Below are 104,064 nucleotides of genomic sequence, written 5' to 3' on the forward strand. Positions count from 1 at the left end.
ATTCCTGGCTCCGGCGCCTACGTCGTGGGCCTTGTTGCTGCCAGCGAAGACTACTCCTCCCAGCGCAGGTTGGGGATCGAGTTCATGAACGGTGAAGCGATCTCGTTCTACTCGTTCAACCACGCACTCAGCGCGGAGGAAAATTACGATATCAAGGGCGTGGAGCACTCCGGCAACGTCATCACGGGCAACTTCCCCATCTCTGCCATTCATGGACTCAGCAAGGGACACGTCATGACAGCGTTCAGCGAAGCAGACGGCCGGGATTTCCAGTCCGGCGTCCCCGTGAACGAAGCGCTCTGACCGCTAGAAGAGCCCTTCCACGGGTTCAATGAGTTCCGGTGAGTTGTTGCGGACATTACCCACAGCGGCACCCACCGGGTCGATGGTCCAATCGGCCGCTGCGTCGTGCGCCCTGGAACGGACCAGTTCCACCAACCCCGCCGCATCCTTTTCGCGCGGATCAAGCCAGGCTTCCATCGTCTCGGTGCTCATAGGCAAGGGAACGCGGTCATGGAGGGCAGTCAGTTCGTCAAACACCGAGGCACTGCGCCGGGTCCGGGCTGATTCGGCCGTCGGGGTGTCTGCGGTCAGGATGGACATCGAAAGCAGCCAGCGTCCCGGGTCATCGGGTGAAGCCGACTGGTCCTTCCACCACTCATACAACCCCGCGAAGACCAGTCCACGCCCGTCCCCCGGGTGCACGTAATAGGGCTGCTTGCTCTTTCCCTCACCCTTCTTCCACTCGTAGTAGCCATCGGCAGGGACCGCACACCGGCGCGCAACGGCGGCCTTCTTGAAGGAGGGCTTCTCCAAGAGGGTTTCACTGCGGGCGTTAATCAGCCTGGCACCGCCCTTGGGATCCTTGGCCCACGAAGGCACGAGCCCCCACTTGGCAACATGCAGCTGCCTTTTCAGGTGATCGTCAACAAGCCTCTCCAGGACAACGGGAACCGCATCAGTCGGGGCAACATTCCACGACTTTTCCAAGGCGATCTCGTTCTCCAGCTCGGCGTCAAAGTCGGCGAGCAGGTCCCCCACCGCACGGGCCATTACATAGCGTCCACACATGCGAACAGTCTGCCCTTTCCCGAAGGAACGCACCAGCGCGGACATGTGATGTCATATGCGCTTCCCTGCCGCACGGGAATTATTCGGTACCGGGTTACCGTTGTCAGGAAGGAACCAACCCGCGAAAACGACCCAAATACTGAGGAGAGCTCTGTGGACTTCACTCCCGACTCCGGCACCATCACCATGTTCTCGACCACTTGGTGCGGCTACTGCAACCGCCTGAAGAAGCAGCTGGACGCCAAGGGCATCGGCTACACCGAGATCAACATCGAAGAAGTCGATGGCACCGCCGAACTCGTCGAGCAGCTCAACGGTGGAAACCGCACCGTTCCCACCGTGCTTTTCCCGGACGGCACGGCAGCGACCAACCCCTCGGCATCCGAGGTTGAGAAGCGCCTGGTCGCCGTATAACCGCTGGCTCCACGCGTAACCGCACCAGGGTCCGCCGGAACAATCCACACGCTGTCTGCCACCTGTGATAGACAGAATGGGAATCCGTAGCGGGCCCTTCTGCAGTTAACCGGGCCCGCTCTCCGCGAGCCCGAAGGGAACCCTCTCCATGGTCCACGCAGTCAAAGGCGTCGTCGTCCGCTCCAAAGGCGCGCCCGCAACCCTCGAAACCGTCTTGGTACCCGAACCCGGACCTGGCGAAGCCCTCGTTGACATCCTCACCAGCGGCGTCTGCCACACTGACCTCCACTACAAGCTGGGCGGAATCAGTGACGACTTCCCGTTCCTGCTGGGCCACGAAGCCACCGGCGTCGTCAGCGCGGTGGGTCCCGATGTCACCGACGTCGCCCCCGGCGACCGCGTAGTCCTCAACTGGCGGGCAGTCTGCGGAAACTGCCGCGCCTGTAAGCGCGGTCAAGCCCAGTACTGCTTCAACACCCACAACGCCACGCAAAAGATGACCCTCGAGGACGGCACCGAGTTGTCGCCGGCCCTGGGCATTGGAGCGTTCATCGAAAAGACGCTCGTAGCTGCCGGGCAGTGCACCAAAGTAGACGCCGACGCCGATCCCGCCGCCGTCGGCCTGCTCGGCTGCGGCGTCATGGCAGGTCTGGGCGCCGCGATCAACACCGGCGGCGTCAAGCGCGGCGACTCCGTTGCCGTCATCGGCTGCGGAGGTGTTGGCGTAGCCGCCATCGCCGGCGCTGCGCTCGCAGGGGCCACCACCATCATCGCGGTGGACATCGACCCCAAGAAGCTCGAACGCGCCAAGGAACTGGGAGCCACCCACACCGTCGATTCCTCTGCCGGGGACCCCGTCGAGGAAATCCGTGCGCTCACCGGCGGTTTCGGAGCGGACGTGGTGATTGACGCCGTAGGAAGGCCCGAAACGTATAAGCAGGCCTTCTACGCCCGCGATCTCGCCGGAACGGTTGTCCTGGTGGGCGTCCCCACCCCCGAGATGACGCTTGAGCTGCCGCTCCTGGATGTCTTTGGCCGTGGCGGCTCTTTGAAATCCTCCTGGTACGGCGACTGCCTGCCCTCCAGGGACTTCCCCATGCTGGTTGATCTTTACAAGCAGGGCAGGTTGGACCTCGATGCCTTCGTCACCGAGCGCATCTCCATCAACCAGGTGGAAGAAGCGTTCGACAAAATGCACCAGGGCGCCGTCCTCCGCTCGGTGGTTGAACTGTGAACGCCGGATCCAACCCCACGATCGATCGCGTCGTAACCTCCGGAACCTTCTCCCTCGACGGCGGAACATGGGAGGTGGACAACAACGTGTGGATCATCGGTGACGCCGACGAGTGCATCGTCATCGATCCAGCCCACGATCCCTCCGCGATTGTCGACGCCGTCAACGGCCGGGCAGTGACAGCCATCCTGCTCACGCACGGCCACGACGACCACATCCGCTATGCCGGCGAATTCCGGGAGCTCACCAAGGCGCCGGTGTACCTGCACAAGGACGACTGGATGCTCTGGCACGATGTCTTTCCGGAAGCCGATCCTGACAACTCCATCGCTGACGGAGATACCTTCACCGTTGCCGGGGCAACACTGGAGGCGATCCACACACCCGGCCACTCGCCGGGGTCGGTGTCCTTCCACCTGCCCAGCCGGGGGACGCTCTTCAGCGGCGATACCCTCTTCCAGGGCGGCCCAGGAGCCACCGGACGGTCCTACAGCGACTTCCCCACCATCATCGAATCCATCCGTACACGGCTGCTGCCCCTCCCCGCGGAAACAGTGGTCCGCACAGGACACGGTGACACCACCACCATCGGTTCCGAGGCCCCGCACCTGGACGAATGGATCGCCCGCGGACACTAGCCCTTAGGGAACGGCTGCGGCCGGCTGCCACCTTTTTCGAGGAGGCAGCCGGCCGCAGCCGTGGCTATTGACCAGCCGTGGTTATTGCCCCGCCGTGGCCATTAACCCAGGAGCGCCGGGAAGTCGCCGTCGAGGACGTCCGCGTAACCACGGTAGGCCTCGATCACGGCGTCCTCGACGGTTTTGACATCCAGGTGCGGCAGCAGGTCGTTTGCCGCACCAGCGGTAGCCGGATCCCAGTCCAGTCCGAGGGCTGCGTAACTGGCCGTCAAAACGTTGCGGATGGGCTGCGAGTTCTCCACCACGATCACTGAACTGAAGAGCCAACCGCCGGAAACCACGCGTTGCGCGGTGCCGATCAGCTTGATCCGGTGCGCAGGAAAGTCCGGGTCCTCACCGTGGACGCTGAACTCACCAGGGCAATACTCCCCCGGGATTTCTCCGACGGCGGCGTGGACGCCAACGCTGCGCAGGGCACCGGCCAGCAAATCGCCAAATTCCGAAAACCGTGCCTTGGCCCGGACGATGGCGTCGGGGTGGGGCTCCACATGATCGATCACCAGCGAGCCTTCGTGGTAAGCAGCCGCCCGTCCGCCGGCTTTGCGGACCAGCGGCTCGAACCCCAACCCGCGGCACGCTTCTTCGGCGGCACCAAAACCCGGCAGGTTCGCATCGCGCTGGCCGAAGGCAACCGTAGGCTTCGGGCGGTACAGACGCAGGGACGGCCCCAACTGACCGCTCCGGGCACGCTTAAGGAGCTCCAAAGCGAAGTCGAGGTCCGCTGCCGCCCCCAATGACTTGGGCTGACGGTATGCCGTCAGCTGTCTACGTTCCGCGACTTCCATCGTGGCCGCGCCCATTAACTCTTCCTCAGGGTCAGGATCTGCTCGGCCCGGCCGAACGGTCCGCTGACGTCGTGAAGCACGGTGGACGTCAGGCCAATGCCGTCTGCGCCGAAGGAGACCTTGTTGTCCAACCCCAACCATTCGCCCGCAGGCGCCCTGTACATGTGGATCTGCAGGTCCAGGTTGGGGAAGATGTAGCTGTTTTCTCCGGGCGGAACGCGGGCGGCGATGCCGTTGGCCGTATCCACGAGTCCCATCAGCCGTGCCAGGTCCGTGCTGTCGTCCCGATCGGTCAGCGGGTGCGAGGTCCGGATCCACACCCTGCCGGAGCCCGGACGGTGCCCCTCGGCCAAGCGCATTTCCAGGGAACGGATGTAGCCACCGGGCCACACGCTGGCGCCGTCCCACGGTTTGCATTCGTCTGGAGCGGGCATCGGTTCATCTTCGACGGCGGCCACAGCGCTGGTGTCACTGGTAACCATTCGCCATGCAGCCGCCCGGATGGCCACCCGGCCCCCTGCTGAAAGTTCGGCCTGGATGAGTTCGATGGTCCGGCCCGGCCTCAGCGTTGAAGTGGTGACCTGGAACTCCCCGCCCGGAATGAGCCCCAAAATTTCATAGCTGATCCGCGCCAAGCGAACATCGTCCCTGGGCTCGTGCCGGACCAAAGCATCAGCGATGATGCCGGAGGCCGGAGCCATGTGCTGTTCATGCGGATTCCAGGCACCCTGGGCGTGGATCGTGGAGCGGTAGCGTCCCGATCCCAACGACTCATAGTAGAAATCGCCGTCCGCCAAATCCGGTAATGCAGTAGTCAAACCTAAGCCTTTCGCCGATCCAGCTGTAGAACTCAGACCACTGTATCCGCTGATTTGGCCGCTGCCCGACGCCGCCGGAACACGACAACCCAGACCACAACCGCCGCCAAAGTGGCAACGCCCAACGCGGCACCCACAGGCGACGCCGCAGCCACCGCCAACCAGGCCTCCAAGGCAGCCAGACCAATGGTCGCGTACAGCAATGCCCAGACCACGGAGCCGACAACGGCTGCAGGGAGGTAACGGCGCAGCGGCATACGGGCCGCGCCGGCTGCCAGGTTGATGGCCGTCTGCAGGCCTATCGTCAGGAAGGAAAGCACGACGGCGTACGGACCCCAACGCTGGATGAGCGCTTGGGCCCGGGCTGCTTTGGGTCGTTCCAAGGAACTGCCGAAACGGGTGTGCGCGAACCCTGCAACCGCTCCCCGGCCAATCCAATACGTGACGTTGACGCGGATCATGACAATGGCGAAGAGCGCCGCGAGGGCGACGCCGAAGGGCAAGCTCATGATCTGGTCCACTCGACTTAGGCTACCCTAAGCACCCGCCCACCGCGGATTCGGTCCACCGGGTTCGTCCGGAGGAACCCTAGGATGGGTCCATGGATCTCCGCGACGCCGCCCAGGAGCTGTACGCCGTCATGCCTCGCGACTTCACAACGCAGCGCACAGCCTTGGTCCGGAAAGCCAAAGACAACGGCCAAAAGGAGCTGTCGAAGGAAATCAGCAGCCTTCCCAAGCCAGCTGCCGGAGCCTGGGCCATCAACATGCTTGCCGTTCACAAACCCGAGGTGATTGACGGCGTCGTACGTTTTGGCAGTTCTCTCCGGGCCGCGCAGGAAGCGTCGGACGCTGGGGCTTTTCGCGAACTCGGACAGAAACGCCAAGGCGAACTGACTGCGGCCGTGCATGCAGCCAAAGACCTGGCCGCCGAGCTGGGAGCGCCGCTCAGCGCAGCAGCGGCTGCCGACGTCGAACAGACCTTGAGGGCAGCGATGGCTGATAGCGGAGCCGCGACAGCCGTGGCGACTGGCAGGCTGGTGCGGGGGCTGAGCAGCAGCGGGTTCGAAGCAGTCGACCTCGACGGCGCCGTTGCGGCTGCCGGTCCCGAGGACGCTGCACGCCCTGCCTCGAAAGTGCCGGAGCAACAGGTGCACACGCCAAATAAGCGGGATAAACCGGAACCTGCCAAGAAAACGCGGGCGCCCAAGAATGCACCCCAGGACGAAGCTACGTCCCTGGCCGAGCGTCGGGCAGCCAAACGGACGGCAGCGCTGGAGGAAGCCCGCGCCGCGTTCGATGCTGCCGATCAGGAGGCGCGGGAAGCGGAACAAGCGGCTGCCTCGGCGTGGGAGGCCGTGAAGGAACTGGCCGATCGTCGTGCGGGGGTGAAGGCAGACATCGAGGAAGCCAAGCGCCGCCTGGCGGAGCTGGAAGCCGAACTGATCGGCATCACCAGAGACACGGACACCGCCGAATCCAAGAAGAAGCTAGCAGTCAGGGCCGCGACCCAGCAACGACGCACCGCGGACCAGGCGCAAAGACGCGTAGAGCGATTGGGCTAGTCCTTCTTCCTGACCAGGGACTTTTGCAGGTGATGGGTCGCGGGACCTTCCAGGTATTTTCCTTCCGGAGTGAAGCGCGATCCGTGCAAAGGGCAATCCCAGGTCTTCTCGGCGTCGTTCCACGTCAACAAGCCGCCAAGGTGCGCGCAACTGCCCGAGACCCTGCAGACCTTCCCATCCACGGTGGACACCGCCGCCGGTTCACCCTTGTAAAGTCCGACGACGCCGCTCCCCTCTGGCGGGCGGGTTTCGTCAGTGATTTCCGGGTTGTTCTTGACCTTGGATTTGTCCTCCACCATCCGACGGGCAATGTCCGCGTTGTGCCGGATGGCTTCGGCCGCCCCCTTGGGCGAGGTGACGCGGTGGTGGATGGTGGTAGCCCAGTCCGAGTGGCCACCCAGAATCTCGGAGGTGATGGCCAAGGCAGCGGCGACCCCGTTGCTCATGCCCCATTTGTTGTATCCGGTTCCGAAGAAGATCCGGCCCTTGCCGCGGGGAAGCTTGCCGAAGAACGGCATGAGATTGGTCGCCTGGTAGTCCTGGGCGGACCACGTATGGGTGACCTCGGCCCCCGGATAATGCTGGCTGGCCCATCCGAGGAGATCGTCCAGATGTTGTCGTGGCGACGTCGCCCGGCCACCGGCGTGCCCGTATCCGCCCACCAGCAACAGTTCCGCGTCGGCTGCCGGGTAGGTGCGTTGGGACCTCGTAGGCGAATCAATGGAGAGGTACATACTCGGGGGAATGGCGCCCGGCACTCTCAACGCTGCCGCGTAGGACCGGTTCGGCTCCAGCTTGGCAAAGTACAACCCGCGGTTCAGGATAGGTGTGCCTGTCGCCAGGACCACGGTGTCGGCGGTGAAACTGCCTTTCCTGGTGGTGACGCTCAGGGGACGGTCGCCGCTGACGTTTTGAACTTGCACCCCTTCAACAACCAGGCCGCCGTGTTCACGGATATCCCGGGCCAGCGCGTCCAGCACCTCCATCGGATGGATCTGCGCTTGGCCTTCAAGTTCCAGCGCCTCCACCACCTTGAAAGGCAGGCCGGCATCACGGCTGAAATGGACGTCCAGACCTGCGTCCCGGGAGACCGCAGCTTCCTTGCGGAGCCGCTGGCCGCCGTCGTCGGTGGTTGCGAAGGTGATGGCTGTCCGTCGCTGGAACGGGACAGCTTGCTGTTCCATGTACTGGGTGAGCCACGCCTGCCCCGTCCTGTTGGCCTCCACATACGCCTGCACCACCTTCAGCGGGTACTGGCTGCGCAGGGCTGACAACGCGCCGCCTTGCAAGAGGCTCAACTTTCCGGTGGTGTTTCCAGTGGTCACGGCACCCAGGGTTCGGGCTTCGAAGACCACCACCCGTTGGCCGGACCGCGACAACAGCAGCGCGGCTAGCATCCCGGTGATGCCCGCTCCCACCACTATCGAGTCAAAGTGCTTCTCCTGTGGGACGGGGTCGGATTTGAAGTCTGACTCCCTGTCCAACCACAGTGATTTCATCGAACAACCTGCCTCTCAATTCACGGAATTGGCTCCTGGCATGTGTTGATGGAAACGGTAGGCGGCTCGCTGGTGCTTATCAAGGGGCTATGGTGCGGCGGCAAGGCTGGCTGCATATTGCAGTTCACTATCCGGGTCGTTGGCCCATCGCTCCAGCACCCGCGCCGCCCTCTCCTTGGCCAAACCCTCGAGCCGGGCCAGCAACGGCCGCGCCACATCTTTGGCCAGGGGCTCGACGAGTTCGCGGGTTCGGGCGCTCCGGATGAAGCCTTCAATGCGCGTCAGGTCCGTGTTGACCAGTAAAGCTACCTTTGTCTGGAGCAGGACCACCGCTGCCAGCCGCCGCTCGAACACCGGTTCCTCCCACAGCTCAGAGCTCAGGGCCGTGATGTCGTCGTGGCTGAGGTTCTTGTACCGCTTCAGGGCGTCACGGACCGTTCCGCGTATTGCGCCTACCGATGCACCATAAACCTTCAGGCCTTGGCCGAGGCGCTCGCTGGTCTCGGCAGCTTTCTCCCAGGTCGATTCCATCTGCAGCGTGTAGTCCACGAATTCACCGGCTTCACTCACACGCCTATTTTGTCAGGGCCTCCCCATACCGTCGTTTTACCAGCCACTGACAGGAGAAACATGCCGTCCCAAGAGCTCGCCGCCGAGGCGTCATTTCCGGGTGTTCCCGCCGCATCGTCGATGCCCGACTGGTACCCCACGCTGCTCGACACCGTGGCCAGGGAAGTCCGAGTGGGCCGCACCCGTGCGATGGCGGCGGCCAACAGTGAGCTCTTGAACTCCTACTGGAGCATCGGGCGGCAACTGGCCGAACGCGAATCGGAGCAAGGCTGGGGCGCCAAGGTGGTGACCCGGTTGTCTGCCGACATCCGCACGCGGTTCCCCGAAGCGAAGGGCTTTTCCCCCAGGAACCTGCGGTACATGAAAAGCTTCGCGCAGGCTTGGCCGGACTTCCCAATGTTGCAAGCGCCGCTTGCAACATTGCCCTGGTACCACCAGATCGCCCTGCTGGAAAAGCTCGACGACGCCGCCACGCGGCTTTGGTACGCCGCGGCCGCTGCCCAGCATGGATGGTCGCGCAACGTTTTGACTCACCAGATCTCCACGCGCTTGCATGAACGCTCCGGGCAAGCCATCACCAACTTCGCCTCCACCATGGTCCGTGCGGACTCCGACCTCGCGCAGCAGGCAACCAAGGATCCCTACGTTTTCGATTTCCTTGCCATGACCGATCGACACACTGAACGGGACCTGGAGGTGCAGTTGGTGAAGCATGTGGAGAAGTTCCTGTTGGAGCTTGGCCAGGGGTTCGCCTTTGTTGGCGAGCAGGTGCGGCTGGAAATCGCCGGTGACGAATTCTTTGCCGACCTGCTGTTCTACCACCTGAAGCTTCGTTGCTACATGGTGATTGAACTCAAGGCAGTGAAGTTCGAACCCGGGTTCCTGGGACAGCTGGGCATGTACATGGCAGCCGTTGATGATCTGATGGCGCACCCGGACGACAAGCCAACCATTGGGTTGCTGCTGTGCAAGGAGAAGAACAGCGTGGTGGCCGAGTACGCGCTCCGAGGCTTTAACGCACCCGTAGGCATCGCGGAATGGAAGACCTCGCTTGCGGATTCCTTGCCGGACGAGCTGGTGTCCAGCCTGCCCAGCATCGAGACGTTGGAGGCAGAGCTCGCGAGCGAAGCGGCCCGGTTGCGGGGCTAGACGTTGTCCCTGAACCACGCCAGTGTGTCGTTCCATGCCGCCGTTGCCTGGGCTTCCACATAGCGGTCACTGGTGTCGTTATGGAAGGCATGGTCCACGCCGGGATACACCTTGAGCTGGTGCTTGACGCTGGTCCTGTCCAGCGCTTCCTGGAGTTGCGGCATGGGGCCCGTGATTCGCGCATCCTTCTCGGCATACACACCCATCACTGCCGGCTTGATGGTGGGTACCTTGGCCAAGTCAGGTGCTGGGCCGTAAAAGGCGCTCGTTGCTTTGAGTCCTGGAATCTCCGTGCTCGCCTGCCACGTGATGCCGCCGCCGAAGCAGAAACCGATCATGGCGATACGGCCTCCTTCGACGAAGTCCTGGCCGTTGAGGTACTCGAAGGCGGCTTTGAAGTCACCGACATGGCGTGCTGCGCCAGCCTGGGTCAGCGCACCAGGAACGGCATCCGGGTCCATGTTGGCCGTGCCGCCTTCCCTGCTGAGAAGGTCCAGCGCCAGTGCGACGTATCCTTGCTTGGCGAAGCGCCGGACCACGTCTTGGATGTGCGGGGTGAGGCCTCGGTTTTCGTGGCAGATCAGCACGGCGGGGTGTTGCCCTCCGTCCTCGGGCCGGGCCAGGTAGCCACTGATTTGGGTTCCTTGAGACTGGAAATTGGCTGTGGCCGTGGTCAGCCCCGCTGCGCCTTCCGGGACAGACAGCGGACTTTTGGCGTTGGGCACAGCCGTTGTGGCAGTGCCTTTTGGTGCCGCCGGTCCGGTGGCGGTTGGGGTCGGCATAGGATCCGTTGCCCTCGGTATCTCCTGCGGTGTACAGCCCACCAACGTCATGGCCGCCGCAGTGGCTGTCATGCTGCCCATGATGAAGGCAACGCGCCTGGTGAACGTCCCGTGCGACATGTCACCGGAGCGGTAATCGTCGTAGAACTCCTCGATCAAGTATTTTTCGAACTTCTCAAGCTGCACCATGGGACGTCCTTCTCGAAGTTGGCCAATATCTTGCCCTGAAGTTGGGACGCGGACAAGGGTGGGACGGTTCATACCGTCAGAAAAGGCCGCACCACATCACTACTATTCAGACGTAACCATGACCCGACGGAGGGGAGCATTCGGGAATGACGGGAATCGATAACGGATTGGAAGATTGGCCGCCATCGGCCAAAAGTGTTCAACAAGTGTATGAGGAGATTCGCGGTCCCCTGCAGGCGCTGGCCACCACCGTCATTGCCGAGTGTCGGAACGCAGAACCCAAAGCGTCGGGCTGGACCTTTGATCTGGTGACGGTGAGCGGCGAGCGGACCTTTGTCCTCCCAGCGAGGGTGTGGAATGCCGAACTGGCTACGATCAAAAGGGCCTTCGATACGGCTGGAGAGAACTTCAGGGCGGCCATGATTGACGGCATGGAACTGGAGGTTTCCGGACAGCTGCGGATGTGGCCCGAGACCGGCGACATTTATTTGAAAGTCACTGACATTTCATCGCATTTCTCCCTGAACGGTGCGATGCTCCTGAAGGATCGCCAAACGCTTCAAACCCTCAAGGCAGAATTTCCGTGTCACTCGAGACTCCACGCCGATGATGACGCCATATATGAGGACGCCAAAGACGGTTTTTCGTTGGGACGATTACGCAAGATCACTGTGATCTCGCCGGAAAAATCTCAGGGCGTCGAGGACTTCAAGCACCACCTGAGCATTGCGAAGAGTGGGGAAAAGCCGGAAATCACGTATCGTCACATGAGCTTGGGTGGTCAGTCGGCAGCCGCGACGCTCCGAGACTTTTGTGATGAGGCGCGCAGGAACGGCCATGATCTTGTAGTCATTACGCGCGGCGGCGGGCACTGGCGGTCGATGCGGGGATTCCAGGATGAAGGATTGGCGCGTGCCATCCTCGAGTCGCCCGTGCCTGTTATCACCGGCATTGGGCACCGTCAGGACGTATCCATCGTTGACCGGGCTGCCACGGCATCTTTCACGACACCGACAGCCGCCGCAGTTGCCATAACGACCCCCTCAGTCAGCGCCGCGGCACCCGGGAAAAAGTACCCGACGTCCTTCAAGGAAAGCCTTGGCGCCGAGCGCCGAAAGGTTGCCAGGCTCGATAGGGAACTATCAGCCGTCGAGCACTCCCTTGCCGTTTCCCGTACGGACCTGGCAACGGCAAATGCGGCCCTTCACCGGTATGAGGCGGATCTTGGAGCATGCAACGGCGCGCTGAGGGAAAGCCGGGCATCGCATATCGCCTCTGACCGTCAGCACGGACGTGACTTGCTCGAGCTCGCGTCGCGCCGAGTGCGCGGATACTCCTGGCTGCTGACCTTGGCGACGCTGGGCTTGGCAGTCACGTTCGTGCTTAACTCAACGCCCATTGCCTCCTGGATCACCGGTTCCGCCGACCACGGGCTCGGGCTTTGGCTGGCTATGGGCATAGTGACCGTTTCGGTCGTGGTCCTCTCTGCCCAGTTCTCCTCGCGAAAGCATCTCGGCAAAAAGCACAGTAAGCCCCTGAAGCGACCACCGGAGACCGTCCGCGAATGGGAGATCCGAATCATGAATGTTAGGACAGTTCGGGCCCTCCGGAAACTACGGCACCATGTACCGAGGGGCTGACCAGACAAGCCGTTTGGCTCGACAAGTGCGGACCCTAATATTGTCGGTGCCTGCTGGGAGAGTGTTCTCATGGAGCAGGTACGGGAACAGCAAGCAGGTGGGGTAGCTATTGCTGCGCCGGTGCCTGCTGCTTCCGCAACGCTTGCGGCAGGCCTTGACCGTGGGCCAGAGGGCACGGTCAGTGGTGATCTGATCCAGCAGTTGCGGGTGCTGGAGGACATGAAGTCGGCCATCTCAAGCTTGCAGGCCAAGATCGCTGTGGCTTTTGACCTGGCCCAGCGACAGGAACAAGCCCGGAACGGTGTCCCGGCTTCGGAGCGGGGCAAGGGCGTGGCGGCGCAGGTGGCGTTGGCCCGGCGGGAGTCACCGAACAAAGGCTCCCGGCTGCTGGGCCTGGCCAAGGCTCTGGTCACGGAAATGCCGCACACCATGGCCGCGCTGGAATCCGGGCAGTTGAACGAGTGGCGGGCCACGCTGCTGGTGAAGGAAACGGCGTGCTTATCTGTTGAGCACCGGGCCGCGGTGGATGAGGAAATCGCCCCCGACACCGGCACGTTCGACGGAGCCGGGGACAAAGCCATCACTGCCGCCGTGAAGGCCGCCGCGTACCGGCGGGACCCTTGCACCGTGACCGAACGGGCAGCCCACGCCGCGTCCGAACGGTACGTTAGCCTCCGCCCCGCACCGGACACCATGACCTACCTGACCGCCCTGTTGCCCGTCGCCCAAGGCGTCGCCGTGTTCGCAGCACTGACCCGGCACGCTGGTACGGCCCGGTCCGACGGTGATACCCGGTCCAAGGGACAGGTCATGGCCGATACCCTGGTCGAACGGACCACCGGCAACGCAGCCGGGTACACGGGCATCGACTTGCAACTGGTCATGACCGACCGGGCTCTCTTAGCGGGGGACAGCGAACCGGCACGACTGACCGGCTACGGGATCGTCCCCGCCGGCTGGGCCAGGGAACTGCTCAGCAACAGTCAAGGCAGTGACGGGCCCGGGGCCTACTACCAGGACTTCAACGTCTGGGTCCGCCGGCTCTACACCGCCCCGCGAACCGGTGAACTGCTCGCCACCGACTCACGGGCACGCTTCTTCCCACCCGGAATACGACGATTCATCGAAACACGCGACAACACCTGCCGCACTCCCTACTGCGACGCGCCCATCCGACACCTGGACCATGTCATTCCGTGGCATTCAGGCGGTACCACCACGGTCGACAACGGCACCGGACTCTGCGAAGCCTGCAACCACACCAAAGAAAACCCCGGCTGGACAGCGACACCGGAAGCAGGAAGCCGGCACACGCTCAGGGTCAACACACCCACGGGCCACAGCTACCAATCACAAGCCCCACCACTGCCCGGATATCGAAGAACCTAGCTCGCGGGATGGTACTGGAACTCCCGCAGTTCCTGGGAACAACGGCACGCGGCACCAATCTTTGCTTTTGTTCCGCTTGGTACCCGGTACCATACGCTGTCCAGACCTGAGAATGCCCAGCCAAGCGAAACAGGTGCACTACCGATCGTCGACATTTGTCTCAATGCTTCGTCGGTGTCGTCATCGAGGTCGACTTCTCCCTCATCGGGATCGACTGTCGCATAAGTCGCGTCGATCTCTCCTTCTCATAACAGCAAAAAGGACCCCGCATGCTCAAAGCATGCGGGGTCCTTTAGCTTCTAACGGGCCCTCAGCCCGTGATTGGAGGTTCAGGTGGAATCCTCACAACCGCCGTCCGGTCTGACAGCTTAGAACTCCCAGTCCTCATCCTCCGTGTTCACGGCCTTGCCGATCACGTAGGAGGATCCGGAGCCGGAGAAGAAGTCGTGGTTCTCGTCAGCGTTCGGGGACAGGGCCGACAGGATGGCCGGGTTCACGTCGGTAACGGAAGCCGGGAACATGGCCTCGTAGCCGAGGTTCATGAGGGCCTTGTTGGCGTTGTAGTGCAGGAACTTCTTGACGTCTTCGGCCAGGCCGACTCCGTCGTAGAGGTCGTGGGTGTACTGGACTTCGTTTTCGTACAGCTCGAAGAGGAGCTCGAACGTGTAGTCCTTGATCTCCTGCTTGCGGGCCTCGGAAACCTTCTCCAGGCCCTTCTGGAACTTGTAACCGATGTAGTAACCGTGCACAGCCTCGTCGCGGATAATGAGGCGGATGAGGTCGGCCGTGTTCGTGAGCTTGGCACGTGAGGACCAGTACATGGGCAGGTAGAAGCCCGAGTAGAACAGGAAGCTTTCCAGCAGCGTGGAAGCAACCTTGCGCTTCAGGGGGTCGTCACCCTGGTAGTAGTCCATGACGATCTGGGCCTTCTTCTGCAGGTTCTCGTTTTCGAGTGACCAGCGGAAGGCGTCGTCAATCTCCTTGGTGGAGCACAGGGTGGAGAAGATGGACGAGTAGGACTTGGCGTGCACCGATTCCATGAAGGCGATGTTGGTGTACACAGCTTCTTCATGCGGGGTGATGGCATCCGGAATCAGTGAGACTGCCCCGACGGTGCCCTGGATGGTGTCCAGCAGGGTCAGGCCCGTGAAGACCCGCATGGTCAGCTGCTGCTCTTCCGGGGTCAGCGTGTGCCACGACTGGACGTCGTTGGACAGCGGCACCTTCTCCGGCAGCCAGAAGTTGTTGACCAGTCGGTTCCAGACTTCCACGTCCTTATCGTCCTGGATCTTGTTCCAGTTGATGGCCTCGACGTGTGTCAGCAGCTTGACCTTCTCGGTCATGTCATCCCCTTAAGCGGTGGGTAGTTCTTGAGGTAAGCCTACGACGGCGGGTGGTCACCCGCCGTCGTACTCTTTGGTTTTCAGCGTGGTTGATTACAGCATGCAGCTGACGCAACCCTCAACCTCCGTGCCCTCCAGCGCGAGCTGGCGGAGACGGATGTAGTAGAGGGTCTTGATGCCCTTGCGCCATGCGTAGATCTGCGCCTTGTTGATGTCACGCGTGGTGGCCGTGTCCTTGAAGAACAGCGTCAGGGACAAGCCCTGGTCCACGTGCTGCGTGGCAGCGGCGTAGGTGTCGATGATCTTCTCGTAGCCGATTTCGTAGGCATCCTGGTAGTACTCCAGGTTGTCGTTGGTCAGGTACGGAGCCGGGTAGTAGACGCGGCCGATCTTGCCTTCCTTGCGGATTTCGATCTTGGCGGCCACCGGGTGGATCGACGAGGTGGAGTTGTTGATGTAGCTGATGGAACCGGTCGGCGGGACGGCCTGGAGGTTCTGGTTGTAGATACCGTGCTCCATGACAGAAGCCTTCAGCTCGCGCCAGTCATCCTGGGTGGGGATGTGGTGACCGGCGAAGAGCTCGCGAACGCGCTCGGTCTCCGGGGTCCACTCCTGCTCGGTGTACTTGTCGAAGAACTCGCCGCTGGCGTATGTGGACTTCTCGAAGCCGCCGAACTTCTGACCGGTCTCGATGGCCAGGCGGTTGGAAGCGCGCAGAGCGTGGAACAGCACCGTGTAGAAGTAGATGTTGGTGAAGTCCAGGCCCTCTTCGGATCCGTAGTGGACGCGCTCACGGGCAAGGTAGCCGTGCAGGTTCATCTGGCCAAGGCCAATCGCGTGGCTCTGGGCGTTGCCCTGCGCGATGGACGGCACCGAGTTGATGTAGGACATATCCGACACAGCACTCAGGGCACGGATGGACGTCTCGATGGAGAGACCGAAGTCCGGCGAGTCCATGGTCTTGGCGATGTTCATGGAACCGAGGTTGCAGGAGATGTCCTTGCCCACGGTCTCGTAGCTGAGGTCCTCGGCGTAGATGGACGGCGAGGAAACCTGCAGGATCTCCGAGCAGAGGTTGCTCATGGTGATCTTGCCGTCGATCGGGTTGGCCCGGTTTACGGTGTCCTCGAACATGATGTACGGGTAGCCGGACTCGAACTGGATCTCCGCGAGGGTCTGGAAGAACTCGCGGGCGCTGATCTTGGTCTTCTTGATCCGGGAATCATCGACCATCTCGTAGTACTTCTCGGTCACCGAGATATCGGAGAACGGAACGCCATAGACCTTCTCGACGTCGTATGGCGAGAAGAGGTACATGTCCTCGTTCTTCTTGGCGAGCTCGAACGTGATGTCCGGGACCACAACACCCAGGGAAAGGGTCTTGATCCGGATCTTCTCGTCGGCGTTCTCGCGCTTGGTGTCCAGGAAACGGTGGATGTCCGGGTGGTGTGCGTGCAGGTAAACGGCACCTGCACCCTGGCGGGCACCGAGCTGGTTTGCGTAGGAGAAGCTGTCTTCGAGGAGCTTCATGACGGGGATGACGCCGGAGGACTGGTTCTCGATCTGCTTGATCGGGGCGCCGTGCTCGCGGATGTTGGTGAGCGAGAGCGCTACACCGCCGCCACGCTTGGAGAGCTGAAGTGCGGAGTTGATGGCGCGGGCGATCGACTCCATGTTGTCTTCGATCCGGAGCAGGAAGCAGGAGACGAGCTCGCCGCGCTGGGCCTTACCGGCGTTGAGGAACGTGGGGGTGGCCGGCTGGAAACGGCCGTCGATGATTTCGTCGACGAGGCGGTTGGCCAGGTCTTCGTTGCCACGGGCAAGGTGCAGGGCAACCATGCAGACGCGGTCTTCGTAGCGCTCAAGGAAACGCTTGCCGTCAAAAGTCTTGAGTGTGTAGGACGTGTAGAACTTGAAGGCGCCCAGGAAGGTCTCGAAACGGAACTTCTTCTTGTACGCGCGGTTGAAGAGGTCGCGGATGAAGTTCATCGTGTACTGGTCAAGCGTCTCGCGCTCGTAATACTGGTTCTTCACCAGGTAGTCGAGCTTCTCTTCCAGGTCGTGGAAGAAGACGGTGTTGTTGTTCACATGCTGCAGGAAGTACTGATGCGCAGCTTCACGGTCGGCTTCAAACTGGATCTCACCGTTGGGGCCATACAGGTTCAGCATGGCGTTGAGTTCGTGATAGCCGAGGCCCTTGTAAGCCTCAGGCAGCGGCTTCTTGGCCGTGTCCACAGCGCCCCCGGTTACTTCTGTTTCTGCGACAGTTGTGTCCAAAACTTTTCCAGCCCTTCGTTGACCCGTTGGACGTCTTCTGGCGTCCCCATGAGTTCAAATTTGTAAAGATGCGGCACTTTGCACTTGACGGAGATGATGTCTCCCGCTGCGCAATAGTTGTCCGCGAAGTTTGTGTTCCCCGCTCCGATAACACCCCGGATCAGCTTCCTGTTCCCGGGATCGTTCAGAAACCTGATGACCTGTTTCGGCACCGAACCTTCGCCGTTGGTGCCGCCGTAAGTAGGCAGCACAAGAACGAAAGGCTCAAGGGCCTGGAGCGGGGCGTCCTGGGCGTACAGCGGGATGCGTGCAGCATCCCTGCCCAGTTTCTGGACGAATCTCTTGGTGTTTTCAGAGGTGGAGGAAAAGTAGATGAGGTGACTCCTCGTGGTCACAGCTTCCGTCGCCTTGCGTACGGTGGCCGCTGCCAGCGGTGCCATGGGAGTCACCTCAACTACATAGGAATTCTTGGTGTGTGTGGTGGCGAAAGTCAGGCCACGGAGGAAACGGCCTGGGCCAGTTCCTCGATCTTGTCCGGGCGGAATCCGGACCAGTGGTCCTGCTCGGTCACGACGACGGGAGCCTGCATGTAACCCAGTGCCTTGAGGCGCTCAAGGGCCTCGGCATCCTGGGAGATGTCGACACTCTGGTAGGCAATGCCCTTCTTATCGAGTGCCCGGTAGGTTGCGTTGCACTGAACACAGGCCGGCTTCGTGTAAACCGTTACGGTCATGATCCCTGTCCCCTAAGTTGAAGTCTGATTCTCTTCGTATCTGGCGGGCTCAACCGGAACTGATTACTGAATCCGATACCGGCCCGCGGGCTGCCGTGACAGCCAACACGCTCTGATTTTGTCTTGTGCTGGTTTCCCGCTCAATCCGTAAATCGATACTACATGTAGTGCAACCGCCGAACTGGAACCCCAAGATGATGTATTACAAGTATGTCATTCAATCCACCGCTCGTCCACAGGGCAGGGGGTTCAAAATGTCCGGGATTCCGCCAAAATGAGAGATGTCATCCACACCCTGTGGACTACTTAGCCACATTTAATCTTCAGCGTGTCGCGTGGATACGGCGTGTCGTGACACTTTGAAAATGTGGCGTGGCGAACAGCTAAAATCGGCTGATGGTCAACCTCCTCCACCTCCGCACGCTCATGGAGGTGACCCGCCTTGGCTCGTTCGCCGCCGCCGCTGCACAGCTTGGCTACACCGCCTCTGCAGTCTCCCAACAGATGGCCGCGCTGGAACGTGATACCGGCGTCGAACTCTTCCAGCGGTCGGCGCGCAGTGTGGTCCCCACCGAGGCGGCGCTGACCATGACACGGCACGCTTCCAAGGTCCTCACGGATGTTGAGGCCCTGATGGCCGCCGCGTCCAGGACCAACGACTCCCCCGCGCAGGAACTCAGATTGGGTATCTTTCCCAGCCTCGCCACCTACGTCCTGCCGGACATCCTGCGCAATGACCGCTGGAACGGTTTGGGCATTGAGCTGAAGGTCTCCGTGGCAGAGCCGGCCCAAACCATCCAAGGACTGCGAAGCGGCGGTGAGCTGGATGTTGCCTTGGTCTACCAGGTTGGACAGTCCGGGCTGGCGTGGCCCCACTCGCTGGAAAGGCAGTGGATCGGCGACGACGACTTCCGCGTGGTCCTGCCGGCATCGTGGAAAATCCGCGAAGACGCCGAAATCGAGGCAGCCCACCTATCCGACATGCCGTGGATCGTGCATCACCCCGGCACCAGCGACGCCTTGGTCATTGAGCGGTTGTTCGCCAGTTGCAACCTGCATCCCCGCGTCGTGGCCTACAGCGACGACTTCCACGCCAGCCTGGAGATGACCGCAGCCGGCCTTGGTGCTTCGCTGGTCCCGGAACTGGCCCTGCGGAACCGGCCGTCCGGCGTCGTGGTCCTGGACGTCCCGGACATCAGGCTGGCCCGCAATGTGTTCGCCCTGCTCATCAACGAAAAGCGCACCGCGCAGGTGCAATTGTTCACCCAACTGCTGGCCGACACGCTCAGGGACTCCTCCGGAAGAAGCGGCCTGCACCCCCTGAAAACCGCGCCCGTCAAGGGCTTACAGCGGCGCAGGTGAAATATTCGCAATTGCTGGAACCCGCCGGTGGTTGGGGTTAGATTGATCACATGGGCAAGCTAGCGAGCAAACATTTTGGGGAAGTCGAGCTCAACCACGGCAGTGAACATTGCTTCGTTGCCAAGCATGAACTCGGCGGCAATCCGCTGGAACTTGACCTCAACGTCACTGCCCACGACCACTTCGACGAAGCCGCTATGCGCAAAGTGGACTACCGCCTGCGCTTCCTGCCCGAGCTGGTGGACCAGGTCCGGGAGATGATCGCCGATGAACTCGACCAGGACGGTACCAACCCCCAACAGTTCCTGCATTTCCACAGCTCACAGCTCAAAGAGGAGCAGTTGGAGTCCGTTTTCGGTGTCCGGGACAAGGGCCAGCTCACCAATGATGTCTTCCTGAATGCCCTCAAATTGGGGCACGTGGCCATCTACCCGGGGCAACCCGAGCGATACTTCGTGTTGGATTTCACCCTCGGCTCGCACTTCACTGACGAACTCCTGGTGGTCGCCGCCGATGAGGACGGCGTGGTGGACGACGAAATCCTGTGGGAGTAGAGCTCCATTAAACGCCGACGGCGGTCGGTCACCATGGCCTGTCAACTCCCGGCCCATTATCGGGACCCCGCAGGTATTCGTCGCGTTGCTGGCCTTCGGCCCGCTCCTGCTGTGCCTGCTCTGCGCTGTCCCTCAGATCCTTTAGTTTCCCGGCCTGCGGCTCGGTTGCTTTGTCCGGGGCGGTCGGTGCATCGCCGGCCTTCCCGTCCGTGCCCTGGATCTTGCCCGCGAGCCGTGACGCAGCCGAGTCCAATGTTGATCCTTCCCCGTCGGCATTGGCGTATCCGGCTTCACGGCACTTCTCCGGAGCAGCGTTCGCGGCATCCAACGCTTCCTTGAACAACCGGGCTGCCGTGCCCCTGTCCGCCGCCGCGTCGCCCAGCTTCTCGATACTCAGGACCAGATTGACGCGGACCTTACATTCATCGTCACCGGCCCCCGCATGTAACGCGGCCTCGAAATCGGTTCGGGCTGCCGCGAACTCCCCCGCCAGCACGTGGGCATCACCGGAGGCGAAGGGCGCCTTATACGGCTCCACTATGTTGGCTACGCCAAGCCACGATGCTGAGCGCGCCAGTTCGTCGTGCTGTCCGTTCCGGAACAACTCCCCCGCAGCACTGCCCAGCAGGCCGACGCTGAGGAGTTTCGCAGCGACCGCGAGGACCAGGAGGACTGGAAGAGCTGACCAGATCACCAGCCGGAGACGCCGGCGTCGTGCTGTTCGGAGGCTCACAGGTCCGGCTCATTCCGCAGGGTCCGGCGCAGGTTGGCGAGCTCAAAGAAATGTCGCAGGGGTTCGTGCATTGCCAGGAGGAACGCCGCCAGGGCAAACAGCCAGTAAAGCTCCACCCGGCCGGGACCGTCGCCTGCGGTGGTGTTCAGCTTTCCCAGCTGGACGCCACGGAGAATGTCGGAGGTCGGCTCTGCGCCCGTCCGGTGGGCATAAGGGACGTGGAGCTGGTCCGCGATGCGCCCGAGCTGTGTTTCGTCAATACGCGACACAGCATCCTTCGCCTCGTTGGAACCCTTGTCTTTGACATACCCGGCGCCGCCGTCAGCCGATTCCCTCATCCGGCCACCTTCGCCGGTACCGTAGCCCAGGACTGCTCCCCCGGCAACGTTGGTGGCATCCATGGGCGTCGGCGTCTCTGCACTGGTGTTTTCTCCGTCGCCGGCGTAAAAGACCAGCGCAGGTCGACCCGGATGTTGCTTTTGGGCGGCGTCGAGCCTGTCCTTCAAGAGGTTGGCCGCAATGGTGACGCTGCTGCCCGACGCGTAGCGTGCCCTCTGCGGTTGAAGCGTGGCCATGGCGGTCTGCAGTGCCGTGGCGTCCTGTGTGAGCGGCATACGGACTGTGGCTTTGCTGTCAAAGGTGATCAGCGAAAATTTGGCTCCCGCAAGTTCCCGCGCGACTGCCGTCACGTCTTGTTTGACCCCGGCCAATCGCGTTTCGGTGCCGTGATGATCCTCTGCAGCCATGCTGGTGCTGGTATCCACCACGAAGAAGACATCGATCTCGGACGAAGCGCCGACGGACTGACCGCCCATCAGGCCCGGCCGCATTGCGGCGATGAGAAGAAGCACGACGGCGGCACTGCGCAGGGCGGCTGGCCGCACCTTGCCGTGGAGCCGGGTCCCCTGCCGCGGGATCAGGGTCCAGGCAGTCAGGACGAGGATGCCGATGCCGGCCACCACAAGGACCGGCCACGGCAGAATCGGTTCGAAGGTCATGGTTCAAGCCGCCATCCGAGGACCAGCATTCCTGCACCGGCCAGCAGGGCAATCCCCAGTGGCCACGCAGGTGTGTCCGTGACGATTGCCTGCGGGGCGGCGCGGTAGCTGGTGGCTTCCGTTGCCTGCACGTCGCGGACTATGCCTGGGACCGCTTCGGGGCTGTCCAGTTTGTAGTAGGAGCCTCCAGTCCGCTCGGCAGCGGACCGCAGTTGAGCCCCTGGCTGGTCGGTTCGGCCACCGTAGTCCACGTCCCCGGGGTTAAGGGCGTGCACCCTGACATTCTTGGTCGCCGCCAACGCTACGGCCTCGTCCAGTGTGAAGATCGGCTCCCCGGAGAGGAAGTTGTCCGTTGCCAGCACCACTGACCGCGAGCGCTTCGCTGTCCCTTGGTCCCCGCTGGGGTCCGTGTCCGGGAAGCTTTGGACGCAGGAAGCCAGTCCGTCTCCGATCAGGGAGGAGCCTTCGCCGTTCCAGGTGCCGTCGAAGAAGGATCCGGCCCCGTCGTCGAGTGCTTCCTTGGCGAGCTTGAGCTGTTCTGCCGCGTATTCGTAGTCGTCGGTCAACGGGAACACTTGAACGCTGCTGCTGTCGAAGATGACCATGCCTATCCGTTCGCCGTCGAATTCCTTGGCCAGTTCCTGAAAGACGCCGGCGATGGCTGCGTCCGTGCCGGTCATGGAGCCGGAAACGTCCAGGCAGAGCACGATGTCCCTGTTGCGGATTTCCGGTTGCTCGGTGGTCCGTTGGGCCGGTCTGGCGGCGGCTGTGGCGGTGGCGGCCAGGAATACTGCTCCCAACAGGACTGCGAGCGCCAAGCGCAGACGGTGCCGGCGCAGGGCCTGCTGGTATTCGGGGAGCCCGGTAAGCCTCTCGCCGTAGGCTACGGCACGGGTGGGCTTGGGTTTACGGCGACGGTGCAGCCATGCGGCAAAAACCACCGTGATTGCGGCGAGGGGAAGGATCCACCAGTAGCTCAATTCCATTCGAGCACCACCTGGCGGGCTACGACTGCAGATTGGCTGACGGTTTGGACGGGCAAGGGGGCAAATTCGTTGGGGTAGATCCGTGCGATCCCGGTTGCGAGGTCTGCCATTCCGTGGCGGCGCAGTTCTTCGAGCGTCATGGAAGTGATGGGTAGCCCCGTGGCACTTCCGGCGAACTCGCGGACGAGGAAGCTCAGCCTTTGGTGGGCCTCGCGTTCGGCCAGGCGACCGGCGTCGGCGTCCGATGCCGTGGCCTGGATGGCGGCCAGGCAGGAGTTGCGCAATGTGTCCAGCGTCGGGCGGGCTAAGGCTTCCAAGCGGGCGGTCTTTTCCGGGCGGGCAGGCCAGAACAACCATGCGTACCAGGCTGCGACGAGGAGTACCAGCATCAACCCCAGCCACAGCCAGAGCTGCTGGTAGTGCAGTGGCTCGTAGAAGCCGGAGTCATCCTGCACTGGTGCCACCTTTGCCGCGCTTTGCAGTGGTTGCGGCCCGGGAGCGGTGTTTTTCGAGGAGCGTGAAGATTGCGGTCAGGACGTCCTCACTTCCACCGGTGTGTTCTTCGGCGATACCGAGGCGTCGGAAAGTATCGCGCCGCCGCCGCGTCCGTTCCACGGTGGCGGTGGCGTACGCGGCCTGCACCTTGCTGTCCATGGCCAGGGGTGACGGGATTGCTTCGGCGGTCCGGACGTCCGTGCTGTCCTTGGCGACGCTGCCCGGAGTTGGCGCCAACTCCGCGTCCTGGATGGTGAGCCAGAGGACTTCGTGCCGGGCCCGGAGTCGGCGCAGCATCGCCTCTGTATGGTCATCAGGCAGGAACTCGTCGGCGACCACCACAATCAGCAGCCGTCCCTTCAGGTATCGCAGGACATAATCGAGTTGCTTGGCGATTTTCCCATGGGGACTCTCCAGGGTTATCTGTGAATCGATGTCCCGTAGGAGGCGTTCCAGGTGTTCCTCTCCTGTGCGCGGGGGGACGTAGAGGGAGGTGGCTTCGTTGCCGTGCAGCAGGCCCACATCGTCACCATGGCGACAGGCCAGATACCCCATGACCCCCGCGGCGTGAACGGCGATGTCCTTTTTGCCTTCACCCGAGGATGCCTCCGCGGCCATGTTCCGTCCCGTGTCCACCAGGAGCAGCACCGAATGGCGCCGCACAGCCACGTAGCGCTTGACCAGCGGTGATCCGTGCCTGGCGGTGGCCTTCCAGTCGATGTCCCTGACTTCATCTCCCGGGACATAGGCGCGCAGTTCATCGAAGTCCAGGCTTCGGCCTTTGAAGACGGAACCGTACTCGCCGTCCAGCAACGTGAGGGTGCGGCGATGGGAGAAGATGAACATCCTGGATTTCACGCGGCGGAGAAGGCTCGGCAATGGCTTGTCCGTTACGGCGTCTGCACCGAAGCCAGGACGGCATCGATGACGGTTTCCACGGAGATCCCCTCAACGACGGCATCGAAGCCGAGAATGATGCGGTGGCGCAGGATGCGGTGGGCAAGGTTCTTGACGTCTTCCGGGATGACGTGGTCGCGGCCGCTGAGCAGGGCAAGGGCCCTTGCCGCCTGGCTGAAGGCAATGCTTGCCCGCGGACTGGCACCGAACTCAACCAGGCCGGCAAGTTGGGGTTCGAGGTACTGGCTTGCGTTGCGGGTGACGTAGGCCAACCCCACGATGTACCTGACAATGGCCGGATCGATGTAAACCCTGCGCACCAGCTCCTGGACCTGGAGCACTGCATCCAACGATGCTGCGGCAGGCGGCTTCAAGTCCGGATTGAACACGCCGGCATCGATCCGCCGGATCACCTCTGCTTCCTCGGCCGGGCTTGGATAGTCCAACACATCCTTGAGCATGAACCTGTCCATCTGGGCCTCGGGGAGGCGGTAGGTCCCTTCCTGCTCAATAGGGTTCTGCGTTGCCAGTACCAGGAACGGCTTGGGCAGCGGATAGGACTCCCCGCCAATGGATGTCTGCCGTTCCTGCATGGCTTCCAACATGGCGCTCTGGGTCTTAGCGCTGGACCTGTTGATTTCGTCAAGCAAAACGATGTTGGCGTGGACCGGGCCGAGCTGGGTAACGAACGTCCCCTTCGCAGCGTCGAAGATCTGCGTACCGGCGATGTCGCTGGGAAGAAGGTCCGGTGTGCACTGGATCCGGCGGAACTCTGCGCTGACCGATTCGGCAATGGCTTGGGCCGCCGTCGTTTTCGCCAGGCCCGGAACGCTCTCGAGAAGCACGTGACCGCCAGTCAAAAGACCAAGGACCAAGGTCTCGCGCAGGCGGGTTTGGCCCACCACCTTATTTTCGAAACTGCGGACAATGCTACCCACGAGCTGCTGGGCACGGGCCATGTCCGGGGCGTCAATGCCGGCCGTGGCAGTGGTCTGTTGCACTCGTGGTCTCCTTGCTGGCGTTGTTTGGCCACTCTATCCAAGTCGGGGTCGAAAAAAGCCGCAATGGGCAGCCCTCCCCATGCGGACGCCGCGGGTCTATCCTTTTGCCATGCACCAGCTACCAGCCGCCTACCAGAACTACCTAGCGAGCCAAACCCAGCATGTTGTGGACGCCGTCCGCCCTGTCCTGCTGCAGTCAGCGGCGGATCAACGCCACGGCGTCAGGATCACCTACAACACTGGTCCCACGGGTCATCAAGCCCACTTGGACGAGTCGATACCTTACGGCGAAATCGTCGAGGACATCGACTGATCCCGTCCGCGCTAACCCTTCATGGCGCCGGACAGGGCAAACGAGTTCCCCATGCCCCGGGACACCAGAGCATAAAGGACCAGCACCGGAACTGAATACAGGATCGAGAAAGCCGCCAACTGCCCGTAGGCTATGGCGCCGTGCTGGCCAAAGAAACTGAAGATCGACACCGAAGCAGGTTGCTTCCCCGTGGACAGCAGCAGGATGAAGGGGACGAAGAAGTTTCCCCATGCCTGGATGAACACGAAGATCAACACCACGCCCAGGCCCTGCCCCATCAGCGGCAGCACGATGGTGCGAAGCGCCACCAGATTCGATGCACCGTCGATCCAGGCAGCCTCCTCGAGTTCCAGGGGCACGGAGTCCATGAAGTTCTTGGTCATCCAGATCGCCATGGGCAGGGTGGTGGTGGCCATGAAGAAGATGGTTGCAGCCATGGAATCCAGCAGTTGCAGCTGGACGAACAGACCGTAGACCGGAACCATGATGGCAGTCACGGGCAGGGAGGTACCGAACAGGACCGTGTACAGGAAAGGCTTGTTGAAGCGCGACTGGTACCTGGACAACGGGTACGCTGCCAGCACGGCAGCCAACAGGTTCACTATTGCGGTGCCGGCCGAGAGCAGGAAACTGTTGGCCAGGGGCCTGAACAGCAGCTCCGGGGTCAGCACGGCACGGAAATTATCCAACGACGGCGTTTCGGGCACCTTGGCCTGGTAGCTGGCTTGGGGATCGACGGCGGCAAGCGCCAGCCACAGCAATGGCACCACGAAACACACCCCAACGAGGACCAAAGCGGCATTCGCACCCAGCTTTGCCCGACGGCGTGAGCCGGTTCCCGGCGTCGTACGCTGTGTCCGCGATGGCACCTCCGTCCGGCTCATGCGCGCTTGTCCCGCAGGAGCTGCACGTACACCGCGCCAAAAACCATGCCCAACACGATCAGCACGGAAGCCACCGCCGTTCCGTAGCCGATGTCACCGAACTTGAAAGCCTCCTGGTAGGCCAGCACGGGCAGAGTGGTACTGGCGTTCGCTGGTCCCCCTGCGGTCATCACCCAGATCAGGGTGAAGACGGCGAGGGTCTGCAGAGTGATGAGCATGAGGTTGGTCGCTATGCTGCTCCGGATCAGCGGAAGCGTGATGAACGCCAGGCGCTGCCAACCCCGAGCCCCGTCCATCAGGGCTGCCTCGGAGACATCCCGGGGAACGTCAGCCAGCGCTGCCCGGTACACCAGCATGGAGAATGCTGTGCCGCGCCAGGTGTTTGCAAGGATGATCGCCACCATGGGGAAGGAATACAGCCAGTCCGCGCCGGGGATGCCCATGCCGCCAAGGATCTGGTTCAGCGTCCCGTCCCGGTTGAAGTAGGCGTATGCGGCGAAGGCGGCAACGATCTCCGGCAGCACCCATGCCGTAACCACTGCCGTTCCCACCCAGGACGACACGGCCTTGCTTGAACGGGTCATCAGCAGTGCTATCAGCAGGCCCAGACCGCTCTGGCCAAGCACGGCAGATGCCATGACGAAAACCACCGTCAGCCAGGCGGCCAAGGGAAAGGAGTCATCGCCAGCCATGCGGACATAGTTGTCCATGCCCACCCACTGGGGGTCCCTGGCTCCTTTCCCGGACAAGGCAGCGTTGGTGAAGGACGCATAAAACGACCACACCACCGGAGCCAGGAGGAACACCGTCAACAGCACAATCGACGGAGCCACTGGCAGGAGCCGCAGGAAGCGGCGGACCGTCATTTCTCCAAAACCTTGTCCTCCCCTACCAGCTTCCGTAGGGCGGCGTCGTAGTCGGCTGAGGCGTCTTCGGGACTTTTCTTGCCGGTGATCACGGCTTCCGTGGCTTCCTGCACGGCGGTGGAGATCCTCGGGTAGTCAGTGGTCGCAGGCCGGTAGTGTGTCACTTTCACCAGGTCCGAGACATCCTTCACGAACGGGTTGGCAGCCAGGTACCCTGGGGCGGCCGCAACATCTGTCCGGACAGCGATCTGGGAATTGTTGATGTCGTAGGACAAAGCGTTCTTCTTATTCAGGACCGTAGTGAGGAATGAGAAGGACAGGTCGGGATTCTTGCTTTTCGCACCCAAGGCCAGGGTCCACCCGCCCGACATGCTCACCCCGCCGGGTTCCTGCCCCTTTTGAGTGGGAAACATCGCAACGCCCATGTCCTGTTCGTAGCCGGGCCATTCGTACGCTCCGCCTTTCTGCCAGAACGACGGCGCGTAGGAGCCTTCCACTGTGGCGCCCAGCTTGCCTTTCGGGAACCATTCACCGAAGACCTTTTTCCACACATTCGCGTCCAGGGCCTCGGCCGGGCTGACAGCCAGCTTCTCGTCATACAGCGTTTTCAGGAAGGCCAACGAGTCAGTGAATCCCTGTGAACCGACCACCCATTTTTTCTCGTGCTCGTCGTACAGGGTGCTGTCCGTGCCGTACAGCAGTTCGTAGAACCCCTGCATGACTGTGCCCTCGCCGGTTGCCTTTCCGGCGTAGAGGTTGAACGGGATGGCCTCAGGGTCCGCGGCTTTGATGGCGCGGGCTGCGGCCAGGATCTCCTCCCAGGTTTTGGGTTGCCATGGCACGGGTATCCCGGCCTTCCGCAAGACGGCTTTGTTGTACCAGATGGCACGTGTGTCGGTGCCGAGCGGTACAGCGTAGACAGCGCCGTCGTCGGCTCGTCCGGCTTCCTTGGCTGCTTCGTCGAACGCGGGCCAGTCGCTCCATTTTTCGAGGTAGCTGTCCAGCTTGAGGAGGTAACCGGCGTCGACGTCCGAACGGACCTTGAAGGTGTCTTCGTAGAAGACGTCGGGAGCTGTGTCGGTGGAACGCTGCGTCAGGGCCAGCTTGGTCCCGTAATCGTCGTCGTTGGCCTGAATGGGCTGGAGATCAACGGTCACCCCGGAATGGGCGGCTTCGAATTCCTTCTTGGCATCCTGCATGACCGCGTCCAGCGCCGTGAAGGAATCCGTTTTTTGGTACACGATCTTCAGCGTCTTGTTCTCCGCTGCATCAGGGGAGGGTGAGCACGACGTCGTCGCCGCAAGGATGGCAGCGACAGAGAACATGGCGGCAGATCGGTATGTGGCAGTTCTTACCCGGAAGGTCTTTATTCGGCTGCCCATGAGGCTCCAATCGGTCGAAAGGTGGCTGCAAGCCAGCACTTCATCGTGACACCTATGCGAGGTGGCCCAGCCTTACGGCTATTCAGTTGTCCCTGCCTGGCCTTAGCCCTCCAGCAGGAGCCTTTGCGCGCGCGGGGCGAGCATGTGTTCCAGGACCAGGCATGCGGCACCGATCGCGCCGACGTCCTCGCCAACCCCTGTGCCCACGACTTCGAGCCCGTGGATCGCACGGGCCGCATTGTTCTGTTCCAGCAAGGCGGGCACCCGTTCCAGGAAGTACGGCGACATCCGGCCCCAGAAGGGCCCGCCAAACACCACGCGCTCCACGTCCAGCGTGTTGGTTACTACGGAGACTGCCCGGGCGACGAGTGTGGCTGACTTGTCCAGGATCGCAATGGCCTTGGCGTCACCGGCATCGGCTTTGTCGCACAACTCGGCGAACCGCTCCTGGACTTCCGGGCCGTCTGCTCCCTGGCGCTTTCCGTCCAGGACGCCGGCCTCTTCGGCTTCGGCAACAAGGACCTGGGGGATGCTGGTGGACTTGACGCACCCGCGCTGCCCGCAATCACACAGGGGACCGTCGGGATCCACCACAATGTGGCCGATTTCGCCTGCGTTACCGGACGTGCCACGCACGACTTCGTCATTGAGGACAATGCCGCAACCGATACCGGTTCCCATGTACATGAAGACAAAGCTGCCTGCGCCACTGGCGCCACCTGCCCAGGTCTCCGCAACCGCTGCGCTGGTGACATCCTTGTCCACGAGGGTTTCCAGGCCCGTGGCTTCGGCCAACGCTTCGCGGATTGGTACCCGGTCCCAGCGGGTCAACAGCGGCGGCTCCACTACAGAGCCCTCGTCGAGGTCGATGGGACCAGGGACCGCAACGCCCAGTCCGGCGATCTTGGACGCGTCAACGCCTGATTCCTGGATGAGGATATCGATTTGCCCTGCGATGCTGGTGATCACGTCCGCCGGGTCACCGCCTGGGGTGGCCATGCGTGAATGCCGGACGACATCACCCAACAGGTCCAGGACCACGAAGGTGATGACGGCCGGGTCGAGATGAACGCCCACCGCGTACATCCCCGCGGGGTTCAGGCGCAGGATGGTCCGGGGCTTACCCGGCCCCGATCCTTCCTTGCCGGCCTCCATGATGAGCTGTTGGTCAAGGAGGCGCCGGGAGATGTTGGAGATGGTCTGCGGTGAAAGCCCAACGATTTGCGCCAGTTCAACGCGACTGAGCCCTCCCGGGGATCGCCGGATCGCTTCCAGGATGACGGTGAGGTTGAAGTCACCCATCCTGGGTAGATTCGTTCCGCGCCTAGGTGTCGGCTGCCGGATCTCAGTCACTGATGCCCCTCGTCATTGGAAAAACGTCGTCAATTAAGTCTGTCTGAATCGTACGATACCCACGCCACCACGGATATGAGCACACGCAGGCGCGGGGGTCATGGCTTGGTAACGATGAGCCCGGGATGCCCTCAGGCTTTCCGGCTGCGAGTCACCGTGAACTTCGGGTTACGGCCTTCCTCCACAGTCGGCCCGACATATCGCTCCAAGGCCGGACGGTACTGGAGGTGGCTGTTGTACACGGTCCATAGTTCCCCGCCGGGCGCCAGCACCCGTGCCGCGGCTTCAAACAACTTCAGGCCGGCACCGGCATGGACGCTTGCCCCCAAATGGAAGGGCGGATTCAGCAGGATCAGGTCCACGCTCCCGGCCTCGAGGCTGGACATGGCGTCGTCGTGGATCACGCTGATGCGCTCTGCCAGGCCGTTCGCGGCTGCGGTCGCGGTGGCAGATGCGACGGCCGCCGCGGACTGGTCTGTGGCGATGACCCGGGCACCTGGTTGATGGCGGGCGTACATGGTGGCAAGGATTCCGGTTCCGCAACCGAGGTCCACCACCTGCCGGGCCGCCGGAATCCGATCGAGGAAACCAAGGAGGTAGCGGGTTCCAATGTCCAGGCGGGCTCCGGAAAAGACGGCTCCGTGGGCGCAGACGGTGATTCCCAATTCGGGGTTGGCTTCGACCACGGGGAATGGCGGCTCGTCGGGGACTGGCCTGGGTCCCTTAGCTACGAGGATCCGCGATTTTTGCCTGGCCAACTGGGGCTGGACTGCGGAGAAGTACTTCTCCAGGACTGCGTTCATCCCGACGGACATGTGTTTGACGCGTCCACCGGCGAGCAGGACCGCATCCGGTCCCGCGAACCGGGCAACGGCGTCGGCAATTTCTTCCAACTCGGCCAACGACTTAGGCAGCTGCAACAGCACCAGGTCCGCGTCCTGCAGCAATTCCCGCCCGAGTTCGTGCGGGGTGTACAGTCCGTCCAAGCCTGCCGCGGCGGCATTGCGCTGCAATGCGGCCCTTCCGGTAAACAGGTCCTGGTTGACGCGGACATGCCCGACGCCGGGACCAGACAAGGCGCCCAGGGTCAGGGCCCCGTAACGGTCACCAATGACTACAACCTGGCTATCGGGCCCGAGGTAACCTTCCGCAGTCTCCAGCAGCAGCCGATCTGTGGCGTCGTAAGCCTGCAGGTTGTCCGCTTCGACGTCCGGAAGCCGGCTCAACCTACCGAACAGCGCTTCGAGTTCCCATGCCGTCACAACGCGTTTCCTGCTTTCCTTGCTTCAATGTCTCGACTTATTCCACGACCGGGAGCACTCTGGAGGCACAACACAAACACCCGTCCGCCCCGTGGCCCACGAACCGGCCCAAACACTGACGGGCATCGGTCCCGGCGGCCGTAGGAGCCAGGGCGCCCGGACCAGCAACAGTTGCTCCCCTCCCCTGCGAGAAGCCATGAGTGTCAATGCTGTCACGAACCTGGAAGTAAAGTCCCACAATTCCCCAGATGAATCACGCCACCCTGAGAAGACCACGCTGGATCTTGTCACCGTAGGAGACTACACAATCGGCCGCCTGACCTTTGAGCCCGGATGGACGTGGGCCGACTGCATCAAGCCAGTGGTCGGCACCGACTCCTGCCAGTTGAGCCACGTAGGATTTTGCGTGTCCGGCAAACTGGACGTGGAAACCACCGACGGCGGACGTATAAGCATCTCCCCCGGCGATTCATACACCATTCCTCCCGGCCACAATGCATGGGTGGTCGGTGACCAGCCGTTCCAAGGAGTCGAGTTCGTCAGCGGCGCCGAATTTGGAAAGGCACTTTCGGAGTAGCCAAGACCTGCGGGAAACAAAAGGACCCCGCTCTCATGAGCGGGGTCCTTTTCCGAAGTGGAGCTGAGGGGACTCGAACCCCTGACCCCCTGCATGCCATGCAGGTGCGCTACCAGCTGCGCCACAGCCCCGGAAATGCTTGCTTTTCCGTGAAGTTTTTCTCTTCCCGTCGAAGCAACTCGTCAATAGTAACCACAATTCACTGAGAAGCGAAATCATCTCAAGGTGAGGTGCGTCACCCGTCAAAACTCCCTGCAGCCGGGCCTCCTCCGGGCGTACGCGGCAGCCGAGGTGCGCTGGAAATCCATCGCACCTCCCCCCAAGCCGGCTGCCGGTGAGCCGCGCGGGAACACCCTTGCGGCTCACCTGAAGTCTAGGAGCCAAGCGGTAGTAAACCAAACCGATCAGTCGGTTTTGCCGTAATCGGGTTCACCAACAATGCGGTGATAGCGTTGTCGGGACGCAAAGCTGCCCGATGCGCCAGCGAATCCGTCCCCCACCGAGAGGCTCTGCATCCCCATGCAACAACGTGCGAAGGACACCAGGCTGGCCGTCATTGAAGGTGCGGCCAGCGTATTCGCGGAGATTGGCTACGGGAACGCCAGCCTGACCGACATCACCAAACGTGCCGGCGTAACAAAGGGAGCCCTCTACTTCCACTTCACGTCCAAGCGGGAACTCGCCCTGGCCGTCATTGAAGAGCAACACGCCCTGGTGCTGGCGTCCGGCGCAGAAATAATCGGGTCCAGCAAGCCCCCCATCGACAAACTCATCAGCCTTTGCCGGATGTTCGGCCAGCAGCTTCTTGACGAACCCATCGTCCAAGGCGGTATCAGGCTCACGTTTGAAGCAACCGCGTTCCAAGCAGACGTGTCCGGACCCTACGAAGACTGGATCAACACCGCCGAACAGTTGCTTCGACAGGCCGTGGATGAGGGCCAGGTGCGGCCGGACCTGGATCCCGCGGCTTTCTCCCGGTACCTGATCGCATCCTTCACCGGCGTGCAGATGGTCTCGGATGTCCTGACCGACAGGAAGGACGTCATGCTCCGGATCGACCAGATGTGGGAATTCATGCTGCCGGCATTGGGTGTAGGTACCAGCACCTGAGTGCCAGGACCGTGCCGAGCCGCCACGCACGTAAAGCTGCGGTGAAAAGGAAAGAGACCCTGCCTTCTCCATGTCTTCCATGAAGTAGGCAGGGCCTCGATTGGTGGAGCTGAGGGGACTCGAACCCCTGACCCCCTGCATGCCATGCAGGTGCGCTACCAGCTGCGCCACAGCCCCATATCTTCGCTGCCCAGCACCTGGCATTTCAGCCATCCGCGCCGAAGCAACTCAAATATCTTAGAACAGCGATTCCGAAAATTCCAAATCGGGCATATTCGGTGCCGCGCCGTCCTTAGTGCTCGGAATCCTCCGCGGTGACAGCCTTGGCGGAAGCGTCGTCACCCAGCTCAAGGTCCACCACAGGGCAGTCCTTCCACAGGCGGTCCAAGGCGTAGAAGACCCTGTCCTCTGCGTGCTGGACGTGAATGACGATGTCGGCGTAGTCCAGCAGGACCCAACGGCCCTCGGAGCGTCCTTCGCGGCGCACCGGGCGGAGGTCCTGCTTCAAGAGTTCTTCTTCAATACCGTCAACAATGGCGTTGACTTGGCGTTCCGTCGGAGCCGAGGCGATCAGGAAAACGTCTGTGAGTGCCAGACGCTCGCTGACGTCGAGGGCGACGATATCCTCGGCAAGTTTTCCGGCCGCGGCACGCGCGGCGTGACGGGCGAGGGTGATGGATTGTTCATGTGCAGACACGGGGACTCCTTGTTGTGGCCTGTGGCCTGTGAATGGCGTGAGCCGTTGTTGAGCGGAACTAGCCGCTGGTAATCATGATGATGCCGACGATGAGCGCGACGATGCCCAGTGCGAGGACACCGAACTGCAGCAGCCTGTTGCGCTGGGCCCTGGCCAGGCCGGCCGTGTTGGCATCGAGTGGGTCAAGACCGTAGGCAGTGCTCGCCGAGATCGGCGGCCTTTGCTTTTCTTCGCCAGTGTCCACCGGAGGGGCCGATTTCTTGCGGGCCGACCGCGCTACAGCTTCCGCGCGGGCCAGGACGCCGGCACGGCCGCGTGAGCCCGGCTTCTTTTCGGTTGCCGGTTCAGCTTCAAGCTTGGGACCGGCGGACGTAATCAGGGGAACAAAGGTTGTGCTGGGCCGCTTCATGACCGGCCGTTCGACACCTGGTACCTTGACGAACTCCAGGGGCGTGACCATGGCAAGGTTATTAGCTGTGGAAGGACCCGAATTCCCGGGATTTGGCTTACGTGGCTCGGCCTTGGCTTGGTCCGGCGTCGCCTGTTCGGCCAGTTTCTGCTTCGCAGCGGCACGCTTATTCAACACGGCCGCGCGCTCCGCCAAGGCAATCTGCTGGGCCAACACCTCTGGATCAACTGCCAGGGGGTCCTGCTCGGCAATGTGTTCCAGTTTCGCGGTCTGGTTTTGGACCTGCGCCGCGATCATCTCGCGGACTGCCAGGGCCTGCTCCACCGACATATCGGATTCTGTTGGGCCGCTCTTGCCCGCTCCGTCGGTCGTCGGGGAGGCTGCCGGATCGGCAGGAGCCGTGACGGGCTTGCCATCGGCCGCCGCTGCGGGCTTGCCCGCGTCCGGTGCCGGAACGATGGGGTTCATGGACGTGGCAACTTCAGCCTGGAGCTGCTGCAACCTCAGCTGGCGACGCGTTGGCGGGCCGCCACCGGAGAGCTGTTCCTCCTTGTCAGCCAGGTCCTTGATGGTCCGCAGGGCTGCCCGATCACGGGCGCGGATCTGGGATGAACGCTCCTGTGCTGTGGGTCCCACAGCGTCCACGGGCGCGTTTGCCGCGCGCCTGTTACGCGCATTCGGGCGGTCGGCTTCTTCGGCGGCAGCCGCCTCTGCGGGGTCGCTTGACGTAGCGCCCGGCCTTGTTTCCGGGTGCTCTTCCCGGGCACGGCGAAGCTCGCGCCTGCTGCGGATGGGTCGCTGTTCCTGGCTGCTCATTTAAAAACTCATTCAGTACGTGCTTGGTCGTCTGATCCGGATAATGCGGGCGACAGTTCCCCTGTCGAAGGCCGGGGTGCGTACAGCCCATATTTTGCGATGTACTGGACCACTCCGTCCGGCACGAGGTACCACACAGGGTTGCCCGCGCCGACGCGTGTCCTGCAATCCGTGGAGGAGATCGCCATGGCGGGCACTTCGAGAAGGCTGACATCCTCCGTCCGGCCCAAATCGTTCAGTTCGTGTCCAGGGCGGGTCACGCCGACAAAGTGGGCCAAGGACCACAATTCGTCGACGTCTTTCCAGGACAGGATCTGCGCCAAAGCGTCGGCACCCGTAATGAAGAAGAGGTCCGCATCAGGACGGAGTTCCCTCAAGTCGCGGAGGGTGTCGATAGTGAACGTCGGGCCTGGTCGGTCCACGTCCACACGGCTTACGGTAAAGCGGGGGTTGGAAGCTGTGGCGATCACTGTCATGAGGTAGCGGTGCTCGGGCTCGCTGACCTGCTTGTGCGACTTTTGCCACGGCTGCCCGGTGGGCACGAAGACCACTTCATCAAGGTCGAACTTGGCTGCGACTTCACTTGCAGCCACAAGGTGGCCGTGATGGATGGGATCAAACGTTCCACCCATCACGCCCAGCCGGAGCCTGCGCTCCGACTCCCCGCGAGGTATTGCGGCGATAATGTTAGTGGCCCTGGCCGTGGGTGTGCTTGTTGGGGTGCTGGCGGTGCGGATCGGAGTGCTCTTCCACTGCCTCGTGACGGTTGCCCAGGTTGGTGTAGGACAACGTTACGAACATGAGAACCAGCAGCAGGGCAAACATGGAGACGCCGAAGACCCACGGCTCGGCCCACAGCGGGGCGAGTTCCTCGTGGCCGCCTTCTGTCGCGGCGGCAATGGACGTGGCGATCTGCTGAAACAGCATCTTCTCCCCTAGTTGGTTCTCAAAGGATTTCGACGGCGGGACTCCCCGCCGTTCCGGACTTCTGTTCTATGTTACCGCGTTGCTAGCTGCGGATTTGGCCTTCGCCCTGGACGATCCACTTGGTGGTGGTGAGTTCCGTGAGGCCCATGGGTCCGCGCGCGTGGAGCTTCTGCGTGGAAATCCCAACCTCCGCGCCGAGCCCCAGCTCACCGCCGTCGGTGAAACGCGTGGAGGCGTTGACGATCACAGCGGCCGAATCGATGTCTGCGATGAATTTCTCCGCATTTGCCAGGTTGTTGGTGAGGATGGCTTCGGTGTGCCCGGTGCTCCACTTGCGGATGTGGTTTACGGCGTCGTCCAGGTTGTCCACCATGGCAACGGCGAGATCCAGGTCCATGTATTCAGTGGCCCAATCCTCGTCGTCGGCCGGGACGGTCTCCACACCGGCACCCAGGGCAGCCGCAATCCGATCATCCACGTGGAGGGTCACACCTGCCTCGCGGAGTGCTTTGGCCACGGCAGGAAGAACGGTGGAACCGGAGTGGACCAGGAGCGTCTCAACGGTGTTGCAGACACTGGGCCGCTGCGTCTTTGCGTTCAGGAGGATGTCCACGGCCATCTCTTCGCCGGCGGACTCGTCGATGAAGATGTGGACGTTCCCCTCCCCGGTCTCAATGACGGGCACGGAGGAGTTGGTCACCACAGTCTGGATGAGCTCGCGTCCGCCGCGGGGAATGAGGACATCCACCCGTCCGCGGGCGCGCATCAGGACGTTGGCGCCTTCGCGGCCGTATTGGTCGACGCTTTGCACCGCATCCGCCGGGAGGCCCACGGAGTCCAGCGCTTCGCGCAGGATCTGCACCAGCGCACCATTGGTGTGCGCGGCGGCGGACCCACCGCGAAGAATCACGGCGTTGCCGCTCTTGAGGGCGAGTCCCGCGATATCCACGGTGACGTTGGGACGGGCTTCGTAAATGGCGGCCACAACACCCATGGGCACATTGACCTGACGCAACCGCAGCCCGTTGGGAAGCGTTTGGCCACGGACCACGTTGCCCACAGGATCGGGCAGCCCCGCAAGGTTTTCCAGGGCGGAGACCAAGCCGTCGATGCGGGCGGGCGTCAGCGTGAGCCTGTCCAAGAGCGCCGCGGAGGTACCGTTGGCACGGCCCACCGCCACATCTTTGGCATTGGCTTCCAGCACATGCTTACGGTTTTCCAGCAGGGCTGCGCCGATCGCACGCAGGCCGCGGTCCTTCCAGGCACGGTTCGCCTGGCCCATGCGGCGGGCAGCCTTCCGGGACCGGTCGGCGATTGCGTGTACCGCAGCCTGGACATCCTCGGGCGACAGTGGAGCGCCGCCTGCCACAGGGTTCTCCGGCGTCTGGCCGGTAGCACCGGAAACGTCGGAGATCACAGGGGCGTCGGGAGTCAGCGCTTCAGTCATGCTCCAAGTTTAGATGAGCGCGGCGCCCCCAGGAGCACCAGATCGTCAACATGAACAACTTCGCGGTCATAACCACGGCCCATGGCTTGGCCGAGTTCCTGCGTGGTCCGTCCCAGCATCCGCGGCAGTTCCTCCGAGGAGTAGTTCACCAGGCCGCGCGCCACCACGGTTCCATCATGGCCCACCATCTCGACGGGGTCACCAGCTTCGAAGTCGCCGCTGATATCCGATATCCCCGCGGGCAGGAGCGACCTGTGCCGGTCGCGCACGGCTTTCACGGCGCCGTCGTCGAGCATCAAGCGGCCCTGAACGGTCGCCAGGTGGGCCAGCCACAACAGGCGGACCGGCTTGCGGTTTCCGTTCACGGCAAACCACGTCCCCACGTCCTCGCCGGCCAGGGCAGCCGCGGCGTTGGCGGTAGAGGTGACCAGTGCATGAATACCGGAACCGGCGGCGATGGAGGCAGCCTCCACTTTGGTCATCATTCCGCCCGTTCCCACACCGGCTTTGCCCGCCTTGCCAATGGTGACGTCTTCAAGGTCCTGCGGACCGCGGACCAGCGGAATCCGCTGCGCACCCTGGGACGGCGGACCGTCGTAGAGGGCGTCGACGTCGGACAGCAGCACGAGCGCGTCGGCGCGGACCAGGTGGGCCACCAAGGCAGCCAGCCGGTCGTTGTCGCCGAAACGGATTTCGTGGGTAGCAACAGTGTCGTTTTCGTTCACGACCGGTACCACGCCGAGGTTCAGCAGCCGATCCAAAGCACGGAACGCATTGGTGTGCTGCGTGCGGCGCATGAGGTCGTCGGCCGTCAACAGGACCTGGCTGACAGTGATCCCATGCGCGCTGAATGCCTGCGTGTAGCGGGCCATCAGGAGTCCTTGCCCGACGCTGGCTGCTGCCTGCTGCGTGGCCAGGTCCTTCGGGCGCTTGGCAAGGCCCAACGGAGCCAGGCCAGCGGCGATGGCACCAGAGGAGACCAAGATGATTTCGGTGCCCGCATTGCGCTGGTGGGCCAGGGCGTCAACCAGCCCCGCAAGGGACTTCTCGGAAATACCGCCCTTGATACTCGTCAGCGACGAGGAACCCACTTTGACGACAATCCGCTTGGCGGTGGCCAGTGCGTTGCGTTCGAGGCCCTCGGCGGAGTTCGGTGCGTCGACGGTCCTAGTCGTCATCACCGGCGTCCAGGTTGCTTTCCTTCACGGCCTGGGCGCGCCGGCCGCTGACGGACTCGGTCCAGATGCCCGCCTTGCGCTCAGCTTCAAGCTCGGCACGCGCAGCAGCCTTGGCTTCGCGGCGTTCAACCTGTTCTTCGCGCTTCTGCGAACGCGTGGGCCGGTCCCCGATGTCGGCAACGCGGATGTCCGTGCCGCGCGGAGTTGCCAGGAGCTCGGCGCCGGCCATCATGGTCGGCTCCCAGTCGAAGACAACGCCGTCATCTTCGCCGATGACCACGGTGTCGCCCGGCTTGGCACCGACCTTGAACAGTTCGGTTTCGACGCCGAGCTTCGCCAGCCGGTCGGCAAGGTATCCAATGGCTTCCTCGTTGGTGAAGTCGGTCTGCTTGACCCAGCGAACGGGCTTCTCGCCCAGGACACGGAACAGCGGCTCGAGGTTCTTTTCTTCGCGGCGGATCTTGAAGCCGGACTCGTTGACCGCGCGCGGACGAAGGACCGGAGGTGCCACCTTGGGGGGCGCAGTCGCTACCGCATCACGCGCGGCCTTGACGATCTCTGCCATGGCGAAGCCCAGTTGGCGCAAGCCTTCGTGGCTCGTGGCCGAGACTTCGAACACGCGGTATCCGCGGGCTTCGAGGTCCGGGCGAACGAACTCGGCCATGTCCTTGCCGTCCGGAAGATCCACCTTGTTGAGGACAACCAGCTTGGGGCGTTCGTTCAGCGGCACCACCTCACCGTCCACACCGGCGTAGCTCATGTCCACTGCGTACTTGTCGAGTTCGGCCTCGATAATCGACAGGTCGGACAAAGGATCCCGATCGGATTCCAGGGTTCCGCAGTCAAGGACGTGCACCAAGGCGGCGCAACGCTCTACGTGGCGCAGGAAGTTGTGTCCGAGTCCCTTGCCGTCGCTTGCTCCCTCGATCAGGCCCGGAACATCGGCAATGGTGAAGCGGACATCGCCGGCCTGGACCACGCCAAGGTTGGGGATGAGGGTGGTGAAGGGGTAATCGGCAATCTTGGGCCGGGCAGCGGACATGGCTGCGATGAGGCTGGACTTGCCGGCCGACGGGAAGCCAACCAGGGCGATGTCGGCAATGGACTTCAGTTCCAGAACAATATCGCTGGATTCGCCCTCGATGCCCAGGAGGGCAAAGCCGGGAGCCCGGCGTTTCTGCGAGGAAAGCGACGCGTTGCCGAGGCCACCCTGGCCGCCGGCGGCAGCGATGTACTCAGTACCTTCGCCCACGAGGTCAGCCAGGACTTCGCCGTCCTTGGTCTTGACCACAGTGCCATCCGGTACCGGAAGGATCAGGGTTTCGCCGTTCTTGCCACCGCGCCAGTCACCCATGCCCGGACCACCGTTGGTGGCGTGGCGGTGGGGTGCGTGGTGGTAGTCGAGCAGGGTGGTGGTCTGGGCCGACACCCGAAGGATGACGTCGCCACCATTGCCGCCGTTGCCGCCGTCGGGCCCGCCGAGCGGCTTGAACTTCTCCCGCTTAACAGAGACACAGCCGTGGCCGCCGGTTCCGCCGGATACGTGCAGGACTACCCGGTCTACAAAGCTCGCCACGTGGATCTCCTCAGTTGCTGTTGTACAGCGTTGTTGCAAAACCAGTGCGCCCAAGCGCCCCAGTCGATTGTAATGCGGTTAAAAGAACGGTGGAGCGGGCCGTTTGGCCCGCTCCACCGGTTCAGAACTTGTTTTTACTCTGCAGCTGCAGCAGCAACGATGTTCACTACGCGACGGCCGCGGCGAGTACCAAACTCAACCGCACCGGCCTGGAGAGCGAACAGGGTGTCGTCGCCACCGCGGCCGACGCCTGCACCGGGGTGGAAGTGGGTTCCACGCTGGCGAACGATGATCTCGCCTGCGGAAACTACCTGACCACCGAAGCGCTTTACGCCCAGGTACTGAGCGTTGGAGTCACGACCGTTGCGAGTGGAACTCGCGCCTTTTTTGTGTGCCATGTGAAATGCCTGCCTCTAAATTTCTGGGGAAACTGAAAAACCTGAACAGCGTGTAACGAAAGTTACGCGATGCTGGTGATCTTGATCTTGGTCAGTTCCTGACGGTGACCCTGACGCTTCCGGTAGCCGGTCTTGTTCTTGAACTTCTGGATGACGATCTTCGGACCACGGAGGTCTTCGAGGATCTCAGCCGTAACCTTGACGTTGGCCAGTTCCGCAGCTGCGGAGGTGACCTTGTCGCCGTCAACCAGGAGCAAGGCGGGCAGCTCAAGCGTGCTACCGGCTCCACCGGGGACGCGGTTAAGCGTTACGTAGTCTCCAACGGAAACTTTTTCTTGGCGGCCGCCTGCGCGGACAATCGCGTACACCACTTGGGTACTCACTTCTCTCGACGTTTATAACTAAATTTGCGTGCGGAACCTGAACCGGAATCAGGCTTGGTTCGCGCTGTGCCTCAACGCCGTGGACTTCTGAACGAAGTCCGCGAGTCATCCCATGAACAATTCCAAGGGGCATAACCCAAGTGTTGGCGTAAGCACCGAAGATCAAGATTACGCTAGTTTGACCTTCAGCTGCAAATGAGGCCGGGTCCGGAGGCTACCACGTGACTCGCGTCACCAGTTGTAACGGACTCTCCCGGCACCGTGCCCATACAGCCTACAGGGTTTGGGCACGATTAACGCGATTTGCCCTGCGACGCGCGGCGAGCCTCGCAAATTACCCGCCCGGACGCCCGACCCGAGAGGTCATGAGAAAACCCGTGGCGCGTCGAAGAAGGCAGTTTCGTAGCGGCAGGACTGGGTGAAGGCTTCCATCATGGCCTCGCGATCCGCCGGCGAGGCCGCAAGGGCCGCCGCGTCCGTGAGCTTGATCGCAGTCCTGGTTGCCTCGGCGAAGTCTTCGTCGGCGTACGTCTTCAACCACTCCGCGTATGCGTGGTCCACAGGGGAACCTGCTTCCACGTAGGCGTGGTGGAGTTTCTGGCCCACTTCCGCGTACAACCAGTAGCAGGGAAGAATCGCCGCCAGCAGCACCGCGTAGCTTCCCGATGCCGAACAGGCCAGCAAATGGTCCACATAGGACTTGGTCACGGGACCCGTTGTCCCGGACACGTCGCGGCTGCTGAGCCAGTTCCTGTGCAATTCCGACTCGACCTCCAGGCACTGCCGGGAGCCCTTGGCCCAGAACATCTGCTCGTCTTCAGTAGGAGCCAGGGCGCTGGCCCGGGCCAGGACCCGGGAGTAGCCGTTGAGGTAGATCGCGTCCTGGGCCAGGTAATAGCCGAACGCGGATTCCGGCAGGCTGCCCTTCTGAAGGCCATCGATGAAGCCAAGCCGATGGATCGCCTCGAGCTCCGCGCGTGCGAGTTCCCACAAAGTCGCTGCGAACTCGCCGGGCCTCAGACTCCGCTGGTGGTGGAAGTGGTGGATCGGCCCGCTTCCTCGTCCTACTTCCAACGCCCCGGACTGCCTCAAAGCCTCAAGCAACCAAGGCTTCACCTCCCGCAGTGAAGCTTCCCAGTCCCCCGTGCTAACCTGCACCGTGGCCAGGGCGGACGACAACGAACACCCTGTGCCGTGGCTGTTCCGGGTATCGATGCGGGGCCCGTCGACCTCGACCACGTCCTGCCGCAGCAACCCGCTCGTATTCACCAAAGCATCAGGACACGCCGTTCCCGCCAAGTGGCCGCCCTTCACAAGGACCGTGTTCCCGTACTCAGCGGCCAACCGCTTACCCTGGTCCAGCGCCGAAGCCCAGTCCGTCGCCTCCGTTTCACCCAGGAGCACCGCCAGCTCGGGAAGGTTCGGGGTCAGGAGGTCTGCCAGGGGCAAAAGCGAACGCAACGCCTTCTCAGCGGACTCGCGCAGGAGCCTGTCTCCGCTGGTTGCCACCATCACCGGGTCCAGGACCACGACGGCGGGACGCACCTTTTCGAGCCAGCTGCGGACTTCGTCGATGACCTCTGCGTCGCCGAGCATGCCGATTTTGACGGCGTCAATCTCAATGTCGTTGCTGATGGCGTCCAGTTGTTGGCGCAGAAATTCGACGGGGGGCACGTGGACGGCGCTGACGCCCACGGTGTTCTGGGCTGTGAGGGCGGTGATTGCAGCCATGCCGTAACCACCGTGGGCCGCGATGCTCTTCAAGTCCGCCTGGATCCCTGCCCCACCGGAAGGGTCGGAGCCGGCGATACTCAGCACCCGCGGTGTTGGCCTGCCCGAAGCAACCGGGTAGACAGGAGAATATGCTGCAGTCATGTGGACATCCCTTCGCCGGTGCTAACCGGACAGGTTCAACGGGTCTGGATCTCAGCCCGGCCCAACGCCAGGCACCCCGTGTCTGTCCCCCAGCCTAACCGGGAAGCAGCCCGGCCCGGGAACAGCGCTGCGTAGGGGCCCGGATATGACCCATTGACGTCCCCAGGTCTGGCCATGGACGTCCTGGACGCGCAAAAGACCCCGTAGCGACTGCCGGGGCAGTTGCTACGGGGTCCGATAAGCCGTGAGCGGATCAGAGCTCGGAAGCCGGCACGCCGACTCCCAGGATGATGGGCTCGTCTGCGGGTGCCTTTTTGGCTGGTTCCACAGGGGCCTTAGCCTCGTGGGACGAACCTTGTGGCGCCGACGCAGTCACTTCATGGTGTTCAACGCTGGTTTCGTTGGCCGCACCTTGGGCCCTGCTTGCGCTGCGGTTACGGCGACCCCGGCGACTCCCGGACGTCGAAGCGGCTTCCCGATCCTGCTCAGCGGCCCGAGCCGGGGCTGCCACCTTCGGGGCACCAAAAGCTTCGCGGACGGCAGCTGGTTCCGCTTCCGCCTCCGGCGCCGCTCCCAGGTGGGAGAATGCCTCCGCCAGCAGATCCAGGCTCATTGCCGGTTTGGCCGCCTGTGGTTCGTCCTGGTGTTCAACGAACGGCAAAGCGACTTCTTCGCCACCGAAACGCAGGACCGGGGTGGAGCGTGCTTCCCGGACTGCTGCCTCGTGGGCCGTTGATTCTTCGTCGTTGCCATGAGCTACGGGTTCGTCGGCAGCCGTCTGATGCGTTGACCGCGCCAGTTCCTCTGCACGGTGAACCTCGTCGTCGTGCAGGTGGGCAGCGTGCGCTGCAGCCGCAATGGTAGCCAACGCAGCGCGGGTTGCCTCGGCCTTTGCCTGGCGCGCAGGGTCCTGCGGTTCATGGTGCGTTGGCGAGGCCGCGGGCGCGGCCGGCGCAGACTGAACCGGAGCGGGGGCTTCGGAAACAGCCTGTCCCCCACCCTTGCCTCGGCGGCGCTTCCGTTCCGTACGGGCCGCCGGTTGCTGCTGCTGTGTCTCTGTGTGCGGGCGGTGGTGCTCAGCGGCCACAACGTTGGCACGGCGGTGTTCCACCGGCTCATCGTGTGTCACGACGCCACGGCCGGCGCAGTGCTCGCACTGCTCGCCGAAGACCTCGAGGAGGCCGGTGCCCATGCGCTTACGCGTCATTTGCACCAGGCCCAACGACGTGACTTCAGCGACCTGGTGCTTGGTACGGTCGCGGCCAAGGCACTCAACCATGCGGCGCAGCACAAGATCGCGGTTGGATTCCAGGACCATGTCGATGAAGTCGATGACAATGATGCCGCCGATATCGCGCAGGCGCAGCTGGCGGACTACTTCCTCGGCAGCTTCGAGGTTGTTCTTGGTGACAGTCTCTTCGAGGTTGCCGCCGCTGCCGGTGAACTTTCCGGTGTTGACGTCCACCACGGTCATGGCTTCGGTGCGGTCAATGACCAACGAACCACCCGAGGGCAGGAAGACCTTGCGTTCCAGGGCCTTGTGGATCTGCTCGTCGATGCGCCAGGCAGCGAAGATGTCCTGGTCCTTGGTCCACTTCTCGAGGCGGCCCACCAGGTCAGGGGCAACGTAGGTCACGTAGGCCTCGATGGTGTCCCATGCGTCGTCGCCGGAGACGATCAGCTTGGAGAAGTCTTCGTTGAAGACGTCGCGCACTACCTTGATGGTCAGGTCGGGTTCGCCGTACAGCAATTCCGGTGCAAGGACCTTGGTTGAGGAGGCTTGCCCCTCAATGCCCTCCCACTGAGCGCGCAGGCGGTTGATGTCGTGCGTCAGCTCTTCTTCCGAGGCACCTTCAGCTGCGGTGCGGACAATGACGCCGGCGTTTTCCGGCAAGCGGTCCTTAAGGATGCGCTTGAGGCGGTTGCGTTCGACGTCCGGCAACTTGCGGGAGATACCGGTCATTGAGCCGCCCGGTACGTACACCAGGTAGCGGCCCGGCAGCGAAATTTGGCTGGTCAGCCGGGCACCCTTGTGACCCACGGGGTCCTTCGTGACCTGCACCAGGACAGAATCGCCTGACTTCAGGGCGTTCTCGATCCGGCGCGGCTGGCCTTCAAGGTTGACAGCATCCCAATTGACTTCGCCGGCGTACAGCACGGCGTTACGGCCACGGCCGATGTCCACGAACGCGGCTTCCATGGAAGGCAGTACGTTCTGGACCTTGCCGAGGTACACATTGCCGATCAGCGAGTCCTGTTGTGTCTTGGACACGAAGTGCTCGGCCAGGACGCCGTCCTCAAGGACGCCTATCTGGATTCTGTCATCGCGCTGGCGGACGATCATTTGGCGGTCTACCGACTCGCGGCGCGCAAGGAACTCGGCTTCGGTGATGACCTGGCGGCGGCGGCCGGTTTCGCGGGACTCCCTGCGGCGCTGCTTCTTGGCCTCAAGCCGCGTGGAGCCCTTGACGCTGGCGACACGGTTGGACGGAGCCGTTTCGGTGATGGGCCTGGGGGCGCGGACACGGGTCACCGTGTTGGGCGGGTCGTCATCCGTGCCACCGGTCAGTTCAAGATCCTGGTCGCCGCGGCGGCGGCGACGGCGACGACGCGACGTCACGCCTTCTTCAAGAGCTTCCGCTGCCGGGGCTTCGTCGTCCTCGGACTCGCTGGGGCCCTCGGTTTCGTTCTCTTCGCGTTCGGTTCCACGCCTGCCGCGGCGGCCACGGCTCCGGCGACGACGGCGGCTGCCGGCGTCATCGAGCTCGTTGTCCGCGCTGGACTCGGCCTCTTCTTCGGCTTCCGCGGCCTTCTCTTCCACGGCCGCAACGCGCGGGACGGTGGTGAGGTCCGGAGCCTGGAAAATCATGGACGTGATGGACACGGGCTCAAGGAAAAGGGACGTGGACGCGGCCGGGGTCTCCTCAACGGGAGCCTCTTCGTCCGCAGGAACCGGCGCATCAGCAGCAGCCGGTGTTGCGGCGACTGCCTCAGCAACAGGTTCGACGGGCTGGGAGCCGGGCTCCGGCGTCGTGGTTTCTTCAGCGGCCGGCGCCTCTGCTGCTTCAGCCTTCGGCTTTGCCGTACGACGACGGCGGACCGGCTTTTCGGGGGCGGGCTCGGCGGCAGCTTCGGGCTGGCTCTCGACTGCGGCGACCTCGGGGGCGCCAGCGGCTTCCTCGCCCAAGCCGGGGAGCGGCTCCGCGGGTTCAACCTTCTTGCGGGACCGGGTCCTGCGTACCGGCGGGGCGGCCGCTTCCGGGGTATCGGTCCCCTCGACAGCTGCAGGCACTTCAGGGGTGGGCGACTCAACCGCGGGATTTTCCTTGGGCGCGGCCTTGCGGCGGGTCCGGGTGGTCTTCTTCGGCACTTCCGCTGTTTCCGCGGAAGCTGCCTCGTCATTAACGGCTACAACCTGGTCTTTATCCATATGTGGCAACACTCCTGCCCCAGCGACGCCGCCACATCCGGCGCCCGGTGGGGCAAATATTGTCAAAACCCGCAGGCGTTGACAGAAGTCGGTAGTTTGCCTTCCGGTTCGCACCATCATTGGGGTGCGGCAGCCCTGGAAGGCCGGTGGCCCTGTCCTGAAACCCGTTGTTCTGCTGCCACAACCAGGTGCCGTCCATTGTCATGGCGGGCCTACCGAGGATCACGGGATCCGGGGCATGCCCAGCTCATACTGGCGGTCTTGGGAACAAGTCACCGGACCGGATTCCGAATGTGGGTCGAAAACCGGCCATGTTCATTCTCTCACACCCCTGCACCTTCGCGGGGTAACCGCCTGTGTCGCCGCACTCCCGCTACAGGCTGGGGGCCTCCCCCAGCCTGCGGCGCTACAATCCTCCCAAGAGCCCTTCCCGCCCCGCCGGGCCACATATCGAAAAGGATCAGATCCGCGATGCCGAGCACCGCCAGGGGAAACCTGGCCAAGAATGCCTCCACGCCGGTGGAAGAACAGTCCACCGTGCACGCTGCACTGCCCAAGACCGTGCGGGACAAGCCCTTTGCGTGGCTCCTGCTGATCACCGGCGTCATCGGCTGGCTTGCCTCCGGCGCGCTGGTCCTGGAAAAGCTGGAAGTACTGAAAGACCCCAACCACGTCACCGTCTGCGATGTAAATCCCTGGATTTCCTGCGGCAAGGTCATGGAAACTCCCCAAAGCTCGGTGTTTGGCTTCCCGAACATGTTCATCGGGATTGTCGCGTTCGCCGTCATCATCACCACCGCCATGGGCCTCCTTGCCGGCGCAAAGTTCTCCCGCTGGTACTGGTTGGGGCTGCAAACCGGAGTCACCCTGGGCTTCGCCTTCGTTGTCTGGCTGTGGTCCCAGGCCCTCTACGTCATCAACGTCCTGTGCCCGTTCTGCATGGTGGTCTGGGCCGTCATGATTCCTTTGTTCGTCTGGGTGACGATTCGGAACATCTCCACCGGGGTCATCAAAGCACCGCCGGCACTGGCTAAACTGCTGGGTGATTCCGGCTGGATCATTGTGGCACTGCTCTACGTCGCCGTCGCCGCCACGATTTTCTTCGCATTCCTTCACGTGTTCGCCGGGACGTCCGGCTACTAGGGAAACACGCGCAAACTCCCGCCAGATGATGGAAAAGGCCAATGTTCGAGTCGAACATTGGCCTTTTCCGTCATCTCGGTGGGGCGTTCTTAGCCCTCGAACCAGATCTTGATCTCGCGCTCAGCGGAATCAACGGAATCCGAACCGTGGACCAGGTTCTGTTGGACCGCCAGGCCCCAGTCGCGGCCGAAGTCGCCACGGATGGTGCCCGGTGCCGCAGTGGTGGGGTCCGTAGTTCCTGCCAGCGACCGGAAGCCTTCGATCACACGGTGGCCCTCGAAGACCGCAGCGATGACCGGTCCGCTCAGCATGAACTCGACCAGGGGCTCATAGAACGGCTTGCCGACGTGTTCCTCGTAGTGCTGTTCCAGCAGCTCGCGGGTCGCGTTGACCTTCTTCAGCTCCGCCAGGGTGTAGCCCTTGGCTTCGATCCGGGCGAGGATGGTTCCGCCCAGGTTACGGGCGACGCCGTCGGGCTTGACCAGGACGAGGGTCCGTTCAATGCTCACAGTTGCTCCAATGTGGTTGGTCAGTGGTTTTCATGCCAGTTTACGGGGTTTGGGTGCCTGCTTCGTCACCGTGGGTCGCGTCCCATTCAGCCTGCTCACGGTCCCGTTGCGCCACTTCGCGGTCGATGCGCATCCCTGCCCTGATCCCATACCACCAGCAGATGGCGAAGAGGATGCCGACAATGAACATGGTGGGCTCGGCAAAGCCCGTCAGGATCAGGACCAGTTGCAAAGCCCAGCCAACTGCGATGCCCCACGGTTTGGACAACACTGCGCACGTCAGGACCAGCACAACGCTCAAGGCGATGCCCACGCCCAGGATAATCCCGGGGTCCACTTCACCCCGCTTCAGCCCGAAGACAGCCAGGGTCCCGAAGAACGCCACGAAGGCCTCCAGCAGAAGCACCGTGGACGCGAACATCACCTTGGTGGACCGACGTTTCTTCGGCATGCCCGGCCGCCATTCGCGCTGGGCCTTCGTCATCTTGGCCACGCTCAGGCACCTGCCTTTCCGAGCAGGATTCGGGCCTCTGCAACTACGGTGATCGATCCGGTCACCAGGACGCCACCGGCGAGGTCGTCGTTGGATTCAGCACGCTCCACAGCCCATTCGAGGGCGTCGTCGAGCTTCTCCGCGATATGTACGTTGTCCTCACCAAAACCGAGGTCGACGGCGAGTTCGGCCAGTTCCGCTGCAGGCACGGCACGTGCCGAGTTGGACTGGGTGAAGCAGAATTCCTCGGCGAGTCCGCCCAGGGACTCCTTGAGGGTTTTCAGGATCTCCTCGGCATCCTTCTCCCGCAGGATGCCCACTACCACCACCAACTTGCTGAAGCTGAAGGCCTCCTGGATGGCCTCGGCAGAGACCCGGATTCCATCCGGATTGTGGGCCGCGTCCACCACCACAGTGGGAGCGGTCCGCACCACCTCAAGGCGGCCGGGCGACGTCACCGTGCCGAATGCTTCCTTCAGCACCTCGGCGTCGAGCTCCTTCTCTCCCCCGCCGAAAAATGCCTCAAGGGCAGCCACGGCAACAGCGGCGTTCTCGGCCTGGTGGGCGCCGTGCAACGGCAGCAGAAGATCCTCGTAGCGACCGGCGAGTCCCTGGATGGTCAGGACCTGGCCACCCACGGCCACGCTGCGGGATTCAACGCCGAACTCAACGCCTTCGAAGCGGAAGGGCACGTCCACTTCGCGGGCCTTTTCCAGCAGGACCTGGGCCGCATCCACCGGCTGGGCCGCACTCACCAGGAAGCCGCCGGCCTTGATGATTCCGGCCTTCTCGTAAGCAATGTCCTCGGTGGTGTCGCCCAGCAGGTCCGTATGGTCCAGCGAGATCGGCGTGATGACCGAGACCTGGCCGTCTCCGACGTTGGTGGCATCGGTGATGCCTCCCAAGCCGACTTCAATGACTGCTACGTCTACCGGCTGGTCAGCGAAGACCGCAAAGCCAAGGATGGTCAGGCATTCGAAGTACGTCAGCCGTGGCTGGTTCTCCGCGACGAGCTCGTTGTCAACGATTTCCAGGTACGGGCGGATTTCGTCCCAGATGCGGACGAACGTCGCGTCCGGCAAAGGCTCACCGTCGATACTGATGCGCTCAGTGACCTTTGACAGGTGCGGGCTGGTGTAGCGGCCCGTGCTGAGTCCGTGGGCGCGCAGACCGGCTTCGATCATGCGGGCAGTGGAGGTCTTGCCGTTGGTGCCCGTGATGTGGATGATCGGGAAGGCCTTGTTCGGCTCCCCCAGCACGTCCATGGCACGGAACAGCGGCGCCAGGCGTGGCTCCATCTTGTTTTCCGGCGCCCGGCCAAGGAGTTCCGCGTAGACGCTTTCCACCGAGAATTCGTCAGTCATGATCAGGCCCCTGCCTTTGCCACGGTGACCTGCGGTTCGTCGACGCCGGCAACCAGGACTTCGAGTTCCACGGTGAGTGTCTCGGTCTTGATCAGCTCAGCGTTGGCTTCCAGGGCGCCGACAACGTCCTGCGCGGCATGAACAGAGGTGCGGATGCGGTCACTGACATTGAGTCCAGCGTCCTTGCGTGCCTGCTGGATGGCCCGGACCATGTCGCGGGCCAGTCCCTCGGCGGCAAGTTCCGGCGTGACCTCGGTGTTGAGGACCACAAAACCGCCACCGGGCAGGACGGCGGCAGCGGCAGCACCGCCGTCGGCCGACTGGGCCACCACTGTTTCCAGGGTGTATTCGTGGGGCTCCAGCTCAAGGCCGCCGGCCACCACGACTCCATCGTTCACGGACCAGTCGCCGGACTTGGAGCCCTTGATGGCCTGCTGGACGTTCTTGCCCAGGCGCGGACCGGCGGCCCGGGCGTTGACCACGAGCTTCTGCTCGATACCGAACTCTTCCGGCGAAGCAGAGGAAGCATCCATGAGGCGCACCGAGCGCAGGTTCAGTTCATCCGCGACGACGGCGGCAAAGCCTTCCAGCACATCCGCGCCGGGTGCCACCACAGTCAGTTCCTGCAACGGCAGGCGTACGCGAAGGTTGGCGGCTTTGCGCAAGCTCGAACCGGTGGAGCAGATCTGCTGGACACGGTCCATGGCTTCGACGAGTCCCGGGTTGGACGGGAACAACGCAGCGTCAGGCCAGTCAGCCAGGTGGACCGAACGTCCGCCCGTCAATCCGCGCCAGATCTCCTCGGAGACAAGCGGGAGCAAGGAGGCGGAGACACGGCAGATCGTTTCGAGGGCCGTGTACAGGGCGTCGAAGGCATCAACGTTCTCGTCGAAGAAGCGCTGGCGGCTGCGTCGGACGTACCAGTTGGTGAGCATGTCCAGGTAGCTGCGCAGTTCGTCGCAGGCACCGGAGATGTCATAGCTGTCCAGGCTTGCCGTGACGTTGCGGACCAGGTCCCCCGTGTTGGCCATGAGGTACTGGTCCAGCGTGTCGGAGTAGCCGTCGTAACGCAGCTTCGCGTCGTAACCCGCACCGCCGTTGGCGGCGTTGGTGTACAGCGTGAAGAAGCTGTACACGTTCCACAGCGGGAGGATGACCTGCCGCACGCCGTCACGGATGCCCTGTTCGGTGACGATCAGGTTGCCTCCGCGGAGGATGGGGCTGGACATGAGGAACCAGCGCATCGCGTCGGAACCGTCGCGGTCAAGGACCTCGGACACGTCCGGGTAGTTGCGCAAGCTCTTGGACATCTTTTGCCCGTCGGAGCCCAGCACGATGCCGTGGCTGATGACGTTGCGGAACGCCGGCCGGTCGAACAGCGCCGTGGACAGGATGTGCAGCATGTAGAACCAGCCACGGGTCTGGCCGATGTACTCCACGATGAAGTCCGCAGGGTTGTGGGTGTCGAACCATTCCTCGTTTTGGAACGGGTAGTGGACCTGCCCGTAAGGCATCGAGCCGGAATCGAACCATACATCCAAGACATCTTCCACGCGGCGCATGGTTGATTTACCCGAGGGATCGTCCGGGTTGGGCCGGGTCAGTTCATCGATGAACGGGCGGTGCAGGTCCACCTGTCCTTCGTTGTTGACAGGAAGCCGGCCAAAGTCCGCCTCAAGGTCGGCCAACGAGCCGTAGACGTCGGTGCGCGGGTACTCGGGATCGTCCGACTGCCACACCGGGATGGGCGAACCCCAGTAGCGGTTGCGGCTGATGGACCAGTCACGTGCGTTCTCCAGCCACTTGCCGAACTGGCCGTCCTTGACGTTGCCGGGGATCCAGTTGATCTCCTGGTTCAGCTCGGACATGCGGTCCTTGAACTTGGTGACTTCCACGTACCAGGAGGACACAGCGCGGTAGATCAAGGGGTTACGGCAGCGCCAGCAGTGTGGGTAGCTGTGCTCGTAGCTGGCCTGGCGCACCAAGCGGCCGTCGGCACGGAGAACCTGCGTGATTGGTTTGTTGGCCTCGAAGACCTGCAGGCCGACGATTTCCGCGAGGCGGCCATGGGCGAACAGGGGAAGGAACCTGGCTCCCTCATCCACGGAAAGAACCACGGGGATGCCGGCTTCTTCACAGACTTTCTGGTCATCTTCACCGTAAGCCGGAGCCTGGTGGACGATGCCCGTACCGTCGGTGGTGGTGACGTAGTCCGCAACGAGGATCCGCCAGGCATTCTGGGTCCCGTACTTTTCGGTATCGGCGAAATCGTTCCAGAGCGGTTCGTACTCGAGGCCTTCCAACTGGGCGCCCGTGTAAGTGGACACTACAGCGGCAGCTGCGGCAGCGGCGTCGTCGTACCCCAGGTCCTTGGCGTAGGACCCCACGAGATCAGCGGCCAGCATGAAGCTTCCGGAAACCGGCGCCTCAGCGGAAGCGGCCTTCACGCCGTTCGGTCCGGCGGGCAGCACTGCATAAGAGATGTCAGGCCCGACGGCGAGCGCTGCGTTGGTGGGCAGCGTCCAGGGCGTCGTGGTCCAGGCGAGCGCCTGGACGCCTTCGAGTTCCTTGGAAAGCGCGGAGCCGTTGGCCTTGATGGGGAACGTGACCGTGACTGTTTGGTCCTGGCGGTTCTTGTAGACGTCGTCGTCCATGCGGAGCTCATGGTTGGACAGTGGCGTCTCGTCTTTCCAGCAATACGGAAGGACGCGGTAGCCGTTGTAGGTCAGGCCTTTCTCGTGCAGCTGCTTGAAAGCCCAGAGGACCGACTCCATGTACTCGACGTTGAGGGTCTTGTAGTCGTTCTCGAAGTCCACCCAGCGGGCCTGGCGGGTGACGTAGGCCTTCCATTCGTTGGCGTACTTCATGACTGAGGCACGGCAGGCATCGTTGAACTTGTCGATGCCCATGGCTTCGATTTGGGTTTTGTCCGTCATGCCGAGCTGCTTCATGGCCTCAAGCTCTGCCGGCAGTCCGTGGGTGTCCCAGCCGAAGCGGCGTTCCACGCGCTTGCCCCGCTGGGTCTGGTAGCGGCCCACGAGGTCCTTGGCGTAGCCCGTCAAGAGGTGGCCGTAGTGGGGCAGGCCATTGGCGAAGGGAGGGCCGTCGTAGAAGACGAATTCGTTGCTGCCGTCCTTGCCTGCATCGCGCTGGTCGATGCTGGCCTGGAAGGTGCCGTCTTCATCCCAGTATTTGAGGATGCGCTCTTCGATCTCCGGGAACTTCACGGAAGCGGACACGCCGTGCGTGCCGGAAGAAGACGCTGAGGCCTTGGGGTAGTGGGTCATCTCATATCCTGTGATAGCTGGTTGACTGTCAGGATGCGAGGACGGCTCCTGTGCCGCTTGTCAGCGACACGGGTACCGCGGTACCACCTCACTTACCGGAACACGGGGCTCCGGCCTCTCATTACTGCTGTGACGGGCTTACCCGTCCGGTTCTACTGGGCGCTGGCCGCCACGTGGACGGTCAGTGCTGTTCTTCCGGAAGCTCACCGGTGATGGCCGGGTCAAAGCTTGTCCTCCAAGTCTAGCGGCAGCGGGGCTCCTTGCTCTACTCGGCAGTTCCTCCCTGATAGGCGGCCGCGCGCCGCGCGTGAATAGACTCGGACCCATGACGCATCCAGCTGCTGCCGTTCCGGAAACCCGCCCCGCTCGACAGCGACGGCCGTCCATTGTGTGGTCGGTGCTGGCCTTGCTCCTTATGCTCCCGGTAGCGGGGCTGTCCATCTTCCGTGCTGTTCCCGCTGAGTGGCCTCTGCCGGTGGTCCAGCTGCTGTCTTTCACCCCGTGGATGGTGCTGCCTACGGTGCTGGCATTGCTCCTCGCGGTACTGGGGCGGCGTGCCTGGGTGATGGGCACCAGCACGGTCCTGCTTGCCGCGCAGTTGTTCTGGCTTTTCCCCTTTGATGCAGGAAAGGCGGAGCCCTCGTCCGCGGGGACCCCTGCCGCGGATATTAGGGTCATGAGCCTGAACTCCGAGTATGGCGGGGCGGATGCGGCCACGATCGTGGGTTTGGTCCGCGACAACGGCGTCCAGCTGTTGGTGATCCAGGAGTTCACTCAAGGACTGGAGGATCGCCTACGGTCCGAGGGCCTGGAGAGGTTGCTGCCCCAACACCTCAGCAAACCCAATGACGACGCATCGGGCGGCGCGGTGTATTCGGTGTTTCCGTTGGAAGCCGAGGGACAACTGCCGGACACCCCGTTCACCATGGACGTCACTCGCGTCCAAGTGGCCGATCCGGCCGCCGGTGCCACGGCCGCGCTGCACCTAACCAATGTGCACACTCTTCCTCCTGTGGATGAGCGCATAGCCCAGTGGCGGAGCGACCTTGCGAAGATCGCCCGCCAGGCAGCCCGGCCCGGCAACCAGCTGCTCATGGGCGACTACAACTCCACCTATGACCATTCGGAGTTCCGGGCCTTGCTGGACTCGGGACCGGACGGACGCAAACTGGTGGATGCAGGGACAGCCGCAGGTGCCCGGTTCTCCCCCACGTGGCCGATGGAGGGGCCACCGCTTCCGGGGATCGTCATCGACCATATGGTGACAACGCCCCGGATCAGCAGCAGCAACTACTCGGTCCGCCAGGTTCCCGGCAGCGACCACGCAGCCATCATGGCCACGCTCAGCGTCCCTGCCGGCTAACTCGTCCCTTACCCGCTAAGCCGTCGCTGGCTTGCAACGGTTTGGCGGGCCGGCGACGGTTTAGGCCTGGTTCCGGATCAGTTTGTGGTTGGCGGCCTGGGCTACCGGGCGGACCACGATCTGGTCGAGGTTGATGTGGTGCGGCAAGGAGACGGCGTACTTTACGACGTCGGCCACGTCCGCAGCGGTCAGGGGCTTCTCGACGCCCTCGTACACCTTGGCAGCGGCGTCCTTGTCGCCCAAGCGGTTAAGGGCGAACTCCTCCGTGTGCACAAGACCGGGAGCGACCTCTATGACCCGGACGTTGTTGCCAACCTCTTCCAGGCGCAGGGCATTGGTCATGGCGTGCTGGGCGAACTTGGCCGCGTTGTAGCCGGCACCGCCTTCGTAGGCGGACAGCCCGGCCGTCGAGGTCAGGTTGAGGACAGTTCCTTCGCCGTTGTCGCGCAGCATCGGCAGGAACGCCCGCGTGATTTTCATGGTGCCCAGGACGTTTACCTGGTACATCCAGTCCCAGTCCTCGGTGTCGGCGTTCGCGATGATGTCCGCGCCACGGGCACCACCGGCGATGTTAATGAGGGTGTCCGCACCTCCGGCTTCGGTGACGGCCGCGAGCAAGGCCGCAACGTCGTCGTCGACCGTGATGTCAGCCGGGAACGGCACGGCGCCGGTTTCGGCACCCAGGGCGCCAAGGCGGTCAGCCCTGCGTGCCACCGCGAAGACCTTCCAGCCGGTGGAAGCCAACGCCCTCACGGTGGCTTCTCCGATGCCGGTGCTCGCCCCCGTAACGACGGCGGTTTTGTTCTGGACTGCGGGGGTCTGGTGTGCTGCCAAAGTCATGGCACTACCCTATCGGGCGTGCGGGGGCACCGGACGGCGGGTTGTAACGCCGGGCCATGAAACAATTGGTCCATGGCTGAATCAACGCAGGGTACAGACACGCCCGCCACCGCCCCCATCAACGTTCCCGACAAGCCGGCCCTTGAAGGCCTCGAGGCTGCCCTCACGCAGCGCTGGCTGAGCGAGGGAACCTACAAGTTCAACCCGGACACCACCCGGGAGCAGGTCTACTCGATCGACACTCCCCCGCCGACGGCATCAGGCTCCCTCCACGTGGGCCACATGTTCTCCTTCACCCAGACCGACGTCCAGGCCCGCTACATGCGCATGACGGGCAAGAACGTGTTCTACCCCATGGGCTGGGACGACAACGGGCTGCCCACCGAGCGCCGTGTCCAGAACTACTACGGTGTGCGCTGCGATCCCGCCGTTCCCTACAAGGCTGACTACACGCCCCCGGCTCAGCCGGCCAAGAACCAGCGCGATTTCGACGTCGTTTCGCGCCAGAACTTCATCGAACTGTGCGAGGAACTCGCCGTTGAGGACGAGAAAGTCTTCGAGAACCTGTTCCAGACCCTGGGCCTGTCCGTGGACTGGGACCTGACATACCGCACCATCGACGACACCTCCCGCGCCGTGTCGCAGCGCGCCTTCCTCGCGAACCTGTCCGCCGGAGACGCCTACATGGCCGAGGCACCGACACTGTGGGACGTTACCTTCCGTACCGCTGTGGCGCAGGCCGAGCTCGAGGACCGCGAAGTTGCCGGCGCCTACTACCGCTACCCCTTCTTCACCGAAGACGGCGAAAAGATCTTCATCGAGACCACCCGCCCGGAACTGCTTGCTGCCTGCGCAGCTCTGGTGGCAAACCCCGACGACGAGCGGTACCAGCCGCTGTTCGGCAAGACAGTAAAGTCTCCCCTCTTCGACGTGGAACTTGAGGTCAAGGCCCACCCGCTCGCCAAGGCGGACAAGGGTTCCGGCATCGCTATGGTGTGTACGTTCGGCGACCTGACCGACGTCACCTGGTGGCGTGAACTCCAGCTCCCCACGCGAGCCATCATGGGCCGCGACGGCAGGATCATCGCCGACACCCCGGAGTGGATCAATACCGAAGCCGGCAAGGAAGCCTACGCAGCCATCGCCGGCAAGACCGCTTTCTCCGCCAAGGAAGCCGTGGTGGAACTGCTCAAGGCCGCCGATCTGCTCGATGGCGAACCCAAGAAGATCACCCACCCTGTGAACTTCTTCGAGAAGGGCGACAAGCCCCTCGAAGTGGTGACGTCCCGTCAGTGGTACATCCGCAACGGTGGCCGCGACGAGGAACGCCGGGAACGGCTGATCGGCCGTGGCCAGGAGATCACCTTCCACCCGGCCTTCATGCGCTCCCGCTACGAAAACTGGATCGCCGGCCTGAACGGCGACTGGCTCGTATCGCGCCAGCGCTTCTTCGGTGTGCCCATCCCCGTCTGGTACCCGCTGGACGCCCAAGGCAACCCGGACTACGACAACCCCATCCTGCCCTCTGACGACATGCTGCCGGTGGACCCCGCCGCCGACGCCGCTCCCGGCTTCGAGGAATCGCAGCGCGACCAGGCCAACGGCTTTACGGGTGACGCCGATGTCCTGGACACTTGGGCCACATCTTCCCTCACCCCGCAGATTGTGGGCGGTTGGAGCCGCGACGAGGACCTGTTCTCCAAGGTCTACCCCTTCGACCTCCGTCCCCAAGGCCACGACATCATCCGCACCTGGCTGTTCTCCTCGGCCGTCCGTGCGGATGCCTTGCAGAAGAGCGCCCCCTGGAAGCATGCGGCCATTTCCGGCTGGATCCTGGACCCGGACCGTAAGAAGATGTCCAAGTCCAAGGGCAATGTTGTGGTGCCCACGGATGTGCTCAACGAGTACGGCTCTGACGCTGTCCGTTATTGGGCTGCATCAGCCAAGCTTGGCGCCGACACCGCGTACGAGATCGCGCAGATGAAGATCGGCCGCCGCCTGGCCATCAAGTTACTCAACGCCTCGAAGTTCGTGCTGAACCTCGGTGCCACGGAGAACTCGGTTGTCACCACCGACCTTTCGGTACTGATCAACCCGCTGGACCGCGCGCTGCTCGCCCAACTCTCGGACGTCGTCGCGCAGTCAACCAAGGCGTTTGAAAACTACGACTACGCCCGTGCGCTCCAGATCACGGAATCGTTCTTCTGGCAGTTCACGGACGATTACGTGGAGCTCATCAAGGACCGCGCCTACGGTGCGGCCGGCGAAGCAGAACAGGCCTCCGTGCTTGCAGCGCTGGCAACCACGCTGGACGCACTCCTGCGCTTGTTCGCGCCGTTCCTGCCCTTCGCTACCGAAGAGGTATGGGGTTGGTGGCGCACCGGTTCGGTCCACCGTGCGGCATGGCCCGCCGCCGTGGAAATCACCGACGGCGATACCACCATGCTCAGCACCGTGGGCGTTGCCCTCAGCGGTATCCGGAAAGCCAAGTCCGAAGCCAAGGTCAAGCAGCGCACCGAGGTACTCTCAGCAGCCATCACCGCTCCTGAGGTACTCGTAGCCCAGTTGAAGGCTGGCCTCGGTGACCTGAAGGCAGCTGCCAACGCCAAGGAAATCACGCTCCAGTCCGGGGAAGGCGACCTGACCGTCAGTGATGTTGTCCTGGCACCCGTGGAGGACGTTACAGCGTCCTAGCAGCCAGGATCCGCGTTAGCGGCATCGTGCCCGTTTTGGGCAAAGGGGAAGCCCCATCAGCGTTTTGCCGTTGGTGGGGCTTCGACTTTTCGGCTGCTTGGTGACGGCTTGGCAGTCTGGCGGAATCCTTGGAATTTCAGGTCTTCCTACCTCGTCACTGGTAGCTTGCTTCCAACTTCGCCGAAGGCTGCGTTGGTTGCATATCACTGAATCTTTGGTTTCCGTGTCCCTCTTCTTTCGAAGTGGGTAAGAACCATTGTTGTCCCGCTGCGGGCGATGCACAAGGCCTTCGGAAGAACTACAGAACTGTAGTTCGTCGAGGGCTTTTTGCTCCCTCTTTCTGTGGGTTCGCCCTGCCATGTGGCAGAGTATGACCATGCCGGAACTCCCCGAAGTGCACGGGCTGTGCATGTACCTGGACACCCAACTCCATGGCGCCGTGCTCACCGAGGTCCGCATCAACTCGTTCTCGGCGCTCAAGACAGCCGACCCGCCCTACAGCGCCCTCGAAGGCAGGACCGTTCGAGGGGTCCGACGCATCGGGAAGTTCGTGTGCATCGATGTCGAAGGCCTGTTCTTCGTGTTCCACTTGGCGAAGGCCGGCTGGGTGCGCTACACGGAGCACCCATCATCTGCCGGACTGCGCATGGGGAAAAGCAACATCGCGGCGCGACTGTTGCTTCACCGGCCTTCCGACGACGCGCACATCGGCTTGGACCTGACCGAAGCCGGAACCAAGAAGAGCCTGGCTATCTATGTGGTCAAGGATCCCCATGACGTACCGGGTATCGCTACCCTGGGGCCCGAGCCGCTCAGCCCGGACTTCGACGTCGACACTTTCGCAGCCATCCTCGCGTCCAGTTCGCAACAGATCAAAGGGCTGCTCCGCAGCCAGGGCGTCATTGCCGGAATCGGGAACGCCTACAGCGACGAAATCCTCCACGCCGCCAAGATCTCTCCCTTCGCAAGCGCGAAGTCACTGGACCAGGCTACCGTGGCGCGACTCTACGCCTCCATGCAGGACGTCCTGGTGGGTGCCGTCAACGCCGCGGCCGGCAAGCCATCCAGTGAACTCAAAGACACCAAGCGCAGCAATTTCCGTGTGCACGCAAGGACAGGACAACCGTGCCCGGTCTGTGGGGATACAGTCAGGGAGGTGTCCTTCGCGGACACCTCCCTGCAGTATTGCGCTACGTGCCAGACCAACGGCAAGATCCTCGCCGACCGGAGGACATCACGGTTCCTGAAGTAGCTGGATTATTTCCGGCTAGCTGAATTCGGGGCTTTCCGAGCGGCTGCGCTTCAGCTCGAAGAAGTGTGGGTAGTCAGCCAAAGTGACCGTGGCGTCCCACAGCTTACCGGCCACTTCGCCGCGCGGAATCCGGGTCAGGACCGGGCCGAAGAATGCTGTTCCGTTGAACGCAACCACCGGGGTACCCACATCCTGGCCGACCAGGGAGATACCGGCTTCGTGGCTTTCGCGCAGCTTGGCGTCATACTCGTCCGAGTCTGCGAAACGTGCCAGCTCTGCAGGAAGGCCTACCTCGGCCAACGCCTTCTGGATGACGGAGGCGCGGTCCTTGTTGCCTTCATGGTGGATCTGCTCCCCCATGGCGTCGTAGAGGGGCTTGACGTAGCTGTCGCCGTGCAGTTCCTGGGCGGCAATGATGACACGGACAGGTCCCCAGCTGTTGTCCATCATGGCGCGGTACTCGTCGGGCAGGTCACGGCCTTCGTTGAGGACCGAGAGGCTCATGACATGCCATTCAGTCTCAATTCCACGAACCTGCTCCACTTCCCCGATCCAACGTGACGTGATCCACGCGAACGGGCAGACGGGGTCGAACCAGAAATCAGCTTTGTTGGCAGTCTGTTCGGGCACAGGGAACTCCTCGGAAAGGTGGGAAGGTGGTTGGCTGGCGACTCCGGCGGAGCCTTGCCTTATTTACGCCAACAGGCGCCTAGGCCGACTTATTCCTGCGCTTGGCCACGACATCGTGGGCAATCATGGTGGGCTGCGCCTTCTTGAGTACGACGTCGGAGGTGATGACCACCGTGGCGATATCGTCCCTGCTGGGAAGATCGAACATCACTGGCAGCAGTACTTCTTCCATGATCGCCCGGAGGCCGCGGGCTCCCGTGCCGCGCTCCAGCGCCTGGTCGGCAATGGCGTCCAGGGCGTCGTCGTCGAACTGCAGGTCCACACCGTCAAGCTGGAACATCTTCTGGTACTGCTTCACCAAGGCGTTCTTTGGGGTGGACAGAATCTGGATCAAGGCGGGCCGGTCAAGGCTGGAAACTGTGGTGATGACCGGGAGCCGACCAATGAATTCGGGAATCAACCCGAACTTGAGCAGATCCTCGGGCATGACTTCGCCATATGTGTCGACGTTGTCCCTGGCCTCGTTCAGCGGAGCTCCGAAGCCGATGCCCTTGCGCCCGGACCGGGAACCAATGATGTCTTCCAATCCAGCGAACGCACCGGCCACGATGAAGAGCACATTGGTGGTGTCGATCTGGATGAATTCCTGGTGGGGGTGCTTCCGGCCGCCCTGCGGTGGAACCGAGGCCACTGTGCCCTCGAGGATCTTCAGGAGCGCCTGCTGGACACCTTCTCCGGAGACATCCCTCGTGATCGAGGGGTTTTCGCTCTTACGGGAAATTTTGTCGATCTCGTCGATGTAGATGATGCCCTGTTCGGCCTTCTTGACGTCATAGTCGGCGGCCTGGATGAGCTTCAGAAGGATGTTCTCAACGTCCTCGCCAACGTAGCCCGCCTCCGTCAAGGCCGTGGCATCGGCAACAGCAAACGGCACGTTGAGCCGCCGCGCCAGTGTCTGGGCCAAGTAGGTCTTTCCGCAGCCGGTGGGCCCAATCAGCAGGATGTTGGACTTGGCAATTTCCACGTCCTCGTGGTGCGAGCCCTCGCCCAGGCTTCCGGTCTTGGGTGCGTGCCCTGCCTGGATGCGCTTGTAGTGGTTGTACACGGCAACAGCCAGGGACCTTTTCGCCGGTTCCTGGCCAATGACGTATTCCTGCAGGAAGTCGAAGATCTCACGGGGCTTGGGCAGTTCGAAGCTACCGAGATCGGAAACCTCTGCAAGCTCCTCTTCGATGATTTCGTTGCAGAGCTCGATGCACTCGTCACAGATGTACACACCGGGCCCGGCAATCAGCTTCCGCACCTGCTTTTGGCTCTTTCCGCAGAAAGAACACTTCAGCAGATCCGTGCTCTCGCCAATCCGAGCCATGTGGGAATCCCTTCGTTGCATGCGGGTGATGCGGCGCCGCGCCGTACTCAAGTGTGCGGCCATGCCGCGGTTGGCACCACCGTGACAAGATCCACTCTAGGTCACAATGGGCTGCTTGGGTGGAAACAGAACGCCGGTGCGGTCCATATTTCGTGAACCGCACCGGCGTCCAATTCCGGTTACTACCGGGCGATTGCCTGGGGCTTGATCTTCCGGGAGTCAAGGACCTGGTCGATCAGACCATAGTTCATGGCTTCGGCGGCCGTCAGGATCTTGTCACGCTCGATGTCATTGTTTACCTGCTCCGAAGTGCGACCCGAGTGGTGGGCCAGCGTGTCCTCAAGCCATGTACGCATACGCATGACCTCGGCAGCTTGAATCTCCAGGTCAGAGGCCTGGCCACCCTGGCCACCGGACAGAGCTGGCTGGTGGATCAGTACGCGGGCATTCGGCAGCGCCAGGCGCTTCCCGGGTGTACCGGCGGCGAGCAGGACCGCTGCGGCGCTGGCCGCCTGGCCGAGGCAGACCGTCTGGATCTCCGGGCGAATGTACTGCATGGTGTCGTAGATAGCCGTCATGGCGGTGAACGAGCCACCCGGCGAATTGATGTACAAGGTAATGTCACGGTCCGGGTCCGTTGACTCGAGGACCAGCAACTGGGCCATGATGTCATCGGCCGAGGCATCGTCAACCTGGACGCCGAGGAAGATAATGCGGTCCTCGAACAGCTTGGTGTACGGGTCCTGGCGCTTGAAGCCGTAAGGCGTGCGCTCTTCGAACTGGGGCAGGACGTAACGGCTGGACGGGAGATTACCGGCAGACCATCCGAAGTTGTAGTTCATGTTCTTTACTCCTGGGTTTCAGTGGTTCTTTAGTGCCGGTCAGTTGTCGGAGTTCGACTGGTTGGCCGTTCCGCCACCGCCGGCAACAGAACCGGCGTGCGCCGAAATCTTGTCGAAGAATCCGTACTCCAGGGCCTCGGTAGCGGTGAACCACTTGTCGCGGTCGTTGTCCTTGAGGATGGTTTCGACGGTCTGGCCCGTCTGCTCCGCGGTCAGCTCAGCCATGACCTTCTTCATGTGCAGGATCAGCTCAGCCTGGATCTTGATGTCCGAGGCAGTGCCGCCGATGCCGCCCGAGGGCTGGTGCATCAGGATGCGGGCGTTGGGGGTTGCATAGCGCTTGCCCTTGGTTCCGGAGGACAGGAGGAACTGGCCCATGGAAGCAGCCAGGCCGGTGGCGACGGTGACGACGTCGTTCGGGATGAACTGCATGGTGTCGTAGATGGCCATACCGGCTGTCACGGACCCACCAGGGGAGTTGATGTACAGGTAGATGTCCTTCTCCGGGTCTTCGGCCGAGAGCAGGAGCAGCTGCGAGCAGATGGCGTTGGCGTTCTCGTCACGCACTTCAGAGCCGAGCCAAATGATGCGCTCTTTCAGCAGGCGGTTGTAGATGTAGTTGTCCTGGGCTGCGGGATCGACAGTTGCCATCCGGGGAGCCTCTGATTGCTGTGACATAAGTACTTACCTCTCGCTGGTGCCAGTGACCTCACTGAACTTCACTACTTGGACACTAACCGTTTTCGGGGGTGATTTGTTCGCCGGAATCGCGCTGTTCGCTGACGGCGCACGTTTGGGATCAGCGCCAACGGGGCCTTAAAGCAAACCGACCCCGGATCAGAAGATCCGGGGTCGGTTGACGGCGTGTACTAGAACTTCACAGCGGCGGGATCGTCGCTTGCGGGAGTTTCCGTTTCGTCGGCTGCTTCGACAGCTTCAGCATCTTCAGCTGCAGCTTCGCCGGCAGGCCGGACGAAGTCCGTGAGGTCAACCTTGTTGCCCTCGGAGTCGACAACCTCTGCCTGGCCCAGGACGACGGCCAGCGCCTTGCGGCGGCGGACCTCGGAAACCATCATGGGAACCTGGCCGCTCTGATCAATGATCTGGGCGAACTGGTTCGGGTCCATGCCGTACTGGCTGGCGGTGGTCACGATGTAGTCAATGAGCTCGTTCTGGCTGACATTGACCTCTTCCTTGTCCGCGATGGCGTCAAGGATGATTTCGTTCTGGAAGGCACGCTCAGTGTTGGCCTTGACCTCGGCGCGGTGCTCCTCGGTGTCGTGGTCACCTTCGCCGTGTGCGTTCTCCGGGTTGAAGTGCGCTTCGATCTGCTCTTCCACCACCGAGTCCGGCACGGGGACATCGACGAGCTCAACGAGCTTGTCCAGGACCTTGTCACGGGCCTCAACGCCCTGCTCAACAACCTTGGAGTCGGCAGCCTGCTTGGCGAGGTCCTCACGGAGCTCAGCCAGGGTGTCGAACTCTGAGGCCAGCTGCGCAAAGTCATCGTTGGCTTCAGGGAGCTCGCGCTCCTTCACGGCCTTGACCGTGACCTTGACCTGAGCAGCTTCGCCGGCGTGGTCGCCGCCGACAAGCGTGGTGTCGAAGATTGCTTCTTCGTCAGCAGAGAGGCCGGTTACGGCTTCGTCCAGGCCTTCGAGCATGGTGCCTGCGCCTACCTGGTAGGACAGGCCGGCAGCGGAGTCGATCTCTTCGCCGTCGATCGTGGCGTTGATGTCGATGGTGAGGAAGTCATCGTTCTTGGCGGGACGCTCAACGGACTTCAGCGTGCCGAAACGGCCGCGCAGTTCATCGAGGGCCTTGTCGACGTCGGCTTCGGAGGATTCCGCAGCAGCAACCTCAACCTTGATACCGGAGTATTCCGGCAGTTCGATCTCGGGACGGACGTCGATCTCGACCTGGAACTTGAGTTCACCATCGGTTGCGGACGGGTCCGGAACTTCGGTGATTTCAACCTCAGGACGGCTCAGCGGACGAACGCCGGTTTCCTGGACAGCAGCCTGGTACCAGCCGTTCAAGCCATCATTGATGGCCGTTTCCAGTACATAGCCACGGCCGACGCGCTGGTCGATGAGCTTGGAAGGAACTTTGCCCTTGCGGAATCCGGGAACCTGGATCTGCGAAGCAACGGTCTTGTACGCGGCATCGATGCTCGGCTTCAGTTCCTCAAAGGGAACCTCAACGTTGAGCTTGACCCGCGTTGCGGTGAGGTTCTCGACAGCGCTCTTCACAGTCTAAGTACTCCTGATTTTGTGGGTATGGGGTTCTGTCGTATCCCTGAAGCGGACACAAACACAGAGTCGGGGTGACAGGATTTGAACCTGCGACTTCCTGCTCCCAAAGCAGGCGCTCTAGCCAAGCTGAGCTACACCCCGAATGCACAGGACAGTCTACGGGCAAGCGAGCCAAGATTGCACATTTGACACCGCCGCCGGAATTAGGTTTAGTTGTACCCGGCTTCAACAGCCACAGGGAAAGCGTCCTCAAGAGGATGTCCACCTGGGGACGTAGCTTAATGGTAAAGCCTCAGTCTTCCAAACTGATTACGCGGGTTCGATTCCCGTCGTCCCCTCCAGCAAAGCGCCCCGATCTTCGGATCGGGGCGCTTTTTGCTTCCAGCTGTTTTTGGCTTCGAAACAGAGCCTGGAACCGCCTAAACCTGGCAGCCGGGACACCAATACAGCTTTCGAGCACCAATTTCGGTGATGCCCACCAGCGTCCCGCAAGCCCGGCAGGGCAAGCCGTGACGTTTATAGACAAAGTGCGCATCGGCGTCGGGCGCGATTGCCCCTCCACCGGTCCACAGCGACGGAGGCGTCGTAACAATCCGACCGTCACGGACGCCGTCGGCCATTGTTGCCACCGTGTCATCCCACAGCCGGCCAGCCGTTTCGGCGTCGACGCTGCTTCCTGGGGTCCACGGATCAACTGCCTGTCTGAACAGCACTTCGGCCCGATAGATGTTGCCCACCCCGGCGAGCACGGACTGGTCCATCAATAGCAAGGCAACGGCAGTCTTGCGGCGACGCAGGCGTCGAATAAACTCCTCACGGTCCCCCGGCCGGTTATGCAGAGGATCCGGGCCCAGCCTTGCCAGCACGGCCTCTGCCTCCGCGGCTGTGATTGCCGCACAGGTGGTGGCCCCACGCAGGTCGGCCCATCCGTGGTCCGAAACGAGGCGGACACGCACCGCCCCTACGGGCGGAGGCGGTCCGGCGTAGGCACCGTCCGGCGCGGCCGAGCCAGTCTCCCGCTCGCCGATTCGACGGGGAGCGCCGATGCTGGACGCCCCGGTAAAGGATTCGTCGCCCCCGAAACTCCAGGCGCCGTACAGGCCCAAGTGAACGTGGAGGAACAGTCCGTGGTCAAAGCTGAGGAAAAACTGCTTTCCGTGGGCCATGGCGTCAACCATGGTGTGCCCGGTCAGCAGCGCAGCCCCGGTGGAGAAGCGTCCTTGCGGACTGGTAACTTCCAACCGCTGACCGCCAAAAACATCCTGGAATTGGCGGGCCAGGCGATGGACCGAGTGGCCTTCTGGCACTATTCGACGATTTCGCCGGTGTTTTCGTACACCGCGATCTTGCCGATCCGACGGACATGCCGTTCGTCGTTGCTGAAAGGCTCAGCAAGGAATGCCTCGATCAACTCCGTGGCCTCCTCTACGCTGTGCTGGCGCCCTCCGACTGCGACGACGTTCGCATCGTTGTGTTCGCGGGCGAGCTTGGCTGTAGAAAGGTTCCAAGCCAGGGCGGCGCGGACACCCTTGACCTTGTTTGCGGCAATTTGTTCGCCGTTACCGGAGCCGCCAAGGACGATTCCCAGGGCGTGCACGCCAGCTTCCTGGTCGGCGACCACAGCGACGCCTGCGTTGATGCAGAACGACGGGTAGTCATCCAGGGCGTCGTATTCCTTGGGACCGTGATCCACCACCTCGTAGCCCTTGGCTGTGAGGTGGCTGACCAGGTGGGCACTCAGTTCCATGCCGGCGTGGTCAGTTGCTATGTGGACGCGGGGTGTAGTCACAGGAAGTCCGTTTCTTTCTGGCGCACAGGTACGGCACTGGGCAGTGGCACAGCACTGGCCGGGCGCGGCGATGAGGGATGCGCTACCTAGGGTACCGCTAGCCGGGCTGTTGGGTCTGCCCGTCGCCTTGGGCCCGATGGGCCGCCCTGTTCAGGATTCCGGCAAGTTTGTCAGCGGAGGCGTGGGTTCCGGCGCTCAGCGCCACACGCCGCCCATTGAGCCTCCTGACGACTACCGCGGGTCCGCTGCCGACGAGCATTGCCGTGGCGTCGTCGTGGTGGCGCCATCCCCACCCGCCGTAATCCGCAGCTTTGACATCCGCGGGTGCCGCTGCTGCGATGTCGACGGCGGGAACGGCCAGGACGCGTACGAGGCCGCCCGCGAAGACCTGCAGCCCTCCCCTGTCGGCACGCACCCGGGCGAACAGGAATCCCGCGCCCACCAGGGCCGCCAAGGCGACCAAGGCACCCAGCCACGGAACCACCACTGCGATCAGTGCAGCCGGGAAGAGCGCCGAAACAATGATCATGATGAACACGGAGCTCCGGGCATGTACCCACATCCTCAGGGTGTCGTTGGCGAGGTCGGGGTCCTCCAGGAGACGAAGCTCCGATTGCAGTGCGGCATCGTCCTCGGGAGTCCATCGGGGGTCGGGCTTGAAAGCGAACATCATCACGATGCCGAGGGCCAACGCTGCGCCGCTTCCCATTGCCAACACGATCGGATCGACGTGGGACAACCGGGCGTCCGCAAGCCCCGACTGCCCTACCAGCCCGGCTGCCAGCACAGTGGTGATGAAGAGGCTGAGCATGAGTCCAAGGCCCATCATGACGCGCCGCATGACCACCGGGCGGGCCAACGGTACGGCCTGCAGGAAAGCGGCCCATCCGAAAACGATGATCAGGGCTGCGCCTCCGGCTACGTAGGCGCCGAAAGGCGCGAAGGAGGTGCCGCCGTCGGCGTTCCACATGACAGCGACCGGTTGCGGAAGGTCGTTGCGCAGCATCTGCGCGCACACAACGAATCCTGCGGCGAGCATCAAAGGAAAAGCCACCGCGAACCGTAGCGCGCGGAGGTCGAGCGTGTCCCGGAACCGTCCCATGCTTCAACGCTACTCCGTCAGGACGACACTATGGTGGGAGCTCCTTGCCTTACGGTCAGGGAGTGAAAGAATGGCTTCACACCAGCGACCGGGCCTACCGGTCGGTCACCCCACCTTCCCGGAGGCACCACTTTGCCAGGCCTGAACCTCACCCGCGATGAAGCGGCCGCCCGCGCCGAACTGCTCAACGTCGAGTCGTATGACGTCACCTTGGATCTGACCAAAGGCCCGGAGGTCTTTGGCTCCACCACGGTTGTCAGGTTCTCGGCGCGCCCCGGATCCTCGACGTTCATCGACGCCATCACGCACACCGTCCACAGCGTGACCCTCAACGGCACGGAACTGGACCCCGCGGAGGTCGCCGACGGGGTCCGCATCCAGCTCCCCGGACTCGCGGCTGAGAACGAACTCACGGTCGTTGCGGATGCCCCCTACATGAACACCGGCGAGGGCCTCCACCGCTTCGTCGACCCCGTAGACGGCGAGGCCTACCTCTACACACAGTTCGAAGTCCCGGATTCGCGCCGCATGTTCGCCGTGTTCGAACAGCCGGACCTGAAGGCCACTTTCACCTTCACCGTGACGGCGCCTTCGCACTGGGATGTCATTTCAAACTCCCCTACGCCCGTCCCTTCCGAAACCGCACCGGCAGAGGACGGCGGTGCACGGTCTGTCTGGAAATTCGCCCCGACGCCGCGGCTGTCCTCCTATGTGACCGCCCTGATTGCAGGACCGTACCAGTCCGTCCGTTCCGAGGTCACCAGCTCCGACGGCCGGGTCATACCGCTCGGGGTGTTCGCGCGGAAGTCCCTCATGCAATACCTCGACGCGGACAACATCTTCGAACTCACGCGGCAGGGTTTCGAATTCTTCGAGGCCCAGTTCGGGTGCCCGTACCCGTTCGAGAAGTACGACCAGCTCTTCGTGCCCGAATTCAATGCCGGAGCCATGGAAAACGCAGGCGCTGTCACCATCCTGGAGGGCTACGTCTTCCGCGGCAAAGTCACCGGCGCCCAGATTGAACGGCGTGCCATCACGGTGCTGCACGAACTGGCCCACATGTGGTTCGGAGACCTGGTGACCATGCGCTGGTGGAACGACCTCTGGCTCAACGAGTCCTTCGCTGAGTACATGTCCCACTTGGCAGCGGTGGAAAACACGGAATTCGACCGCGCCTGGACCACCTTCGCCTCCGTGGAGAAGTCCTGGGCGTACAAGCAGGACCAGCTGCCAACAACGCACCCCATCTTCGCCGAAATCAACAACCTCGAGGACGTTGAGGTCAACTTCGACGGCATCACCTACGCCAAGGGCGCCTCAGTGCTCCGGCAATTGGTGGCCTGGGTTGGTCCGGAGCAGTTCATGGCCGGCGTCCGCACATACTTTGCCAAGCACGCCTGGAAGAACACCGAGCTCGCAGACCTCATGGTGGAACTCGAAGCCGCGTCGGGACGCGATCTTGACCAGTGGGGCAAGCTCTGGCTCGAGACAGCCGGCGTGAACACCCTCTCCCCCGAACTCACGGTCGATGCCGCCGGCACCATTACAGGTTTCGCCATCCGGCAGACCGCGATCGAGGAACAGCCCACCCTCCGCCCGCACCGCCTGGCGGTCGGTTTCTACACCCTCTCGGCCAACGGGAAGCTGGAACGGACGCACCGCGAGGAACTCGACGTGGACGGCCCCCGCACGGAAGTTCCTGCCCTGGTGGGCATGACGCGTCCTGACTTGATCCTGCTCAACGATGACGACCTTGCCTACGCAAAGGTCCGACTGGATCCGGATAGCCTGGCGACGGCCAAAGCACACCTGAAGGACTTCGCTGCCAGCCTTCCCCGGACCCTGGTGTGGGGCTCGGCCTGGGACGCAGCCCGCGACGGCGAAACCCCGGCACGCGGCTACGCGGACCTGATTCTGGCCAACATTGCCGACGAAACTGACTCGTCAGTAATACTGGTCCAGCTGCGCCAGCTCGCGACCACGCTGACCTATTACGTGGCGGCAGACCACAAATTGGAGGCCACCACCGCGGCGGCCGAAAAGCTGTGGGAACTTGCATCCGCGGTCGAGGCCGGCTCGGACGCACAGCTGCAGTTCGCAAAGGCTTTCGCCCAGCTCGCGCGAAGCGATCGGCAGCTTGACCGCCTCCAGGCCCTCCTGGACGGGACGGAAACCCTCGAGGGCCTGGCAGTCGACCAGGATATGCGGTGGGAGCTCCTGACTGCCTTGGTGGCCGGGGGCCGCCAGGGCCAGGAGCGCATCGACGCTGAACTGGCTCGGGACAACACCTCGAACGGCCAAAACGCTGCGGCGCAAGCCAAGGCAGCCATCCCCACCGCCGAGGCCAAGCAAGCGGCCTGGGACTCGATTGTGGTCAAGGGTGAGCTCTCCAATGCCCTCCAGGCGTCCGCCGTGGCTGGCTTCATGCGGGTGCCCGACACCGCCTTGCTGGAGCCGTTCGCCGAGAAATACTTCGAAGCCGTCCCCGGAATCGTCAAGGAACGCACCCACGCCCTGGCCCAGCAGATTGTGGTGGGCCTCTACCCAGCGCAGCTCACCGCGCAAGCCACCGTGGACCGCACGGATGAATTCCTCGCTGGGCTTCCGGAGGAAAGCGCCGCGTTGCGCCGCATGATGCTGGAGAACCGCGACGGCGTGGTCCGGGCACTGCGCGCAAGGGCAGCGGACGTCTAGAAAACACCTCATATAGTGCTCATGCGGACAGTTGCGCTTGCGTGGCTAGACTGTCCGCATGAGCCTGAACGAGCACCATTACGCGCTGACCGTCCGTTGGACCGGGAACCTAGGCGAAGGCACCTCTGGTTACCGGAGTTACTCACGGGATCACGATGTAGAGATTGCCGGGCTGCCCACGCTGAAAGGCTCAGCAGACCCCACGTTCCATGGTGACCGGAACCGGTACAACCCCGAACAGCTCCTGCTGGCTGCGCTCTCGCAATGCCACATGTTGTCTTTCCTGCATGTGGCCGTCAAACACGGCGTGGTGGTCTCGGCCTACGAAGACAACGCGGAAGGCCTCATGAAGATGAACAGGGACGGCAGCGGGCAGTTCGAAGCCGTGACCCTGAAACCGCACGTCACCATCGCCGACCCCGCTCACGCCGCCTTGGTCCCGCAGCTTCACCACGAAGCCAACCAGCTGTGCTTCATCGCCCGAAGCGTCAACTTCCCGGTACACCACGAACCCATCACGACGGCGGCCGCCGCCTAACGCTGCTGGTCCCGCCACAGTGCCACGAGCCTGCGTTCGGCGTCCCGGCTGAGGCCTGCTTTTCGCTCCCTGTCCAAGCCACGGCCCCGCTCATCCTCCAGCGTGGCTGCGAGCGTCTCCTGCCACGGGCGGAGCCTCATACCCGCCTCCCGGGCTGCTTTGTTGGAGCGCGCCTGGAAGCCTTCGTGGTCCGGCGGAAGCCACAAGGGCAACGAATGCGGTCCGGCCCAGTAGTCCACGCCCTGCTCCATGAGCCAGTCCTGGGTGGGACGGATGGTGTCCTCCGCGACCGGTCCGGCCAGCCGCCGGGACTCGGAGATGTAGTCAGCGAAGCTCACCACCTCGCCCACTGCGTTATAGGTTCCTGCCAGGCCCTGTTCGGCGGCTTGAAGGATCCATGCAGCCAGATCCCGGACATCGATGATCTGGGTTGCTGCGTCCGGAACGTCCGGGACCAGCACCGTGCCAGGGCTGGCAGCGAATCGTGCCGGCCAATAACCGTAGCGGTCCGTGCCATCCCCTGGTCCGCCAATGAGCCCTGCCCGGACGATGTGTGCCCTGTCCCCCAGCACGGCACGCGTCAGCTGTTCGATCGCTGACTTCGACTCGCCATAGGTTTCCGGCGTTCCCGCCTGCCCCTCCGGCAGTGGTTCCAGCAGGGCCGCGTCTTCCGTGGCCCCCGGCACCGAGTGGTCTGCGTACACCGAGCAACTTGAGACGAACGTCCAGTGCTTCGCGGCAGGGCCCAGCGCCTCCAAAGCCGCCCGGGCCTGCACTGGATCACGGGACACCTCGACGACGGAATCCCAGCTTCCTGCCACACCGGCGAAAGCCGCGGCACCCAAGGCACGGTCGCCCCTGACCCAGGTGGCGCCGTCGGGCGGTTGAGCCGAAGTACCCCGGGCGAGGCACGTCACATCGTGCCCAGAGGCGACAGCCTGCCGGGCGATTTCCGCGGACAGGAAGGCGGTGCCGCCAAGGACCAGGATGCGCATACCGTCACGCTACGGCGCTAGGGTTGTCAGTGGACAGAGTGTTCCGCGCCCGGCGAACACGGGCCGACGACAAGGAGATAGTGCACCTTGACCTCCATCCCCCTAGCGGAAACCATCACGTTGGAACCAGAGAAAATAGACCTCGTATCAATCCTCATCACCATCGGTGTGGGGCTGGCAGTCTGGATCGTTGCGCGGTTCATCATCGGGCGCATCACGCGCCGGGTGTCTGCCGGTAGCTCCTTCTTCAAGAAGGCGCACTTCAAATGGGTGCAACCCGCCATACGTGCACTGGACCACGAACGGCGTTCCCAACGCGCCGAGACCATCGGCACGCTGCTGACAAGCCTGGTGAGCGTCATTGTTGTGGTGATTGTCATCATCTACGTCCTGAAATACATGAACGTGGACGTCGCGCCCCTCCTGACCAGCGTGGGCATCCTGGGTGTCGCCATCGGTTTCGGCGCCCAGCAACTGATCCGTGACTTCCTCGCGGGCATCTTCATCACCATCGAAGACCAATACGGTATTGGCGACGTGATCGTTACCAGCGAAGTGGTTGGTACCGTTGAATCCGTGGGATTGCGGATTACCCGGGTCCGTGCCGAAGACGGAGCCATCTGGTACCTGCGCAACGGAGAAATCCTGCGGGTCGGCAACCGCTCGCAGGGTGACTACGTGCCGCTTGAAACACCTGTTACCAGCGATGGCCCCGGCGCTGCCGCTGCGCCCGTGACTGCCGGCGCACCACGCGCCACGAAGGCCGAGGAGAAGTCCAATGAGTAGCATTTCCGGTGGCCAGCCACCAGCGCCACAAGCCGGCCCCCGCCGCCAACTGATGCAGAACGACCCCTTCAGCCAGCCCGCCTATACGGACAGCTTCTACGCTGCCGTCGGCGGGCATGAAACGTTCGTCAAGCTTATTGACGTCTTTTACGACGGCGTGGCCACGGATCCGCTGCTGCGTCCCATGTACCCCGAAGAAGACCTCGGGCCTGCGAAGCGGCGCTTCCTCATGTTCCTGGAACAGTACTGGGGCGGGCCCACCACATACGGCGAGGAACGTGGACACCCCCGGCTTCGGATGCGGCACATGCCGTTCCGGGTCACCCCCGAGGCGAAGGACCGGTGGTTGTTCCACATGCGAACCGCCGTGGACGCATTGGAACTTTCGCCACTGCACGAAGGCACGTTGTGGGACTACATGGAACGCGCCGCGCTGACCATGGTCAACAGCCCATCAGCCGGACCCGACGCCTGAACCTCAGAAGCCGAGCCCGAGCCCCGCGCCGGTACGGACCAGTACATGGCCGCGGGGCCCGCTCAACCGGAACCAGCGGCCGTTTCGGTACACCTGCTGCTCACCATCGGCCAGGAAACCCAACGCGAAAGCGGCGAAAGCCGCGCCCGACGGTAAGTCCTCCACGCCAGGCATTCCACGTCCCCAAACGGCAGCCCTGGCGGTATTGACGACGGCGGCACCCGCTGCGGTCGGAATGACGCCAGCCACCTCCGCGATGCCGGCTTCGGCCGCGGACCTGAGGTCGGCGTCGGACACTGAACCTTGCGGTTCCCAACCGGCCCGCGGTGCCCCGACTCCGGCCCAGGACTCCGAAACGGTCGACGGCGGAATGGGCAGGTCCACGTCCCCGTCACCTGAGCGGGCCAAACGGTCCATCACGGACGCAAGCGTGACCGTTACGTCGGCCTGGGCCGGCTCCGCAAGGGCCATGGTCCGCAGGCCCAGGATGGTGGGGGTGGACTCGCCGAGGATGCGCGGCCGCAGCACGCATACATAGGCCGCGAGGACCTTGCCCGAAGCCTGCAGGCGGATGGCGCCGTCGTCGATGCTCTTGGCCCGCGTGACGAAGGTCCGAAGATCGGCGAGGTCACGGGGATCGGCGAAACGGAAGGACTGGGTCAAGACGTCTGTCACATGATCGACTCTACCGGCATGTCCCCGGTTGAGAGGGGTCGGGGCGGCGTCTAAAGTCGAACCATGACTGAGACGAACGCTGGCCTCGACGTGCAGGCACCCGCAGAAGACCCCATGGATGTGCTGATCGGCCTGCTGGACCTTGGTGATTTTGACGGAGCCCGGACCAACGAGGACATCTTCCTCGGGCCGTCCCAAAAGCAGCCCCGGCACCGTGTTTTTGGCGGCCAGGTCCTCGCCCAGTCGATGATGGCAGGAATGCGGACCGTGGAGCAGGACCGGGTGGCCCACTCCATGCACGGCTACTTCCTCCGGCCCGGTGACGCGAACAAGCCCATAACTTTCGGCGTCGAGCGGTTGCGCGACGGCCGCTCCTTCTCCGCACGCCGTGTGCACGCCTACCAGGACGGCGTTCCGATTCTGTCGATGATCGCCTCGTTCCAGGTGGAAGACAGCGGGGTGGACCACCAGGCGAGCATGCCGGAGGGTATCCCCGATCCCGAGTCGCTGCCCAGCACCGCTGAGCTGCTGTCCCACTTCGACCACCCGATGGCGCGGCACATGTCATCCGAACGGCCCTTTGATGTCCGGCACGTGGACCCTGCCCTCTATGTCTCTCCGCCGAGCGAGCATGTGGCCACCAACGCGGTGTGGATGAAGACCATCGGCCCCCTTCCGGATGACGCCAACCTGCACCGTGCGGCCCTGGCATTCGCGAGCGACTACACGCTGCTCGAACCCATCCTCCGCAAGCATGGCCTTTCATGGATGACGCCAGGGATGAGCGTGGCCAGCCTCGACCACGCCATGTGGTGGCACCGGCCAGTGCGGGTGGACGAGTGGATGCTGTACGTCCAGGAGTCCCCCAGCGCCCAAGGTGCCCGGGGACTTGCGACGGGCCGCATTTTCAACCTCGACGGCGTCCATGTCGCCACTGTTGCGCAGGAGGGCATGGTGCGGATTCCGTAGACCGCCGTTGCCTTAAGCCGAAGAGGCCGGCCCCGTTTGGGGACCGGCCTCTTCGTGTTTCAGTTTTAGTCGCGTGTGAGCTCTAGTCGCGCGTCAGCTCTAGTCGCGCGTCAGGCGGCGGTGGGTTACGCGGTGCGGCTTAGCCGCATCCGGGCCCAGGCGCTCCACCTTGTTTTCCTCGTAGGCGTCGAAGTTGCCTTCGAACCAGTACCACTTCGAGGGGTTCTCGTCATCGCCTTCGTAGGCCAGGATGTGCGTTGCCACCCGGTCCAGGAACCAGCGATCGTGCGAGACCACCACTGCGCAGCCCGGGAACTCGAGGAGCGCGTTTTCGAGGCTGCTCAACGTTTCGACGTCGAGGTCGTTGGTGGGCTCATCGAGGAGCAGCAGGTTGCCGCCCTGCTTGAGCGTCAGCGCCAGGTTGAGTCGGTTGCGCTCACCACCGGAGAGAACACCGGCCTTCTTTTGCTGATCCGGACCCTTGAATCCAAAGGCCGAAACATAGGCACGCGAGGGCATTTCGACCTGGCCGACCTGGATGAAGTCGTTGCCTTCCGACACGACCTCCCACAGGGTCTTGTTGGGGTCGATGCCACCACGGGACTGGTCCACGTAGGAGATCTTCACGGACTCGCCGATCTTCAGATCGCCATCGTCCAGCGGCTCCATGCCCACAATCGTCTTGAACAGCGTGGACTTACCAACACCGTTGGGTCCGATCACACCGACGATGCCGTTGCGGGGCAACGAGAAGGAGAGGTCCTCGATCAGAACGCGGTCATCGAAGCCCTTCTTCAGCTTATTGGCTTCAATCACCAAAGAACCAAGGCGGGGTCCCGGCGGGATCTGAATTTCTTCGAAGTCCAGCTTGCGGGTGCGCTCCGCCTCGGCGGCCATTTCCTCGTAGCGGGCCAGACGGGCCTTCGACTTGGTCTGGCGGCCCTTGGCGTTGGACCGGACCCACTCAAGTTCCTCGCTCAGGCGCTTGGAGAGCTTGGCGTCCTTCTTGCCCTGGACCTCCAAACGGGCTTTCTTCTTCTCCAGGTACGTGGAGTAGTTGCCTTCGTAGGGGTACAGGTGACCGCGGTCAACCTCGGCGATCCACTCAGCTACGTGGTCAAGGAAGTAGCGGTCGTGGGTGACGGCCAGTACGGCACCGGGGTACTGGGACAGGTGCTGTTCAAGCCACAGGACGCTCTCTGCGTCCAAGTGGTTGGTGGGCTCATCCAGGAGCAGGAGGTCCGGCTTCTGGAGGAGGAGCTTGCAGAGCGCTACGCGGCGGCGCTCACCACCGGAGAGGACAGTGACGTCGGCATCTGCAGGCGGGCAACGCAGTGCGTCCATGGCCTGCTCGAGCTGGGAGTCGATGTCCCATGCGTCGGCAGCATCGATGGCTTCCTGGAGCTTGCCCATCTCATCCAGGAGGGTGTCGTAATCCGCATCCGGATTTGCCATCTCTTCGGAAATTTCGTTGAACCGCTGGATCTTGGCGTAGATTTCGCCAACGCCTTCCTGGACGTTGCCCAGGACGGTCTTTTCCTCGTTCAGCGGCGGTTCCTGCAGGAGGATTCCCACGGTGTAACCGGGGCTCAGGCGGGCTTCGCCGTTCGACGGCGTGTCCAGTCCAGCCATGATCTTGAGGATGGTGGACTTACCAGCACCGTTCGGGCCCACGACGCCGATCTTCGCGCCGGGGTAGAACGACATGCTGACATCGTCCAGAATAAGTTTGTCGCCAACGGCCTTGCGAGCCTTGGTCATCGTGTAAATGAATTCCGCCATAACCTTAAATCTAGTGGCTCGGCGTACTTAACTCACATTCGGGTGCCCCGTACACCTACCGCGTGTCCCCCACGAAGCACTTTCCTGTGGCGAGGACGGGCAGCACCGTGACCACCACTCCCCCATCGCGGATCTGGCCCATGACACAGTTTTCCCCGGTCAGAGCGGCCGCCTCCATGGCGTCGACATCCAAGCCGGTGGGCGTGCGACTGACAGATACTTCCACGTTCGCCGCGGGAATGCCCGCGGAAACCAGCGCCGCCCTTACGGCTTCCCTGTCCGGCTTGGCGTTGGCTGTGACCAGCTTCTTCAAGGTGCCCTCCACCGCGAGCCTGGTGTCTTCCACCGCTGGGTCCACGTTGGCTGTCGCCACGGGAGCCAAAGAGGACGGGGCGCTTGAAGGGCTACTGGCGGGCAATGAGGTACCTGTGCAGGCCGCCAGCGCCAACGCGGTCACGGCGAGCACTGACAATGCGGCCACACGGACCCCTCTGGCCGGCCCGCCCTGCTCCGATGCTGTTCGACTGCTGATCACGTAGCTATTGTGCCATTCACAGGGGGATCGGACGGGCGTAGCTTGTCCAACAAGGAGCATTGACTCGTGGCAACGGAGACAAGGAATCAACCATGACCGGACAATCCCCGGATGCTGTGGCGACTGCCAGCATCCCGGCGAACCGCCAGAAGGTGTGGGAAGCGCTCACCGATCCTGCGCTCATCAAGCAGTATTTCCTCGGTACGAACGTCGAGACCACGTGGCGCGTCGGCGATCCGATTACCTACTCCGGCGAATACAACGGCAAGTCCTATGAGGACAAGGGAACGATCCTCGCATTCGAACCCCCGGCACGGCTGAAGACCACCCATTACAGCCCGGCCTCGGGGCTGCCTGACACCGAAGAGAATTATCACACCGTGGAATACAGCCTTGCCGAGGAAGCCGGTGGGACCCGCGTAACCATCAGGCAAGGCAACAATTCGTCTGACCAGGAAACGACCCAATCAACGGAGACCTGGCAAGTGGTGCTTCGGAATCTCAAGGAATTCCTGGAGTCCTAGGGGTTAAGCGGGCATCCCCCTTGAATCATGTCCAAGGGGGATGCCGTTGGTGCCCCAGGAGGGAATCGAACCCCCGACCGGCGGATTAGAAGGCCGCTGCTCTATCCCCTGAGCTACTGGGGCGCACATGGCACGTGAAACGGCATAGGCCGCTGGCGCCACAAAGAGTTTACAGTGCGTTCGGCTGGCAACCCGACAACCCCGTGCAGCACTCCTTCCCTCCACAGGCCTTGCAGCACCAAGTTATGCACATAGCTTCGATGCGCCCTACCTGTACACTCCGCCGTGGACAAGGCTGAAAGAGCCGGACAGGCACTTCCCTACATCGAGAAGGACCACCCATGAACGACATCATCACCGTCCGCGGCTTCGTAGCCTCGGAAGTCAAAAGTTCCACCACAGCGCGGGGAACTTCCACCGCTTCATTCCGCTTGGGATCCACGGAGCGCCGCTACGATCGCGCCACCAACACGTGGGTTGACGGCAACACCAACTGGTACACGGTTCAGTCATTCCGCTACCTTGCCGGACATGTGGGATGCAGCGTCAAGAAGGGGCAACGGGTCCTCGTCGTTGGACGCCTCCGTTTGCGTCAGTGGGAACACGAAGGTCGCGTTTACCACGTGGCCGAAATCGACGCTGAGTCAGTCGGACACGACCTCATGTGGGGCTCCGCCAACTTCACCCGCATGAACGGCAGCACAGCCCCCGCCGAAACTCCTCCGTCCATTGAGGCCTCCGGTATACCGGAGCGAAACAGCGACTGGGATGCCGATCATGACCAAGTACCCCCGGAAGACGACACAGAAGAAGTCGCTGTAGGTGCCTCGGACGATGACGACACGATGTTGGTCAACATTGAAACCGGTGAACTGGCGGGGGCCGGAGTGTGATTCTGCTCCACGTGTTCCCGGACCTGCGGGACCAGCCCTGCACGTAGCGCCTATTCTGGGTCCATGCCACAGTACGATGCAGCCCCGGGAGTCGTGACCGCTCCCGCCTCCTGGGCAGCTGTCGAGGAGTTGTTCGGAATCAAGGGGGAAGCCTCCCGGTGCTGGTGCCGGTGGTTCTCCCTCTCCGGCACGGACTGGAAGACCACCGCACCGCATGCCCGCAAGGAACAGCTGAAGACTGCGTTCAGTGCGGGTCCTGCGCCGGGCGTGCTTGCGTTTGATGGCATCTCACTTTTCGGAGCAGCCGGGTTCAGCATCGTGTCCAGGCCCTCACCGGGTCGCGCTGTCATGCGTTGCCTCGCAGGGACCATGACAGGTGCTGAGGTTGGGCGATGACCACCAGGGACCTGGTCCAGTCGATCCGTTCAAGCATTCGTTCCGCCGCGGACCCCGAGAGGGCGCGGGGAGCACAGGCCTACATGAAGTCCGACATGCCTTCCTGGGGTGTGCGGGTTCCCGAAGTACGCAAAATCGTGAAAGCAGCTGTGCGGGAGTTCCCTCCGAAATCGCCGGACGAACTGCGGGCCGCCGTGTATGAACTGTGGCGTCAGGCGGAAGCGCGGGAGGAGCGCTATGCCGCGATTGACCTGACAGGCCTGAAAATGGCGAAGGCCGACCTCGACATGTTGCCCGTCTACGAGGAAATTATCCGTACAGGTGCGTGGTGGGACTTCGTGGACGGGGTGGCACACCGGATCTGCGCACTCCTCATTGCCTACCCCGGCACGATGAAACCGCTGTTGCTCCGCTGGGCCGTGGATCACGACATGTGGATCAGAAGGGCCGCAATCACGTCTCAGCTTGCAGCGAAGGAAGGGACCGAGACCGGCCTGCTGGCTGCTGTTATCCGGGCCAATATGACTGATGGGGAGTTCTTCATCCGTAAGGCGATTGGTTGGGCCCTGCGCGAGTACAGCAAGACGGATCCGGAATGGGTGCGGGCCTTCACCTCCGACAACGCCTCGGTCCTTAGCCCACTGTCCATCCGGGAGGCACTACGCCTCCTGCCGTTCCCGTGATTTCTTTACGGGACTTCAGATGATGGGACGCAGGAAAGCCTGGTCCTTGTTGCGGAACAGGCCCTTGGTTTTGGGGTCCATGAAAATCAGATAGATCGCAAAGAAGATTGCGATGACGGCCGCGGCGATGCGGGCCAGCAGCAGGGCCAGGCCCAGGTCTTCGCTTTGGAGGTACGGGAACACATCCAATTGGTCCGAGATGGCGTAAACCATGAAGAACGACACCACGAAGTACAGGGCTTTGACCTGCCAATCGTTCCGGATGCCCGTCACTGCAAACAACGGAATCAACCACACGACGTACCAGGACTGAATCATCGGCGCCAGCAGCACAATGGCGGCAAACGCCAGCGTGAGGCGCCGCATGATTCGGTCGTAGTCGCCCCGGAAGATCAGCCATGCGACAGCGGCAACCATCAGGACTTTCCCTGCGTCATAGACCCCCTTGGCAAACACTGCGCCGTCCAGCCCCAAAACGTTGGCGATCGAGCCGACAGCCAAGCCGATCAGGCCCACGGGCGCGTACCAGATCGCTACGCTCCCAGGCGCTGACAAACCGTTGATCCAACCAAATCCGTAACCGTTAACCAGGCTCAGCGCGTAGAGGAGTCCCAGGCTCAGGGCGGCCGTGAAGAACCAGAACACGAACTTGCGGGGCCACGAAGCACCCTTGCCGGCCCACAGAAGCCCGATGAAGGGCAGGAAGACCACGGTTATTGGCTTAACGGAGATGGAGAGGGTGACCAAGACAATGCCGAGGATGACACGGCGGGTTGCGCAGTAGTACAGGCCCGCGAGGGCAAGACCGATCATCAGCGCGTCATTGTGGACGCTGGCAATGAAGTTGGTCAGGAAGAGCGGGTTGGCGGCCGTCAGCCAGAGTGCCCGATGCGGGTTGACGCCGTGAAGTTCCGCCAGCTTCGGGACATAGACAATGCACAGGACAACCCCCACCGCGGCGACCAGGCGGAAGAGCATGACGCTTGCTTCCGGATGGACGTTGGTGGCCCACACGACAAACTGTTCAATCCATAGGAACACTTGGCCGTAGGGCACTGGTGCCTCTGTCCACTGTTTGTCCGCACCCAGCTGGAAATAGTTAGGCAGGGCCGATATTCCGTTTTCGTAAGGGTTGATGCCTTCAACCATCAACCGGCCTTGCCCTATATATGCATAGACGTCCCTGCTGAAGAGGGGAACGGTGAACATCATGGGGAGCCCCCACGCCACCACGGCCTGCAACGTAGCTTTCCGGGCCTCAATGCCCCAGACCCTGACTCGCTGCCCGAGACGGAGCCAAGCGCGGACCAGGAGCATTCCGCCGATGGCCAGCAGGACGATGGACAGTGCAACTCCCACGCCTTCGGTGCGCATCCAGATAAAGAGTGGTAGCCGCCTCAGTTCGGAGGCCGGAGCAAGCCAACCCACTCCCAGCGAACCGAACACCATGAACATCGAACCAATAAATCCGGCAATCAATGGCGAACGGGCGTTATCCACTTCGCTGGCTACAGCAGCTTTTGACGTGTCTGCTTTCCCTGCCAGCTGCGCGGCGGGTACGGGCACCGTCATGTGGTTGTCGTCCAATCCTTCGCCCGCTGTGTTCGGGTCACATTCTGAGTCATCGGGGGCATTCCACGACAGGAAGAAACGACACTGTCGCGCCCAAAAATCGTACCATCGGAGCACTTGGATGCGACTGAGGGATAGGCTTGGCGCGTGCCTATTACTAATGAACGCATCGTCTGGATCGACTGCGAAATGACCGGCTTGGACCTGAAGAACGACGCCCTGATCGAGGTTGCTGCCTTGGTAACCGATTCGGAGCTGAATATCCTCGGGGACGGCGTGGACGTCGTAATCAAGCCCGACGATGCCGCACTCGAACAAATGAACGACTTCGTACGGGACATGCACACCCGCTCCAAGCTCCTGGAGGAGCTCCCACACGGTAAGACCATGGCAGAAGCCGAAGCTGAGGTCCTGGAATACATCGAGAAGTGGGTACCGGATCCCAGGAAGGCGCCGCTGGGTGGCAACTCGGTGGGAACCGATCGGATGTTCCTGGCCCGTGACATGCCGAACATCGTGGAGCACCTGCACTACCGGGTAATTGATGTCAGCACCATCAAGGAACTCTCCAGGCGATGGTTCCCACGTGCGTACTTCCAGTCGCCGGCAAAGCACGGCGGCCACCGCGCCTTGGGTGACATCAAGGACTCCATCGACGAACTGCGTTACTACCGCGAAGCCGTTTTCGTCGCCGCGCCCGGGCCGGACACTGCCACCGCGCAGCGGATTTCCAAGGATGTGATGGCTTCGGCCGAAACACTGGGAACCAGCGAATCGGTGTGATCTGCAACATTTTTAGAGGTTTTTTCGCCAAAACCGGCAAAAGTGGACTTTGCACCCCAAAACAGCAGGTAAGCTATTTGTCGTTGCCTTCGAGGAAAGCCGGTCAAACGGACTAGCCGAAGAAGGCACATGGTGGGCTTAGCTCAGTTGGCAGAGCGCCTGGTTGTGGTCCAGGAGGTCGCGGGTTCAACCCCCGTAGCTCACCCCACCGAGATTGGCTGAAGAGCCGGTTTCCACAAAGGCCGTACCGGTTATCCGGTGCGGCTTTTGTCTTTAACCAGATCCAGGGCCGACTCCGCCTCGGGATCACAGCGTCAACGAAGGAAGATCTGACATGACCGTCCTGCCAGTCACCATCTGGGGCGAACCTGTCCTGCACCGCCGGGCAAGCGAAGTCGAGGTATTCGACGACGAACTTCGTGCATTGATAGCGGACATGTTCGAAACGAACGACGCAGCTAACGGAGTCGGCCTGGCGGCGCCCCAGATCGGCGTAGGTAAGCGCATCTTCGTCTACAAGTACGCCAACGACGACGACGTGCCTGAACAGGGCGTCGTGGTCAATCCGGTACTGACGCTCTCCAAAGTCTCCGGCGCGGCACCGGACCCCGACGAACACGTCGAAGGTTGCCTGTCCTTCCCGGGCGAGTACTATCCCTTGCAGCGTGCCGAATGGACCCGCGTCCAGGGCTTCGACGGCGATGGCAAGCCGGTAGACTTCGAGGCTACGGGCTGGTTCGCCCGGATCCTGCAACACGAGTTCGACCACCTCGACGGAAAACTGTACGTGAACCGCTTGATTGACCGGTACTCCAAAAAGGCCATGAAGCAGGCCAAGAAGAACGGTTGGGGTGTTCCTGGCCTGACCTGGATGCCCGGCGTGGACCCCGATCCTTTTGGACACTAAATCCATGGCCACCAGTTCCACAACAGAACTCTTCGAGCTCCTGGACATCTCCGACGACGACGCCGCAGAATGTGCCGCCCTTTTGGCGACGCCACCCAGCGCAGCCGTCCTACGGGCCATCAACTCCCTGCAGGAGCGTCTGGGAACCTTTCCCCGGGACAGCATCCAGGCAATCGACAGTAGCGAGACGAACTGGATCGAGGCCTTGCTTCGTTTCGCCCCGACGGTTCACAGCTACCACGTGGGTCTTGGGATCAGTCCTGCGGTGTCGGCTGCATCTTTGGGTGACGTAGGGTTGCAACTGCGCATTAACCGGCGGGTCCACGGCCGCTTTGGGCTGGATACCTGGAGTTGGCTGACGCTCCACATGGCCGGAAACCTGTTCCGCTTGGGACGTCTGCAATTCCACTTGGTCAGGAATTCCGATGTCGCAGAACAACAGCATGGTTCCGGGTGGGAGCTTGGCGTTCACATTCCTGAAGACGGGGGCCTGTCCCCCGCCCTGGTTGACGCCAGTTTCACCGAGGCCCGGGGCTTTTTCCCCCGGTATTTTCCGGACAAACCGGCCGACACTGCCACGTGTGACTCGTGGATGCTTGATCCCTACCTGTTAGAGCGGCTTCCGGACAGCAACATAGCTTCCTTCGCACGGCGTTTCACGCTGGACCGCTGCACGGATGCACCCACGGACGCCGTGTACTTTACGTTCCGCCAGCGTGGCCTGCAGGACCTGGACAAGCTTCCCCGCGAAACGTCACTCCAGCGCGTCGTGCTGGAAAGGATCGACGACGGCGGCACCTGGCAACTGGGGCATGGTCACCTGGCGTTGTAGATGGTTGGTTGCTCAGGGCATCCGGAGAGTACCCGCTTCATCGCGTCCTTTTCGGCCGCAGTGACCCAGAGCCTGTAGGCAGTCTTCACCGAAATTTGACGCGCTATGTAGTGGCACCGGAAGTTCTTGTTAGCCGGTAGCCAGGTCGCGGCGTCGCCGGCTCCTTTCTTGACGTTCGCCGGACCATCAGCTGCGATGAGGTTCAGGGGATCGTTGGCCAACGTTTGCCGCTGCTGTGCTGTGAGTTCCTGGGCACCTTTCTGCCAGGCATCGGCCAGGGCCACGACGTGGTCGATCTGGACAGCCGCGCTGGTGTCCTGACCCCTTCGGAACGTCGCGTGGGCACCCGTGTAGGGTTCCTCGAAGACTCCCCCGGCAACCTTGCAGGAGGAGCCGGCCGTGAATTCAACGTCCGTAAGATCCCTGTGCAGGATGTCGTTCCTGGTGTCGCATCCATTGTGGTCCACGTCCGCCCAAGCCTGGCCGAAAGCTGCCCTGTCATAGTCAGACTTCGGTGCCCTGCCTTTCACAGGAAGCCGCTCCAAGGCCGTGCTTGCACTTTCGGCAACAACGGGAGCTGCGCCCTTGACCGGTTTCATGAATGTCGCGTCGAAGACGGGCGCCTCGCTGGGGCCCGCTGCCCAGGGATCGGCGACGCCAAACTGGCCGGTGGTGAAGAACCAGGCCAAGCCCGCCACCAGTGCTGTTGCTGCGAAACCCAGAATGACCCAGGCGTGACGCGACCTGCGCCGGGCGCGTTTGTAGGCTGACCAGGTGATGCTCAAGGGACTCCGTCCAGTGGGGGCAGGCAATGTCCTACGAGCGTAGGACAAGGCCCCGACAGCCAGAGCAATATCCACAGTGTGGAGGAGAAGTCACACCGTGACGACGCTGATGAGGGGCTCTATTGCTCCCGCATCACGCGCTGAAGGTCTTCGGTTGCTACTTCGAGCAATGCGCGCAGCTGTTCGACGCGCTGATCCGGGGCGTCACCGGCGGCATTGGCCGCGACTGCCTGATCGAGGAGTTTTTGGGCCTGCTTATGGTTGGCCCGCGCAACGTCCAGCGCGTGTTCGAGAGTGGTCTCGTGCTCAAGGGTTGATTCGTTGTCCATGAGCCCATTTTGATCAGGTTTCCCGGCTGTGGCCAGTGACACAGCCGGGAAACCCCTAAATAGTTTTGGTTGCTTAAGCGTCAGCCGTTTCCAGCAACGCGATGGGAGCAATCACGTCCTTGGCGGGGAATGACGGCGGGTTGACTCCGGCCATTTCCTCCATGACGCGGACAACCTGGCATGAGTAGCCGAATTCGTTGTCGTACCAGACGTAGAGAACCAGGTTCTTGTCGTTCGAGATGGTGGCAAGGCCATCAACAATGCCGGCGCGGCGGGAGCCGACGAAGTCCGTGGAAACGACGTCGGGCGAGTCGATGTAGTCGATCTGCTTGCGAAGGTCCGAGTGCAGGGACATCTCACGGAGGAAGTCGTTGACCTCGTCGCGCGTCGTGCCGTTCTCAAGGTTCAGGTTGAGGATGGCCATGGAAACGTCCGGGGTGGGAACGCGGATGGCGTTACCTGTGAGCTTGCCCTGCAGTTCGGGCAGCGCCTTGGCCACAGCCTTGGCAGCACCGGTTTCGGTGATGACCATGTTCAGCGCAGCAGAGCGTCCGCGGCGATCGCCCTTATGGAAGTTATCGATCAGGTTCTGGTCGTTCGTGAACGAGTGGACGGTTTCCACGTGGCCGTGGATGATGCCGAACTTGTCGTTGATGGCCTTCAGCACCGGGGTGATGGCGTTGGTGGTGCAGGATGCGGCGGTGACAATTTTGTCGTCGTCGTTAATGTCCCGGTGGTTGATGCCGTGGACGATGTTCTTGAGCTCGCCCTTGCCCGGAGCCGTGAGCAGTACGCGGGCGACGCCCTTGCTCTGCAGGTGCTGGGAGAGGCCTTCGGCGTCGCGCCAGCGGCCGGTGTTGTCCACGACCAGGGCATCCTTGATGCCGTACGCGGTGTAGTCCACCGTGGCGGGGTTGTCCGAGTAGATCACCTGGACCTGGACGCCGTTGGCCGTGATGGTGTTGGCTTCCTCGTCCACGCGGATGGTGCCCTCGAAGGATCCGTGGACGGAATCGCGGCGCAGCAGGCTTGCGCGCTTGACGAGGTCGTTCTCAGCGCCCTTGCGAACAACGATCGCACGGAGTCGGAGACCGTGGCCCCCACCGGCCTTTTCGATGAGAAGGCGCGCCAGCAGGCGGCCGATCCGGCCGAAGCCGTAAAGGACGACGTCGGTGCTGGTGCGGTCATCAGCGCCGCGCTTGCCAACGACGTCGGCAAGTTCCGCACGCAAGTACTCGTCCAGGGAGGCGCCATTGCCTTCAGCCCGGTACTTCTCCGTCAGACGCGCAATGTCGATCGCAGCAGCGCCCAGCTCCAACTCGGACAAAGCGTTGAGCAGGGGTGCGGTTTCTTCGAGCAGGAGCTCGTGGTTGCTCATCCGGCGCGCGAAGCGGTGGGCCTTCAGGATGTTCATGGTGGACTTGTTGATCAAGCTCCGGCCGTGGATGCTGGTGACCACGTTGTTTTCCCGGTACAACCGGCCGATCACCGGAATCATGGCCTCGGCGAGAGCCTCCCGGCCCATCCACTTATCAAGACAAGAATCTGACGTCTGGCTCACAGAACTACCTTCCTTGGGTCAACCACATACGTCCTCGTATGCAGATGGCAGCGGCCGCCCGGAGTAGTCCTGCGGCACATGCGCCGGCGGGCTTCGGTCCACCCACAGCGCCTTGAACGAGAGCAAAGAAAATCCGCCGGCTGCGAACGCAGTCCCGGCGGCAGAACATCTACGTTCAGTACCTATTCTAGGGCGGAAGGACCGGGCGCAGGACTTTCGGAGGCGTGAAATCACTCACACGCAGTGTTTGCGCTGGTCATAAATGGATGGGTCGACCGATACGCCGGGTTCTGTCATCACTTCCGTTACCGGAAAGTGAGTAGCGGCCATCCATCTACGAACGCCGTTGCCGACGCCCTCCAGCAGCCTACCCGGACACTCGGGCGGGCAGCCCTCAAACGTGTCCTGTCTGGCCTTGCTCCGGGTGGGGTTTACCTAGCCTCCCCGGTCACCCAGGGAGCTGGTGGTCTCTTACACCACCGTTTCACCCTTACCTGCTGCCCCATGATGCAAGCATCACCGGGCGCAGGCGGTCTGTTCTCTGTGGCACTGGCCTGCGGGTTACCCCGAGTGGGCGTTACCCACCACCCTGCCCTGCGGAGCCCGGACGTTCCTCGAGCCACTTTCGTGACGCGCGACCGCCTGGTCGACCCATCCGCCATCAAGTCTACCGGCGTCGGGAGCTTGGAAAGTCCGGCGTAATATCGACTGGTGCTGATTCTGCTTCCGCCTTCCGAAGGCAAGACCCCTGCCACCAAAGGTCCCGCGATCAATTGGGAGTCGCTGAGTTTTCCCGAGCTGAACCAGTACCGCGCCACGGTTCTTGAGTCATTGGGGACGGTGAGCGCGCATGAGGATGCCCTTGCGCTGCTGGGCGTCGGCGCTTCCTTGCGCGACGACGTCGAACGTAATACCCGGCTTCATGCCGAACCGGCTGCCCCGGCGCACCAGGTGTATTCCGGCGTCCTTTACGACGCCTTGGGCTATAAGAGCATGACCGCAACCCAACGGCGAAAAGCCACCGAATCCATCCTGGTGATCTCCGCATTGTGGGGCGCCATCGGTTTTGGGGACCAAGTGCCCGCCTATCGGCTGTCCATGGGAACTGCACTGCCCGACGTCGGACGCCTCGCCTCCTACTGGAAGCCGCAGCTTAACGCCGTCCTCGCCAAACGGGCTGAAGGCGAACTGGTGGTGGATTGCCGGTCGAGCACCTACGCGGCTGCCTGGGCTCCCCCCGCCGCCCAGACAGTAAACGTCAACGTTTTCAGTGAGGCAAACGGCAAACGGACGGTGGTCAGCCACTTCGCCAAACACACCCGGGGTGAACTGGCCCGGCACCTTCTGACACGGCGCGGCAAGGCGCCGGCCACGCCGGCACAACTGGCCAAGGCAGCCAGCGAAATGTGGATCACGGAATTGGTGGAGGGCACGGCCCGCAAGCCGCACGCACTCAACATCATCCTGGCTGGCCGGGTTGGGCCCAACTAGGGTCGGTCCGGCCTAGTTCCACTCTGCCGAACGGACCAGGATTACTCCCGAGTCCGGGCAGAAGACAATGTCGTCCTCTGCAGCAGCCTTGACTTCCGCGAGGTCCCCCGGGCTGAGCATCATGCCGGACCCTTCGGATTTGCCATGGAACAACCGAGCGGCGCCCACTCCCCGCTTGGCAATGGTCTTCTCGTAGATTGCCAGGAGCCCGGCGTCCAGGGACTCTGCAAAAGCGGCCCGCTGTCCACGAACGACGGTCTCTTCGGCGGCAATTTCGGCTATGGCCTCATCGAGCTCCGCGCGGATGCTGCCAAAGGAACCTTGAATGTCATCAACGATCGCCTGCTGGGCGGTCTGGCGTTCGCGAAGGGTGTCCAAGCGCTCAAGGATCTCCAGCTCGACGTCCTCAAGGTCGGAGCGGCGCTTGTTCAGCGAGGCAATGTCGCTCTGAAGCGCCACCAGGTCCTTGGACAGGCCCGTACCGCTGTTGAGCCTGGCTTCGTCGCGTTCGATGCGCGTAGCCACCTGTTCAACATCAGCCTCGGCCCGACGCAATTCCGCCTCGGCATCGTGCACGGCGACCTTGGCCGCTCCCAGTTCACCGTTGGCCACGTTCAGGGCGTCGGTGAGGTCGGTGATGCGTGGATCCGTCTCCAGGACGCGGCGACGGCCGGCCAACGACTTGAGCTTGGCATCGAGCCCCTGCAGTTCAAGCAATTTGTATTGTTCTGCCGGTGCTGCTTTCGCCACGCTTACCTCCGCTTGTCACTGCCGGTCCCGGAGATCAGGAGCGGCATGACACCCCCTATCTGTCGGGGCTGCCCATATCTTTCTAGACTCTAGTCCCCGCCGGGAGTCAGTATGAAGTCCCAGGGATCGCTATTGGTGCTGCTGACACGGATCTCGACGTCGAAACCCTGGTCTGCGAGCACGTTCCCCAAGGCCTCGGCCGCAGCAGGGAGCCACAGCCATTCGCTGGCGAAATGTGAAACGTCTATCAAGTAGGGACGACCGTTCGTGGCGCCCTCACGGGCCTCGGAGGCCGGATGGTGGCGCATGTCCGCAGTCACGTACACATCTGCGTGGCTGGCGCGGACAGCGGGAAGCAAACTATCGCCTGCGCCGCCGCATACCGCCACCCTGCGCACCAGGCCGTCCTTATCGCCGGCAACCCTCACGCCACCGGCCACTGCGGGGAGCATTTCAAAGACACGGGCTGCAAAATCACCGAGGGTTTCCAGGTCAGGAAGATCACCCACCCTGCCGATCCCCTCTTCGGGCAGTCCATTGCTGGCCGGAGTCAGGGGCGTGACGTTCTCCAGGCCGAAGGCGTCTGCCAGAACGTCGGACACCCCTCCAACGGCTGAGTCACCGTTGGTATGAACAGTCAGCAGTCCCGTCCCGGCCTCGATGAGGCGATGGATAGCCAGGCCCTTGGCTGACGTGGCCGCTACGGAATTCACGCCTTTGAGCAGTAAGGGGTGGTGCGTAATCAGCAGTTCGGCACCCCATTCGATGGCTTCATCGATGACTTCCAAGGTGGGATCCACGGCAAAGAGGACCTTGCTTACCGGAACATTGGGGCGCCCCGCTACCAGGCCGACTTCGTCCCACTCCTCCGCCAGCGACTCCGGCCAGAGCTCCTCCACGGCCAGTAACACCTGACCGAGCGTGGGTTCCCCCGTGGCCTCAACTGCTCCGTCATCTTCGCCGGAATCCGCATCAGAAATGTCAGTGTCTACTGCTTCCATACTCTTATTCTTACCTACCGGACCGAATCGGGCAGTCCCGCCACCCGGCGTCGCCGTTATTGTCCCGTAAGGTGTTGCGGGAATCATCACGCCCTCCGATCCATTGAAGAGAACATGAAAACTTTCGTACTTGGCGGTGGCTGCTTCTGGTGCCTGGATGCCGTTTACCAAAAAACCCGCGGCGTCAGCTCGGTTGTTTCCGGCTACACCGGCGGTCATGTCCGCAATCCCGACTACTACGAAGTCTGTTCCGGAACCACCGGCCACGCGGAGGTGGTGGCCGTGACCTTCGACGAAACAGTTGTTCCGGAGGAAGTCATCCTGGACATGTTCTTCGCCCTGCACGACCCCACCACCCTGAACCGGCAGGGTTACGACGTCGGCACCCAGTACCGTTCGTCGATGTTCTACACCACCACCGAAGAGAAGGTGCTGTTCGAAGAAGCAATCGAGCGCGCCCAGGCCCTCTGGTCCGACCCGATTGTGACCGAAGTAAGTCGACTCCCCGACTTTTATGAAGCCGAAGAAGTGCACCAGAATTACTACGCCAAGTTCCCCTACCAGGGCTACTGCCAGGTGATTATTAACCCGAAGCTGGCGAAGGCGCGGAAATATTACTCTGCGTGGCTTACTGCTTAGCAGGGTTTCGATCCGGCTCGTTAGGCTGACCTCAGCATTCCCTCCTCAGAGATAGGCATAATCTTCATGGCAAGGATCTACGACGACGTCACGCAGCTGGTCGGTCGCACACCGCTGGTCCGTTTGAACCGGCTCACCGAAGGCCTTGACGCCACCGTTGCGGTCAAGCTTGAGTTCTACAACCCTGCCAACAGCGTCAAGGACCGCATCGGCGTAGCCATCATTGATGCCGCTGAGAAGTCCGGCGCCTTGAAGCCCGGCGGAACCATCGTTGAAGGCACGTCCGGCAACACCGGCATCGCCCTGGCACTGGTCGGCGCTGCTCGCGGCTACAAGGTCATCCTGACCATGCCCGAGACCATGTCCACTGAGCGCCGCGTCATGCTCCGCGCCTACGGTGCCGAGATCGTTCTGACCCCGGGTTCCGAAGGCATGCGCGGAGCAGTGGAAAAGGCCCAGGAGATCGTGGCCAACACTGAAAACTCCATCTGGGCACAGCAGTTCGCCAACGAGGCCAACCCTGCCATCCACCGCGCCACCACGGCCGAGGAAGTCTGGGAAGACACCGACGGCGAAGTCGACATCTTCGTTGCCGGCGTCGGCACCGGCGGCACCATCACCGGCGTCGGGCAGGTGCTCAAGGAGCGCAAGCCTGGTGTGCAGATCGTTGCTGTTGAGCCCAAGGACTCCGCGATCCTCAACGGCGGCGCACCCGGTCCCCACAAGATCCAGGGCATCGGTGCCAACTTCGTGCCGGAGATCCTCGACACCAACGTCTACGACGAGGTCCTTGACGCCACGTTGGAAGATTCGGTCCGCGTAGCCCGCGATCTCGGTGCCCGTGAAGGCATCCTGGGCGGCATCTCCTCAGGCGCCATCGTATGGGGTGCCCTTGAGTTGGCCAAGCGCCCCGAGAACGCCGGCAAGCTCATTGTCGCCGTCGTCTGCGACTTTGGAGAGCGCTACATCTCCACTGTCCTGTTCGACGACATCCGCGGCTAGAACTCGGCCCGTACGCCTTCATTTCCTGTAGAAAGGTCTTTGTGAGCTTCTTCGCAAGGCTTAAGGAAGACCTCGACGCCGCCCGGTCGCATGACCCGGCGGCGCGAGGCTCTTTCGAGAACTTTTTCGCCTACTCCGGACTCCACGCCATCTGGGCACACCGGGTGACGCACCGGCTGTGGCAAAACCCCGCGCTCCGCTTTCCGGCCCGCCTGATTTCGCAGCTGGCCAGATTCCTGACGGGCATTGAAATCCATCCCGGCGCTACCATCGGCCGGAGGTTCTTCATCGACCACGGCATGGGAGTGGTCATTGGGGAGACGGCCGAAATCGGCGAGGACGTGATGATCTATCACGGCGTCACGCTCGGCGGACGCTCCTTGGCCAAGGTCAAGCGGCACCCCACCATCGGCGACCGGGTCACCATTGGAGCCGGCGCCAAGGTCCTGGGTCCCATCACCATCGGCGCGGACAGTGCTGTGGGTGCCAACGCCGTAGTGGTCAAAGACGCGCCCCCGGAATCCATCATTACCGGGATTCCGGCCACGTGGCGGCACCGGGATGCAAGGTCCGAAACCAAACCTGCCGTGGATCCCGCCGAGTACTACATCGAGTACCGGATCTAGCCTCCAGCCAGTCTCTTGTAGAAATTCAGGAAAACGGCGTCGAAGATCCGGTCCGGAAGAATTCTGCGCATCGCCAGGACGCTCCAGGCCCCCCTGCCCACCGGGTAGCGGGTCCTGGGGCGTTTTGCGTTGGCGGCGCGAACTATCGTGTCGGCAACTACCCGGGCTGGCGTTGAGAGGACATGGCCCTGCCCGGACGTGGAAGCCAATGCCGCAGCGACGATGTGGGCGTGGTCTTCATAGGGTCCTTCCCCGGAGCGGGCGAGTAACCCAGTCCCCGCAATGGTTCCCCACTCGGAGTCTGTTCCGGACGGTTCGATGATGACCACGTCGATGCCGTGCGGCCTTAGTTCCAAACGCAATGAATCGCTCATGCCTTCCACCGCGAATTTGGTGCCGTGATACCAGGCTCCCAGGGGCTCGTAGATTTTTCCGCCGATGGACGAGACGTTGATGATCCTGCCGGAGTGCGCCCTGCGCATACCGGGAATCACCAACTGCGTCATGCGGGCCAGCCCCATGACGTTGACCTCGAACTGGCGTCGGCCTTCGTCGAGGGGAACCTCTTCAAGGGATCCATAGGAACCGTAGCCGGCGTTGTTCACCAGGACATCGACCCTTCCATGGGCCTTTTCCACCGATGCCACCGCGGATGCCATGGACTCCTCAGAGGTCACGTCCAAAGACAGGACAACGATTCCATACGCCTTGAGCGGCTCCATCTTTTCAAGGCGACGCGCACCCGCGTAGACGGTAAAACCGGCGGCTTTCATGGCGATGGCGGTTTCGAAACCGATTCCCGTGGAGGCCCCTGTAACGAGTGCGATCCGCGCTGTCATGGCTTTAGTCCTTTGCTGGCGGCCAGCGCACCGGCACCCGGCACGGCAAAGGCCGGCTCCTCCCAGCCTAGTGGGAGGGAACCGGCCTTCAGCGCGATGCTGCTAGTGGGTGTCGACAGCCGAGATCTCGGACTTGTCTTCGCCCCACAGGGTGTGGAAGGTACCTTCGGTGTCGACGCGACCGTAGGTGTGTGCACCGAAGAGGTCGCGCTGGCCCTGGATCAGGGCAGCGGCGACGCGCTTGCGGCGCAGTCCGTCGTAGTAGGCCAGCGAGGAGGAGAACACCGGCACGGGAATGCCCAGCTGCACGGCGGTGGCTACGACGCGGCGCCAGGCCGGCAAAGCCTCCGCGATGGCCTTGGTGAAGGCCGGTGCGAAGAGCAGGTTGGCGGGCTTCTCCTCGGCAGCGTATGCCTTGGTGATGTCCTTGAGCAGTTCTGCACGGATGATGCAGCCCGCGCGCCACAGCGAAGCGATCTCGTCCAGCTTGAGATCCCAGCCGTATTCCTTGGCAGCGGAGGTCAGCATGTCCAGGCCCTGGGCGTAGGAGACCAGCTTGGAGGCGTAGAGCGCCTGGCGAACGTCCTCGACGAACGTTTCGGGGATCTCCACGGTGGCTTCTTCGCCGGCCAGCAGTTCCTGGCCGAGCCTGCGCTGCTCGGCCTGCGAGGACAACGCACGAGCGAACACGGACTCTGCAATGCCGGACACCGGCGAGCCGAGCTCGAGGGCGGAGATAACGGTCCAGCGTCCGGTGCCCTTCTGGCCTGCGGCATCAACGACGACGTCCACGAACGGCTTGCCGGTCTTGGCATCAACGTGGCCCAGGACCTCAGCGGAGATCTCGATCAGGAAGGAGGACAGATCGCCCTTGTTCCATTCGGTGAAGATCTTTGCCTGCTCCGCCGGCTCAATGCCGGCACCCGAGCGGAGGAGGTCGAAGGCTTCGCCGATGACCTGCATGTCGGCGTACTCGATGCCGTTGTGGACCATCTTGACGAAGTGGCCCGCACCGTCGGTGCCGATCCAAGCGCAGCAGGGTTCGCCGTCGACCTTGGCGGAAATCTTTTCCAGCAGCGGGCCGAGGGCGTCGTAGGACTCCCTGGATCCACCGGGCATGATGGAAGGGCCGTTCAAGGCGCCCTCTTCGCCACCGGAAACACCGACGCCGACGAAGTGAAGGTCCTTCTTGGCAAGGGCAGCTTCGCGGCGACGGGTGTCCTCATAGTGCGAGTTGCCGGCATCGATGATGATGTCCCCGGCCTCGAGCAGCGGTTCGAGCTGCTCGATGACGTTGTCGACAGGTGCGCCTGCCTTGACCATGATCAGGACGCGGCGGGGCTTTTCGAGGGAGTCGACGAGTTCCTGCAGCGATTCGGTGCGAATGAAGTCGCCTTCCGTGCCGTGCTTCTCCAGCAGGGCGTCGGTCTTCTCCACGGAGCGGTTGTGGAGCGCCACGGTGAAGCCGTTGCGGGCAAGGTTGCGGGCAAGGTTGGCACCCATCACCGCGAGGCCGGTGACACCGATGTGTGCTGACATCAAAACTCCAATTCGTTCGTGTTCAAACAGTCCTGCGGACACGCAGGAAGAAAATCAAAACCAGGGGCTGTAATAAACCATACGTATTTAAATCCGGGGCAGGAAAGCGGTGCCCACCAAGTGGAACGGCGCCACGTCATAAACAGTCTATGATGCCTCCTGTCCGTACTGCCCTCCCAAGGGGACTGCGTTGCCATTCCTGCGCGCCATGGCTCCCCGCGCCATTATGCTTACCTCTATGTCAACCAGCCTCCACCACCGCGCCGTCGAGCATCTGGGGACCCGCATTGTCGGCGGCGCCCTTCCTACTGGCCATGTCATGTTGGCGGAGCATTTGGAAGACGAGCTCAAGGTTTCACGTTCGGTTGTCCGCGAAGCGGTTCGGGTCCTTCAGTCGTTGGGACTGGTGGAGACCATCAAGCGGGTGGGGATCAGAGTCCTTCCGGCCAACCGCTGGAACCCCTTCGATCCCTTGGTCATTCGCTGGCGATTGGCTGGCGAAGGACGCGGAGCCCAGTTGCGTTCGCTGGCGGAGCTGCGTTCCGCCGTCGAGCCCGTGGCCGCTGAACTGGCGGCCGATAACGCCCCCGATGCGCTCCGCAAGGAGCTGGTGGGTATCTCGCACGCCATGAAGGAAGCCGGCGACGCCGGCGACATGGCCACGTTCCTTGACCTCGACATCCGTTTCCATGCCCTGGTCCTGTCGGGCTCAGGCAATGAGATGTTTGCGAACCTGATCGGCCAGGTCACCGAGACGCTAACCGGCAGGACGGTGCACGGACTGATGCCGGAGCACCCCCAAAAGCAGGCCCTGCAGTGGCACATGGATGTTGCGCATGCCATCGAGACCGGCGACGGTCCTGTTGCGCGGGACGCCGCCGCCCGGATCATGCGGCAAACCATCGCGGAGTTGGCCCCCAGCTGGGATGACCAACCCCGCGTATTTGTGCCAGTTGCCAAAAACTAGCTACTCCCGGAAGTTCAGCAGCACCTTTCCGGACTCAGCAGGGTTCTTCGCCACGTCAAAGGCTTCGAGCCCGTGGGCGAGGTCGAATTCGTGCGTCACCACAGGATCCACCTGAAGCGAACCGTCGGCGAGCGCAGCGATGACGTCCTCGATTTCGTCATTGAAACGGAATGAACCCAGCAGTTCGAGTTCCCGGGTGATGGCCAGTGAGATGTACACCGGCTGAGGCCCTGACGGGAGCAGTCCCACCATCACTACCTTGCCGCCACGGGTGGCTCCCTTGATGGCAGAGGCCAGCCCGTAATGGCTGCCGGAGGATTCAATGACAACGTCGGCGTCCACGGCCGCGATGGCTTCCGCTTCGTCGCCTTTGAGTACGGCGTCCGCACCGACCGCCCGTGCGATCTCCAGCGGCTTGTCATGCATATCGACGGCGACAATCCGGGCCGCGCCGGCGCGCTTCAGGACCGCGACCGCGAGCGCACCGATAGGGCCACTTCCGATGACGAGCGCCGTTTTTCCGCGGACGTCCCCCGCCCGAGCCACAGCGTGCCAGGCGACACTGGCCGGTTCCACCAGGGCAGCGGTCCGGAGGTCCAGGTTTTCCGGCAGTGGGCGAAGCATCCTCGATGGCAGGTTTGCATATCGGCTGAAGGCACCATCCGTGTGCGGGTAGCGGGCAGCGCTGCCCAGGTACGTGCATCCCGGGGACAGGTTTGGCCGGTCCTCGGGGTATCTGGCGTCGCCGGGGGCGGGCGTTGCTGGATGGACTGCCACGGGCGTTCCCACGCCCGGGCCGCTGCCATCCGCCGCCTGCTGGACCACGGTGCCAACGATTTCGTGGCCGAGGACCATGGGCTCCTTGAGGATGGATTCCCCCGCAGCGCCGTGCAGCCAGTAGTGCAGGTCGGAGCCGCAGATGCCGCCGTAGGCGATTTCGACGATCGCCTGGTCCGGCGTGGGCTCGGTCAGCGGAATGTCTTCGATGCGGAGGTCGTCCTTGCCATGGGCGACAACCGCCGGAGCAGTTGTGGGAAGTGTGATGCCCATCAGACCACCACCGTCATTCCGCCATCGACGAAGATGGTCTGGCCGTTGACGAAGTTGGATGCCTGCGAGGCCAACCACACCGTTGGGCCGGCGAGGTCCGCGACGGTCCCCCACCTGTTGGCAGGTGTCCGGCCAAGGATCCAGGAGTTGAAGTCGGTGTCGTCCACCAGGTTCTGCGTCATCTCGGTGTGGATGTAACCCGGGGCGATCCCATTGATCTGCAGCCCGGACGCCGCCCACTCAGCTGTCATGGCCCGGGTCAGGTTCCGCAGCCCACCCTTGGCGGCGACATAGGGTGCGATCGTTGGTCGGGCGAGGTCTGTTTGGACTGAGCAGATGTTGATGATTTTGCCGTGGCCCCTGGGGATCATATGCCTGGCGGCTTCACGGCCCACCAGGAATGCGCTGGTCAGGTCCGTGGTGATCACGCGGTCCCAGTCCTTGACGTCGAGATCGAGCATGGGGACCCGGTGTTGGATCCCGGCGTTGTTCACGAGGATGTCGAGCGGGCCGACGTTCTGCTCAATCCACGCTACGCCTTCAGCGGCGGCCTCCGCGTCGGTGACGTCGAAGGCCCGGCTGTGGACCCTGCCCGCCGGGTAGTCGGTGGCCATTGCCTCCTGCGCGGCGTCGAGTCTTTCAGCGCTGATGCCGTTGAGCACCACCGTGGCTCCAGCGTCGGCAAGGCCACTGGCCAGGGCGTTACCTATCCCCCGGCTTGAACCAGTAACCAAGGCAACCCGCCCGGTCAGATCGAAAAGTCCAGTCATGGTTTGTTCTTCATTCCTTCTTCGGTTGCGTCGGCTCAGTTGCTGCGCGACGTCGCGGTTGGGGTCGGGCTCAAATTGGCGATGGTTTGCCGAACGACGGCAAGGTCCTGGTCTCCGAGTCCCTGACGCCTCACTTCGGCGTACAGCTCGACGGCGGCTGTGGCCAGGGGCACGGCGGAGCCGGCAGCTTCAGCACTCTCCAGGACGAACCCGAGGTCTTTGTGCATGAATTTGGCGGGTCCCGTCGGTGCATAGTCTTTGGCAGCAAGTCGCGGACCAACGTTGTCCAACACCCGGCTTCCGGCGAGCCCGCCCGAAAGGACGTCAAAGAGCGCCTCCACGTCCATGTCGGAGCGTTCGGCGAGCTCGGCTGCCTCGGCGAGTGCCGCCGTCGTGGTTCCGACGATGAGTTGGTTGCACGCCTTGGCCAGCGATCCGGACCCAAGCGGCCCCATGCGCCGCACGGTTGTTCCCATGGTCTCGAGGAGCGGCTTGAGTGCCTCGAACTGGAATTCGTCGGCACCAACCATGATGGCCAGGGTGCCGTCCTCCGCACCTTTGGTTCCGCCACTGACCGGGGCATCCACTACTGATGCGTTGCCGCCACTCGCTTCGTGGACCGTTTGGCCGAACTGCTGCACCGCGGTCGGCGAGACGCTGCTCATGATGACGACGGCGGTGCCCGGCTTTGGCGGCGCGCCCCGCCAGGACTGAAGCAAGGCCTGTGCGGCTTCCTCGATAAACGGCAGGTCCGGGAGCATGAAGATGATGGCATCCTCATCGCGAAGGTGGGCCACTTCGGCGGCGCGCTCGACGCCACGGAGGTCCCTGAAGGCCTTGTCGGAGCGGTTCCAGCCGGTGACTGCCCACCCGGCTTTGGCGATGTTGGCGGCCATGGGTGCTCCCATGAGCCCCAAACCGACAAAGCCCACACGTTTACCGTCCATGCCAGTAGTACCTCACTTCGTTGTGGTCATCTCGGGAAATTCTGTTCAATATCCTAGCCGTCATTCAGTATGATGAACACTATGACGACTGATGAACTTACCATCGCCATCGCTGTGCCGCTCGAAGCAGAGCACGTAGAGCTGATCCGCGCTGTTGATCCCTCCGTAACGGTTCTCTACGATCCTGAGTTGCTGCCGCCCGAGCGCTTCCCCGCGGACCATGCCGGCGATCCCGACTTCAAACGGACCGTCGAGCAGGAAGAACGTTACTGGGCCATGTTGAACAAGGCACAGGTCCTCTACGGCTTCCCCAACGAAAGCCCCGCCGGACTCGCCAAGGTGGCCCAAAGCAATCCGCACCTGCAGTGGATCCATGCCATGGCCGCCGGAGCGGGCGGCGCCGTCAAGGCCTCGGGCCTGGACACCGAAGCTCTGCGCAAGTTCAAGGTGACCACCTCGGCCGGGGTCCACGCCCTGCCGCTGGCAGAGTTCTCGGCCTTCGGCGTCCTTAATGGCTTCAAGCGCAGCGCCGAAATGGCCCGCGACCAGGCTGCCAGGATCTGGCCCGAGCTGCGGACACCCACCAAACTCGTTAACGGTTCCACCTTGGTCATCACTGGACTGGGTGAAATCGGCATGGAAACTGCCCGTATAGCCCGCGCCCTCGGCATGAGGGTCAGCGGGACCAAGCGCAACGTCGAAGCCATCGAAGGCATCGACAAGGTGACCACCAACGACGACCTGGCCTCCCTGGTTTCCGGCGCTGACGCAGTGGTGAACACCCTGCCCGGGACCCCCTACACGGAGAAGCTGTTCAACCGCGAAATCTTCTCGGCCATGAAGCCCGGGGCCGTGTTCGTCAACGTCGGCCGCGGAACCGTCGTCGATGAGGAAGCGTTGCACGAGGCACTCGAGAACGGTCAGGTCTCTTACGCGTGCCTTGACGTCTTCGCCGTCGAACCTCTCCCGCAGGACAGCCCGTTGTGGAACCACCCCCAGGTCCTCGTGTCCCCGCACACCTCGGCCCTGAGCGAGGCTGAAAACCGCCTCATCGCCGAGCGTTTCTGCAGCAACCTGCGCACCTTCCTGGATGGTGGCGAACTCCCCCATCTGGTGGATCCCGTCCACTTCTACTAAGCCGGACCACCTACCAGCCCGTGGCGGCCAACCATCTCTCGGACAGCATTTCAGTCATGCTTCTTGTGTAGCTGGCCGAGAGGTGGTTGTCGTCCAGGTAAACGTAGACGTTGCGGGCAAGACAAACGACAGCGGCGCGGCCCCTCCTCTCGGAGGGACCGCGCCGCAATGCTTTTACGCGCTTACGGCAGAAGCTACCGCGCGTCTTCGGTGCTGACGAGGTCGCGTCCTGCCGTCTCCGGGGTGAAGAAGGTTGTGACGAACGAGATCAATGCCAGGACAAGCGAGTAGATGGCCAGGACCAGCCACGAGTGGTTCGTGGCTGCCAGCATCAGCGCACCGAGCAGGGGTGCCAGTCCGCCCGCCAGTACGGCGGAGATCTCCCGGCTCATCGCCACGCCCGTAAAGCGGTACTGCGAGCCAAAAAGTTCCGGCAGGAGCGGGCACTGCGGGCCGAGCATCGACTGGACGCCGATGGCGATGCCCACAGCCATGACCACCCAGACCAGCGTGACGTTGCCCAACGTCACCAGGTAGAAGGCCGGCACGGCGATGATGGCCTGGAACAGCGCACCGTAGCGGTAGACCGGCACACGGCCATACTTGTCCGAAAGGGCCCCGAAGGTCACAACGAGGACTGCCGCGAACCCAGCCGCAATCAGCAGGCCGACCGGGCCAATGGAATTGTTTCCGGCAAAGACCCCTGCGGGCATGCTCATGAACGAAACCAGAAGCGCCGAGTAAATGGACGAGTTTCCGTTTTCGCCCATCCGCAGGCCGATGCCGATCAGCACGTTCTTCCTGGAGTGCTTCCACAAAGCACCGATCGGGTTCTTGACCACGTTTTTGTGCTTTTCCAGCTCCTGGAAAGCCGGCGTTTCCTTGAGTTTGAGCCGAATGAAGATCGCGATGACAATCAGGATGAAGCTGGCCAGGAACGGCACGCGCCACAGCCAGCCCTGCAGGACAGACTTGTCCGCCATGGCGATGAGGGCGAACGTTCCAGCGCCCAGGAGGGTGCCGAGCTGGATTCCGACGAACGGCAAGGAAGCGAAGAAACCACGACGGCGGCGCGGTGCCACTTCGGATATCAGCGTCGTGGCGCCGGCCTGCTCGGCGCCGGCCCCGAGTCCTTGGACGATGCGGAGTGTGACGAGGAGAACTGCGCCCAGCATCCCTGCCTGATCGAATGTAGGCAGGAGGCCGATGGCGAAGCTCGCCGTTCCCATCAAGGCGATGGTCAGGATAAGGACCATCTTCCGGCCGAACCGGTCACCGATGTAGCCGAAAATCAGACCACCAAACGGCCGCGCCGCGAAGCCGACACCATAGGTAGCGAACGAAGCGATCAGTGCGCCATCCGGACCGAGTGGCGCGAAAAACAGCGGCCCGAAAATCAGCGCCGAAGCCAAACCGTAAATGTAGAAATCGTAGTACTCCAGAGCGGAACCTACAGAGCTGGCCAGCGTCGCACGCCGAAGCTGCTCCGGTTCGACGACGGCTTCGTCGGCTTCCGCCGCGAACTTTGTCTTAGTACGAGTTGTCACAAGCACTCCCTCAAAATCACCCCAGGCCCCCGTTGGCCCAGCGAGATAGTGATGGCATCACCGCCAAGATCACTATGTTGAACAGCGTACAGCTTGATGAACAGCTTGCCAAGACTAAAATCAGATTTATAAGTGCTATCCCATGGGATTGCCCAGGGACCTGGCCAATTCCTTGAGTTCCTTGACCATCAGGGCACCCTGCTCCTCCGAATATGTCGCCTTCAGTGCAGTGACTGAGAGGCCCAAGCTGGGGCCGTGGGCTCCATGGGTGGGCACGGGAACCGCCAGGCAGACCACTCCTACGGTGGATTCCTCGTCCTCGAAGGCGAACCCCTGAGTGCGAATAGTCGAAATCTGCGCCTTCAACTCCTCGGCCGTACGCAGCGAGTTCGGGGTCATGACGGGCAGCGACATGCCGTCGGGGAACATCGCCTCAATATCGTGGTCGTGCAACTGGGCCAGCAAGGCTTTGCCAACGCTGCACAGAGACACCGGCATCTTGTCACCGATGTTCGATGTCAGCCGGACGGCGGGATGGCCTTCGTAGCGTGCAAGGTAAATAACGTGGTCGCCGTCGAGCATGGCGATCCTGACGGTCTCACCTGAAAGTGTGGGGGCCTGTTCACAATATTTGTAGAACTCCTGCACCTCGTCCAAGCGGCTCAAGTACGCCGCACCCAGCTCCACAAGCTTTCGGCCCAGCGCAAAGTCGGCTCCCTGCCGGGTAATGAGGCGAGATTCCTCCAGGGCCAGAAGCAGATTCGAGGTAGAGGACTTGGGGATACCAAGTTCGCGCGAGAGGTCACTCAAGGTCAGTCGCCCGGACGGGGAGCCGGCAAGCGCCTCAAGCACGGCGGCTGCGCGGGTGACGGCAGGAGCCGGCGACGACGCGCCCAGCCCCTCCGAGCGGGTAGAGCGGGAATCTGCCACGATTCTCCTTCGTCATCGAGGTACCGGCTGTTCATTCAGCTGAACACTACTCATCATAGTGTCTCACCTGCCTGAGGGGCGCCCCTCCCCGCGGATACCTGAGTTGAGCCCCCGATCGACTCACTTTTCAAACCCAAAAGTTCGCTGTATATTCATTCTCGAGCTCTCCACCGCGGCATCCCCCAATAGTCGTGGTGGAGAGCTCATCCATTTAACCCGCGGATTCAGGCAGCCAAGGCTTCCTCGCCCCGGAGGTACCAGGCGCCATCACCATTCCGGACAAGTTCCCACGTCACGGCGCCGGAATGCTGCCCTCTGCCCGGAGCCACTTGGACCTGCCAGATTTCGATATCCACCCGGCCGTGACCCCGGGGCATTCGCCTTGACTGTTCCCACCACGGCACCCTCTCGAACCAGCGGACAGGCTCAGCCACCACGTCCCACTCCTGGCCGCCACGCTGGACCGCCACGGGAGCGCCTTGGACTGTGGTGCGGATGTCAACGGATTCCATGTCCGAAACATTAGGGATCACCACTGACAATTCAGGCACCGCAATCCGGGCCTTGTTAAGGCAACAAAAAACCCCGCCTCGTCGTACCTGTTGGCACTCCGTGGCGGGGTTACTTGGTGGGTCCTACCGGGATCGAACCGATGACATCCACGGTGTAAACGTGGCGCTCTACCAGCTGAGCTAAAGACCCAAATGACAGTTTCAGCGCTTCCTGCGGACCTTTTCAGTTCCTCAGCGCTTCAACCAACGAACAATGACTCTACATGATTATGTGCCGGAAACACCAATCGACCCGGCAGCACCTGAAATGTCGGGCAGCGTTCGCGCCAAATAGTCCAAAGCACCGCTCACTCCGAGGTCGAGTTTCACCGTAGCGAGGGGGTCGCCACGGGTGGCACCCCGGTTAATGATGACCACGGGCTTGCCGGCCTTGGCGGCGTGACGCACAAAGCGAAGTCCGCTCTGCACCGTCAACGAGGACCCCGCAACCAGGAGGGCCTCCGCGTTATCCACCATCCCATAAGCGCGTGCCACGCGATCCTTGGGAACGTTTTCCCCAAAATAGACGAAATTGGGCTTAAGCATCCCGCCGCAGATGGGACACACCGCCACTACGAACGAAGTAATCAGGTCGGGATCTTCCACTGTCGCGTCGGCATCCGGAGCCATTTCAACTACTCCTGAATCCAGTGCGGCCTCCAGGAACCCAGGATTGATCTCTTCGAGGATGGCCGCGATCAGCTTCCGACTGAAGATGTGTCCGTTTTCGAGACAGATGACCTGGTCAAAGCGCCCGTGCAGGTCCACCACGTTAACGCTTCCGGCGTCCTCATGAAGCCTGTCCACGTTCTGGGTGATGAGACCCGTCAAAAGTCCCCGCCGTTCCATCAACGCGATGGCGGCATGCCCGGCATTGGGATCGGCATGCCGTAGATGGGACCACCCGATGTGGTTGCGGGCCCAATAGCGGCGTCGGTTGGAGGCACTGCCGATGAACTCCTGGTAGGTCATGGGGTTCCGCGGCGCGGAACCGGGTCCCCGATAATCAGGGATACCTGAATCCGTGCTCAGGCCGGCGCCCGTAAGGACAGCCAACGGCTTGCCGTCCAGGAAGTGCCGTGCCTCCGACACCGCCTCCAACTCGGCTGGCTGCAAGTGCACGGCCGGCTCCGGGTCCATGCTGGCGAAGCCAGTCATGCCCACCCCCGGCCTGACCCGGCTCATGACGAGTGCCCGACCAGATCCGCCAGGGCCCGGCGGTATTCGGCGAAGTCCCGGGCTTGGCCCCTTGGATTAACAACCGCGTAACGGACGGTGCCGCCGGCGTCGATAATAAAAGTTCCCCTCAGGGCCATCCCACTGGCGGCGTCGTACACACCGTATGCCTGGGCGACCGCACCGTGAGGCCAGAAATCGGCGAGGAGATCGAATCCGAAACCCTCGCTCTGGGCGTACGCCCGCTGGGCAAACTTACTGTCCACCGAGATGGCCAATACTGCGGCGTTCGCGTCCTCGAAGGCAGCGATGTTGTCGCGGATCTCACACAACTCTCCCGTGCAGATACCCGAGAAAGCGAAAGGGAAAAACACTACAACGACGTTCCGTCCGCGATAGTCGGACAATCGAACCGGCTCCCCGTATTGGTTGACCAGCTCGAATTCCGGCGCAGAATCACCAACGGTCGGTACCGTCATCAGCGCCGGCGCCAAGGGGACCTCGGTCACTTGTTCTTCTTCGGCACCAGGCGCGTGGCACTCCAGTCCTTCGAAACACCGGCGGAGGTGGTGAGGTGCAAACCGGACGTGGGCGCTGCGTCCTGGATGTCTGCCGGGGAAACGTAGCCGTCGCGACCTGATTTGGGTGTCAGGACCCAGACAACTCCGCCTTCCTTCAGTGTGGTGAGCGAATCCATCAGGGCATCAACAAGATCACCGTCGCCATCGCGCCACCAGAAGACGACAGCATCCACTACGTCATGATCGTCTTCATCCAACAGCTCGGATCCAGTGACATCTTCGATGTCATCACGCAAGTCGAAGTCGACGTCGTCGTCGTAGCCGCGCTCCTGAATCAGATCCCCATCTTTGAAACCCATTCGTTCCGCCACATTTACCGATGTGGCGGCGTCGGCCTCGCTCACGTTTCCTCCTTTTGAAGTGACTTCCATTACTAACAGCCAACACCCTTTGGGCGCCTGCTTCAAGCCATTGTCCCTGCCCGGGGCCACATTCCGCACTACCGGGGGCGTTTTGGGGCCCCGATACGTACGTGGTATCGGTCACGGGGGGATTATGAGTGTGACATACAACGCCCCCCGGGGCCCGTGGCTACGCATCCCGGCACAGTGAAAGCTAGAGTGGCCATGAGCGCTATGGCTGCAGGGCGATCGCCCCAAAGAATTCTACTGGGCAGCCAAGCGCTCACAAGACCTGCCCGGCGCATCGGACCGGGCTGTTGAAACCGAAATGTCGCACACGACGCGTTCACGACGGGCAGTTACCCTGCCAGACCTGAGGCGCCGATGAATGCGCCTAAAGGAAGGTTGGACGTGTCTGTAGGAGAAGAGACCTCACACATCCTCAGCGGGTTGACTGCCCAGCTGCCTGA

General features: G+C 62.6%; 102 protein-coding genes, 7 tRNA genes, 1 other RNA gene and 1 riboswitch (1 of these 111 cut by a window edge). Of the genes, 37 read left to right on the forward strand and 73 right to left on the reverse strand.

Features of this window, described 5'->3' with window-relative positions; genetic code table 11:
• Positions 1-303 carry the 3' portion of a hypothetical protein gene (locus tag QRM57_RS04955; RefSeq protein ID WP_235520807.1) on the forward strand. It extends 87 nt beyond the left edge of the window, so 303 of the gene's 390 nt are visible here — the last part of the coding sequence; its start codon lies beyond the left edge, outside the window; the stop codon is at positions 301-303.
• A 3-nt stretch (positions 304-306) separates the two neighbouring features.
• Here QRM57_RS04955 and QRM57_RS04960 read toward each other — a convergent pair whose 3' ends face one another.
• Positions 307-1,053, reverse strand: coding sequence for an SOS response-associated peptidase (locus QRM57_RS04960; protein WP_284985849.1), 747 nt, complete (start codon positions 1,051-1,053; stop codon positions 307-309).
• A gap of 171 nt (positions 1,054-1,224) precedes the next feature.
• Between QRM57_RS04960 and QRM57_RS04965 the strand changes: the two genes are divergently transcribed.
• From QRM57_RS04965 to QRM57_RS04975, 3 genes are all read left to right on the forward strand, one after another.
• Positions 1,225-1,485 (forward strand): mycoredoxin, encoded by a 261-nt coding sequence (locus QRM57_RS04965; RefSeq protein ID WP_091467878.1) that lies wholly within the window; start codon positions 1,225-1,227, stop codon positions 1,483-1,485.
• A 148-nt stretch (positions 1,486-1,633) separates the two neighbouring features.
• Positions 1,634-2,719 carry an S-(hydroxymethyl)mycothiol dehydrogenase gene (locus QRM57_RS04970; protein ID WP_284985783.1) on the forward strand — a complete coding sequence of 362 codons (1,086 nt, stop codon included), beginning with the start codon at positions 1,634-1,636 and terminating at the stop codon, positions 2,717-2,719.
• Positions 2,716-3,357, forward strand: coding sequence for an MBL fold metallo-hydrolase (locus QRM57_RS04975; RefSeq protein ID WP_284985784.1), 642 nt, complete (start codon positions 2,716-2,718; stop codon positions 3,355-3,357). The genes QRM57_RS04970 and QRM57_RS04975 overlap by 4 nt, the downstream gene beginning before the upstream one ends.
• Before the next feature lie 101 nt (positions 3,358-3,458).
• Here the strand turns inward: QRM57_RS04975 and QRM57_RS04980 are convergent, their stop codons facing one another.
• Genes QRM57_RS04980 through QRM57_RS04990 form a run of 3 tightly spaced genes read right to left on the reverse strand, consistent with a single transcriptional unit; the run spans position 3,459 to position 5,529 of the window.
• The gene (locus QRM57_RS04980; protein WP_257367967.1) at positions 3,459-4,217 is read right to left on the reverse strand and encodes a lipoate--protein ligase family protein; all 759 of its coding nucleotides are present in this window, start codon (positions 4,215-4,217) and stop codon (positions 3,459-3,461) included.
• A complete protein-coding gene (locus tag QRM57_RS04985; protein WP_284985785.1) occupies positions 4,217-5,020 on the reverse strand; it encodes a thioesterase family protein in 804 nt (267 codons plus the stop codon). Before QRM57_RS04985 ends, QRM57_RS04980 begins: the two co-directional genes overlap by 1 nt.
• A 32-nt stretch (positions 5,021-5,052) precedes the next feature.
• A complete protein-coding gene (locus QRM57_RS04990; RefSeq protein ID WP_284985786.1) occupies positions 5,053-5,529 on the reverse strand; it encodes a DedA family protein in 477 nt (158 codons plus the stop codon).
• Positions 5,530-5,621: 92 nt separating this feature from the next.
• On the opposite strand from QRM57_RS04990, the gene QRM57_RS04995 reads away from it, so the two are divergent.
• Positions 5,622-6,584, forward strand: a complete 963-nt coding sequence (locus tag QRM57_RS04995) for a hypothetical protein (RefSeq protein ID WP_284985787.1) — start codon at positions 5,622-5,624, stop codon at positions 6,582-6,584.
• On the opposite strand, the gene QRM57_RS05000 is transcribed toward QRM57_RS04995, so the two are convergent.
• Together QRM57_RS05000 and QRM57_RS05005 are read right to left on the reverse strand one after the other, a co-directional pair.
• Positions 6,581-8,083, reverse strand: coding sequence for an FAD-dependent oxidoreductase (locus QRM57_RS05000; protein ID WP_284985788.1), 1,503 nt, complete (start codon positions 8,081-8,083; stop codon positions 6,581-6,583). The two genes, QRM57_RS04995 and QRM57_RS05000, sit on opposite strands and share 4 nt — an antisense overlap.
• A gap of 87 nt (positions 8,084-8,170) precedes the next feature.
• A complete protein-coding gene (locus tag QRM57_RS05005; RefSeq protein WP_284985789.1) occupies positions 8,171-8,653 on the reverse strand; it encodes a DNA alkylation repair protein in 483 nt (160 codons plus the stop codon).
• 60 nt (positions 8,654-8,713) lie between these two features.
• On the opposite strand from QRM57_RS05005, the gene QRM57_RS05010 reads away from it, so the two are divergent.
• Positions 8,714-9,802 (forward strand): PDDEXK nuclease domain-containing protein, encoded by a 1,089-nt coding sequence (locus QRM57_RS05010; protein ID WP_284985790.1) that lies wholly within the window; start codon positions 8,714-8,716, stop codon positions 9,800-9,802.
• On the opposite strand, the gene QRM57_RS05015 is transcribed toward QRM57_RS05010, so the two are convergent.
• A complete protein-coding gene (locus tag QRM57_RS05015) occupies positions 9,799-10,773 on the reverse strand; it encodes a dienelactone hydrolase family protein (protein ID WP_284985791.1) in 975 nt (324 codons plus the stop codon). The genes QRM57_RS05010 and QRM57_RS05015 overlap by 4 nt on opposite strands.
• Before the next feature lie 206 nt (positions 10,774-10,979).
• Between QRM57_RS05015 and QRM57_RS05020 the strand changes: the two genes are divergently transcribed.
• Together QRM57_RS05020 and QRM57_RS05025 are read left to right on the forward strand one after the other, a co-directional pair.
• Entirely contained in the window at positions 10,980-12,413 is a 1,434-nt protein-coding gene (locus QRM57_RS05020) for an exodeoxyribonuclease VII large subunit (RefSeq protein ID WP_284985792.1), read from the forward strand.
• 69 nt (positions 12,414-12,482) lie between these two features.
• Positions 12,483-13,802 (forward strand): HNH endonuclease, encoded by a 1,320-nt coding sequence (locus tag QRM57_RS05025; protein ID WP_284985793.1) that lies wholly within the window; start codon positions 12,483-12,485, stop codon positions 13,800-13,802.
• A 368-nt stretch (positions 13,803-14,170) separates the two neighbouring features.
• Here the strand turns inward: QRM57_RS05025 and nrdF are convergent, their stop codons facing one another.
• From nrdF to nrdH, 4 genes are all read right to left on the reverse strand, one after another.
• Positions 14,171-15,145 carry a class 1b ribonucleoside-diphosphate reductase subunit beta gene (gene nrdF, locus QRM57_RS05030; RefSeq protein WP_166840537.1) on the reverse strand — a complete coding sequence of 325 codons (975 nt, stop codon included), beginning with the start codon at positions 15,143-15,145 and terminating at the stop codon, positions 14,171-14,173.
• A 93-nt stretch (positions 15,146-15,238) separates the two neighbouring features.
• Positions 15,239-17,380 (reverse strand): class 1b ribonucleoside-diphosphate reductase subunit alpha, encoded by a 2,142-nt coding sequence (gene nrdE / locus QRM57_RS05035; RefSeq protein WP_284985850.1) that lies wholly within the window; start codon positions 17,378-17,380, stop codon positions 15,239-15,241.
• 11 nt (positions 17,381-17,391) lie between these two features.
• A complete protein-coding gene (nrdI, locus tag QRM57_RS05040) occupies positions 17,392-17,862 on the reverse strand; it encodes a class Ib ribonucleoside-diphosphate reductase assembly flavoprotein NrdI (RefSeq protein WP_257367955.1) in 471 nt (156 codons plus the stop codon).
• Positions 17,863-17,912: 50 nt separating this feature from the next.
• Positions 17,913-18,155 carry a glutaredoxin-like protein NrdH gene (nrdH, locus tag QRM57_RS05045; RefSeq protein ID WP_011775022.1) on the reverse strand — a complete coding sequence of 81 codons (243 nt, stop codon included), beginning with the start codon at positions 18,153-18,155 and terminating at the stop codon, positions 17,913-17,915.
• A gap of 396 nt (positions 18,156-18,551) precedes the next feature.
• Here nrdH and QRM57_RS05050 point away from each other — a divergent pair, with 396 nt between their 5' ends.
• Positions 18,552-19,517: a LysR family transcriptional regulator gene (locus QRM57_RS05050; RefSeq protein WP_284985794.1), complete on the forward strand. Its 966-nt coding sequence runs from the start codon at positions 18,552-18,554 to the stop codon at positions 19,515-19,517.
• A 50-nt stretch (positions 19,518-19,567) separates the two neighbouring features.
• Positions 19,568-20,071 (forward strand): DUF2004 domain-containing protein, encoded by a 504-nt coding sequence (locus QRM57_RS05055; protein ID WP_211712244.1) that lies wholly within the window; start codon positions 19,568-19,570, stop codon positions 20,069-20,071.
• 28 nt (positions 20,072-20,099) lie between these two features.
• Here QRM57_RS05055 and QRM57_RS05060 read toward each other — a convergent pair whose 3' ends face one another.
• Genes QRM57_RS05060 through QRM57_RS05085 form a run of 6 tightly spaced genes read right to left on the reverse strand, consistent with a single transcriptional unit; the run spans position 20,100 to position 25,181 of the window.
• On the reverse strand, positions 20,100-20,804 hold the full coding sequence (locus QRM57_RS05060; RefSeq protein ID WP_284985795.1) for a hypothetical protein: 705 nt from the start codon (positions 20,802-20,804) through the stop codon (positions 20,100-20,102).
• Entirely contained in the window at positions 20,801-21,802 is a 1,002-nt protein-coding gene (locus QRM57_RS05065) for a vWA domain-containing protein (RefSeq protein ID WP_284985796.1), read from the reverse strand. The genes QRM57_RS05060 and QRM57_RS05065 overlap by 4 nt, the downstream gene beginning before the upstream one ends.
• On the reverse strand, positions 21,799-22,788 hold the full coding sequence (locus QRM57_RS05070) for a vWA domain-containing protein (RefSeq protein ID WP_284985797.1): 990 nt from the start codon (positions 22,786-22,788) through the stop codon (positions 21,799-21,801). The genes QRM57_RS05065 and QRM57_RS05070 overlap by 4 nt, the downstream gene beginning before the upstream one ends.
• Positions 22,779-23,243, reverse strand: a complete 465-nt coding sequence (locus tag QRM57_RS05075; protein ID WP_284985798.1) for a hypothetical protein — start codon at positions 23,241-23,243, stop codon at positions 22,779-22,781. The genes QRM57_RS05070 and QRM57_RS05075 overlap by 10 nt, the downstream gene beginning before the upstream one ends.
• Positions 23,233-24,162: a DUF58 domain-containing protein gene (locus QRM57_RS05080; RefSeq protein WP_284985799.1), complete on the reverse strand. Its 930-nt coding sequence runs from the start codon at positions 24,160-24,162 to the stop codon at positions 23,233-23,235. The genes QRM57_RS05075 and QRM57_RS05080 overlap by 11 nt, the downstream gene beginning before the upstream one ends.
• Before the next feature lie 11 nt (positions 24,163-24,173).
• Positions 24,174-25,181, reverse strand: coding sequence for an AAA family ATPase (locus tag QRM57_RS05085; RefSeq protein ID WP_284985800.1), 1,008 nt, complete (start codon positions 25,179-25,181; stop codon positions 24,174-24,176).
• Positions 25,182-25,290: 109 nt separating this feature from the next.
• Here QRM57_RS05085 and QRM57_RS05090 point away from each other — a divergent pair, with 109 nt between their 5' ends.
• Positions 25,291-25,494: a hypothetical protein gene (locus QRM57_RS05090; protein WP_374111492.1), complete on the forward strand. Its 204-nt coding sequence runs from the start codon at positions 25,291-25,293 to the stop codon at positions 25,492-25,494.
• Between the two features lie 11 nt (positions 25,495-25,505).
• Here the strand turns inward: QRM57_RS05090 and QRM57_RS05095 are convergent, their stop codons facing one another.
• The 5 genes from QRM57_RS05095 to QRM57_RS05115 form a co-directional block, all read right to left on the reverse strand.
• Positions 25,506-26,378: a carbohydrate ABC transporter permease gene (locus tag QRM57_RS05095; protein ID WP_284985801.1), complete on the reverse strand. Its 873-nt coding sequence runs from the start codon at positions 26,376-26,378 to the stop codon at positions 25,506-25,508.
• A complete protein-coding gene (locus QRM57_RS05100) occupies positions 26,375-27,244 on the reverse strand; it encodes a carbohydrate ABC transporter permease (RefSeq protein WP_284985802.1) in 870 nt (289 codons plus the stop codon). Before QRM57_RS05100 ends, QRM57_RS05095 begins: the two co-directional genes overlap by 4 nt.
• A complete protein-coding gene (locus QRM57_RS05105) occupies positions 27,241-28,626 on the reverse strand; it encodes an extracellular solute-binding protein (RefSeq protein ID WP_502868618.1) in 1,386 nt (461 codons plus the stop codon). Before QRM57_RS05105 ends, QRM57_RS05100 begins: the two co-directional genes overlap by 4 nt.
• Before the next feature lie 102 nt (positions 28,627-28,728).
• A complete protein-coding gene (locus QRM57_RS05110) occupies positions 28,729-29,928 on the reverse strand; it encodes an ROK family transcriptional regulator (RefSeq protein WP_284985803.1) in 1,200 nt (399 codons plus the stop codon).
• A 182-nt stretch (positions 29,929-30,110) separates the two neighbouring features.
• Positions 30,111-31,241 carry a class I SAM-dependent methyltransferase gene (locus tag QRM57_RS05115; RefSeq protein ID WP_284985804.1) on the reverse strand — a complete coding sequence of 377 codons (1,131 nt, stop codon included), beginning with the start codon at positions 31,239-31,241 and terminating at the stop codon, positions 30,111-30,113.
• Positions 31,242-31,437: 196 nt separating this feature from the next.
• Between QRM57_RS05115 and QRM57_RS05120 the strand changes: the two genes are divergently transcribed.
• Positions 31,438-31,818 carry a cupin domain-containing protein gene (locus tag QRM57_RS05120; RefSeq protein ID WP_235520867.1) on the forward strand — a complete coding sequence of 127 codons (381 nt, stop codon included), beginning with the start codon at positions 31,438-31,440 and terminating at the stop codon, positions 31,816-31,818.
• Between the two features lie 58 nt (positions 31,819-31,876).
• Here the strand turns inward: QRM57_RS05120 and QRM57_RS05125 are convergent.
• Positions 31,877-31,949, reverse strand: a tRNA-Ala gene (locus QRM57_RS05125).
• Positions 31,950-32,337: 388 nt separating this feature from the next.
• Here QRM57_RS05125 and QRM57_RS05130 point away from each other — a divergent pair.
• Complete coding sequence (locus QRM57_RS05130; protein WP_284985805.1) at positions 32,338-32,928, forward strand: ScbR family autoregulator-binding transcription factor; 591 nt, start codon at positions 32,338-32,340, stop codon at positions 32,926-32,928.
• A 101-nt stretch (positions 32,929-33,029) separates the two neighbouring features.
• Here the strand turns inward: QRM57_RS05130 and QRM57_RS05135 are convergent.
• The 12 genes from QRM57_RS05135 to QRM57_RS05190 form a co-directional block, all read right to left on the reverse strand.
• A tRNA-Ala gene (locus tag QRM57_RS05135) sits at positions 33,030-33,105 on the reverse strand.
• Positions 33,106-33,220: 115 nt separating this feature from the next.
• Complete coding sequence (rsfS, locus tag QRM57_RS05140) at positions 33,221-33,625, reverse strand: ribosome silencing factor (protein WP_211712230.1); 405 nt, start codon at positions 33,623-33,625, stop codon at positions 33,221-33,223.
• A gap of 58 nt (positions 33,626-33,683) precedes the next feature.
• Positions 33,684-34,850 (reverse strand): hypothetical protein, encoded by a 1,167-nt coding sequence (locus QRM57_RS05145; RefSeq protein WP_284985806.1) that lies wholly within the window; start codon positions 34,848-34,850, stop codon positions 33,684-33,686.
• 8 nt (positions 34,851-34,858) lie between these two features.
• Positions 34,859-35,533, reverse strand: a complete 675-nt coding sequence (gene nadD / locus QRM57_RS05150; RefSeq protein WP_374111506.1) for a nicotinate-nucleotide adenylyltransferase — start codon at positions 35,531-35,533, stop codon at positions 34,859-34,861.
• Between the two features lie 4 nt (positions 35,534-35,537).
• Positions 35,538-35,777, reverse strand: a complete 240-nt coding sequence (locus tag QRM57_RS05155; protein WP_235520871.1) for a hypothetical protein — start codon at positions 35,775-35,777, stop codon at positions 35,538-35,540.
• Between the two features lie 82 nt (positions 35,778-35,859).
• On the reverse strand, positions 35,860-37,224 hold the full coding sequence (locus QRM57_RS05160) for a glutamate-5-semialdehyde dehydrogenase (protein WP_284985807.1): 1,365 nt from the start codon (positions 37,222-37,224) through the stop codon (positions 35,860-35,862).
• The gene (gene proB / locus QRM57_RS05165; RefSeq protein WP_257367939.1) at positions 37,221-38,402 is read right to left on the reverse strand and encodes a glutamate 5-kinase; all 1,182 of its coding nucleotides are present in this window, start codon (positions 38,400-38,402) and stop codon (positions 37,221-37,223) included. Before proB ends, QRM57_RS05160 begins: the two co-directional genes overlap by 4 nt.
• Positions 38,392-39,978, reverse strand: a complete 1,587-nt coding sequence (gene obgE / locus QRM57_RS05170; RefSeq protein ID WP_284985808.1) for a GTPase ObgE — start codon at positions 39,976-39,978, stop codon at positions 38,392-38,394. The genes proB and obgE overlap by 11 nt, the downstream gene beginning before the upstream one ends.
• 134 nt (positions 39,979-40,112) lie before the next feature.
• A complete protein-coding gene (rpmA, locus tag QRM57_RS05175) occupies positions 40,113-40,376 on the reverse strand; it encodes a 50S ribosomal protein L27 (RefSeq protein ID WP_003803426.1) in 264 nt (87 codons plus the stop codon).
• Between the two features lie 62 nt (positions 40,377-40,438).
• A complete protein-coding gene (gene rplU, locus QRM57_RS05180) occupies positions 40,439-40,747 on the reverse strand; it encodes a 50S ribosomal protein L21 (RefSeq protein ID WP_018777818.1) in 309 nt (102 codons plus the stop codon).
• A 375-nt stretch (positions 40,748-41,122) separates the two neighbouring features.
• On the reverse strand, positions 41,123-42,634 hold the full coding sequence (gene thiD / locus QRM57_RS05185) for a bifunctional hydroxymethylpyrimidine kinase/phosphomethylpyrimidine kinase (protein WP_284985809.1): 1,512 nt from the start codon (positions 42,632-42,634) through the stop codon (positions 41,123-41,125).
• A riboswitch (TPP riboswitch) is annotated at positions 42,625-42,723 on the reverse strand. (Overlaps the previous gene by 10 nt.)
• Positions 42,724-42,887: 164 nt before the next feature.
• Entirely contained in the window at positions 42,888-46,064 is a 3,177-nt protein-coding gene (locus tag QRM57_RS05190) for an Rne/Rng family ribonuclease (RefSeq protein ID WP_284985810.1), read from the reverse strand.
• Between the two features lie 471 nt (positions 46,065-46,535).
• Between QRM57_RS05190 and QRM57_RS05195 the strand changes: the two genes are divergently transcribed.
• Positions 46,536-47,207: a vitamin K epoxide reductase family protein gene (locus tag QRM57_RS05195; RefSeq protein ID WP_284985811.1), complete on the forward strand. Its 672-nt coding sequence runs from the start codon at positions 46,536-46,538 to the stop codon at positions 47,205-47,207.
• Between the two features lie 89 nt (positions 47,208-47,296).
• Here QRM57_RS05195 and ndk read toward each other — a convergent pair whose 3' ends face one another.
• Genes ndk through ileS form a run of 4 tightly spaced genes read right to left on the reverse strand, consistent with a single transcriptional unit; the run spans position 47,297 to position 52,860 of the window.
• Positions 47,297-47,716 carry a nucleoside-diphosphate kinase gene (gene ndk / locus QRM57_RS05200; protein WP_062069281.1) on the reverse strand — a complete coding sequence of 140 codons (420 nt, stop codon included), beginning with the start codon at positions 47,714-47,716 and terminating at the stop codon, positions 47,297-47,299.
• 40 nt (positions 47,717-47,756) lie between these two features.
• Positions 47,757-48,209 carry a DUF4233 domain-containing protein gene (locus tag QRM57_RS05205; protein WP_284985812.1) on the reverse strand — a complete coding sequence of 151 codons (453 nt, stop codon included), beginning with the start codon at positions 48,207-48,209 and terminating at the stop codon, positions 47,757-47,759.
• Positions 48,210-48,211: 2 nt separating this feature from the next.
• Positions 48,212-49,573, reverse strand: a complete 1,362-nt coding sequence (locus tag QRM57_RS05210) for a bifunctional folylpolyglutamate synthase/dihydrofolate synthase (RefSeq protein WP_284985813.1) — start codon at positions 49,571-49,573, stop codon at positions 48,212-48,214.
• Positions 49,574-49,575: 2 nt separating this feature from the next.
• Positions 49,576-52,860, reverse strand: coding sequence for an isoleucine--tRNA ligase (ileS, locus tag QRM57_RS05215; protein WP_284985814.1), 3,285 nt, complete (start codon positions 52,858-52,860; stop codon positions 49,576-49,578).
• Between the two features lie 325 nt (positions 52,861-53,185).
• Here ileS and QRM57_RS05220 point away from each other — a divergent pair, with 325 nt between their 5' ends.
• The gene (locus QRM57_RS05220; RefSeq protein ID WP_284985815.1) at positions 53,186-54,223 is read left to right on the forward strand and encodes an endonuclease/exonuclease/phosphatase family protein; all 1,038 of its coding nucleotides are present in this window, start codon (positions 53,186-53,188) and stop codon (positions 54,221-54,223) included.
• A gap of 60 nt (positions 54,224-54,283) precedes the next feature.
• Here the strand turns inward: QRM57_RS05220 and QRM57_RS05225 are convergent, their stop codons facing one another.
• Complete coding sequence (locus QRM57_RS05225; RefSeq protein ID WP_257367930.1) at positions 54,284-55,063, reverse strand: SDR family oxidoreductase; 780 nt, start codon at positions 55,061-55,063, stop codon at positions 54,284-54,286.
• A 72-nt stretch (positions 55,064-55,135) separates the two neighbouring features.
• Between QRM57_RS05225 and valS the strand changes: the two genes are divergently transcribed.
• A complete protein-coding gene (valS, locus tag QRM57_RS05230) occupies positions 55,136-57,757 on the forward strand; it encodes a valine--tRNA ligase (RefSeq protein ID WP_284985816.1) in 2,622 nt (873 codons plus the stop codon).
• 376 nt (positions 57,758-58,133) lie between these two features.
• The gene (locus QRM57_RS05235) at positions 58,134-59,009 is read left to right on the forward strand and encodes an Fpg/Nei family DNA glycosylase (RefSeq protein WP_284985817.1); all 876 of its coding nucleotides are present in this window, start codon (positions 58,134-58,136) and stop codon (positions 59,007-59,009) included.
• 15 nt (positions 59,010-59,024) lie between these two features.
• On the opposite strand, the gene QRM57_RS05240 is transcribed toward QRM57_RS05235, so the two are convergent.
• The 6 genes from QRM57_RS05240 to QRM57_RS05265 all read right to left on the reverse strand — a co-directional run bounded on the left by QRM57_RS05240 (position 59,025) and on the right by QRM57_RS05265 (position 64,246).
• Positions 59,025-59,639, reverse strand: a complete 615-nt coding sequence (locus tag QRM57_RS05240) for a mycothiol-dependent nitroreductase Rv2466c family protein (RefSeq protein ID WP_284985818.1) — start codon at positions 59,637-59,639, stop codon at positions 59,025-59,027.
• A gap of 79 nt (positions 59,640-59,718) precedes the next feature.
• On the reverse strand, positions 59,719-61,008 hold the full coding sequence (gene clpX / locus QRM57_RS05245) for an ATP-dependent Clp protease ATP-binding subunit ClpX (protein ID WP_284985819.1): 1,290 nt from the start codon (positions 61,006-61,008) through the stop codon (positions 59,719-59,721).
• A 182-nt stretch (positions 61,009-61,190) separates the two neighbouring features.
• Positions 61,191-61,850, reverse strand: a complete 660-nt coding sequence (locus QRM57_RS05250) for an ATP-dependent Clp protease proteolytic subunit (protein WP_018777832.1) — start codon at positions 61,848-61,850, stop codon at positions 61,191-61,193.
• A gap of 39 nt (positions 61,851-61,889) precedes the next feature.
• On the reverse strand, positions 61,890-62,501 hold the full coding sequence (locus tag QRM57_RS05255; protein ID WP_284985852.1) for an ATP-dependent Clp protease proteolytic subunit: 612 nt from the start codon (positions 62,499-62,501) through the stop codon (positions 61,890-61,892).
• A 218-nt stretch (positions 62,502-62,719) separates the two neighbouring features.
• Complete coding sequence (gene tig / locus QRM57_RS05260) at positions 62,720-64,102, reverse strand: trigger factor (RefSeq protein WP_284985820.1); 1,383 nt, start codon at positions 64,100-64,102, stop codon at positions 62,720-62,722.
• 69 nt (positions 64,103-64,171) lie between these two features.
• Positions 64,172-64,246 (reverse strand) — tRNA-Pro (locus QRM57_RS05265).
• 126 nt (positions 64,247-64,372) lie between these two features.
• Between QRM57_RS05265 and QRM57_RS05270 the strand changes: the two genes are divergently transcribed.
• A tRNA-Gly gene (locus QRM57_RS05270) sits at positions 64,373-64,446 on the forward strand.
• A gap of 78 nt (positions 64,447-64,524) precedes the next feature.
• Here QRM57_RS05270 and QRM57_RS05275 read toward each other — a convergent pair.
• The 3 genes from QRM57_RS05275 to QRM57_RS05285 all read right to left on the reverse strand — a co-directional run bounded on the left by QRM57_RS05275 (position 64,525) and on the right by QRM57_RS05285 (position 66,996).
• The gene (locus tag QRM57_RS05275; protein ID WP_284985821.1) at positions 64,525-65,412 is read right to left on the reverse strand and encodes an Fpg/Nei family DNA glycosylase; all 888 of its coding nucleotides are present in this window, start codon (positions 65,410-65,412) and stop codon (positions 64,525-64,527) included.
• The gene (locus QRM57_RS05280) at positions 65,412-65,894 is read right to left on the reverse strand and encodes a ribose-5-phosphate isomerase (protein ID WP_257367922.1); all 483 of its coding nucleotides are present in this window, start codon (positions 65,892-65,894) and stop codon (positions 65,412-65,414) included. Before QRM57_RS05280 ends, QRM57_RS05275 begins: the two co-directional genes overlap by 1 nt.
• A 97-nt stretch (positions 65,895-65,991) precedes the next feature.
• Positions 65,992-66,996 (reverse strand): hypothetical protein, encoded by a 1,005-nt coding sequence (locus QRM57_RS05285; RefSeq protein ID WP_284985822.1) that lies wholly within the window; start codon positions 66,994-66,996, stop codon positions 65,992-65,994.
• Between the two features lie 132 nt (positions 66,997-67,128).
• On the opposite strand from QRM57_RS05285, the gene pepN reads away from it, so the two are divergent.
• Both pepN and QRM57_RS05295 read left to right on the forward strand, forming a co-directional pair.
• On the forward strand, positions 67,129-69,690 hold the full coding sequence (gene pepN, locus QRM57_RS05290; RefSeq protein ID WP_284985823.1) for an aminopeptidase N: 2,562 nt from the start codon (positions 67,129-67,131) through the stop codon (positions 69,688-69,690).
• 58 nt (positions 69,691-69,748) lie between these two features.
• Entirely contained in the window at positions 69,749-70,228 is a 480-nt protein-coding gene (locus QRM57_RS05295; RefSeq protein WP_257367919.1) for an OsmC family protein, read from the forward strand.
• Here QRM57_RS05295 and QRM57_RS05300 read toward each other — a convergent pair.
• A complete protein-coding gene (locus tag QRM57_RS05300; RefSeq protein WP_284985824.1) occupies positions 70,225-71,223 on the reverse strand; it encodes an NAD-dependent epimerase/dehydratase family protein in 999 nt (332 codons plus the stop codon). The two genes, QRM57_RS05295 and QRM57_RS05300, sit on opposite strands and share 4 nt — an antisense overlap.
• An 87-nt stretch (positions 71,224-71,310) precedes the next feature.
• On the opposite strand from QRM57_RS05300, the gene QRM57_RS05305 reads away from it, so the two are divergent.
• Positions 71,311-72,009: a mechanosensitive ion channel family protein gene (locus QRM57_RS05305; protein WP_284985825.1), complete on the forward strand. Its 699-nt coding sequence runs from the start codon at positions 71,311-71,313 to the stop codon at positions 72,007-72,009.
• Positions 72,002-72,484, forward strand: a complete 483-nt coding sequence (locus tag QRM57_RS05310) for a globin (RefSeq protein ID WP_284985826.1) — start codon at positions 72,002-72,004, stop codon at positions 72,482-72,484. Before QRM57_RS05305 ends, QRM57_RS05310 begins: the two co-directional genes overlap by 8 nt.
• A gap of 3 nt (positions 72,485-72,487) precedes the next feature.
• Here QRM57_RS05310 and QRM57_RS05315 read toward each other — a convergent pair whose 3' ends face one another.
• Positions 72,488-73,159 (reverse strand): DUF8185 domain-containing protein, encoded by a 672-nt coding sequence (locus QRM57_RS05315; RefSeq protein WP_284985827.1) that lies wholly within the window; start codon positions 73,157-73,159, stop codon positions 72,488-72,490.
• 63 nt (positions 73,160-73,222) lie between these two features.
• Between QRM57_RS05315 and QRM57_RS05320 the strand changes: the two genes are divergently transcribed.
• On the forward strand, positions 73,223-74,128 hold the full coding sequence (locus tag QRM57_RS05320) for an acyl-CoA thioesterase (RefSeq protein ID WP_284985828.1): 906 nt from the start codon (positions 73,223-73,225) through the stop codon (positions 74,126-74,128).
• A gap of 99 nt (positions 74,129-74,227) precedes the next feature.
• Here QRM57_RS05320 and ettA read toward each other — a convergent pair whose 3' ends face one another.
• Positions 74,228-75,910: an energy-dependent translational throttle protein EttA gene (gene ettA / locus QRM57_RS05325; RefSeq protein ID WP_235522107.1), complete on the reverse strand. Its 1,683-nt coding sequence runs from the start codon at positions 75,908-75,910 to the stop codon at positions 74,228-74,230.
• Positions 75,911-75,965: 55 nt separating this feature from the next.
• The gene (locus QRM57_RS05330; RefSeq protein ID WP_284985829.1) at positions 75,966-76,391 is read right to left on the reverse strand and encodes a DUF6993 domain-containing protein; all 426 of its coding nucleotides are present in this window, start codon (positions 76,389-76,391) and stop codon (positions 75,966-75,968) included.
• Between the two features lie 146 nt (positions 76,392-76,537).
• Between QRM57_RS05330 and QRM57_RS05335 the strand changes: the two genes are divergently transcribed.
• Positions 76,538-76,969 (forward strand): SRPBCC family protein, encoded by a 432-nt coding sequence (locus QRM57_RS05335; protein WP_284985830.1) that lies wholly within the window; start codon positions 76,538-76,540, stop codon positions 76,967-76,969.
• Between the two features lie 47 nt (positions 76,970-77,016).
• Here the strand turns inward: QRM57_RS05335 and QRM57_RS05340 are convergent.
• Positions 77,017-77,092: transfer RNA gene (locus QRM57_RS05340), tRNA-Arg, on the reverse strand.
• A gap of 218 nt (positions 77,093-77,310) precedes the next feature.
• Between QRM57_RS05340 and QRM57_RS05345 the strand changes: the two genes are divergently transcribed.
• The 3 genes from QRM57_RS05345 to QRM57_RS05355 all read left to right on the forward strand — a co-directional run bounded on the left by QRM57_RS05345 (position 77,311) and on the right by QRM57_RS05355 (position 78,941).
• On the forward strand, positions 77,311-77,862 hold the full coding sequence (locus QRM57_RS05345; RefSeq protein WP_284985831.1) for a single-stranded DNA-binding protein: 552 nt from the start codon (positions 77,311-77,313) through the stop codon (positions 77,860-77,862).
• Between the two features lie 63 nt (positions 77,863-77,925).
• On the forward strand, positions 77,926-78,258 hold the full coding sequence (locus QRM57_RS05350; RefSeq protein ID WP_284985832.1) for a hypothetical protein: 333 nt from the start codon (positions 77,926-77,928) through the stop codon (positions 78,256-78,258).
• Positions 78,255-78,941, forward strand: coding sequence for a DNA alkylation repair protein (locus tag QRM57_RS05355; RefSeq protein WP_284985833.1), 687 nt, complete (start codon positions 78,255-78,257; stop codon positions 78,939-78,941). The genes QRM57_RS05350 and QRM57_RS05355 overlap by 4 nt, the downstream gene beginning before the upstream one ends.
• Before the next feature lie 15 nt (positions 78,942-78,956).
• Here the strand turns inward: QRM57_RS05355 and mptB are convergent, their stop codons facing one another.
• A complete protein-coding gene (mptB, locus tag QRM57_RS05360; RefSeq protein WP_284985834.1) occupies positions 78,957-80,513 on the reverse strand; it encodes a polyprenol phosphomannose-dependent alpha 1,6 mannosyltransferase MptB in 1,557 nt (518 codons plus the stop codon).
• A gap of 147 nt (positions 80,514-80,660) precedes the next feature.
• Here mptB and orn point away from each other — a divergent pair, with 147 nt between their 5' ends.
• From orn to QRM57_RS05380, 4 genes are all read left to right on the forward strand, one after another.
• Entirely contained in the window at positions 80,661-81,296 is a 636-nt protein-coding gene (orn, locus tag QRM57_RS05365) for an oligoribonuclease (RefSeq protein WP_257367908.1), read from the forward strand.
• A gap of 132 nt (positions 81,297-81,428) precedes the next feature.
• Positions 81,429-81,504: transfer RNA gene (locus QRM57_RS05370), tRNA-His, on the forward strand.
• Between the two features lie 126 nt (positions 81,505-81,630).
• Positions 81,631-82,203, forward strand: a complete 573-nt coding sequence (def, locus tag QRM57_RS05375) for a peptide deformylase (protein WP_257367907.1) — start codon at positions 81,631-81,633, stop codon at positions 82,201-82,203.
• A gap of 4 nt (positions 82,204-82,207) precedes the next feature.
• Positions 82,208-83,035 carry an acyltransferase domain-containing protein gene (locus tag QRM57_RS05380; protein WP_284985835.1) on the forward strand — a complete coding sequence of 276 codons (828 nt, stop codon included), beginning with the start codon at positions 82,208-82,210 and terminating at the stop codon, positions 83,033-83,035.
• Here the strand turns inward: QRM57_RS05380 and QRM57_RS05385 are convergent.
• The 4 genes from QRM57_RS05385 to rnpB all read right to left on the reverse strand — a co-directional run bounded on the left by QRM57_RS05385 (position 83,020) and on the right by rnpB (position 86,364).
• Positions 83,020-83,820 (reverse strand): HNH endonuclease family protein, encoded by an 801-nt coding sequence (locus QRM57_RS05385; protein ID WP_257367905.1) that lies wholly within the window; start codon positions 83,818-83,820, stop codon positions 83,020-83,022. The two genes, QRM57_RS05380 and QRM57_RS05385, sit on opposite strands and share 16 nt — an antisense overlap.
• 119 nt (positions 83,821-83,939) lie before the next feature.
• A complete protein-coding gene (locus QRM57_RS05390; RefSeq protein WP_284985836.1) occupies positions 83,940-84,149 on the reverse strand; it encodes a hypothetical protein in 210 nt (69 codons plus the stop codon).
• A gap of 73 nt (positions 84,150-84,222) precedes the next feature.
• Complete coding sequence (locus tag QRM57_RS05395) at positions 84,223-85,710, reverse strand: glyceraldehyde-3-phosphate dehydrogenase (protein WP_257367904.1); 1,488 nt, start codon at positions 85,708-85,710, stop codon at positions 84,223-84,225.
• A 263-nt stretch (positions 85,711-85,973) separates the two neighbouring features.
• An RNA gene (rnpB, locus tag QRM57_RS05400) (RNase P RNA component class A) lies at positions 85,974-86,364 on the reverse strand.
• Positions 86,365-86,421: 57 nt separating this feature from the next.
• Here rnpB and QRM57_RS05405 point away from each other — a divergent pair.
• Complete coding sequence (locus QRM57_RS05405; RefSeq protein ID WP_257367903.1) at positions 86,422-87,201, forward strand: YaaA family protein; 780 nt, start codon at positions 86,422-86,424, stop codon at positions 87,199-87,201.
• Positions 87,202-87,213: 12 nt separating this feature from the next.
• Here the strand turns inward: QRM57_RS05405 and QRM57_RS05410 are convergent, their stop codons facing one another.
• Both QRM57_RS05410 and QRM57_RS05415 read right to left on the reverse strand, forming a co-directional pair.
• On the reverse strand, positions 87,214-87,951 hold the full coding sequence (locus QRM57_RS05410; RefSeq protein WP_235522095.1) for a zinc ribbon domain-containing protein: 738 nt from the start codon (positions 87,949-87,951) through the stop codon (positions 87,214-87,216).
• Between the two features lie 89 nt (positions 87,952-88,040).
• On the reverse strand, positions 88,041-88,952 hold the full coding sequence (locus tag QRM57_RS05415; protein WP_257367902.1) for a Nif3-like dinuclear metal center hexameric protein: 912 nt from the start codon (positions 88,950-88,952) through the stop codon (positions 88,041-88,043).
• A gap of 114 nt (positions 88,953-89,066) precedes the next feature.
• On the opposite strand from QRM57_RS05415, the gene msrA reads away from it, so the two are divergent.
• From msrA to epsC, 3 genes are all read left to right on the forward strand, one after another.
• Positions 89,067-89,591 carry a peptide-methionine (S)-S-oxide reductase MsrA gene (gene msrA, locus QRM57_RS05420; RefSeq protein ID WP_235522093.1) on the forward strand — a complete coding sequence of 175 codons (525 nt, stop codon included), beginning with the start codon at positions 89,067-89,069 and terminating at the stop codon, positions 89,589-89,591.
• Between the two features lie 66 nt (positions 89,592-89,657).
• The gene (cysK, locus tag QRM57_RS05425; protein ID WP_235522092.1) at positions 89,658-90,593 is read left to right on the forward strand and encodes a cysteine synthase A; all 936 of its coding nucleotides are present in this window, start codon (positions 89,658-89,660) and stop codon (positions 90,591-90,593) included.
• 41 nt (positions 90,594-90,634) lie between these two features.
• Entirely contained in the window at positions 90,635-91,219 is a 585-nt protein-coding gene (gene epsC, locus QRM57_RS05430; protein WP_235522091.1) for a serine O-acetyltransferase EpsC, read from the forward strand.
• Here epsC and QRM57_RS05435 read toward each other — a convergent pair.
• Positions 91,216-92,058, reverse strand: a complete 843-nt coding sequence (locus QRM57_RS05435; protein ID WP_284985837.1) for an oxidoreductase — start codon at positions 92,056-92,058, stop codon at positions 91,216-91,218. The two genes, epsC and QRM57_RS05435, sit on opposite strands and share 4 nt — an antisense overlap.
• A 102-nt stretch (positions 92,059-92,160) precedes the next feature.
• Positions 92,161-93,597: an NADP-dependent phosphogluconate dehydrogenase gene (gene gnd, locus QRM57_RS05440; protein WP_257367899.1), complete on the reverse strand. Its 1,437-nt coding sequence runs from the start codon at positions 93,595-93,597 to the stop codon at positions 92,161-92,163.
• A gap of 238 nt (positions 93,598-93,835) precedes the next feature.
• Between gnd and QRM57_RS05445 the strand changes: the two genes are divergently transcribed.
• Positions 93,836-94,564: a FadR/GntR family transcriptional regulator gene (locus QRM57_RS05445; protein WP_284985838.1), complete on the forward strand. Its 729-nt coding sequence runs from the start codon at positions 93,836-93,838 to the stop codon at positions 94,562-94,564.
• Here QRM57_RS05445 and QRM57_RS05450 read toward each other — a convergent pair whose 3' ends face one another.
• From QRM57_RS05450 to QRM57_RS05460, 3 genes are read right to left on the reverse strand one after another with little or no spacing between them, the layout of a single operon-like run.
• Positions 94,565-95,614 carry an L-idonate 5-dehydrogenase gene (locus QRM57_RS05450; RefSeq protein ID WP_284985839.1) on the reverse strand — a complete coding sequence of 350 codons (1,050 nt, stop codon included), beginning with the start codon at positions 95,612-95,614 and terminating at the stop codon, positions 94,565-94,567.
• The gene (locus QRM57_RS05455) at positions 95,614-96,384 is read right to left on the reverse strand and encodes an SDR family oxidoreductase (RefSeq protein ID WP_284985840.1); all 771 of its coding nucleotides are present in this window, start codon (positions 96,382-96,384) and stop codon (positions 95,614-95,616) included. The genes QRM57_RS05450 and QRM57_RS05455 overlap by 1 nt, the downstream gene beginning before the upstream one ends.
• A gap of 35 nt (positions 96,385-96,419) precedes the next feature.
• Positions 96,420-97,331, reverse strand: coding sequence for an NAD(P)-dependent oxidoreductase (locus QRM57_RS05460; RefSeq protein ID WP_284985841.1), 912 nt, complete (start codon positions 97,329-97,331; stop codon positions 96,420-96,422).
• A gap of 69 nt (positions 97,332-97,400) precedes the next feature.
• Between QRM57_RS05460 and QRM57_RS05465 the strand changes: the two genes are divergently transcribed.
• A complete protein-coding gene (locus QRM57_RS05465; RefSeq protein ID WP_284985842.1) occupies positions 97,401-98,468 on the forward strand; it encodes a D-2-hydroxyacid dehydrogenase in 1,068 nt (355 codons plus the stop codon).
• A 194-nt stretch (positions 98,469-98,662) separates the two neighbouring features.
• Here QRM57_RS05465 and QRM57_RS05470 read toward each other — a convergent pair whose 3' ends face one another.
• The 7 genes from QRM57_RS05470 to QRM57_RS05500 form a co-directional block, all read right to left on the reverse strand.
• Positions 98,663-100,021 carry an MFS transporter gene (locus tag QRM57_RS05470; RefSeq protein ID WP_374111491.1) on the reverse strand — a complete coding sequence of 453 codons (1,359 nt, stop codon included), beginning with the start codon at positions 100,019-100,021 and terminating at the stop codon, positions 98,663-98,665.
• Between the two features lie 129 nt (positions 100,022-100,150).
• Positions 100,151-100,945 carry an IclR family transcriptional regulator gene (locus tag QRM57_RS05475; RefSeq protein ID WP_235522081.1) on the reverse strand — a complete coding sequence of 265 codons (795 nt, stop codon included), beginning with the start codon at positions 100,943-100,945 and terminating at the stop codon, positions 100,151-100,153.
• Between the two features lie 224 nt (positions 100,946-101,169).
• Positions 101,170-101,457 (reverse strand): hypothetical protein, encoded by a 288-nt coding sequence (locus QRM57_RS05480; RefSeq protein ID WP_235522080.1) that lies wholly within the window; start codon positions 101,455-101,457, stop codon positions 101,170-101,172.
• 114 nt (positions 101,458-101,571) lie between these two features.
• Positions 101,572-101,647 (reverse strand) — tRNA-Val (locus tag QRM57_RS05485).
• Between the two features lie 77 nt (positions 101,648-101,724).
• A complete protein-coding gene (locus tag QRM57_RS05490; protein WP_284985843.1) occupies positions 101,725-102,681 on the reverse strand; it encodes an NAD-dependent protein deacetylase in 957 nt (318 codons plus the stop codon).
• Positions 102,678-103,181: a peroxiredoxin gene (locus QRM57_RS05495; RefSeq protein WP_502868619.1), complete on the reverse strand. Its 504-nt coding sequence runs from the start codon at positions 103,179-103,181 to the stop codon at positions 102,678-102,680. Before QRM57_RS05495 ends, QRM57_RS05490 begins: the two co-directional genes overlap by 4 nt.
• Positions 103,178-103,597: a DUF3052 domain-containing protein gene (locus QRM57_RS05500; protein WP_211712171.1), complete on the reverse strand. Its 420-nt coding sequence runs from the start codon at positions 103,595-103,597 to the stop codon at positions 103,178-103,180. Before QRM57_RS05500 ends, QRM57_RS05495 begins: the two co-directional genes overlap by 4 nt.
• Between the last annotated feature and the right edge of the window lie 467 nt (positions 103,598-104,064).

The sequence above is a fragment of the Arthrobacter sp. fls2-241-R2A-172 genome (genome assembly GCF_030208885.1).
Classification (GTDB): Bacteria; Actinomycetota; Actinomycetes; order Actinomycetales; family Micrococcaceae; genus Arthrobacter.

Coding starts and splice junctions, on each gene's coding strand:
- QRM57_RS04960 (WP_284985849.1), bottom strand. CDS start 1,053: ATGGCCCGTGCGGTGGGGGACCTGCTCGCCGACTTTGACGCCGAGCTG.
- QRM57_RS04970 (WP_284985783.1), top strand. CDS start 1,634: ATGGTCCACGCAGTCAAAGGCGTCGTCGTCCGCTCCAAAGGCGCGCCC.
- QRM57_RS04980 (WP_257367967.1), bottom strand. CDS start 4,217: ATGGGCGCGGCCACGATGGAAGTCGCGGAACGTAGACAGCTGACGGCA.
- QRM57_RS04990 (WP_284985786.1), bottom strand. CDS start 5,529: ATGAGCTTGCCCTTCGGCGTCGCCCTCGCGGCGCTCTTCGCCATTGTC.
- QRM57_RS04995 (WP_284985787.1), top strand. CDS start 5,622: ATGGATCTCCGCGACGCCGCCCAGGAGCTGTACGCCGTCATGCCTCGC.
- QRM57_RS05000 (WP_284985788.1), bottom strand. CDS start 8,083: ATGAAATCACTGTGGTTGGACAGGGAGTCAGACTTCAAATCCGACCCC.
- QRM57_RS05010 (WP_284985790.1), top strand. CDS start 8,714: ATGCCGTCCCAAGAGCTCGCCGCCGAGGCGTCATTTCCGGGTGTTCCC.
- QRM57_RS05015 (WP_284985791.1), bottom strand. CDS start 10,773: ATGGTGCAGCTTGAGAAGTTCGAAAAATACTTGATCGAGGAGTTCTAC.
- QRM57_RS05025 (WP_284985793.1), top strand. CDS start 12,483: ATGGAGCAGGTACGGGAACAGCAAGCAGGTGGGGTAGCTATTGCTGCG.
- nrdF (WP_166840537.1), bottom strand. CDS start 15,145: ATGACCGAGAAGGTCAAGCTGCTGACACACGTCGAGGCCATCAACTGG.
- nrdI (WP_257367955.1), bottom strand. CDS start 17,862: ATGGCACCGCTGGCAGCGGCCACCGTACGCAAGGCGACGGAAGCTGTG.
- nrdH (WP_011775022.1), bottom strand. CDS start 18,155: ATGACCGTAACGGTTTACACGAAGCCGGCCTGTGTTCAGTGCAACGCA.
- QRM57_RS05050 (WP_284985794.1), top strand. CDS start 18,552: ATGGTCAACCTCCTCCACCTCCGCACGCTCATGGAGGTGACCCGCCTT.
- QRM57_RS05055 (WP_211712244.1), top strand. CDS start 19,568: ATGGGCAAGCTAGCGAGCAAACATTTTGGGGAAGTCGAGCTCAACCAC.
- QRM57_RS05065 (WP_284985796.1), bottom strand. CDS start 21,802: ATGACCTTCGAACCGATTCTGCCGTGGCCGGTCCTTGTGGTGGCCGGC.
- QRM57_RS05070 (WP_284985797.1), bottom strand. CDS start 22,788: ATGGAATTGAGCTACTGGTGGATCCTTCCCCTCGCCGCAATCACGGTG.
- QRM57_RS05090 (WP_374111492.1), top strand. CDS start 25,291: ATGCACCAGCTACCAGCCGCCTACCAGAACTACCTAGCGAGCCAAACC.
- QRM57_RS05095 (WP_284985801.1), bottom strand. CDS start 26,378: ATGAGCCGGACGGAGGTGCCATCGCGGACACAGCGTACGACGCCGGGA.
- QRM57_RS05100 (WP_284985802.1), bottom strand. CDS start 27,244: ATGACGGTCCGCCGCTTCCTGCGGCTCCTGCCAGTGGCTCCGTCGATT.
- QRM57_RS05105 (WP_502868618.1), bottom strand. CDS start 28,626: ATGGGCAGCCGAATAAAGACCTTCCGGGTAAGAACTGCCACATACCGA.
- QRM57_RS05110 (WP_284985803.1), bottom strand. CDS start 29,928: ATGGGTGACTTCAACCTCACCGTCATCCTGGAAGCGATCCGGCGATCC.
- QRM57_RS05120 (WP_235520867.1), top strand. CDS start 31,438: ATGAGTGTCAATGCTGTCACGAACCTGGAAGTAAAGTCCCACAATTCC.
- QRM57_RS05130 (WP_284985805.1), top strand. CDS start 32,338: ATGCAACAACGTGCGAAGGACACCAGGCTGGCCGTCATTGAAGGTGCG.
- QRM57_RS05145 (WP_284985806.1), bottom strand. CDS start 34,850: ATGAGCAGCCAGGAACAGCGACCCATCCGCAGCAGGCGCGAGCTTCGC.
- QRM57_RS05155 (WP_235520871.1), bottom strand. CDS start 35,777: ATGCTGTTTCAGCAGATCGCCACGTCCATTGCCGCCGCGACAGAAGGC.
- QRM57_RS05160 (WP_284985807.1), bottom strand. CDS start 37,224: ATGACTGAAGCGCTGACTCCCGACGCCCCTGTGATCTCCGACGTTTCC.
- proB (WP_257367939.1), bottom strand. CDS start 38,402: ATGACGACTAGGACCGTCGACGCACCGAACTCCGCCGAGGGCCTCGAA.
- rpmA (WP_003803426.1), bottom strand. CDS start 40,376: ATGGCACACAAAAAAGGCGCGAGTTCCACTCGCAACGGTCGTGACTCC.
- thiD (WP_284985809.1), bottom strand. CDS start 42,634: ATGACTGCAGCATATTCTCCTGTCTACCCGGTTGCTTCGGGCAGGCCA.
- QRM57_RS05190 (WP_284985810.1), bottom strand. CDS start 46,064: ATGGATAAAGACCAGGTTGTAGCCGTTAATGACGAGGCAGCTTCCGCG.
- QRM57_RS05195 (WP_284985811.1), top strand. CDS start 46,536: ATGCCGAGCACCGCCAGGGGAAACCTGGCCAAGAATGCCTCCACGCCG.
- QRM57_RS05210 (WP_284985813.1), bottom strand. CDS start 49,573: ATGACTGACGAATTCTCGGTGGAAAGCGTCTACGCGGAACTCCTTGGC.
- ileS (WP_284985814.1), bottom strand. CDS start 52,860: ATGACCCACTACCCCAAGGCCTCAGCGTCTTCTTCCGGCACGCACGGC.
- QRM57_RS05220 (WP_284985815.1), top strand. CDS start 53,186: ATGACGCATCCAGCTGCTGCCGTTCCGGAAACCCGCCCCGCTCGACAG.
- QRM57_RS05225 (WP_257367930.1), bottom strand. CDS start 55,063: ATGACTTTGGCAGCACACCAGACCCCCGCAGTCCAGAACAAAACCGCC.
- valS (WP_284985816.1), top strand. CDS start 55,136: ATGGCTGAATCAACGCAGGGTACAGACACGCCCGCCACCGCCCCCATC.
- QRM57_RS05235 (WP_284985817.1), top strand. CDS start 58,134: ATGCCGGAACTCCCCGAAGTGCACGGGCTGTGCATGTACCTGGACACC.
- clpX (WP_284985819.1), bottom strand. CDS start 61,008: ATGGCTCGGATTGGCGAGAGCACGGATCTGCTGAAGTGTTCTTTCTGC.
- QRM57_RS05250 (WP_018777832.1), bottom strand. CDS start 61,850: ATGAACTACAACTTCGGATGGTCTGCCGGTAATCTCCCGTCCAGCCGT.
- QRM57_RS05255 (WP_284985852.1), bottom strand. CDS start 62,501: ATGGCAACTGTCGATCCCGCAGCCCAGGACAACTACATCTACAACCGC.
- QRM57_RS05285 (WP_284985822.1), bottom strand. CDS start 66,996: ATGGGACGGTTCCGGGACACGCTCGACCTCCGCGCGCTACGGTTCGCG.
- QRM57_RS05295 (WP_257367919.1), top strand. CDS start 69,749: ATGAGCCTGAACGAGCACCATTACGCGCTGACCGTCCGTTGGACCGGG.
- QRM57_RS05300 (WP_284985824.1), bottom strand. CDS start 71,223: ATGCGCATCCTGGTCCTTGGCGGCACCGCCTTCCTGTCCGCGGAAATC.
- QRM57_RS05310 (WP_284985826.1), top strand. CDS start 72,002: ATGAGTAGCATTTCCGGTGGCCAGCCACCAGCGCCACAAGCCGGCCCC.
- QRM57_RS05320 (WP_284985828.1), top strand. CDS start 73,223: ATGACTGAGACGAACGCTGGCCTCGACGTGCAGGCACCCGCAGAAGAC.
- ettA (WP_235522107.1), bottom strand. CDS start 75,910: ATGGCGGAATTCATTTACACGATGACCAAGGCTCGCAAGGCCGTTGGC.
- QRM57_RS05335 (WP_284985830.1), top strand. CDS start 76,538: ATGACCGGACAATCCCCGGATGCTGTGGCGACTGCCAGCATCCCGGCG.
- QRM57_RS05345 (WP_284985831.1), top strand. CDS start 77,311: ATGAACGACATCATCACCGTCCGCGGCTTCGTAGCCTCGGAAGTCAAA.
- QRM57_RS05350 (WP_284985832.1), top strand. CDS start 77,926: ATGCCACAGTACGATGCAGCCCCGGGAGTCGTGACCGCTCCCGCCTCC.
- QRM57_RS05355 (WP_284985833.1), top strand. CDS start 78,255: ATGACCACCAGGGACCTGGTCCAGTCGATCCGTTCAAGCATTCGTTCC.
- mptB (WP_284985834.1), bottom strand. CDS start 80,513: ATGACGGTGCCCGTACCCGCCGCGCAGCTGGCAGGGAAAGCAGACACG.
- def (WP_257367907.1), top strand. CDS start 81,631: ATGACCGTCCTGCCAGTCACCATCTGGGGCGAACCTGTCCTGCACCGC.
- QRM57_RS05380 (WP_284985835.1), top strand. CDS start 82,208: ATGGCCACCAGTTCCACAACAGAACTCTTCGAGCTCCTGGACATCTCC.
- QRM57_RS05390 (WP_284985836.1), bottom strand. CDS start 84,149: ATGGACAACGAATCAACCCTTGAGCACGAGACCACTCTCGAACACGCG.
- QRM57_RS05415 (WP_257367902.1), bottom strand. CDS start 88,952: ATGGAAGCAGTAGACACTGACATTTCTGATGCGGATTCCGGCGAAGAT.
- msrA (WP_235522093.1), top strand. CDS start 89,067: ATGAAAACTTTCGTACTTGGCGGTGGCTGCTTCTGGTGCCTGGATGCC.
- cysK (WP_235522092.1), top strand. CDS start 89,658: ATGGCAAGGATCTACGACGACGTCACGCAGCTGGTCGGTCGCACACCG.
- QRM57_RS05435 (WP_284985837.1), bottom strand. CDS start 92,058: ATGACAGCGCGGATCGCACTCGTTACAGGGGCCTCCACGGGAATCGGT.
- gnd (WP_257367899.1), bottom strand. CDS start 93,597: ATGTCAGCACACATCGGTGTCACCGGCCTCGCGGTGATGGGTGCCAAC.
- QRM57_RS05445 (WP_284985838.1), top strand. CDS start 93,836: ATGTCAACCAGCCTCCACCACCGCGCCGTCGAGCATCTGGGGACCCGC.
- QRM57_RS05450 (WP_284985839.1), bottom strand. CDS start 95,614: ATGGGCATCACACTTCCCACAACTGCTCCGGCGGTTGTCGCCCATGGC.
- QRM57_RS05455 (WP_284985840.1), bottom strand. CDS start 96,384: ATGACTGGACTTTTCGATCTGACCGGGCGGGTTGCCTTGGTTACTGGT.
- QRM57_RS05460 (WP_284985841.1), bottom strand. CDS start 97,331: ATGGACGGTAAACGTGTGGGCTTTGTCGGTTTGGGGCTCATGGGAGCA.
- QRM57_RS05465 (WP_284985842.1), top strand. CDS start 97,401: ATGATGAACACTATGACGACTGATGAACTTACCATCGCCATCGCTGTG.
- QRM57_RS05480 (WP_235522080.1), bottom strand. CDS start 101,457: ATGGAATCCGTTGACATCCGCACCACAGTCCAAGGCGCTCCCGTGGCG.
- QRM57_RS05490 (WP_284985843.1), bottom strand. CDS start 102,681: ATGAGCCGGGTCAGGCCGGGGGTGGGCATGACTGGCTTCGCCAGCATG.